Origin of the sequence: Paenibacillus tritici, from assembly GCF_013204885.1 — a bacterium.
Taxonomy (GTDB): Bacteria; Bacillota; Bacilli; order Paenibacillales; family Paenibacillaceae; genus Paenibacillus_AQ; species Paenibacillus_AQ tritici.
The window spans coordinates 405,655-520,997 of the sequence record NZ_JABMKX010000001.1; the positions used below are offsets into that span (position 1 = coordinate 405,655).

Sequence of the window (115,343 nt, forward strand, 5' to 3'; positions counted from 1 at the left end):
TAGTAGAATTGGTAATGGAATTGGAAGATGAATTCGATATGGAAATCTCTGATGAAGATGCAGAGAGTATTACGACCGTGGGTGAAGTTGTGAAGTACATACAATCTCATACCTAGAGTCATATGATTGAGGGTCCCGTTCCTGCCAGGGCGGGACTTCTCCTCATTTTACGGTCCTTTAAGAGTGAGCAGGAGTGTATCAGCATCTTAATGAAAGATAATAAGTGAACCGCAGATTGGATAATCCTGCGGCGACTGCAGTTTATATAGACTTCAGGCGTGTTCTCCTCTACGAAGCTACAGAGGTACACAGCCTACAGACGGGGTGATTGTGTTTGAATCATAGAGTGGTTGTAACAGGTATGGGTGTAATGACTTCGCTGGGTAAGGATCTGGAGACGTTCTGGGATAACCTCATGAGCGGCAAGTCCGGAGTATCCCTGGTTGAAGCTTTTGATGTCAGTGATTATACAACGCGTATCGCTTCTTCGGTCAAAGACTTCGATCCGGAGGCCCGGTTCGGCCGCAAGGAAGCCCGCAAGATGGACAGGTTCGTGCAATTTGCGGTGGCTGCCGGTGAAGATGCGCTGAAGGACAGCGGACTTACCATTGGTGAAGATATTGATGCAGAGCGGATCGGCGTGTCTGTCGGCTCTGGCATCGGCGGCCTGGGCACATGGGAAGATAACCACAACCTGCTGCTCGAAAAAGGCCCGAAGCGGGTTAGCCCGTTCTTCATCCCGATGATGATTGCCAACATGGGCTCCGGCCAGCTGTCCATTAATCTCGGTGCCAAAGGACCGAATACAACAACAGTGACCGCTTGTGCCACAGGCAGCCATTCCATTGGCGAATCCTTCCGCCTGATCCAGCGCGGGGATGCGGATGCGATGATCTGCGGCGGTTCAGAAGCAACCATTCGTCCTACGGGTATGGCAGGCTTTTGTGCAATGAGAGCTATGTCCACCCGCAATGACGAGCCTCAGAAGGCCAGCCGCCCGTTTGATGTGGACCGTGACGGGTTCGTGATGGGCGAGGGTGCAGGAATCCTGATTCTCGAGTCTCTCGAACATGCGGAGAAGCGCGGCGCGAAGATTTATGCCGAAGTTATTGGCTATGGCCTAAGTGCCGATGCCCATCATATGACGGAGCCTGATCCTGACGGCGCAGCACGCTGCATGAAGATGGCGATTCGTGATGCCGGAATCTCTCCGGAGGACATCGACTACATTAATGCACACGGCACCTCTACACCGGTAGGCGACAAATCAGAGACAGCGGCTGTGAAGAAAGCGCTTGGAGAGCATGCATACAAGGTAGCAATCAGCTCGACCAAGTCGATGACAGGCCACTTGCTCGGTGCAGCGGGTGGTGTGGAAGCGATCATCTGCGGACTATCGCTGCAGAAGGGCATGATTGCCCCTACGATCAATTTGGACAACCCTGACCCGGAATGCGATCTGGACTATGTTCCGAATGTGCCGCGTAAGGCTGAGCTTAACATCGCAATGTCGAATTCCTTCGGCTTCGGAGGGCATAACGCGACCGTTATTCTCAAAAAATATAATAAGTAAGGGGAGACAGTGCAGTGAAAGGAGACCTGAAGCAGTTACAAAGCCAACTTCAAATCCAATTTCACGATCCTGTACTTCTGAAGCAGGCCTTTACCCATGCATCCTATGTGAACGAACACCGGTTCAATCAGCATCAGGACAACGAGCGCCTGGAGTTCCTGGGTGATGCGGTGCTTGAGCTGACGGTGTCCGAATATCTGTACAATCTGCTCCCGGACAGACCCGAGGGTGAACTGACCAAGCTGCGTGCGGCGATTGTGTGTGAGCCGTCGCTGGTCCGTTTTGCCGAAACCTTGGGCTTCGGGCGATTCGTACTGTTGGGAAAAGGGGAAGAGCTGACGGGCGGGCGTACCCGCCCGGCTCTGCTGGCCGATGTGTTCGAAGCCTTCGTGGGAGCGCTCTATCTCGATCAAGGCCTGGAAACGGCCCGGAGATTTCTGGATAATCACGTATTCCCGCTGGTTGAGACCGACGGTAAGCTGCAAATGCAGATGAGCGATTTCAAGACAGAGCTTCAGGAACTGATACAGCATCATGGCATGGGTACGCTGGAATACCGGATTATTGAAGAACGCGGTCCGGCGCACGAGCGTGAGTTCGTCTCTGAAGTCTATATGGCCAGCCGTTCACTCGGCAGCGGCAGCGGCCGCTCCAAGAAGGAAGCGGAGCAGCAGGCAGCGGCAGCGGCGTTATTGCTTCTGAAGGAAGACGGCGCTTGAAGGCATATTTGAACGAGTAGAAGCGGAGTAGAGCAGCAATGGTCTGAATGCCGGCGATATCGGCGGAAGTCAGACTTTTGCTGCTCTTTTTCGAAATATCAGAAGTTATATGTTTTGGGGTCCCCACACAGAACTTGAGTAAACATCGAAGCAGGCGCACCCCTTTGTGGGGTTGTTTTGGCAAGGAAACACTATGGTATAATAGGTCAGAGGTGATTGGCGAGATATGTTTCTGAAACGGATTGAATTAGCGGGCTTCAAATCATTTGCCGACAAAACGGAAATGGAATTTGTGCGCGGCATTACGGCCGTAGTCGGCCCGAACGGCAGCGGCAAAAGCAATATATCCGATGGCATACGCTGGGTGCTTGGAGAGCAAAGTGCCAAATCACTGCGCGGCGGCAAGATGGAGGACATTATTTTTGCCGGAAGTGATGCCCGTAAAGCAGTTAATTACGGCGAGGTCTCGCTGACGCTGGATAATGAGGATCATGTGCTGCCGCTGGATTTCAGCGAGGTTACCGTGACCCGGCGTGTTCACCGCAGCGGAGATAGTGAATATCTGATTAATAAGCAGGCCTGCAGGCTGAAGGATATCACGGAGCTGTTCATGGATACCGGCATTGGCCGTGAAGCCTATTCGATTATTGGACAAGGCCGGATTGAAGAGATTCTCAGTACCCGTTCTGAAGACCGGAGGGGTATTTTTGAAGAGGCTTCAGGTATTGTTAAATATAAGTCACGCAAAAAGGATGCCGGTCGCAAGCTTGATGAGACCGAGCAGAATTTGCTGCGGATTCATGACCTGATCAGTGAGCTTGAGGATCAGGTGGGACCGCTTAAAGACCAGTCTGAGAAGGCTATACGTTATAAGGAACTGCGTGAGCAGCTTAAAGTTCTGGAGATTTCGGTATATGTGCATCAGATCGAAGGCATACATACGGCCTGGCAGGAGGGCAATGCCCGCCTGGAGCTGCTCAAGACAGAACAACTGGAGCTGTCTACTGTTGTCTCCGCCCATGATGCCAAGCTGGAGAGCGGCCGGGCCGAGCTTCGGAGCCTGGAGCAGGAAGTGGAGAAGCTGCAGGGACAGCTGCTGCATTACAGCGAAGCGAATGAGAAGAGCGAAGGCTACGGCGAACTGCTGAAGGAACGCCGCAGGAATCTGGAGAAGAACCGGGAACAGCTCATGCAGACTCTGGGGTCTGTAGGAGAACGTTCCGAGGGGCGGCAGCGTGAGCTGGCGGAGCTGGAGCATAAGCTGAAGCAGTCCAGACAAGCCCTGGAGGATCTGCGGGCCGAGCTTAGCGATGAGGAATCGAAGCTGCAGGGTGTGGCCGGAGGCATCAGCCAGAGCAAGGAAGAGAAGCTGAAGAGCGCGCTGCTGGAGCTGATGAACCTGATGGCTCAGGCCCGCAACGAGATCCGCTATGCGGATCAGCAGAAGGAGAGCCTGGAGCGGCGGATGAGCCGCAGCCAGGAGGAGAGCGGCAAATGGACAGCCCGTCTGGAGGAGCTCGTCTCCGCCCAGGCAGGGCTGAAGGATAAGATTGCCGCGCTCGGCAAGGAAATCGGCCAGCTGCGCGGTGCGTATATTACGGAGAGCGAGCAGACCGGCAAGCGGCAGAAGCTGCTGGAAGAAACGCAAAGCGGCCTGCGCAAATGGGAGCAGAAGCGCGAGGCCCAGGTCTCCCGGCATGAGACGATGAAGGAAATGCAGGATGATTTTGACGGATTCATGCTTGGGGTCAAAGAGGTGCTGAAGGGTGCGCGCAAAGGACAGTTGAGCGGTGTGCACGGTGCAGTGGCTGAACTCATATCCGTTCCGGAGAAGCTGGAAATGGCGGTGGAGACGGCCATGGGCGCTTCACTGCAGCATGTTGTCATGGAGAATGAGGCGGTATCCCGGCAGGCGATTGCTTTCCTGAAGCAGCGTCAGCTTGGGCGGGCAACCTTCCTCCCGCTGGATGTAATCCGGCCCCGGCAGATTACCGGCAGTGACCGGAGTATGGTGGAAGGCGCCGAAGGGTTCGTCGGAATCGGTTCGGAGCTGGTCGGCTATGAAGATAAGTATGCGAGCATTATCGGCAGCCTGCTGGGGAATGTGGTGATCGCCGAGCGTCTGGAGCAGGCGAACCGCATTGCCGCCAAATGCCAATACCGCTACAGAGTGGTTACGCTTGAAGGCGATGTAGTGAATGCCGGCGGTTCGATGACAGGCGGCAGCCAGCATAAGAAGAACAACAGCCTGCTTAGCCGCAAGCGACAGCTAGACCAGCTCTCCGGCGAGATTGAAGAGAGCGAGCAGCAGATTGCCAAGCTGAAGCAGGGCATCAGCCGCTTGCGTGCAGAGCAGGACAAGGCAGCACAGAAGCTGGAGGAGCTGCGGCATGACGGTGACGAGAAGCGCCTGGAGGAGCAGCGGGTATCCGGTGATCTGAAGCAGCTGGAGCAGGAGCTGCGGCATGTGCAGGAACAAGTAGAGGGTGCAGGCGCAGAGCGCAGCGGCTTCGAGAGTGAGGTACGCGGGCTCGAAGAGGCCCGCAAGCAGGCCGAGACTGAGCTGGCCCGCCTGGAGAAGGAAGAGCAGGAAGCACATGCGGCGATCCGCAGTGCCGAATCGGACCGCAAGGCGAATGAGACCGCCAAGGAAGAGCTGCAAGGCAAGCTGACGGGCATGAAGGTCACGGAGGGCAAGCTGGATCAGGAGATTTTCTCCCTGGAGGAGCAGCTCCGGCGCATGAGGCAGGATGCCGGTTCGCAGGAGAAGGAGCTGCGTCAGAGCCGCAGCCTGCTGATGACCATCGAGCAGGATCTGGAAGAGAATACACGCGAGGCAGTGAAGCAGAAGGAAGAGGTCAACAGCCTGCGGCTGAACAAGGAAGATACCTCAGCGAAGCTCGACCTGGCGCGTGCCGACCGCGCGGCTATCTCGCGCAAGCTGGAGCTGGCCGAAGGCGAGACCAAAGACCAGCGGCAGGCGCTCCGGGCGGTTGAAGACAAGCTCCGTTCCACCGAGGTTGCCGTAGGGCGGCTGGATGTGGAGCTGGATAATATACTCCGCAAGCTGAGCGATGACTATGAGCTGAGCTATGAGCTGGCGAAGCAGCGTTATCCGGTGCCAGAGGATGTTCCTGCGGCGCAGATGGAAGTGCAGCGTCTGAAGCGCAGCATCTCGGCTCTGGGTGAGGTTAACCTGGGTGCGATTGAAGAATACCAGCGGGTACATGAACGTTATACCTTCCTCAGCGGGCAGAAGGATGATCTGGTGGAAGCCAAAACAACGCTCTACCATGTGATCCACGAGATGGAAGAGGAGATGTCGAAGCGCTTCAAGCAGACCTTCGATGCGATCCGCCGGGAATTCGGCACGGTGTTCACGAAGCTGTTCGGCGGCGGCCGGGCAGATCTGCAGCTGCTGGACCCTGAGCATATGCTGGATACGGGGATTGATATTGTCGCGCAGCCTCCGGGCAAAAAGCTGCAGAACCTTCAGCTTCTCTCCGGCGGGGAACGCGCCTTGACCGCAATGGCTCTGCTGTTCGCCATTCTGCAGGTGAAGCCGGTGCCGTTCTGTGTGCTGGATGAGGTGGAAGCGGCACTGGATGAAGCCAATGTCGTGCGTTTCGCCCAGTATCTGCGGGAGTTCTCGGAGCAGACGCAGTTTATCGTAGTCACCCACCGCAAAGGAACGATGGAGGAAGCCGATGTTCTCTATGGCGTAACCATGGAGGAAGGCGGCGTGTCCAAGCTTGTATCGGTGCGGCTGGAGGATGAAGAGGCGGAGATTGCCTGACGGGTAGATGCTTACGAAGTTAGTTTTGTACGAAGTGAATCAATGAAGCCTAGACTCACAAAACTTTTAGGAGGAACAATATGAGCTTTTTTAAGAAACTGAAAGAAAGCATCTCCGGTAAAACGGAAAGTGTGACCAAACAGTTCCGTGACGGCCTGGAGAAGACACGCAAGGGTTTCGTGGAGAAGGTCTCAGATCTGATTATCCGCCGCAAAAAAATAGATGAAGAATTCTATGAGGAGCTGGAAGAGATTCTGATCGGCGCCGATGTGGGCGTTAATACGGTCATGAAGCTGGTCGAGGAGCTGCGCGCTGAAGTGAAGCAGAAGCGGATTGAGGATGCTGCGGAGCTGCAGCCGATTCTCTCCCGCAAGCTGATGGAGCTGCTGCGCGGCGACGACGACAACAGTCTGAAGGAGAATCCGGACGGCATTACCGTCATTCTGTTTGTCGGCGTTAACGGAGTCGGGAAGACAACAACCATCGGCAAGCTGGCGCACCGCTACAAACAGGAGGGCAAGAAGGTTCTGCTGGCGGCAGGCGATACCTTCCGTGCAGGAGCGATTGAGCAGCTTGAGGTCTGGGGCAAACGTGCCGGTGTCGATGTCATCAAGCAGCAGGCGGGCTCTGACCCGGCGGCGGTGATGTTCGATGCCGTTCAGGCTGCCAAGCAGCGCGGTGTAGATGTACTGATCTGCGATACTGCGGGCAGACTGCAGAACAAGAGCAATCTGATGGAAGAGCTGAACAAGATCTTCCGTGTCATTCAGCGTGAGATTCCTAGCGCCCCGCATGAGGTACTGATGGTGCTGGATGCCACTACCGGGCAGAATGCGCTGAGTCAGGCCAAGCTGTTCGGCGAGAAGAGCGGCGTGACCGGTCTGGTGCTGACGAAGCTGGACGGTACGGCGAAGGGCGGCATCGTAGTAGCGATCCGTCAGGAGATGAATTTGCCGGTGAAGCTGGTGGGTCTGGGTGAGAAAATGGAAGATCTCCAGCCGTTTGACTCAGACCAGTTCGTGCATGCCCTATTCGCAGGCATGATCTCTGAAGAAGCGGACGCCGAAGAATAAGCACTCTAGGCAAGAGCGGAAATGGTAGTCGGAGACCTTTAACTACAATAGATGACTGCGACGAAACCTCCCTTTGGAATGAAATATTCCCGGGGAGGTTTTTTTGTTGAACGGACTGGACCAGCACAAGGGGGAGGGAAATCGGAAATCTGGAACCGGAACCGGAACTAGGGAACCGGAACTAGTTGGATTTTCTCCACTTGCTGAGGAAAGAATGGCCTCTGTTAGAGCAGTAGTTGGAAAAACAACACTTAAATGAGCGCATTTCAGCCAATGTAGCTGATACTAACACTAGCAGTTGTAGTTTTTCCACTTGCTTCCCCTCATCCCTCAGAAATCGTAGAATTAAGATACGTTTGTCCATCTGCTGTTGCGGGGCTGCCGCTTCTTGGCTTCCCGCGCAGAATCCCCCTCCATGGACATAGCCTCCTCTGCCGAAAGCAGCCTCCACCAGTGCATAACCATCCTTCGGCTTACTCCCCTTTTGGCGTTTCAAAGAATATGCCGAAATCATGTTAAAAAAACAACATATGAAAAATTATCAATAGTACTACTTGCCATAGTACTGCTTGTCAGCGCTCCAGCATACAATTGGATGTACAATTCACTCTATACGCCCTTGAGAGCAGTGAAAAGAAAAAGGGAGCGATTCCAATAAGGCAGAATGATTCGAAAACTCCATTTTGCTGTTATATATATTGACATGAATAATATCAATTACGTATTATGAAGGTAGTAATTAATATTTTCATGATGAATTACTGAAATTAAGACTTCATTGTCAACATACTTAACACATTATACTGATCCGAGAGGAGTCGGGCTCATGTCCAAACTAGATCCTTTGCCCGGTCTGTCTCCGTATCCGCTGCAGCATTTCTATGATGAGATGTATGCGGATGAACGGAGTGTCCGGCCTCATTACAAGCATGTGAACCGCATGTTTTCCGGGATGAGCCCCGAAGAGCTGCAAGGCAAGCAGAAGCTGATGCAGCGTCGGATGATGGAAGAAGGCATTACTTTTACACTGTACAACCCGGCACAGGATCAGCCTATGGAGCGGACGATTCCTTTTGACATGATTCCGCGCATTATCCCGAAGGGGGAATGGGAACGGCTGGAGGCGGGCATTGTGCAGCGGATTACAGCACTGAATCTGTTCATACATGATATTTACCATGAACAATATATTGTGAAGGATGGAATTGTACCGCGGCGGATGATTATCTCCAACTGTTACTTCCGGCCGGAAATGACCGGACTCCGTGTACCAGGAGGGGCTTATATCACCACATCAGGCATTGACCTGATCCGGCATCATGACGGCGAATATTATGTGCTTGAAGACAATCTGCGCACACCTTCCGGCTTCTCGTATCTGTTCAAAGGCAGATCGCTCATGAACCAGCTCTTTCCTGAATTATCGTTTGCCAGCTCGATCCGCGATGTGGATCACAGCCTGAACCGTTTCCTGTCCGTTCTGCGCAGCCTGTCTCCGTCCCGGACCAAAGATCCGGTCATTGCCCTGCTGACACCGGGAGAATACAATTCGGCTTATTATGAACATGCTTTTCTGGCGCAGCAGATGGGGATTCATCTGGTTGAAGGCCGTGATCTGGTTGCACAGGACCATAAGATTTACCTGAAAATGATGAACGGTCTGCGCAGGGTTGATGTGCTGTACCGCCGCCTGGATGATGATTTCATTGATCCGCTGGCTTTTCAGCCCGGCTCGCTGCTTGGGGTCGCAGGTCTGATGAATGCCTACCGGGCAGGCAATATCGCTATTGCCAATGCACCCGGGACGGGTGTCGCCGACGACAAAGCCATGTATGTATATGTGCCGGATATGATCCGCTATTATCTTAATGAAGAACCGATTCTGGGCAATGTGCCGACCTACCTGCTGTCACGGCCTCAGGAGCGCCAGTATGTGCTGGATCATCTCTCTGAAATGGTGGTGAAGGAGACCTCACTCTCCGGCGGCTACGGGATGCTGATCGGGAGTGAAGCGACGAAGCAGGATCTGGTGGATTTCCGGCTCAAAATCCTGGCAGAACCTGAGCGTTATGTCGCCCAGCCTATCATGTCATTGTCCCGTGCGCCGGTGCTGTCAGACGGCAGTATGGCCCCGCGGCATATTGATCTCAGAGCGTTCGTGCTGATGGGGGCCGACCGCAAGGCTCATGTCATTCCGGGAGGCTTGACCCGGGTGGCCATGCGCGAGGGTTCGCTGGTCGTGAATTCTTCCCAGGGCGGGGGAGTGAAGGATACCTGGGTGATGGCCTGAGCGGACCTGTACAAGGACAAATTAGGAAGGGGCGGGTAGGATGCTGAATCGCAATGCGGAGGCTTTATTCTGGATCGGCCGTTATATTGAACGGGCTGAGAATCACGCCAGGCTGATCGACGTTCATTACCATATTCAGCAGGAAGAGGATTTCCAGGAGGAGGGCCACAAGTGGTCCCGGCTGATTGATGCGCTCGGAGTGCGGAATGAGTATATGCGGCAATTTGACAGCTTCAGCGAGCAGGATGTGTTGTCTTTCATTACGCTGGACCTCGGCAATACAAATTCTTTGTTCTCCTGTGTGCATCAGGCCAGGAATAATCTGCGCACGCTGCGCCAGCATTTGCCGAGCGAGCTGTGGGATATCGCGAACGGCTTCAACCTGTGGCTCGGAGAGCAGTCCGTAGCGGATATTATGAGCGGCCCCCACCAGTTCTATCAGCAGGTTAAGGAACGTGCAGCCATGTTCCTCGGCGCCGAGCAATCGGTGATGCTCCGGGGCAACGAATGGCATTTCATTGAGAGCGGCCGGTTCCTGGAACGGGCGGAGAATACGACACGTATCCTGCAGGCCGTCACCGTATCCTGCAAGTCGAAGGATATTAATTCGATCTATACCCAGCTTCAGGCCGTACTGAAATCGGTGAGCGGTTATCAGTCCTTCCGCCGGTATTATGCCGATGACATGTCGCCGGAATGCATCCTTGAATTTCTGATCGTGAACCCGTATTTCCCCCGCTCGATCCGCTTCTCCTTCCACAAGCTGGAGGAGCATCTGGCCAAGCTGGAACTGGATTCTTCTGAGAAGGGCTCAGGGCATGAGAAGGTGATGCGTCAAGCCGGCAAGATCAAAGCGGAGCTGGATTATATGGAGAAGGAAGAGATGTCCGGTGATCTGACGCTGGATGTGCTGGAGGCGTTGATGTTATCCTGCCAGAAGCTCGGCAGAACGATGGACGGTGCTTTTTTTCGCCGTGAAGGAGTCTCGGTATGAAGATTCAGATCCATCATACGACGACCTACAGCTACGCAGAGCCGGTGACGGACAGTGTCAATGAAATCAGGCTGACACCGCGGACGAATTACCGCCAGTCCTGTTATCATCATGAGGTAGAGGTGCATCCGCCGGCCAATCTGCTGACCTATGAGGATTTCTTCGGGAACCGTGTCCATGCCTATTCGGTCAACAAGCCGCATACGGAGATGGTGATTCATACCAAAGCGACCGTGGTTACTCTCGACAAAGCACAAGGCGCCGACCTGCCGCATATCCCGCTGGAAGAGCAGGTGAAGCTGCTGAATGACGAGAAGTTTCAGAACCGCTATATCGAGTTTATTTTGCCCACCAGATATACCGAGGTGACGCAGGAGCTGGTTGAGTTTGCTTCGCAGCATCCTTTCGATGAAGCCGAGGATATGTATGAATGGACGAAAAAGCTGTCTTCCACCATCTACGAGCAGTTTACGTATGACCCCGACGCGACGAGCGTCAACACTACGGTCAAAAGAGCGCTGATGCTCAAACGCGGAGTCTGCCAGGATTATGCGCATCTGATGATTGCCGTCTGCCGCAGTGTCGGTCTGCCCTCGCGTTATGTGAGCGGGTACCACTTTGTCGGTGATCTGCAGGGAGGCAACGCCGACTTTGAACAGGCCTCCCATGCCTGGGTGGAGACGCATATTCCCGGAACGGGCTGGCTGGGCTTCGATCCTACCAATAACGTTGAAGTGAACTGGCGGTATATCAAGCTTGGACATGGACGGGATTATAAGGATATCGTGCCGGTCAAAGGCGTATACCGCGGGGTAGCAGGCACGCTTACGGTTAAGGTGGATGTACGGAAGCTGGATAGTTAATGGAAAGTGGTTATATAGCCCCCGCTGGCAGCGGGGGCTTTTCCTTTTACGGCTGTGCATGTTGCACAAGGTTTGCGCAATTTTTTGCATAATATGATTATAATCAAGGATCAATTGGGTAATCTTGAAACAGAGCCATTCCAAACAGAATGGTAATCATGGAAGGAGAGTGTACATATGAGCCCAAATATAGCGAAAAAGCATCGTTTTGAGGGGAAAACAGCCATAATCACAGGTGCGGGCTCGGGAATCGGCAGAGCGGCAGCCATCCAGTTCGCACGGGAAGGTGCCAATGTCGCCTTATTCGATCTGGTGAACGAACGTACCTCAATCCTGGAACAGAAGCTGAATAAGCTGCGCAAGGACTGTGCGTTGGCTATTGATGTGGACACTTCGGATGCCGGCCGGATGGAGGAAGCGGTACGCAAGACGGTGGAGCATTTCGGAGGGCTTGATATTGTGTTTGCCAATGCAGGGATTAACGGAGTCGTCGGGCCGATTGAGGAGCTAAGCGTTAGTGATTGGGAGAAGACCTTATCCGTCAACCTGACAGGCACCTTCCTGACGCTGAAATACAGCATTCCCCATCTGAAGGAGCGGGGCAAAGGCAGCATTATTATTACCAGCTCGATCAACGGCAATAGCAGATTTACCAGCTTCGGCTGGTCACCATACAGTACTACGAAGGCCGGGCAGGTGGCTTTTGCCAAGATGGCTGCGCTGGAGCTGGCCAAGTTCAAAATCCGTGTAAATGTCATTTGTCCAGGAGCCATAGCGACGAATATTGATGAGAGTACGGAGTTCAATGAAGAGGTGGAGTCGATTGTCATTCCCATTGAATTCCCTGAAGGTGCGCAGCCGCTCGCAGACGGACCGGGTAAACCGGAGAATGTGGCTGATCTGGTTGCGTTCCTGGCCTCGGATGAATCCAGCCATATTACCGGTTCGCAGATTGTGATCGACGGTGCGGAGTCTCTGCTGTCTTAGGCCGTAGTGCGTATTGCTGACCTAGACAAGCTGTAAGAAACTGCACCACATTCCCCCAGGAAAAGGTGATTCCATGAACCAAGAGGTTACAGATTTCATTGCCCAAATCAAACTGCCCTGGCAAGTGGAGATATGCTCCAGGCTGCGTGAAGTCATTCATGAAGCGATCCCGGACGTTACGGAACGAATCCAGTACGGTAAACCGCATTTTCTCAAAAACGGGAAATATGCAGCGGTAATCTCGACCGCCAAAGGCTGGGTGAGCTTCTCCATATTCAATGCGGCAGCGCTGGAAGTGCCTGAAGGCCAGTTCGAAGCGGGCAGTGGTGAGCGTCTGACAACCAAGCTGGCGGAGGGTAAGGCTGTTGATTATGAACTGCTGTCTTCCTTGCTGAAGCAGGCTTCGGCTGCGCTTTAAGAATTAACTAATACCTGTCCCCCGGGACACTGAGGCACTGCCAGAATTGGCGGTGTCTTTTTGTCTTACTGGAATCTAATTAGATACTTGTAAAATAACAAACATAATGATAATATGTCTATATTAAAGTAAAAAAAGGGTGTGGTGATCCAGTTGCCAGAAGGAAATGAAGCAGTCCGAATATCGGAAAAGTTCTGGAATGCCCCGGTTGCCGAGTTGAAGCAGGGTTATTCCTGCGAAGCAGACGGGCATATCACTGTATACCATTGTCTGGTCTGCGGGGAACGATTCGAGAAAGGCATTATTTATAAGGATGGGGACACCTTGTATGAGGCGGAGCGGTTCGCAGCTCTGCATGTGGACAGCGTACATGGCGGAATGTTCAACTGGCTGCTGACGCTGGACAAGAAGCTGACCGGATTAACCGATTTGCAAAAAGGGCTGCTGCAAGCCTTTCGCCAAAGTCTTAGCGATGCAGAGGCCGCCAAGGAGCTGGGAATCGGCAGCACCTCTACCGTGCGTAATCACCGCTTCACCCTGCGGGAGAAAGTGAAGCAGGCCAGGCTATTCCTGGCGGTCATGGAGCTGGCCGAGGAGAAGCCGGGACCTTCTTCACCTTTTGTCAGCATTCCGCGGACTGCAGAGATGGTCGATGAACGGTTTGCGATTACAGAGCAGGAGAATGAGGACATTCTGGGGACCTATTTCAAACAGGGGCCGGACGGCCCCTTGTCAGAGTTCCCGAAGAAGCAGAAACGTAAAGTGGCGATTCTGCGCCACCTGATTCAGCGGTTCGAGACGGGACGCAAATATAGCGAGCAAGAGATTAATGCCGTGCTGGAATCGGCTTATCCCGATTATGTGACGCTGCGGCGTTACCTGATTGATTACGGGCTGCTGGACCGCGAGGATGACGGCAGCAGATATTGGGTGAAATTATAGTAAGAAGGAGAGACAACAAACGATGGATAAAGCCAGACGCAAGGAACTGGGATATAATTACGCGCACTCGCACAGGCCGATGGGGGTCTACAGGATTGTAAATACCGGCAATGAGAAAATGTATATTGGCAGCAGTCTGAATCTCGACGGGGTCTGGAACAAGCATAAATTCATGCTGGACATCAAAGCCCATGATAACAAGGAGCTGCAGAGCGACTGGAATGAACGCGGGGAGGCGGGCTTCCGCTTCGAGGTGCTGGAGCAGATTAAGCCGGAAGAGGATTTCGTGGCAGATGTGCAGGAGCTGAAGAAATACAGCAAAAGGCTCCCGGACATGGAAAGCAAGTGGCTGGAGCAGCTGTCTCCTTACGGGGAACGCGGTTATCACAAGCAGAAGTAGCAAGTAGCAGTCTGCCTGGTGCTAAGAAGCGATAAATTACGGGCAGCCGGGAATGAATAATAAATTACAGGCAAACCGGGAATGAATTTCAGCAGCACCCGTGCTAAAATAAGGACAAAGCTGTAGAAGAATGTGCCGTTTGGAATGTGAAAAGGCACCCGGGTGCTGATGAAAGGAACGGTGTGGATGGCTATATTATCCTGGCTTGCAGAACAAAGGATTCAGGAAGCTATGCGCGGCGGAGAGTTTGCCAATCTGCCGGGGCACGGCAAGCCGCTGGAGCTGGAGGATCTCTCGGGGGTGCCCGAGGAGCTGCGGATGTCCTACAAGATCATGAAGAATGCCGGATTGCTGCCCGAGGAAGTCACGCTGCGGGCAGAGTGTGTGACGCTCGAAGAGCTGCTGCTGGCTTGTCACACCAGCGGCAACAGTGATACTGGCGAACGTAAGGAGCTGGAAACCAAGCTCTCGCTCAAGCGTCTTCGTCTCCAGCAGCTTCTTCAGGAACGCGGGCTGGAGGGCAATGCTGCCTATTCGGATTACGGGGACATGATCCGGCAGCGGCTGACGGGAATAGAAGAGTAAGCAGGTAACCTCCGGTTCATAGAACCGGAGGTTTTGTGCTGGTATAGGAATCATAATAGAAGTATTTTCACACAAAAACCGAATACAATGTGCTGCTTCGAAGGCCGGATGCTCCCGAAATGGGCAGCTGGTAAGGTGGAGGTAGCCAAAAGAATTGTCTAAACCGCAGAGGTTCAGACATTATCCAGCCGCAGGGTGATTTTGTTCTGGGTAGGGATTGGGGAAGCTTTTGGCAGCGCCGTGGGAGTAGTTTTTGTGCAAGGGCGAAGGCTGTGGGGAGCAGAGTAAGTGGATTTTCTCCACCTGCTGATAACCAATGAACCGCAGCTATAACAGCAGTTGGAAAAATAGCACTTAAATGACTGCACTTCACCCAAAGTAGCTAAAACCACCGCCAGCAGATGCTGTTTTTCCACTTGCTTGCCCACAATCCGCCGAAACCCACAAATTAAGGTACATAATTCCACTTGCTTACAGTGGTGTGTATTGCGGTGAAGGCAGAAGTTGGAAGCGCGTGCTACAACAGCCGGAAGCCCGAAGGTTCACCGTAATGACGATTAAGCTTCTACTTGATATCCGGGGCGGTTTGACCCATGATAATGAAATGGAAAGATACTTAACTTAGCTTTTAGCGGATGATGGAGAGATGAAATGAATCAGCTTCCAATTATGCAGGTGCTTCCTGACCTGAAGAGGATTTTAACTGACCGTACAGCGGCTATTCTGATCGCCGAGCCTGGAGCGGGGAAGACTACGGCTACCCCGCCTGCTCTGCTGGAGGAGCCCTGGCTGGCCGGTAAAACCATTCTCATGCTGGAGCCCAGACGTCTGGCAGCCCGTTCGGCCGCAGGCTATATGGCTTCCTGTATGGGGGAGAATGTCGGTCAGACCGTAGGATACCGTATGCGGATGGATACCCGGGTGGGTAAAAATACACGTATCGTTGTAGTAACTGAAGGCGTTCTGACCAGAATGCTGCAAAGCGACCCGTCGCTGGGGGATGTGGGTCTTATTATCTTCGATGAATTCCATGAGCGCAGCCTCCATGCGGATCTTGGATTGGCGCTGGCGCTTGAAGCGCAAAGTGTACTCCGCGAGGATCTGCGTATTCTGGTGATGTCTGCGACACTGGACAGTGATCGCGTATCTGCACTGCTGGGCCAAGCCCCGGTCGTGCATTGTCCAGGCCGCACTTATCCGGTGGAGACCCTCTATGTGCCGGATGCTGGCACGGTCAACCCGGAGAAGTCCGCGGCGGCTGCCGTCCGCAGGGCACTGGCCGAGCAGCCGGGGGATGTTCTTGTTTTTCTGCCCGGTGAGCGGGAGATCCGCCGGACGGAACAGGAGTTGGCCGCAGCAAGCCTACCGGCGGGAACGGTGCTGCGTCCGCTCTACGGCCAACTGCCCCAGCAGCAGCAGGATGCGGCGGTAGCTCCTGCTGTAGCAGGTGAACGGAAGGTCGTTCTGGCGACATCTATCGCTGAGACGAGTCTGACGATTGAAGGGGTGCGGACGGTGATTGACACAGGTCTTCGCCGGACCCAGGTGTTCTCTCCGCGTACCAGTATGCCGCGGCTGACAACGGTGCCTGTCTCGAAGGCGTCGGCGGATCAGCGCCGCGGCCGGGCAGGCCGCACTGCGCCGGGCGTCTGCTACAGGCTGTGGAGCCGGGAGGCGCATAACCATCTTCCGGACGATAACGTGCCGGAGATCATGGAGACCGACCTGGCGCAGCTCGCCCTGGAGCTGGCGCTATGGGGCGTGCGCGAGCCTGCTGCGCTCGCCTGGCTTGACGCGCCGCCTGCCGCGCCTTATGCGCAGGCCACGGCGCTGCTGCGCCAGCTCGGCGCGCTTGACGCCGGCGGCGCCATTACGCCGCACGGCCGCAGCATGGCCGCGCTCGGCGCGCACCCGCGCATCGCGCACATGCTGCTGCGCGCGGCAGACCTTGCAGCCGCGCCGCTCGCCGCCAGGCTCGCAGCGCTGCTGCAGGAGCGGGACCTCTTCAAGGGTCCCGCGGCCCAGGACAGCGACCTCACGCTGCGCGTGGAGGCGCTGTTCGGGTTCGGGCGCTCCGCATCTGGCGGCGGAGCGGACCCGGCGGTCTTGCGCGCGGTGCAGCGCGAGAGCCGGGTCTTCCTGGCGCAGCTGGGGGCAGCGCCAGACGAAGGGCCGGGCGACATCAGCCGCAGCGGCCTGCTGTTGTCGTTCGCCTATCCCGACCGCATCGGGCAGAAACGCGGCGACGGCGCGTTTCTGCTCTCAGGCGGCCGGGGGGCGGCCATGCGCGAGGGGCAGCCGCTGGCGCGCTCGCCCTACATTGTGGCACCCGGCGTGGATGACCGTGCCGGGCAGAGCCGGATCATGCTTGCTGCAGCGCTCTCCGAGCAGGACCTGCTGAAGCATCACGCGGATAGCCTTCTGGAAGAACGCGAAGTCTACTGGGACAGTGAGAGCGGGAGCGTTAAGGCACGGCGGGTGACCAGACTGGGGGCACTCGTGCTGAAGCAGACCACCCATGAACGGGCTACGGCAGAAGAGACGGAGAGCGTACTGCTGAAGGTGATCGCCGCGGAAGGGCTACAGCTGCTGCCTTGGGAGAAAGGGACCACCCAGTTGCGGCAGCGGATGGAATTCATGCACTCGCTGCGGGCCGACTGGCCCGATATGTCGGATGAGGCGTTGACGGATACATTGGAGGAATGGCTGGCACCCTTTATACAAGGGATGCGGAATCTCCGTGATTTACAGCGGGTGAAGCTGACGCAGGCGCTGGAGGGGATGCTGGACTGGAATAGCCGCCAATTGCTGAACAAGGAAGCGCCGACGCATATTACGGTGCCGAGCGGTTCGCGTGTCCCTTTGGATTACAGCAATCCGGGGGCGCCGGTGCTGGCGGTCAGGCTGCAGGAGATGTTCGGACAGACGGATACCCCGCGGATAGGCGGAGGCAAGGTTCCGGTGCTGCTGCACCTGTTGTCTCCGGCGAGAAGGCCGATGCAGGTCACCTCGGACCTGTCGAGCTTTTGGCAGAACACCTACTTCGAGGTCAAAAAAGATCTGAAAGGCCGTTATCCCAAGCACTACTGGCCGGAGAACCCGCTGGAGGCAGTGCCGACAAACCGCACCCGCCCTCCTAAATAGAAGGGGAACCTACAGATTTTTGCCCGGAGAATGGTATTCGCTGTTTGGACAGCCCATGATCGGGTAATACAATAGCGAACAACAATTACGAAGGAGGGCTTCAAGTGACAGAGAAAATTATTGGTGTATTCGATACGGAACAAGAAGCAACCAGAGCAATTGAAAGTTTGCAGAGTCAAGGGTTCACCAACGATGAAATTTCCGTAATAACGAAGGATCGGGATGATCTCAAGCATATCTCCGAAGATACAGGAACGATGGCACCGGAAGGTGTTGCTACAGGCGCGGCAACCGGCGGGGTAGTTGGAGGCGTGACCGGACTGCTGGCCGGGATCGGCGCACTCGCTATTCCGGGAATTGGTCCAATCCTCGCAGCGGGTCCAATCGTAGCTACGCTAACAGGGGCGGCTATTGGAGTAGGTGCTGGCGGACTGGTCGGCGGATTAATCGGGCTCGGTATTCCTGAGGATGAGGCGAGAGATTACGAAGGATATATCGACAGCGGCAAAATCCTCGTTCTGGTCGATGACAACGGCCGGGGGAGAGATATCCATACGGTATTCCGCGGCAACCGCTCACTGAACTCCAATCGTTACGACAGCCTCTACCCGGAGGATACCAGAGTCGGCAACTCTTTGGGCAACAGGGGCGCGATGAACGCAGACCGTGATCCGGACCTCTATAACCGCGACAAAATATAAAAATTACAGCAAGCTTATGCTTGCCCTTATAGCTTAACCAAGAACTGCCTGCGGCGAACATGCCCGGGCAGTTTTTGGTGCTGACGACCTTGTTGGGCTAGCGGATGATTCTGGTTAGGATCAGATCCGTCTGCTCCTCGTCACCCATATAGAAGGAGTGAGTGCCTGTTTGTACGAAATTCAATTTATTGTAAAAAGAAATTGCGTTCCCGTTTTTTTCCCAAACCCCCAGCCAGAGCTTCCTTTTGTTCTTTTCGACCGCGATCTGGGCCGCCTTCTCCATAAGATGTTTTCCTAGCCCCAGCCTATGAAAAGGCCTTCTAATATAGATCCGTTCCACTTCAAGCGAGTCCTTGTCCATATTTTCAGATTGGGCATCATCGGTGTTAACCTTCAGATATCCGGCAATTTCTTCATTATAATAGATGAAGTAAAATTCAGATTGGCGGTTATCGTATTCTTTTTTTAATTGCTCTGGATGAAAGGCTCTTTTCAAATAAGCTTCTATAGCTTCCGGTGAATTCTGATTTTCGAAGGTATCCGTAAAGGTTTCAATACTAATTTTTTGCAGGATGTCCAGATCTGCGGGCGAGCATTTCTTTATCAATATAGTCATCAATAATTCTCCTTTAGTTTAATTTAGTAGTCACTTGTACAATCAATAGTCCCGTTTGTTTCCCTTTTTTACATACTCCCAGTCTTTTTCCACATTGGATCTGACTCTTTGCAGCAGGTTCACCAGGGTTTCTGCCTCACTTTCGGAGAAGCCGGACAGCGCTACGCTATTGGAATAATCATTTTCCCTTTTGATCAGAGGGTAGACGGCCTGCCCTTTATCTGTAGGGATCAGCCGCTTGATTTTTTTGTTATGCTGATCATCATTTTTTTCAATAAAACCGTTAAGCTCAAGCTTCTTAACAGCACGGGCAGCCGTTGTCCGGTCCACCTTAATCATTTCAGCCAGCTTCTCCTGAATGATCCCCGGATTCTCACAGATCCGCACCAGATACAAATATTGCCCCCTGGTAAGGTCGTACTGCTTAAATTCGATATTGCTAATCGAGTCCAGGGACCGGGCAATCATTCCCACTTCGCGCAGAATTTCCTTCATAATCGCATCCCCATTAATCATGTATTTTCCAAGCCTATAGCTTTTAAAATAGTACATGATTTTTGTTGTAATTACAACAAAAAATATCAAAGAGAGGGAGGGTTTGTTTATCTTATTTCATCATATGAAAAATTCACAATAGAATCGTTGCTTGCAAATTGAATTCACTTAGCGGCAGCTTTTGAATTTAGGTCATATATAAAACAACCCGCCTGGCTTATGCCCGGCGGGTTGTTTTATGAATTGGACAAAAAACGTTTTTCAAACTGTTAACTACGTCTCGTTGTCTCTTTAGCTTTGATATCAAAATGTACGTTTATAATAGCAACTACAAATAGAGTCACACCTACTATATTAGACAATACAGGCTCGTTACTGGATAAGGAGATTGTACTAAGAGTCGGATATTTATTCCAAGAGCCCCGAACCAACATATGTAAACAAACCATTTAACGGCCAAAACGGGGGTAACCTTGCTCTAAATTACTGGAGGTAGAGCTCCGTGCTCGGCCCACTGCTCTTTTGTCGGGCCGTAAAGATCCGGCACACGAAGACCTGCTTGGCGCATCAGGACTGTCATCTGACCACGATGATGAATCTCATGCTTTACGAGAATATCCAGCATTACGCCGTTTGGCCATTGATCACCATACATATCGCTCATGATAAGCAGATTCTCATCTTTCCAACTGGACTGTATAGCATCAAGGAGCGCTTGTGAGGTCCTCTTATAGACAGACGCGATGTCTGCTGCCGAAGCTGCCACCGGCATATTTTTGCCCGGTCCTTTGAAAGACAGACCCGTCCGAGATGGCATTTCGTGCAACGTCTGTACAAGGTGCCACGCAACACGCCCAAGCGTTCTATGTTCACTTGTTATCTGTTGGCCAAGAGACTCGTCGGTCAGCATCTCCAGCGTCCGCATTGTTGCTTCCGTTTCATACTGCCAAGTTGCGGCAAAATCTTTAATGTGTTTATACATATCCAACATCTCCCTTTTGTAATGGAATCAAGTTCATTATACCGAACGTTAGTTCGTAAGTAAATATTAAAATTTACTTAAAATTACCCTATTAACCAAACGAAGCTGCCGAAAATCATTGCGCTAATCCCGAAATTTTACATTATCTGAACTCATGCTTCACTACTATATAGATCCCAAAATAATGTTTTTTTTATATCCCCTTTGCAGCTTGTTTTTTATTCAGCGCAAACGAATAAGAGGCAATTATTAACGCCAGTAATACGATTAATCCGCCAATCCAACCCAGATTCTGAATGGATGTATATTGAATCACGACTCCACCGAAGGCTGCGCCTAAGGTCATACCGATATTCATTAACGCAGTATTGAAACTTAAAACAATTTCTGATGATTGCGGTTTGATAGAGATCAAATAAAATTGATTAGCAGGTGTTGTTGTCCAAGCAGCAGCCCCCCAAATCATTAATGTAAGGAGAACGCCTATCGTTGAAGCAGCTGTTACTGTTAATAGGAATAAAGCTGCCGCGTGAATTATTAAACTAATGTAAATGGTTCGAACAGGTCCCCATTTATCGACTGCATACCCACCAAACCGTGAGCCTATGAAAGCAAACACACCTAATACGAACAGGGCTGTACTTATCTTTTCAATAGAAAACCCGGATACACTGCTTAAAAGCGGAGCTATATAAGCAAAGACCATTGTGTATGCGAGGAAAAAAAATACTGTGGTGAGTAAACCGCTAATTAATTGCTTATCTTTGATCAATAGTAATTGGTGCTTCAAAGAGATCGGTGTAGTTCCCTCTAATTTAGGGATGTATTTATTGATTAGCATTAGATTGATAAGAGTCACGGCAGCAATGATAAGATAGATATAACGCCAATCCATAAATGCAGCAATTAAGGTTCCGATCGGTACACCCAGTACTAAAGAGACTGTAAATCCAGTGATTACGGTTGCGATTGCACCGCCACGCTTTGCAGGTTCAGCAAGTCTGGCGGCGTAATTGGTTGCGATAACGAAATACAGCCCCCCGCTCATTGCTTGAACAATACGGGAAAGCAGAAGCATACTAAAATTAACACTAAAGAAAGACAGGATGCTTCCCGCAATAAAAATGACCATAGAGTATAATAACACTTTTTTTCTTTCAAACTTTGCAGTTAGCATAACCAATACAAGTGCCCCAACTGCATAAAATAAGGCATATATGGTGACTAATTGACCAGCCAAAGAAATAGATACGTTCAAATCCTCAGAAATAACTTCTAATATGCCTGACACGATAAATTCTGCTGTTCCTAATACAAAGGCACCTAAAGCTAATAAATAAATGGAAATTCGATTCGAGATCATTCGTATCTTCCTTTCAATTCGATAATTTGATCATTATTTTCTGCAGGAATAGGTATATTTCCTTAAGCGTACGATTCTACTTATAGTGATCTTTTCCATCACTTTCACCTCCCTCTTCTTGTTAACTTTACAGTTGTCATATAAAAAGGTTTTAAAAGATACTTTATATCTTTAATTATCACAATCGAAGACTTATTGTATCCATAATAGCTTTGATTTTACGGATGTGTCAAGCACTGATCTCAGAGGCAGTGAGGTAAAGCCACTCTATTAACAGTATTTCATCATATGAAAAATTCACAATAGAAAACCCAAATAAACAACCACACCTTTCCACAACACAACACAACCAAACTACATACGTACCTATCCCCTTAAAACAAGAAAAAGTGAATACTAACATCTTCACCCGGCAACGTAAACACCACAAATCCTCGAAATTTCACATTATCTGAATGCAAGCTACATTACTAGCAGAGCTAGCAGACTATATTACTGTCGTTGGATTTTATTATCAAATTACTTGTTGTGAAGGCTGGGAAATAGAGTTTATACTAGAGACATAGTTTAAATTTGCAATTCTCAAATATCAAAACATATAACTTCTTATATTTTAAAATAAAACACCCCGGGAGGTGTCTTAATGGCGTTTATGATTGCCCAGCGGGCTTTTATCAAAGTATATCTGATTACGATGGTGGAACAGCACAAGGGGTATGGGTATCAGATGCTTGAGGATTTGCGGAGAGATTTCAAAGCGTATGGCTATTCTCCTCCCCAGAGTGAAATATACCGGGCCCTGCATGAGCTGGTGCAGCAAGGGATACTATACCGCACCAAGCAGCTGAAGGGGAATGATCCGAAGGTCGATTTCCAGGAGATTGTCCTGTATCATTTCACTTCAGACGGGGAGGACAAAGCCAAGCTGTACAAGAAGCAGGTGAAGACCGACCTGGACCGCTGTCTGGGTATCCTTAACAAGGCAGTAGCCGACAACTTCTGATCGGGGATTTCTGAGTGACGGGCATCCTGTCCAGGGTGTGGATTTCAGCTTAATTCTGCCGGCTCAGGAATCCTCTTCTTCAATATCCTGCCCCGGAGGGGTAACCGGTGAGCTGGCGCTGCCGTAATCCTGGACAGCTTCCCACGCACCGGCGTCATCGAATCTTCCGCTATGCTCTTGCCGTCCCTGGCCTGCACCGGATGGGGGCGGCGTGATGACCTCCTCTTCCACGGGCCGTTCACCAGAGTCACGGCGGGCTGGAGCATGTTCTACGGTATAGCGGGTGAAGGGGATGGCTTCAAGCCGTTCATAAGGAATCTCTTGTTTGCTGGCTTCGCAGATGCCGTACGTACCCTGTTCCATCCGCTCCAGAGCAGCTTCGATTTCCGATAATTCTTCTGATAGTGATGTGTTAATGGACAGGTCGCGGCTTCTTTCAAAAGTCTCCGTTCCTGTATCAGCAGGATGATTATCCACGGAAGAGAGTTCACCCGTAGAGAGTGTGAGGGAATCGCCCAGCAGGCTATCTTCCGCCCCATTGCTGGAGAAATGCTGTTCCAGTTCTGCCTTGCGTTCTTCAAGGGATTGCTTAAGCTTAGTCTTTTGGGCTTCTGTTAAGTGGCTCATGCGGTCATCTTCCTTTCAGAGTCAATATGGTATTTAAGTAGTTATACTGTCGTAATCTTTCCTTACCCTATTGTTATAAAAGGCAATCAGTAGTCAATTCTATTGCTGAATTGTAACTTTAGTGATATTTTCAGGTTGCTTTCACCCTGTTATAATGAGTACTGCCGGATGAATGCAGCATACACTTGGAGGTTACTGAAATGGACGAACATATGAAACGGCGGCTGGACAAGCAAAGAAAGCTGTTCAGCCAGCTCGGCATTACCCTTGATGCACTTACCATTCATGAGAAGGAATTCAGTATGAAGCTTCGCGGCTATGATGCCGAAGAGGTAGATACCTTCCTGGACAGCGTAATTAAGGATTATGAACGGTTCTATGCTACCATAGCGGATCTGATGGATAAGTGGCAGGAGCAGCAGATTGAGATGAAAGAGCTCAAGGCTGAGTCGAGAGTGGCAGCAGCTCCAGCCCCGGCCCCGGTGATACGGGGAATTGATCCGCAGGATCTGGAGGACATTATTATTAAGCTGGAAGCCAATGTGCGTCAACTCAAGGACAGATTGCCATTGTCCCGCAACGAAGGATATTTGTAATCGAGGATAACTCTAGATGGGGGTTGGAGCATTGCCGGAGAAGCATGCGTGGAGCTTGAAGATCCGTGGCAAAATCGCACTTGGATATGTCATAATATTATTGATGTTAGGTCTATTTCTGGTAATAGTATCGGGCAGAATTAACAGTCTTGAGAAAGAAACTGTATTCTTGAGCGATCATGATATAGAAGTTCACGAACTTACATATCAAATGGAGAAAAATGTGCTCGATATGGAAACCGGGCAAAGAGGTTATGCCCTTACAGGCGACGAGTCCTACCTCGCACCCTATAATGACGGGCTGGTAGAGTGGAGGATTAATGCCGCGAAGCTAAATGCATTGATCGCCGATAATCCCAGCCAGGTTCGTAACCTGGACGCGATTATGGACAATATCGAGAAATGGGTGGATGTAGCCGGGCAGCATGTCGTAGAGCTGAAGAAGAACGGACAGAATGAGGCGGTCAGTGCTTTTTTTCGTAATGATGCAGGGAAAAGTGTGGTAGATACCATACGCTCCCAGGCCGATTACTTCCGTGACATTGAGCGCACGTTAACGAATGAGCGGATCGGCAATCTTAAGGCCAGCAATCATAAGCTGCTGATTACCATGTATATTTTGTGGGGACTGGTGGTTGTACTGGCGCTGCTGATTACTTATCTTCTCTCAGCCAGCATCGTAAATCCGCTGCACAGTGTCATCCGGGCCATCAACAGCATTGCCTCCGGCGGCGACCGGTCAGACCGCATCAAGGTGAAGACCCTGGATGAGATCTATGATCTGGGAGAAGCCACCAACGGTCTGCTGGACAACGTTCAGCGGGAGCAGTGGATGAGCGAACAGCTCACCTCCATGTCTGTTGCCCTTCAAGAGACGATAGATATGCCTTCGCTATGCCGGATTTTTGTCAGCCGGTTATCCGTGATGCTGGAAATGCAATATGCCGCTATATTCGTGCTGAATAAGGAAGAGCAGTTCGAGCGCATCTACTCCTACGCGGGAGCCGAGAATAAGGAAGCTCATCTAGGCCCGGAGGTGATTAAGCCGGGAGTGGGGCTGGTGGGTCAATGCGCACTGGATCAACGGATGAACATTATCGAACAGTTGCCCGAGGATTATATTCACATTACATCGGCTCTTGGCAGAACGGCACCTAAGTTTGCCGTGATTGCCCCGATTGTTTTTGAGAATAGGACCGTTGCCGTCGTTGAGCTTGCTGCGCTTACCCGCTGGGCGCCGTATCATTTCGAACTGCTCCAGGAACTGCTGGATATGATGGGTGTAACCGTGAACTCCGTGAAGACCCGGATGGAGATCCAGAGACTCCTGCATGAATCTCAGGTCATGAACGAAGAACTCCAGGTTCAATCGGAAGAGCTGCAGACGCAGTCCGAGGAGATGCAGATGCAGACCGAAGAGCTTCAGAGTCAGACCAGCGAGCTGCTCACAGTGAACAAGGAGCTGGAGGACCAGAAGGCGGTAGCCGAGAATGCAGCCATAGAGCTGGAGCGGTACAATGAACAGCTGGAGCAAAGCTCACGTTATAAATCCGAGTTCCTGGCCAATATGTCGCATGAGCTGCGCACACCGCTGAATAGTATGCTGATTCTCTCGCAGCTGCTGACGGAGAACCGCAATCATACCTTAACGGAAGAAGAGCTGGGGTATGCGTCCGTCATCTACAATTCCGGCAATGATCTGCTTAGTATGATTAATGATATTCTGGATCTCTCCAAAGTGGAAGCCGGCAAAATGCTGGTGGAAATGGATGCCGTTAATCTGACGGAGCTGCCCTCGCTGCTGCAGGGTTATTTCGGCAAGCTGGCCGAAGCCCAGAATATTGAGTTTCAGGTGAAGCTGGACGCGAATGTGCCGGATCTGTTCTTCACGGATGAGATGCGGATGCATCAGATTCTGCGGAATCTGCTGTCCAATGCGTTCAAATTCACTGAACAAGGTTCTGTATCGGTAGAGATTGCCAAGCTGGATTCGTATGAAGACTCCAATTATACGATGCGTGAGCACGTACTGGCCTTTGCTGTAAAAGATACCGGGATCGGCATTTCTGCGGAGAACCGTGAACTGATCTTTGAAGCCTTCCGCCAGGCGGACGGGACAACGGCCCGCAAGTTCGGCGGAACCGGACTCGGCTTATCCATCTCGCTGCAATTGGCCCGGCTCCTTGGCGGACATATCAGCCTGGAGAGCGAGGAGGGGACCGGCAGCACCTTCACGCTGTATCTTCCCTGCCGCGAACTGGATAGCGAGGAAGAACCCATCCATGTGGCGGAGTTACCGCAGACTGCCGCAGGGAGGGAACAAGCCATGCCCGCTGATACATATACGCAGCCTGGCAGCAGCCGGGATTCGCTGTTCGAGAAGGAATATGCGAAGCTTCACGGCCGAACCGTACTGATCGTAGATGACGATATGCGCAATATTTATGCCCTGCAGAAAGGTCTGGAGCCGTACGGCATGATTATTATGACCGCTCAGACGGGGTATGAATGTCTGCAGGTGGTTAGAGAGCAGGCGGACGTGGACATTGTATTGCTGGATATTATGATGCCGATGCTGGATGGCTACGATACGCTGTCCATTATTCGTGAGGAAATGCACCTTACCGACCTTCCGATCCTGGCGATCTCAGCCAAGACGATGAAGGAAGACCGTGAACGGTGCCTGGCAGCCGGGGCGACAGATTTCCTGAGCAAGCCGGTAATGATGCAGGATGTGGTCACACGGATGTGCCGGTGGTTACCGGAACGGGACTGAAACTTGACTTTTCCAAAAATCCATTGACGGAATGCAAGGTATGATTTATTATGAGAGCATAAATGATCATTTATGTGCTAGTGGCGTGTTACCTTAACAGGGCATGAGCCAAGATTCGTACTCAATTCTTTGAGTCCAGTCTTGGCTCTTTTTTGTGCGAAAATTCAGGCAATGAACGGAAAGGAGGGAGAACTTGGCGAGGGAAAGTGAACAATTTCAGGTTCTGCGGGTGATTGGGAATAATGTTGTAATGGTTCAAGGAGGCAAGAAAAGCAAGGAATACGTAATTATCGGCAAGGGCATCGGGTTTGCGCTTAAGGACACAGGTGTAATAGATGCGGATGATCCCCGGATTGAGAAGCTGTTCCGGCTGGAGGACCGCGAGGAATGGAGTCAATATCAGATTCTGCTGGAGGACATTGATCCCAAGGTCATGAGGATAACGGATGAGATTATTTCAGATATCGCCCGTGAGTTCCCCGGCAAGTTAAACGACAAGATCTATTTGGCGCTCCCCAGCCATATCCAGTTCACCATTTTCCGCTTGCGCAGCGGGATGGACATTGTTAATCCATTCCTGGAGGAGACCCGGATGACCTTCCCCAAGGAATTTGAGATCGCTTACAAGGCAGCGGAGAAGATCAGCGCAGGCTTCGAGGTGCAGATTCCCGAGGATGAGGTAGGATTCCTTACCTATCACGTATATTCTGCAGTCAGCAATGTGCCGGTTGGCCAGCTCGTGAAGGCCTCCAATATCGTCAGTGATCTGATGGATATGATCCGCAGCGAACGTAAGATTAGCTTCGAGCAGGGGAGTATGAATCATGTCCGGCTAATGGTTCATTTGCGGTTCTCGATTGAGCGGATTCTGCAGGGTTCGCTCATCGACAATCCATTTGTGAAGCATATCAAGAAAGAATACAAGGATGAATACAAGCTCGCTCAGCGGATGGGAAAGATCATGCAAGGCAAGCTCAGTGTAGACGTACCGGAAGAGGAAATCTGCTTCCTCGCCATGCATCTGCACCGGTTGTTCCAGACTATAGAGAAAAACAAATAGCAGCAAGGAGTGAAATATATGTTTTCGAGATGGAAATCCAAACAAGAAGAGAAACATGCTGTAGTTAGCCTGAATATCGCTGCTCCGGTCAGCGGGCAAGCCGTTCCGTTATCTGAAGTGCCGGATGAGACGTTTGCCGGAGGGCATATGGGTAAGGGAATTGCCATAGAACCTACAGAGGGGAAATTAACCGCTCCGTTTGACGGAACGATCGCTCACGTGGTCAAGAGTAATCATGCATTGATACTTGAGCACGCTTCCGGTCTGCAGCTGCTAATGCACATTGGTATTGATACCGTCAGCCTGAAGGGGAACGGGTTCATCAGCCATATCGCTTCTGGTGATGAAGTCAAAGCAGGCCAGACGCTGATCGAGTTCGACCTGGAGATGATCCGGAGCGCCGGTTACCGGACGATCACCCCGGTTATTGTAACCGGCAGCGGGGAGGATCTCCCCGAAGTGGACTGCCATTATGGGGCGGTTAGCGTCGGGCAGAGCAGTATTCTTACGGTGGCTTTACAGCAATAAAGCATACAGGTATTTAATATGAAACCAGGGGGATGATTTCATTATGTTGGCTTTTCTACAGAAGTTAGGTAAATCATTAATGCTTCCAGTTGCAACCCTACCGGCGGCCGCTATTCTGCAAGGGTTCGGGCTGCTCAATTATGAAAAGGACTTGCATCTGGGCAGCACGGTAGGGGGATTCCTGAACCAGTATGTGGCTCCATTTCTGAATGCGGGGGCCGGAGCGATCTTCGGGAATTTGGCCTTGATCTTCGCAATAGGGGTGGCGATCGGGTTCGCAGGTGATGCAGTTGCCGCTCTCTCCGCACTGATTGCATATCTGGTTCTCGGCAAAGTTCTGCTGATTGTTCCAGGAACCTTTGGGTTTATCAATGACGATGTAGTGCTGGATATGGGCGTGCTTGGCGGTATCTTTGCCGGAGCCTGGGCCGCTTTCCTGTACCAGAAATATCACAATGTCAAAATGCCGGATTGGTTGGGTTTCTTTGCCGGTAAGCGGTTTGTTCCGATTGTGACGGCAGCTTCTACGATGGTACTGGCTATCTTCATTGGGATGATCTGGAGTCCCGTGCAGGATGTGATCAGCGATTTCGGCAACTGGGTAGTCAGCCTTGGTGCAGTGGGCGCGTTCGTCTTTGGTACGGCGAACCGGCTGCTGGTTCCTATTGGTCTTCACCATGTTATCAATACGATTGCGTGGTTCCAGCTAGGAGACTTTACTAATGCAGCCGGCGAGGTAATCCATGGCGATGTATGGCGCTTCCTGGCTGGGGATAAAAGTGCAGGAATGTTCACCACCGGGTTCTTCCCGATCATGATGTTTGCGTTGCCGGGTGCGGCGCTGGCCTTCATTCATACCGCCAAGCCGGAAAAGAAAAAGCTGGTAGCCTCCATCTTCATTGGATCTGCGATTGCCTCTATCCTTACCGGGATTACCGAGCCGCTGGAATTCTCCTTCATGTTCTTGGCACCGGTGCTGTATCTCGTTCATGCCCTGCTGACCGGTGTATCTATGGCTCTGATGTATATTCTGGATGTAAGATTAGGCTTCAGCTTCTCTGCCGGGCTGATTGATTACCTGACCAACCTGAAGCTCTCAACGAATGCATGGGTATTATTCCCTGTGGGGCTGGCATTCTTCTTACTGTATTATGTATTGTTCCGTTTTGTTATCGTCAAGTTCAACCTCAAAACCCCGGGCCGCGAGGATGACACTGAAGACGAAGTTATTGATCTGTCCAAAGGCGGAACTACCGTATCGGCCTCTTCCAGAGCCGCCAAGATCCTGGAGAACATCGGCGGTCCTGCGAACATCCGCAGCATTGATGCCTGCATCACCCGTCTGCGGCTTAATGTCAACGATGATAAAGCGGTTAAAGACTCCGCACTTAAGCAGCTTGGCGCTTCCGGTGTGATGCGGCTCGGGCAAGGAGCCGTACAGATCGTATTCGGACCGCAGTCCGAACAGATTAAGGATGATATCGAGAAGCTGATGTAATTCAGCAGCATAATAGTTTCATTCGAAGCGGGCATCTGATGATGCCTGCTTTTTGCATATTTCCGCCTGCCGCTGGCCTATATCCATTTTCTGTTTACACGCTCAATTTTACAGTTGACTGATCGTTCAGTCGTAAATATAATAAAGCTGATAAATTCCAATTTCTGTTGAGAGGAGCTTATGAAATGGACTTGGTTTATGATATTCAGGGAAATGGACCAGACATTATTTTGATTCATAGTCCGGGGGTTGACTCCAGGGAATGAAAAGAGCTTGTACCTCTGCTCGCGAAGTCCAATCGAGTCCTGACTTATGATAGCAGGGGGATGGGACAATCGCCCGCACCGCAGGAGCCGATGGATCCCGTCCGTGATCTGCTCGGGCTGCTCCATCACTTGCAGCTGAACAAGATTACGCTGATCGGTCACTCTATGGGCGGGGAGCTGGCCTTGAATTTCACGCTTGCTCATCCGGAGATGGTCGAACAGTTGATTGTCATCGCGCCTTCCCTGTCGGGTTATCCGTATTCAGAAGCGTTCCTCGAGTGGATGGGGGCTGTAAATGCGCTTGCTCCTGACATTAGCAGGATGGTAGAGTTCTCGTTGGAAGGTCCCAATTACGCAAATGTAATGGCGAGCGAACACCGTGATTTCCTGATTGACTTGCATACCCGGTACATGACCAGAGTCTTTACGGAATGGCGAAGCTTTGAGTTTATTTGGCCACAGCCTCCCGCGTTCGACCGGCTGGAACAAGTAGCTGCGCCGACGCTTTTTATTCACGGGACCATAGAATGGAACGATATCCTTGGCGTCGCCAAGGAATTCGAACGTGTGCCATCCGTGCAATTTGCCAAAGTAGAAGGTGCAGATCATATGATTACTATGACTCATGCTTCGGAGCTTGCTTCTATCATAGAACGTTTTCTGGATTCAAATCGGGAGGACTGAACGATACATGCCGCGTAGCCGGGAAGAAATTGAGAGAATCCGCCGATTAGCCATGGACAATATAGGACACGCAGCTATGGAGTGCTTCCTCGAACGGGGGTATCATGCCTCATCCATTGATGATATCGCTAAGAGAGCGGGCGTATCTAAAGGGCTGCTGTACAATTACTATCAAGGAAAGGAAGGCCTTCTGGGCGAAATCGTTCAGGCCCGTGTGGACGAGATTGTCGGCATAATGGAGGAGGCCTACGCGCTCGACTCACCTAGAGATCAACTGCTACGGATTATCGAAGGGGTGCTGGGTCATATCGCATATAATCCGAAGGCGTACCGCTTCATTCTGCATCTCCAGACACAGCCCGAGGATGACGCGGTGCTGTCCAAATACAGCCAGCTGTTGAATCAGGAAATGTCGAAGCAATATCAGCATCAGAACGATATCTTCGAGCAGATGCAGGTTGAGGACCCGAAGCTGCGCTCCCTGTACTTCTCTTCGACGCTGCATGGCGTAATGCTTCTCATGACAGTCTATCCGGGCTATCCTGTTGAGGCCATGAAGGAGCAAATGATCCGGGATTTCTTGTAGTGTCAAGCTACAAAGAGGGGTATGAAGCCCAGCTCACAGTTCAAAGCCACCCCTTTGTTGGGAGTGGCTTTAACTTTATATACTAATGTCTATTAAGTGGTCAAACCGTACTACTAGTATTTACTACGTCTTCTTTCGTAAGTTCTTGGTATAGGGTGAGTTTCTCTACGGCGAGAGAAATCATGTCATCAATCTCTTGTCGCCTGGATTCCAGTCCCATCAGATGCTTCTCAAGGATTTCAATCCGTTTTTTTAAGGTAGGATTATAATTAGAAGGATTCTCCCCTTGTTGAATTTTATCCATTACACAGCCCTCACGGGTAAATTCCGTAATCTCTTCAAGGGATAAGCCCAATTTTTTTAGTTTATTTAGACATTGAATGTAGGAAACCTCGCTATCTTTATAGACACGTGCCCCTCCATTACTACGCTTGGGTTCATGTAGTACCCCGATCTTTTCATAATAACGAATCGTATAAGGAGTTAATCCCGTTTGTTCTGACACCTGACTTATTGTAAGCATCCGATTTCTGCCCCTCCTTTTTAATGCTGATATTGAAAAATATTATACAGCTTTCAGTTCACTCAAGCCAATAGTTACAACTGCCTCTCACTTCTCCCTGAGTAATTTCTTGACTTCCAGTTGACTCTAACTTGTAAGTTAACTTTAAGAATTGAAATACAGGAACAAATTCTAAAGGGAGTGTGACCATGAACAACGAATATTTCACAATTCAACAAGCATCGGAAGGGATCTGGGGTGCTATTTCGGTTCCAGGCAGCGGTTCTCTGGGGAATGCAGCAATTATAGATCTTGGGAATTTAACCGTTGTAGTGGATACAACCAACCTGCCGCAATCTGGTGCTTTGTTACGTCATACTGCTGAACAGCTAACAAACAAACCGGTTAAATATGTAGTAAATACACATGTTCATGGAGACCATGTCAACGGCAATCAGGCATTTATGAAAAGTGAATTTATATCTACCGTGTGGACAAGAGATTTGCTATCAGATATGGGTGAAGTGAATGTTGATTTCATGCAGCAAAATACCCAAAAGTTAATAACTAGCCTAAATCATGAACGTTCAAAGCAAAGAGATCCCCACATGCGAACTGAAATCGGCTATGATCTTTCCGTGCAGCGAGCCCTTTATGATGCCATCCCTTCCCTTAGCAGGGTAATACCGGCGATAACTTTTGACGATAAACTCGTTATTCAAGGAACCAAGCGAACAATTGAAGTTTTATCTTACGGAGGCGGTCATTCTTTAAGTGATGCTGTTGTCTATGTTCCAGAAGAACAAACTTTGATCGCTGGTGATTTAATATCGACTAAGACCATTCCGGTGTTGCCATACGGTAATCCATACGCTTGGATACGCATCCTTAAACGCATTCAAAAAGACCTCAAGGTCGATATTGTAGTTCCGGGACACGGAGATGTGTCTAATTCAGATCGGATCACGGATGTCGCACGCTTTTTGGAGAATACGATCACTTATGTTGCTGGAGCTATAAAAAGCGGCAAATCAGAGTCTTACTGGCTGGAACAAGGGATATTAAAAGGCTATGAGGATTGGCATCTGCCCCAGTATTTCCAGTGGAACTTCCGCTGGCTCTTTAACAGTATGCTTGTTCAAAACAACAGATGAAGAAATTAAAAACGAAAGCGATGAATTTCGATGATACAAATTCGCTCCAGCCCCTGTCTTACTTATAGCTGCAGCGGATAAGGAGGAACTACTTGATGGATATTCCGGAATCAGACCACTTCAAATTGATATTTTATGAGCATTATCCAATCGTGCGCCGGAAGCTGGCGGCGCTGGTGCGGGACGAGAGTGCCGCGGATGATTTGGCGCAGGAGGTTTTTATCAGACTGTACAGGAATCCGCCAGATGATCCCGCGGCAATGGGAGCCTGGCTGCATAGAGTGCTTACACGTATAGGGTATGACTACCTGAACAAACAGGTGAGAGAACGGCGGCTGATCAATAAGCACGAGCTGATGTACGACACGGATGCTTCCGGCCCTGCCGGAGAAGAAGTCGTGCTCGGCAAACTGGATCAGGAAGATGTGCGGAGCTGGCTGGATAGTCTGCCTGAACGGGACCGGCAGGCCCTGCTGCTTAAATACTCCGGTTACAGCTATGCGGAGATCGCAGGAGAGCTGGGAGTGAATCCGCCGGTCGTGGGCACGCTTTTAAGCCGGGCTACCGCCAGATTGAAACAACATGCGGTGAAGTCACTTCCGCAAGAATAAGGATATCCGGGAGGAATGAAACCATGAATAGAGCAAACGGGCAGATACAGCCACAGAATACAGATGAAGCCTGGGCTAAATTACAGGAGAAGCTGGGAGACGAGCCGGTCAATCCGGTGTGGGCTACATGGGGTAAGCAAGAGACCCCTCTAGAGGAACAGACTGTCAAGGCGGATAGATCAGATAGAACAGAACCGGAAGCAGATGTTGTGCTTAAGGCATCTCAGGCGGATGATCGTGCAGCAGCGGAGCCAGTGCAGAATGCAGGGCGGAAGACACGCAGACCTGTGCTGAGCCGCACCCGCAAGTGGGCAGCAGCGGCGGCAGGCGTAGCGATTTTCGCAGCAATACTAGCTACTCCGGTAGGAAATACAGCCATGGCAGCCTTGCTGAACCAGTTCAAGATGCAGGAGGCCACTGTTGTAGAAGAAGGCGATCTGCGGGATATGTTTTATCAGATAACAGAGAATGGAAATGGAAATATTGAGCAATCCCTTGAGGCCTTCGGTGACGTCTCAATCAGTAATGGTGAGATGAAGGAGAATGTTCCGCTCAAGGATATCCAAGGCTTACTGGGCTACGAGCCGCTGAAGGGGTCCATTATGAATTCGGTCAAATTTGTTCAGGTAAGCGGGTCTCATGATATCACACTGAACCTGAAGGTGGAGGAAGTGAACAAGGCACTGAAACGCCTGGGCTCGGACAATCTGCTGCCTCCATCTGTAGATGGCAAGCCGATTACGCTTCATATCCCTGAGCAAGTGAATTACGATCTGGGCAGCGATCAGCACTGGGGATCCTTGTCACAGATGAACACACCTGTCGTTACCGTAGACCCTTCTGTGGATCTGGACGAAGCGGTTGATGCCGTTGTGAACTTCCCGCTGATTCCAGATAATCTGAGAAACAGCCTGCAGAAGAGCCGGATCTTGTCCGGAGATCTGCCGATGCCGCTGATTAAGGGCAGTCATGATGAACAGATTACGGTGGCTGGTACGCCGGTGATTCTTACCGAAATGAAGTACAGTAACGGCAACAGCTATACGGCTGTCTGGGTGCAGAAGGGGCAGTTTCTGCAGCTTAGCGGCGGAGACCTCTATCCTGACCGCGAGCAGTTCATCCAGAAGGTACAGGAGTTGATCACACCATGAGCAGTATCCCTGCGATTGATGCGAACGCCTTGACCAAAGCTTATCCGAATGGACGCGGTTGCCAGGATGTTACTTTGACTGTGGGGAAAGGGGAAGCCTTCGGCTTCCTCGGCCCCAACGGTGCCGGTAAGAGTACCTTTGTCAAAATGCTGGTCGGGCTCATCTCGCCAACGGACGGGCAGGCTTCTATCCTGGGCCATCCGCTCGGCTCTATCGAAGCCAAAATGAAGATTGGCTACCTGCCGGAGCTATACCGTTACCAGGATTGGCTGACTGGTGAAGAGGTGGTCAGGCTTCATGCCAAGCTGTGCCGGATTCCGAAATCCGTCATGGATCAGAGAATTCCTCAGCTCCTGCAGGAGGTAGGCATCGGGCTTCGCGGAGGGGACCGGGTCAAGCATTATTCCAAGGGAATGCAGCAGCGGCTGGGTCTTGCGTGTGCGCTGGTGAATGATCCGGAGATTCTGTTCCTGGATGAACCTTCCTCTGCCCTTGATCCCATCGGGAGAATGGAGGTGCGGAAGATTCTGCAGCGGCTGAAGGAACGGGGAATTACTATTTTTCTCAACTCTCATTTACTTGAGGATGTTGAAGTGCTGTGCGACCGGATGGCTCTGCTGAGTAACGGAGCGGTCCTGCGGCACGGCAAAGTAGCGGAGATGCTGAACAAACGGACAAACTGGCATTTCAAAGTGGGCGGATACACGCCTTTTTTGCTGTCCTGGCTTAATGAGCATACAGGGTTAACCATCCGGCAATCCGTGCCTGCGGCGGGTAAATCGGGCTATGATCCGGCACAGGAGGGGGAGTCAGATTCAAGCATCGTGTGGCTTGCGGCGGAGCTGGATCATGAGGAACAGGCGGGCTGGCTGAACGGGCTGATGGTCCAGCAGGGGATGACGCTGTATCAGGTGATCCGCCAGACGGAGCGGCTGGAGGATTGGTTCATGGATGCGGTCGCCGGGCTCAGTCATAGGGGGGAGAAGGAATGAGAACCATACTTGCGATGACCTGGAAGGAAATGCTGCGTAAAAAAGTGATGCTGCTAACCTTGCTCCTGACTGTTGTGTTTCTGATTGCCTTCTGGTTCGTGGCGGATACCGTGGGGAGGAACGATCCGAATACCGGAACGCTCGGGAATGGCAACGGGTTATTCATGCAGTACATGAACGGCGCTTTTATTCTGAGCCTGGGCTTCTTCTTCGGCGCGTTTGTCATTGCCTTCCTGGCGATCTTCAGCTCCTTCTCGGTGATTGCCGGAGAAGCGGAGCAGGGGGTCATGCAGGCTCTGTTGCCCCGGCCGCTGCCGCGCTGGAAATGGTATCTTGGCCGCTGGCTGGGCTTCGTTACGCTTGGAACGATCTATGCCCTCATTCTGTTCACTGCGATTCTGCTGATTACAAGTGCTCACGCGAATGTTCCCAGAGATGCGGCCGTGCTTGTGAAGTCATTCCTATTGTTCGCATCTGTAGTTCCGTTGTTAATCTCCGTATCCATGCTGGGTTCAGGATTATTCTCGGCGCTTGGCAACGGTGTGTTCATGACAATGCTCTACGGGGCTGGATTTCTCGGCGGGATGGTAGATAAGCTTAGCGGGTCGCTGAGACTGGAGGACGACGGACTGAAGGTGCTGAATAATCTGACCGGAATGATCTCGATGATTATGCCCGCAGATACCCTGCAGCGCCGAATGACTGTCGAGCTGTTCAGCTTGAAGGACTTGAATGGTATGGTATCCATGAATAGCGGGGCGCTTACTCTGATGAATTTCAATTCATTTCCGTCGAATACCTTTGTCGTATACGCTGTAATCTACACTGTGGTTATCTTCGGGCTGGGGCTTCTGCGCTTTCAGCGCAAGGATCTGTAGGAGTCAACCATGCTTACTATAAAACAAACGAAGCAGCGCCCTCAAAGTTTCCCTGTTCAGGAACTTTAAGGGCGCTGCTTCGCGTGCCGGATGGCAATCATTTGGTCACGCCAATCTCGATCCAATCCGTAGACCAGTTGCCGATCTCTCCAAGGATAGGAGCGAGCGCCGTACCTTTATCGGTTAACGAATACTCAATTCGCACAGGCATCTCAGGATATACAGTACGCTGTATGATCCCTTCATTCTCCATTTCCTTCAGCCGGTCGGATAATACCTTGCCGCTTAGATTGGATAAGCAATGCTCGATTTCCCCGAACCGCCGCGGACCATCCATGAGGACGAATACAATTAGCGCAACCCAGCGTTTGCTAAGCACATCGACCGCCTTCTCGAAGCGCGGACACATCTCAAAATTATTCATAAGGATCACCTCAGCATTCATTATATCATAAACTTACAATTAGTAATCATTAATATTTAAATATATATTATAACTTGACGAAGTTATATTACAATGATAAACTAACTTACAAATAGTTACTATAGCAAATGTTGAATATCACAATTTTATAGATCAGGCAAAGGCTAATACGCAGTTTTCGGTGAAAAGTTGCTTAGCTTACGTAATCAAAACTAAGTGTATGCTTCCGAAGCTTACACTATCAAACCTTTTAGGACGGTGCTCTCATGATCAACCCCGATATCCTTACTATATTACAGAATAAAATCAAACGCATCTCCATGGATAACTCCACGAATATACTGGTCGGACCCATTACATTACCTGTCAATCTGGACGGGGAGACCCTTACCTTCAAATGGTACAGCTGGCTCAAAGTAACGGATGAAGAGCTTCAGAGTGCTGAAGGCACGCAAGCAACCGAGCTGCTCATCAGCCGCCTGTCTTCGATGAACCTTGCAGATGGACAACAGTCCAGTGTGCTGGTGTACGGGGATTTCGAGAATTCGGACGAAGCGCTGATCCGGATGCACAGCATTTGCCATACCGGCGATATCTTTGGCAGCAAACGCTGCGATTGCGGCTTCCAGCTGCATCAGTCGATGAAGATGATTGCCCAGCATGGTTCAGGGGCACTCTTTTATCTGGCCAATCATGAAGGAAGAGGAATCGGCCTGTTCAGCAAAGCAATGGCCTATATTCTTCAGGAAGAAGGGTATGATACTGTGGAGGCCAATCTGGAGCTTGGGTTCGCGGATGATTCCCGGGACTACAAGGATGCGATCAGTGTGCTTCAGCATCTGCGCAGCCATCCGGTTACCCTGATCACCAACAATCCGAAGAAGATGGAAGCCCTTCGTGCAGCCGGAATGAATACAGTCAAGCGGGTACCGCTCTGGGGCGATGTATCGGTGTTCAATGAGAAGTATCTGCGGACCAAAGTTGCCCGCTCCGGACATTTGGAGGCTGTGCCGAGCACGGATTTTTTTGAGGGCCGGGTGGCTAAGTAAACAGGCTGGACGGATATACATTCATTCTATTATAATGGGGTACTGAACCCAATACTTAGCTTAGTGAGGTAACCTATGAATGCTATTCAAGTGCAGGACTTGCGCAAGACCTTCAAAGTCCAAAAAAACCGCGAGGGCCTCAAAGGGGCCTTCGCTGATTTGTTTAAACGGCAGTATACCGAAGTAACGGCAGTGAAGGATATCTCGTTCAGTATTCCGCAAGGCGAAATCTGCGGATACATCGGGGAGAACGGGGCAGGCAAATCGACCACGATCAAAATGCTGACCGGGATTCTGGTTCCTACTGCCGGCAGTCTGTCTGTGGGCGGATTCGTGCCTTATGAGGAACGGGAGAAGTTTGTGCAGAACATCGGCGTAGTCTTCGGCCAGCGCAGCCAGCTCTGGTGGGACATTGGGGTCATTGAGTCCTTCCAGCTTCTGCGCAAGGTATATCGTGTTCCTGAGCAGGATTTTAAAAAACGGCTGGATGAGCTTGTAGAGCGTCTGGAGCTGCAAGAGCTCCTGAACCGTCCGGTCCGCAAATTAAGTCTGGGCCAGCGGATGCGCTGCGAGCTTGTGGCGGCACTGCTGCATAATCCGTCCATTCTGTTCCTGGATGAACCGACGATCGGCCTCGATATTGTCGTGAAGTCGGAGATCCGTGAATTTTTGAAGGATATGAACCGCGAGCATGGGACGACCATTCTGCTGACGACTCATGATCTGCAGGATATTGAAGCCCTGTGTTCACGGGTGATCATGCTGGACGACGGGCGGATTATCTATGACGGAGGTCTGGAGGATCTCAAGCAGCGCTGGGGAACCGGGCGTGAAGTACAGTTCCAGTTCGGAACGGCCACGAAGCTCCAGCAGCTCATTGCGTGGACTGAAGGCATGCCGGTCACCTGGACAGCCGAGAATGAGCTTGCAGCCAAGGTATGGATTCCGCTGGAGCTGAATGTATCGGATGTGCTGGGCCGGGTGGTCGGACAGGCGGATATCACCGATATCAAAATCATCGAAACCAACACGGATGACATCGTCCGCAGCATTTATCAGTCAGGCTCGGCGGAGAAGCCGGAAGAGCGGATCGCGGCGCTAAGTGATGAGAAAGAGGCACAACATGTCTAAGCAGTTGGCAACGGCAGCTTCCTCCTCCGGCAGCGGAACTCCGGGTGGCTCGCGGGAGAACGGACGGAGGCTGCTGCTTGGAGCTTATTTCGATTTCATCCGAATCCGGTTCCTGACGATGCTTGCTTACCGGGTGAATTATTACTCGGGAATTCTGATCTATACGCTCAATATCGGGGTCAATTATTTCACCTGGAAGGCTATTTATGGCGATGGTGAATCGCTGGGCGGCTTTACCGGAGCGCAGATGACGACGTATGTGGCGGTCTCGTGGATGGCGCGGGCCTTCTATTTCAACAACCTTGACCGCGAGATTTCAACCGACATCCGTGACGGGAGCATTGCCATACAGTTCATCCGTCCTTATAACTACGTACTGGTCAAAATGATGCAGGGGCTGGGCGAAGGCCTGTTCCGCTTCATGATGCTGATGATCCCCGGCATGCTGATCGCCATTCTGCTGTTCCCGGTACAGCTGCCGACAGAGGCTTCGGCTTGGGCTGGTTTCCTTGTCATGCTCTTCTTCAGCTTCCTGATCAGCTCCCAGATCAATATCATCACCGGCCTGTCCGCCTTCTTCGTGGAGAACAATGAAGGAATGATGCGGATGAAGCGCGTGGTCGTTGATCTGTTCTCAGGACTGATTGTGCCGATCACCTTGTTCCCGGACTGGTTGTCCTCTGTGCTTAAGGTTTTGCCCTTTCAAGCCATTACTTATCTGCCGGGCTCTGTATTTACAGGCCGTGTGCAGGGAGTAGGCATCTGGAATGTGCTGGGTATCCAGGTCATCTGGTTCCTGATCCTGCTCGTTCCGATTGTCTGGCTAAATCACGCAGCGCGTCAGCGGCTGTTCGTGCAGGGGGGTTAAGCTAGCATGTACTACCTGGATTTATTGATTGAATATCTGAAGAACTATATGAAGACACGGTTGACCTACCGCGCGGATTTCTGGGTGGAGGTTATCTCCGACCTATTGTTCCAGGCCACGAACTTCATCTTCATTCTGGTCATCTTCATGCATACCGACAGCCTGGGCGGCTGGAATCAGAACGAAGTGGTGTTCGTCTACGGCTTTTTCATGGTCCCGTTCGGCGTGTTCAGCTGCTTCGTTAATATGTGGGGCTTCAGTGAACGTTATATCGTCAAAGGCGAGATGGACCGCATTCTGACCCGGCCGGCGCATAACCTGTTCCAGATCTTCCTGGAGAATGTGGACCCGCCTTCACTGGTAGGTTCCTTCATCGGGCTGATTGTCATGGCGATCAGCGGCAGCAATCTGGGCTTGCCGTTTGAATGGTGGACCCTTCCAATGCTGATTATCCTGACACTCAGCGCGGTAGCTATTTATACAGGCATTTACACGACATTGACCTCCTTGTCGTTCTACTCGGATGCGCCAACCGGTATTCTGCCGCTGATGTACAATATTCAGACGTATGGCCGCTATCCGGTTACGATCTACAACCGGGCGATTCAGGTGCTGCTCACCTGGATCATTCCGTTTGCTTTTGTCGGGATCTACCCGGCAGCCTTGTTCCTGCACCGTGATGAGATGAGAGGGATGGCGCTGCTGACTCCAATCGTCGGCGTGGTCTTCCTGAGCATCGGCCTGATGGCCTGGAGCTTCGGCGTCAAGCGGTACAAAGGAGCTGGTTCGTAGAGGCTTGAAATTTTAGCGCTCAAAACAAGTTGACATTCAACAGGGTTGTCCCGCAGGTCAGATATGGCTGCCGGGACAGCCCTGTTTGTCATGAAATAGTATGTCAGGATTGGATGGATACAGATGAATGGACAATACTGGATGTGCCGGGGACACAGCGGCCGGAAGTCCAAATGTTCAGCGCAGTGACGATGAAGCTTCAAGTTCAACTCTTAAGTGCGTCTTATAAAGTTGGATTGATTAGTTCTATTGATTAGCAGTTGGATTTTATACACTTGCTGATGAAGAAATGGGCTTTGCTCAAGCAGTAGTTGGATAAACAACACTTAATTTCTGGGGTTCCACCCCAAGTAGCCCAAAGGAACATTAATAGATGCTGTTTATCCACTTGCTTCCGTACATTCCTCAGAAATAGACAAATTAAGATACGTTATTCCACTTGCTTGTTACAGGAGGCGGTCCCTTCGGAGCGAAGACCATAGTTTGTTACAGGAGGTGGTCCCTTCGAAGCGAAGATCATCGCTTGTTACACGAGTGGTCCCTTCGGAGCGAAGATCATCGCTTGCAACAGGAGCTGATCCCTCGGGAGCGTAGATCATCTACACGGAGGGCTTCGGCTGGTGAAGCGAATTCTGCACGGGAGGGCTTCGGCTTAGAAGAGAATCGTGCTATTAAGATGCTCGGAAAATCCTACCTTCCTAATGTCTGAAAGCGCATAATTAGAAGGGGGGAAGGGTTCAGCCATTCATTCAGCGGGGAAGAAGGGGAGACAGTGACGGACAACAACTATATTATAGGCATTGATTTGGGTGGAACCAATATCAAAGCGGGATTGTTCCATGAGGATTTCACTGCGGCATGGGAGCTGTCGATACCAACAGAGGCGGCACAAGGTCCGGCACATGTGCTGGAGCGGATCAGGCTTGCTGTTTCGCAGCTATGTGTGGGGAGCGGGGTAGAGCTGCGGCAGATTGCCTGCATGGGTATGGGAATCCCGGGGCTTCTGGACCCGGAGGAGGGACTGTCCGTCTTTTCACCAAACTTTCCGGGATGGGAACAGGTTCATGTGGTGAATGAAATGAAGCCTTATTATGATTTTGCAGTCTACATAGATAATGATGTGCGGGTCAATCTATACGGGGAATGGCAGCAGGGTGCGGGGAAGGGGTGCCGGAATTTGGTCCTGCTTACACTCGGCACCGGACTCGGCTCAGGTATTGTTCATGACGGCAAGGTACTGTACGGTACAACCTTCAGCGCTGGCGAAATCGGACATATGAATATGTACCGGCAGGGGCGTCCCTGCCGCTGCGGAAGCTCTGGATGCCTGGGGCGGTATGTGTCTGCCGTGGGAATGGTCAATACATTCAAGGAGAAGCTGCAGGAAGGCCGCACCAGCCTGATTCAGACCTGGACGAAGCATGACCATGAGCAAATCACCGCGAAGATGATCTCAGAGGCGTATGATCTAGGAGATCCGCTCGCTATTGAAGTGATGCACGAGACCGGCGAACTGCTTGGGTTCGGTCTGGCGAATGTAATCAACCTGCTGAACCCGGAGCTGATTATCATCGGGGGTGGCATGGCCGCAGCAGGAGACCGGCTCCTCAACACGGTCCGTAATACCGTAAATGCCCATGCGCTGAAGCTGCCCGGTAGCCATTGCCGGATTGTTCAGGCAGAGCTGGGCAGCCGGGCAGGTACGCTTGGTGCAGCCGTGTATGCGTATCAGAAGCAGAAGCATCCATTGCGGTAAGAATGGCTTTAAGCATAATTTTAATACCTGATGTACGCCCACAACCAGACGTCTCTTAATAGAGGATAGTCTGGTTTTTTGGTTTTTGGTTCAAATTGGTCTATTTCATGCTATTTATGTTTACTGTGCTTAATTTAAACCACGTTGCTGCGAAACTATTAGAATACCATAATTCACCATATGTACATATAAAAGCTCGAAAACGACAATAATCGTCAATTTATCCCAATGAAGACAACATATAGAAGGCAGTATACTTAGAACAGTTTGGTAGCGAAAAAGGAGGTCATTCCCTTAATAGTAATAAAATTACTTGTAGCTGAGACTGGTAGAGGTTGAGGTGGTTGGTAATTTAATAGTATTACTTGGCCTATATTACAGGGTGCTGCGGCTCTCCCGGATGCAACGTCCGGCAGCCCGCTATACCCCCAAAGGAGAGTTCAAATTGAGCAGCATTGTCCATGAATTAAGAACCGTAGTGGATTTACTGGAAGAGCGAAACCGGTTGACGCCTGAACGCATAGCCTTTACTTACCGGGAGGGGGACCAGGAGACGGTCCTGACCTACCGTGAGCTTGCCATCCAATCCAAGAAACAGGCCGCTTCGCTTGCTGCCTTCACCCGCCCGGGGGACAAGGTGGCCCTTCTGCACAACTCGGGGATTCAGTTCATCATCTCGTTTTTTGCCTGCCTCTACAGCCGTACTGTTGTCGTTCCGCTTGAAATTCCCAAGCCCTCCGAGAATCTGTCCAGGCTCCAGTATGCTGTCCGCATGAGCGGGGCTGAAGCCGTCCTGACGACCCGGGCGCTTCTGAATCATATCTCTGCACTGCTGGATGACGAGGAGGAATTGTTAGCGCTACAGTGGATTGCAGCAGATGAGCTGCCGGACATCCCCTTTCTGGGAGAGGAAGCGGACAGACATGAGGCTGCCTTCATCCAGTTCACCTCCGGGACCACTTCAACCTCCAAGGGTGTCATCCTCACACATGACAATCTTCTGCATAATGTTGGGAATGTAACCCGCAAATTCGGGCTCACGGAGCAGGATACGGCAGTAATCTGGCTTCCGCTGTACCACAATCTGGGGCTAATCGGAGGCGTGCTGGCTCCCCTCTTTGCAGGATTCCCGGTACATCTGGTCAGTCCGCAGGAGATTCTCCGCAGACCGGCGCTTTGGCTGGAGCTGATTACGCAGAAGCAGGCAACGATCAGCGGCGGTCCGAATTTCGCCTTTGACCTGTGTCTTGCCCATGTGGACCCGGAGGCAGGCTATCCGCTTAACCTGTCCAGCTGGGAGATCGCATTCTGCGGAGCAGAACCTGTGCGCAGCCGGACCATTGAAGGATTCTCCCGCAAATTTGCCCCCTATGGCTTCAAACGCAGTGCCATGTATCCTTGTTATGGTCTGGCAGAATCGACGCTTATTGTCTCAGGCGGCAAAAGAGATGCAGAACCTCTTCTGCTCCATTGTGATCCGGCCGGGCTTGAGCAGAATCTGGTGACTGAAGTCCCGCCATCGGCAGATTCGCGCACCTTGGTCAGCTGCGGCGCTCCGGTGGAGGATCAGGATCTTGTTATTGTTGAGCCGGGTACGCGGACAGAGCTGCCGGAGAATGCTATCGGTGAGATCTGGCTGCGCAGCCGCTCGATTGCTATGGGCTATCTGAATGACAGGCTGCGGACAGCGGAGACCTTCGAGCATGTGCTGGAGAATGGGGACGGAGGGTATCTGCGGACGGGGGATACAGGATTTTTGCGGAATGGAGAGTTATACATTGTTGGCCGGATTAAGAACCTGCTTATCGTCCGGGGCAAGAACTTCTATTCCAATGATCTGGAGGCATTTGTCCAGTCTTTCCATCCCGGGTTCCAGGCAGGTGCTGTGTTCGCGGTGGATATGGAGGATGAAGAGCAGGTAGTGGTACTCCAGGAGGTTGAGGGCGAGCTTGCCGAAGCCGGACAGGAAATGCTCGTGAAGCAGATCAGGCATGAGCTGGCCCGTGCTTACGGCTTCACCCCGTTCGAGGTGGTACTGCTCGCAAGCGGCTCCCTCCCTAAGACGGTGAGCGGTAAAGTGAAGCATTATGAGTGCAAGCAGGCCTATCTTGGGAGCAGTCTGTCGCTGTACTATGCGGAATCCGCAGCTGCAGGAGGAGAAGCCGAATGAATCTGGCGGAGCTCGAAATATGGCTAACGGAGCAAATCGCTGCGGCCGTTAACGTGGACAAGGAACAGATTACGAAGGAGGAGCCGTTTCTTCAGCTCGGTCTGGATTCTGTCAGTGCAGTGATGCTGACCGGTACGATTGAAGAAAAGCTTGGCCGGACCTGCTCGCCAACGTTGTTCTATGATTACCCGACCATCGGACAACTGGCAGCCTATCTGATTCAGGAATCCCCTGCTGAACGGCAGAACACGGAAGGGAGACCTGCCCGGGAATATGCCCCTGAAGAGGATATTGCCATTGTGGGCTTATCCTGCCGGTTTCCGGGAGCTGATTCGGCGGAACAGTTCTGGGAGAACCTGCTGGAAGGCAAGCAGTCGATCACGGAGATTCCATCCTCCCGCTGGAATGCTGACGATTATTACAGCGGGAATCCAGAGGAGAAGGGTACCATGTATACCCGCTGGGGCGGATTTCTGGAGAGAATCCGGGAGTTCGACGCCGGATTCTTCGGAATCTCCCCGCTGGAGGCGGAGGTTATGGACCCGCAGCAGCGGCTGCTGATGGAGCAGAGCTGGCTGGCTTTTGAGGATGCCGGAGTGAAGCCCTCGGAGCTGGAGAACAAGGATGTCGGAGTGTTCATCGGGATCAGCACGAATGATTACTCTAAGCTGCAACACCAGCCGCAGCGGATTACCGCCTATCATGGAACCGGGAATGCTTCCAGCATAGCCGCGAACCGGCTGTCGTACTTCTACAATCTCACCGGGCCCAGTCTCGCGCTGGATACCGCCTGCTCTTCCTCGCTTGTGGCACTGCATCAGGCCTGCCGCAGTATGAAGGAAGGCGAGAGCAGCATGGCACTGGTCGGAGGAGTCAATCTGATGCTTCATCCCGATCTGTACATTAATTTCTCCAGAGCCCGGATGATGTCGGAGAGCGGGCGCTGCCATACCTTTGACAGCCGGGCTGACGGATACGTGCGCGGGGAGGGGTGCGGGATGGTGGTGCTGCGCAAATTAAGCGATGCCAGGGAACGCGGGGACCGGATCTACGCAGTGATCAAGGGCTCGGCGGTTAACCAGGACGGACGCAGCAACGGGCTTACCGCACCGCGCGGCACCTCACAGCAGAAGGTAGTGGAGCGGGCCTTGGCGGCGGCGGGTCTGAAGGTGGATGATATTGGCTACATAGAAGCGCATGGTACGGGAACGAAGCTGGGTGATCCGATCGAAGTGAACGCCCTGAAGGAAGTTTTTGCTGGTAAGCAGGAAGGAATCTGCCATCTAGGCGCGGTCAAAGCCAATATCGGACACCTGGAGGCCGCAGCAGGGATAGCCGGGCTGATTAAAATCTGCCTGATGTTCCAGAATGGAAGGATTGTGCCGCATCCGGACCTTCAGACGGTCAACGAGCATATAGATCTGACTGGAACGCCGTTTCATATCCCGGTCAAATCGGTGGAATGGAAGGATAAAGTGAAGAATGCCGGGATCAGCTCCTTTGGCTTCGGGGGAACCAATGCCCATGTGATTGTGCAATCCTTCCGTGCACCCCGGACACTTGGAGTCCGCCCCAAGCGCTACAGCGGACATATTCTAACGGTATCGGCCAAAAGCGAAAGCTCGCTGTGGCTCATGCAGGAGGCTTATAGCGCAGCCATTGAGCAGGCTCCGGCTTCGGAGCTGGTCGATCTCTGCTACACTGCGCATTGCCGGCGTGAGCTGCTGCCTTACAGGCTGACCGTCACCGGCCGCACGCGTGAGGAATTATGCAGCAGACTGAAGGCAGGCGAAGGCACGCCGGGCAGCCGGATACCGGGCAAGATAGCCTTTGTATACGGGGGGCAGGGCTCGCAGTATACGGGAATGGCCAGAGAGCTGCTGCAGACCTCTGAGGTATTCCAGCAGGCCTTCTCCCATGGCCTGTCTTATCTGGATCAGGAGACTTCCGCTCTGATGATGCAGATTCTCTACGGCAAGGAGGAGGCAGTCAATGAACGGCTGCATCAGACGGAATTCACGCAGCTTAGCCTGTTCCTGATCCAGTATGCGCTCACGAAGCTGTGGAACAGCTTCGGAATCACACCGGATTATGTGACAGGGCACAGCATCGGTGAATACGCAGCCGCTTGTCAGGCTGGAATGATGGAGCTTGGCGATGCGGTGAGACTGGTGCAGCTGCGGGGCCGCCTGATGGGCAATACCCCGGTTCAGGGCGGCATGGCAATGGTGCAGTGTCCGGAAGAGACGGTCCGGCAGCTGATTCAGGAACAGGGTCTGGAGTTGTCTATTGCAGCTGTGAATACGCCGGACCAGACCGTGGTCTCTGGAGTACCGGAGCAGCTCCAGAAGCTTGAAGCGATGATGACGGACCGGAGCGTGATGTTCAAGCAGCTGCTCGTCTCCAATGCGTTTCATTCCGCGCTGATGGAGCCTATTCTGCAGGAATTCCATGAAGCAGCAGGCAGAATAACCTTCCGCACGGCACAGCTTCCGCTGATCAGCAATATCGACGGCAGACCAAGGCATGAGATATCTGCCGATTATCTGCGGGATCATCTGCGGGGGACCGTACGGTTCCATGACTGCCTGTCCTACTTCGCTGAAGAGAAGGTTGCCGTCATTGAAATTGGTCCTGGCGGACTGATCAAAATGGCCCGCAGACATATTCGCGGTGATCAGGTCTGGGGAGCCAGTCTCGGTAAAGAGGGGCAGGACTGGGAGGTGCTTCACCGGAGTCTGGCCTTGCTGGCCGACCGCGGAATTCCGCTGGACTGGAAGGAATATTATACGCCGCTTCAGCCTGCCTATGCGCCATTGCCGCCCTATAGCTTCAACCGCAGAGAGTACTGGATGGAAGAAGACAAGGTGCTGCCTGCCCAGGCGGATTCCGCAATCACAGAGACCGCTCTGTCTTCCGAAATTCTTGATATCATGAACCATCATCTGGAGACCATCAATAATCAGAGTGAATATATGTTGAAAAGGGGATGAGCAGCTATGGAACAACGGTTACTGGATCAGCTGTTGGAGATTGTCAAAAAACAGTCAAGTGCACTTGAACTGCAAAGCCGGGTAATGCTGGCTAACGGGGCGGACAGCTCTGTGAAGACCGAACACACAAACGTTGTAAGTCAGAGCAGGCCGGTAAGCATTGAAAACAACGAGGGCAAATTTACTTCGAATCTTCAGGCAGTTGCGCACGGGCAAGCTGCACTGGAACAAGAGGTCATCCGGCTGGTCAGCACCATTGCCGCTTATCCTCCCGGAGATTTGAAGCTGACCGATTCGCTGAAAAGTGAGCTTGGATACGATTCGCTGATGATGATGGAGCTGCAAGCAGCACTGAAGAAACGTTATCCTGACCGGGAAGTGATTGTGCCGCTGGACATCACGGACCTGACGATCAGACAGCTGATCGCAATCGTTGCGGGTACCGGCGAAGAGGGGCACGGGTCTCCATCTGAACCCGGCACTCCACTGATCCAATCTGCTGACCGGCAGGAAGCAGAGCAAAAGATCGCCCCGTCCGTGCCGCCACAGTTCAAGGTGGAGCAGTTCGCTGAATATCAGGATCTATGCCAGCGCATTGAATCGGCGGGTGAAGTTAATCCCTATTTCAGACTTCGTCAGGGGATTAATACTGATACCGTGATGATGGGCGGAGAACCCTATATCAACTATTCCTCTTACAATTATCTTGGATATGCCGGTGACCCGCAGATCATTGCCGCCGTCCAGGAGGCTGTAGCTGAATATGGAACCTCTGTATCCGCCAGCCGCCTGCTCTCCGGCGAGATTCCTTTGCATGGCCAGCTTGAAGCGGCGGTATCTTCTTTTATCGGGACAGAGGATGCACTGATCTACACGGCCGGACATGCAACGAATGTATCCACAATCGCCAAGCTGGTAGGCAAAGAGGATATCGTGCTGCATGATGAGCTGTCCCACAATAGTCTGATTCAGGGCTGTCTGCTATCGGGGGCACAGCGGGTATCCTTTCCTCATAATGACTGGGAGGCCTTGGACAGGATTCTGACCCGTACCCGCGGACACCGCCGCCGGGCGCTCATTGTCATAGAAGGCGTGTACAGTATGGATGGTGATATTCCCGACCTGCATAAGTTCATTGAGATCAAGAAGAAGCATCAGGCCATGCTTTACATTGACGAGGCGCATTCAATCGGCACCATCGGAGCCACCGGCCGGGGAATCTGTGAATATCACGGAGTGGACGCGCGTGAAGTGGATCTGCTTATGGGCACCCTCAGCAAGTCCTTCGCAAGCTGCGGCGGCTATGCGGCCGGCTCTGCCGCCATGATCCAATATCTGAAATATTTATCCGACGGCTTCATCTTCAGTGCAGGCATCACTCCTGCCAATGCCGCCGCCGCACTTGCAGTGATCCGCTCCCTGGAGAAGGACCCCTCGCCTGTGAGCAAGCTACAGCAGAATTCCAGGCTGTTCCTGGAGCGCTGCCAGCAGCATGGGCTGAATACCGGACTCAGCGGCGACACGCCGATTATTCCGATTATTGTCGGAGGCTCCGAGCGGACACTTAAGCTTACAGAATATCTCTATCGGCAAGGAATCAATGTCTATCCTATTCTATATCCTGCGGTCCCTGAGGAAGCGGCATGCATCCGGTTCTTCATGACTGCGAATCATAATCACGAGCAGATTGAATGGACCGTTAAGCTGGTTGCCGAAGGTATTCATTCGTTCGATAAGGAGCCGGTCATGTTATGAATCTTGTAATTGGAGGCAATGGCGGTCTGGGCCTGTCCATCACTCAGGAATTACTGTCGCGCGGCAAGCTGGTGACGGCGTCATACCACCGCTCCAGTCAGGCTCTCAAGAGGCTGAAGGGTCCGCTGTTGAAGATTGCTGCACTGGATATACAGGACGAGAAGCGTCTTGCCGCTGCACTGGCAGGAGTCTCGACGGTCTATTTCTGTCTTAATGTGCCTTATCAGGACTGGTATACGGTAATGCCGCAAGCACTGGAGCGGGTGACAAGCCAGCTTCAGTCCGGGCAGACGCTGGTGTTTCCCGGCAATGTCTACGGATACGGCAAATTTCAGTATCTTCCGGCAGATGAACGCCATCCCAAGGCCGCGTTGACCCGCAAGGGCAAGCTCCGTAACGAGCTGGAAGAACTCCTGAAGAATCAGGCCGCACTGCGCGGCTTCCGTTATGTTATTCCGCGATATCCGGACTATTACGGTCCCAATGTGACCAACAGGGTATTCGGACCGATCTTCAACGGAGCACTTCAAGCCAAAACCATCTCATGGCCGGTCAAGCTGGATGTGCCCCATGATCTGGTCTATATCCAGGATGCGGCCAGAGCAGCGGTGCTGCTGGCAGAGAGCGGAGAAGAAGGAGAATGGCATATCTCAGGCTCAGGCGCGATCGAAGGAAGAGAGTTCCTGAATATCATCCAGGATGAAGCGGACAGTCCGAGGAAGTGCCGTGCCCTGCCGGGCTGGGCGGTAAGACTGGCCGGTATTTTTGACAAAGAAGCCAAGGAGTTCCACGAGCTGCTCTATGAATTCGAGTATCCGCTGCTGCTGAATGAGAACAAATTCATGAAACGGTTCCCCGAATATTCTCCAACCCCGTATAAGGAAGCCGTCAAAGAAACCCTGGGCTGGTTCCGGGAGCAACGGGAATAGCCGGGAGATTCAAGGAGGAGGCACGCCGTGTATGCTTATTGTTGCTGTATCACTCGGAACTGCTTTTTCAGTCTCTGAGCTGTTGCCTTATGTATCCCCGGAGCGGCGGATGAGGAGCAGCCGGCTGAAACGTGAAGACGATGTCCACCGGTCACTGGTAGGGGAAATGCTTGCCCGGATGTTCGCTATGGGGATCGAGGGCTTGCGGAATGATGAAATCCGCTTCGAGCAGGGGGTATTCGGCAAACCCCGCCTGTCCGGGATGCGCGAGCCTTGGGATTATAATCTCTCGCATTCGGGCAAATGGGTGGCAGGTATCGTCAGCCGCAAAGGGCAGCGGGTCGGGATTGATATTCAGAAGATGGCTGCTGTGGATCTGCTGCAGGCCCGGTACAGTCTGTCTGCTGAAGAAATGGAGCATTATCATACCTTGCTGCACCCAGATGCACAAATGCATTATTTCTACGATCTGTGGACGCGCAAGGAGAGTTACTTGAAGATGGAAGGAATCGGCCTGAGTGTCCCGAACCGCGCCGTATTCTCTGAGCAGTACGCCTTGAAATATGAACAGTCGCTGCTGAGTGACCAGCTGCCGGATCATGGGTTCAGGCAATATCCGATTGATCCGGGTTATGTGTTGACGGCTTGTTCCACCGACTTCCGGTTTCCGGAGCAATCTCTCGTTGTCCGGGCGAAGGATCTCGCGGAGGTGTTTCTTCGCCGCTGCCGGGAGCAGGAGGAGACTGCCTGCAACAGGCGTGATGAGGTCACTGTACCCTAAGAAGCAGCAGCGGCAGCAGATGTTCATCTGCTGCGCTATAGCGGCGGGTTCCATCCATGCAGCGTTCAACATTTTGCAGATATTACCGCAGCGTTTGCCGATTCAGGCTCCGCTGCTTTTTTGTGCGGCATACCAGAATATCGGTCTACCCGGGAATTGTACGCGATCCGGGGTAGCATGATATGCTGTAGATAATTTAAGTTACAGGAGGGTAATGATGACACGAGACATTCAGCATGTACCTTATGGGTATGAACCGCCCGCTAATGAACGCAAAGGAACGCTGATCTTCTATGACTCCTTCGAGCATATATCGGACATGGATTTGCTTAAGGCTGCTGAGACAGCGATGGAGCGCAAATTCACGAAGCTGGTGCTCTACCCGCTGCATGAAGAAACTGTCCGGCGGATGACCAAAGAGCCCGTGAAGGCCTGGTATAAGCGGGAGGACCGGCTGCATGAGTGGAAAAGAGAACAGGGACAGCCCTTCATCACCGTTGAGAGCCTTGAAGGAAAACGGAAGAAGTATACGCCGCTGGATTCAGCACTGCGGCATATCAGCGACATCTATCCTGCCCCTTATTTTCTCTATATGACTCCGGAGATGGCTAATCTGATTGCCTCTTTCTCTTCCTTCGAGGAGTGGATCGTCAAGCTGCGCCTGCTGCTCTCCGAACCGCCGGTCCAGGTTCATCCGCGCCTGGAGAAGTTCCGTCACCGCTGGAATGTGGCAGGCGAAGACCGCTGAGGCGGATAGGCTATAGACGGGTAATATGATCTAGGGGAGGGGAAGCGCATGGGAGAGTCTTATCAATTGAATGTCAGGTTGCAGCCTAATGAGACGCTTAGGCGGATCAAAGAGGGGATGACCCAGCAATCGGAGCTACTGTATGAGGAACTCAATGATATCGGCGATGGCCGGATGATCGGGACACTGATCTATGAACGGTATTACTTCCGGTCCCGCAATCAGGCGGCGCTTGTAATCATTGTGGATAATTTGCAGGGGGTTAGCAACGTACGAATGATTCCGGCGGGAGCCTCCCAAGGTCTTATCCTTAAGATGGATTGGGGTGCAGGCCAGAGCTTTGCTTCCATTGTGGAACAGATCCTTGCGGATGAGGTGCTGAAGTAAGCACGGAGAGTGTGAAGAAGAGCATATTCAGGCCAGCCATGCCTTAACAGCTTCGTTCTGCTGTAGAATCCGGCTGGCCTGTTCTGTGGTAATGCGGGAACGGGCGCAGCATAACAACCGGATTATTTGTGGAGCGTCGCCTGTTTGCGTCTGTAGCTGTACATTCTCCATTGATAATGAATGAAGCAGCCGATGCAGAATCCGAGAATGGCAACCGTTGCCGCGACCGCGACCATGATGGTGAAGATGTATCCTGCTATCGTCCAGCCCGCAAGGAAGCTGATTAATCCGGCTGCCAGGCAGAAGACGGCAATCTTCTGGTTGAACTGCTGCTGCTGCGGATCTTCAAGTACATAAGCAGAGCGTTCCTTGGTCAGCAATGGACTTGCCAGCCTGATCACGGGATTGTAACCGAACAAGAGGCCTGACAGTCCTGCAGCAAGCGGGAGGGCAAGAATCCAGTGAATTCCTGTGAACAAGGCCACCAATACAGAAATTACGATAAAAGCCTGGTTGATCTTCACTAACCGTCTGGGAATTCCCTGCGCTGAAGACACCTTATTCATTAATATCATACCTTTCATATTGGAATAATACATTTAATTAAATTATAGCGCTTGAATCCATCCCTGGCAATTCATATCCCGTATGATTTTGTTTAAATTTGAAATTATTATCCATTGACAGCAAGGGCCGAATTGTGGTTTTATTATGTAGACCAATTGTTATAAAAGTACAATCGTCAGGATAAGGAAGTGTCCAGCTTGTCAAACAAGCACAACGCACGCGAAGCTATTGTGGATACGGCTTCGAGGTTGTTTTTTACACAGGGTTATCATGCTACCGGACTTAATCAGATTATCAGGGACAGCGAATCGCCCAAGGGATCATTGTATTATTATTTTCCCCAAGGCAAAGAGGAGCTGGCACTGACCTGCATTAACCGGACCAGCGAAGAGGTAACCCATTTGTTGCGCCATTATATGGAGAGTGAGGACACACCGGCTCAGGCTGTGCAGAATTTCATTCTGTCCTTGGCTGCTGAAGCTGAAGAATCCTCATTCGAAGGACTGGTTCCGTTCAGCTTCTGGGTAGCTGTGGAGACCTCCTGTGTTAGTCATGAGCTGCGCACCGCGTGCCAATGTGTTTTCAGGGATTGGCAGGATGTGATCGCGAAGCGGCTGATCCAGGAGGGGGTAGAGGAAGAAGCCGCAGTACGCAAAGCTTCCGTAGTAGTCTCATTGTACGAAGGGGCTCTGCTGCAGGCGCTGACCTGCCGAAGTATCCAGCCGCTGATTGCGGCTGTAGAGAGCATTCCGGCAATACTGGCTTAACTGCAATACCGCAAGTAATAGAGAGAGATAACAGATAATCAGGAGGATACGAGAGTGAACGCAACTATGACTGGCAAGGGGCCAACTGAACCCCGACAATTCAAGACTTTACCTATTCTGATCTCCCTGCTGATTGCCGGCTTCATCGGCATGTTCAGTGAGACAGCCCTAAATGTAGCCTTAAGTGATCTTATGAATGTCCTGCAAATTACCCCGTCAACCGCACAATGGCTGACTACCGCTTATCTGCTTACGCTGGGCATTCTGGTTCCGATCTCCGGGCTGCTGCTGCAGTGGTTCACGACAAGACAGCTATTCATTGCTGCACTGTGCTTCTCCATTGCGGGAACCATCCTGGCCGGGATGGCGCCGAATTTCGAATTTCTGTTGACCGCAAGAGTGGTTCAGGCCATGGGGACCGCACTTCTCCTGCCCCTGATGTTCAACACAATTCTGATCATTATTCCTGCGGAGCGGAGAGGAGCGGCGATGGGACTGATCGGACTAGTCATTATGGTGGCTCCTGCGATCGGCCCTACCATTGCCGGACTGCTGATTGAGAGTCTGAGCTGGCACTGGATCTTCTGGCTGGCCCTCCCCTTCCTGGTAATCGCTCTGATCAGCGGAATCCTCTTCATGCAGAATGTCACTGAAGTGACGAAGCCGAAGATTGATATCCTGTCGATTATTTTATCCTCGTTCGGCTTCGGCGGCATTGTGTATGGATTCAGCAGCGCCGGTGAGTCGGAAGGCTGGGGAAGTTCAAAGGTGATTATCGCCATTGCCATCGGTGTGATCGCACTTATTCTGTTCTGTATCCGCCAGTTGACGATGAAGCAGCCGATGATTAATCTGCGCGCCTTCAAATTCCCGATGTTCGTGGTCGGAGTCCTGATGGTCTTCATCTGTATGATGGTCATTCTGTCCTCGATGCTGATTCTTCCGATGTATCTGCAGCAGGGACAAGGCTATACAGCCTTTAAGGCAGGATTATTGCTGCTGCCGGGCGGGATTATCAACGGACTGATGTCACCGGTCATGGGGCGTCTCTTCGATAAATACGGTCCGAAATGGCTTGTTATTCCTGGACTTGTACTCGTAGCAGTCTCTCTGTGGTTCTTCTCCAGCATCACAGCTACTTCTACCGTGATCTTCGTGATCGTGCTTCACAGTGTGCTCATGATCGGAATCTCAATGATTATGATGCCTGCCCAGACGAACGGAATTAATCAGCTTCCCCTGGAATACTATCCGGACGGAACAGCTATTATGAACACGTTGCAGCAGGTTGCAGGAGCGATTGGTACCGCACTGGCTGTAAGCATTATGACCTCGGGCTCCAAAAGCTACATGAAAACGGTAGCCGATCCTGCTGATCCGCTGAATATGGGTGCGGCCTTTACCCACGGCGTGCAGAACGCCTTCATCTTCGGCATGGTCATGGCTATCGCAGGTCTGGTGATTGCCTTCTTCCTTAAGCGTGTTATTGTTTCTCATAAGTCTCAAGCTCCTATGCACTAAGCTTGAGTTTGAAGTGGAAGCACATCCGTATACCGGGTGTGCTTTTTTAGTGTGCCAATACTGGATTTATTATGGAAATTAAAGTATAGTAAGCATAGATTAACGAGGTATTAATGTGAGACTAAGGAAACGGGGGGCCAACCGATGAAAGTCAGCAAAGAAATGCTGAAGGGCAGCACAGGTACATTGATTCTCACCTTGCTGCTTGATAAGCCGCTGTACGGCTATGAGCTGATTAAGGAGCTGGAGCAGCGCTCTCAAGGAGTATTTTCCCTTAAGGAGGGTACGCTCTACCCGATTCTCCACGCGATGGAGAGCGAACGCTGGGTGGAGGCCTATTGGATGGAGGTAGACGGGCGCAAGCGCAAGTACTATCGTCTGCTGGAGGAAGGCAAGCACAAGCTCCAAGAGAAAAAAGCCGAATGGAAGCTGTTTAAAGGGGCCGTGGATACTGTTCTGGGGGAGGGAAACGCATGACGGAGCAAGGCAAGCAGAATCTGGGCAGTTATTTGGACAAGGTATGTGCTGAGATCCGGGCGAAAGAGATGCACATTGAGATCCGGGATGAGTTAAGCGGGCATTATGCAGACCTGGTGGCGGAGCGGATGCAGCTTGGTGCTTCCGAGGCAGAAGCTCAGGAGTACGCTATCGCACAAATGGGCGACCCGCAGGTTATCGGAAAGGATCTGCATCACATTCACAAGCCGCGCATTCCCTGGGGGCTGCTTGCAGGCGTACTGTTGTTGTCAGCGGTGAGTCTGCTGGGGATGGGGTCTATTGAAGCAGGAGGTTACTTTGAACGCAATCAGTTCGTGCCTATGCAGCGCCAACTTATCATTATTATTATCGGGATGTGCCTTATGACAGGAGCATACTTCATTAACTTTAAGCGGCTGCAAAAAGCATCAACAAGTATTTATCTTGCTGCTCTAATGACTATCGCTCTCAGCGTCCTGCTCATGCCTGTAATGATAAATGGGTCGAGGCGCTTTGTTGGGGCTTTGGGATTTTATATAGACCTTATCGGGTATAGTCCGTATGTATTTGTTGTTGCTCTGGCCGGGATATTCACCCGTCCCGATTTCCTGCAAGGCTATAACATTCGCGTGAGAGAGCTATTGAAGTTATCGTTGCTGCTGTTGCCTGCAGTGATTTATGTTATGATCCGTTCTTTTCCGGAGCTGATTATCTATGGGGTCGTTTCGCTGACCATGTATGTGTGGGTATCCCGGCGCTGGGTGACAGGAATATTAATTGCCGCTGTATCTTTATTTTCAGGAGGAATCTATGTTTGGAGTGATCCCATTCTTCGGGAACGGCTGATCGGAGCCATTAATTATAATCTAAGACCGGACACAACCGGTTATATGAATCGTACGATTGTGAATGTCATCCATTCTGCAGGCTGGAGAGGACAGGGGTATGGTTATAATGGAGATGTAATTCCTTATGCGTATACAGACTTGTTCCCGGCGTATCTTATTCAATGCTTCGGCTGGGCGGGTGGTCTGCTGATTCTGGCTGTAGTCGGCTGGTTTGTTCTGAAAATGATCTCCTATGCCCGCGCGGTAAGCGATACTTATGGGCGGATGCTGATTATTGGACTGGCACTGATGATCTCCATCCGCTTAGTGTACGGCCTCTCCATTCTCAGCGGCAGAGTGCCGCTTACATCCATACCGTTCCCGTTCCTGAGCTACGGCCAGCATGTCTTGATTGAATTCGCCGCTGTCGGATTGCTGATGGCAGTATACCGCCGGAAGGATATGCTCCCTGCATCACAAGTCCCGGCTTAACACTGGACGCCTGCGGCTTGGTGCACGTATACTGGAAGGGTGAAAATACGGAATACAGCGGGGGAGGCGATCGACAAGTGAAGAAGCTGCACATGGCTGGCAGAAGGCTGGCTCTCACCTCATGTGCGCTGATCTTGGGCGGAACGGTGCTGTTTGCACCCAAAGCCGGAGCAAGAATTACGGCAGTACCACAGATTCAGAATACCTCAGCAGCCCCGGCACAGAGTCCGGTTGTGAAGAAGAATAACCTTCCCGGCGGATTTGTGTATCTGGATGAGGTGATTCCATCGGCACAGTATGAGATCCGCTATTATAGCGAGAATAATTTTATCGGGACACGGATTGACGGGTATAAGGCTCCGCTGGCGATTATGTCGAAGAAGGCAGCCAATGCGCTGAAGAAGGTCAGTGAAGATCTGGAGCGCCAAGGCTATATCCTGAGAATCTATGATGCCTACCGTCCGCAAAAAGCGGTCAATCACTTCGTACGCTGGTCGCAGGACGCATCGGATATCAAGATGAAGCAGCAATATTATCCCAAGCTGGACAAGCGCAACCTGTTCAAGCTGGGGTTCATCTCCAAGAAGTCAGGGCATTCGCGGGGCAGTACCATCGACCTGACCTTGGCTGACCAAACAACGGGGGCGCTGGTGGATATGGGCAGCCCGTATGATTTTTTCGGTGAAATTTCTTACTATAATACTACACTTATCAGCAGCACCCAGCACGCCAACCGCAAAATTCTCAAGGATGCGATGACGAAGCAAGGCTTCAAGCCTTATGCCAAGGAATGGTGGCATTTCACCCTGATCAAGGAGGCTTACCCGCAGCAATATTTTAACTTCAATGTGGAGTGAAACGTTTCCAAAGTGGTGTTGAACGGGTAATAGGTAAGGTAAGGTTAATCTCTGAAGTATGCGTGCATAATATTCTAATACAGGAAAGGTGGGATCGATTTGTTCAAAAAAATCGCAGCCGTATTCCTAAGTGTAATGTTATTTGCAGCAGGAGCAGGTGTATTGACCAGCTATAACGTGAATGCCGCCAGCAGCATGAGGATCATCGTAAACGGACAAGAATTGCAGACGGTCGGAGCATCGGCTTATACCCATGGACCGGACGCCATGCTTCCGCTGCGGGAGACGGTGGAAGCCCTGAAGTATAAGGTTACCTTCACTGGGGCTACAGGGACGTTCCTGCTGGAACGGTTCCAGGAGAGCATCCAGTTCAGACTATCCGGGCAGGAGCTTGTGCTGAACGGCAAGAACAAAGTACCGTATACAGGCGGCTTTGAGCTAAAACAAAAACGGGCGTACGCGCCGCTGTCTTTTTTTGCAGCCATCGGGCTGGTGACGTCTTATCAATCGGCAACGGGCCAGATTGAAGTATATTCGCCGGAAGTGATGTCAGGTGCCGTATCGGGTCTGCTTGCTGCCGGTAACTATCAGGCGCTGCGTGAGCGGTATTTCGCCAGGGAGACGGAGTCATTGTCACTTCCGGTACTTCAGCAGAGCTGGGCAGGAATCGACCTGCCTGCAGGCAGTTACCTTGGAGTGAAATCCACTGAAAGTACACAGCGGGACGGAGCTACAACTATAGTAAGTGTGTTGTCATTCACCAAGACGGAAGCGGTACTGACACTGGAATTGGACACATCGGGCAAGATTACCAAGCTGACGCTCTTGCCGGTTCAGGCGGTTGAAGCAGCGGCTAACCCGGTGCAATCCTAGATAACGTTATAAAGGGAGGATCTTACAGCTTGCAATGGCTGTAGATCCTCCCTTTAAATTTGTGTTGACAGAGCCCGGGAAAGAGAGTAATTTTAAATTCTGATTAAACATTGTTTAAATCAATGATTAGGATTCTGTGACCGAGGAGGGCGACCCACTGCATTATGGTTAAAACGGACAATAAGGCCGATTCTTCAGATAAAGATACGAAGCAGATTATCCTTGATGCAACAGTAGCATTGATCCGGGAGGAGGGATTCCGCTGTATTACTCTGCGCAGCATCGCTGCACGTGCGGAGACCAATCTGGCACTGGTGAATTATTACTACGGCTCCAAGGATAAGCTGTTTGGTGATGCTGTGAAGCAGCTCGTGGCAACCTTTGATGATGCCTTCAAAGCTCTGGAGGATACGGGGCTACCGCCGAAGGAGCGCTTGAAGCTGTTTTTCACGCGATATATTATGAATCTTAGCCGCTATCCCGGAATGGCCCGGCAGATGCTTGATCAGAGACATCATATTATGGGCTCCCATGATGAATATGCCAAGTACTCCAAGCTGATGCGGATTGAACGGATGGTTGATGCACTCGCGGAGATCACCGGAGAACAGGACCGCGATAAGCTCATGATGATGGTGATGCAGATCTACGGGGCAATCGTATTTCCGGTCATTATGGTTACCAGCCTGCCGGAGGAGCGGGAGGATCTTCAGCAGATCTTCAAGCTTGCTCCGCTGGAGGAGCAGATTGACGGATTGTTTGAGCTTTATTTTCATAAGTACAACTAAATGATTACACAGAGAAAAGAGTGGTCAAGAGAATGTCAAAACCTATAAGTCAAGGAAACAGCGCTGCGGTTGAAGCGCCGTTCTCACTGAGAGCTATACTGCCGCCGCTGATGGCCATTATTGTTGGTATGATTATGGTTATTCTGGATAGCACAGCGGTCAATGTGGCGGTTCCGAATCTGGTGCAATACTTCGATACGGATCTGAAGACGGTCCAATGGGCGATTACCGGCTACACGCTGGCACTCGCTGCAGTGATTCCGCTGGCCGGCTATATGACGGACCGGTTTGGTTCCAAGCAGGTATTCCTCACAACAATTGCTATGTTTGTGCTGGGTTCAGTGTTATGCTCTGTGGCCCAGACTTCAGCGCAGCTGGTTCTTTTCCGGGTCATTCAGGGTCTAGGCGGCGGGATGGTAGCTCCGATTGGGATGGCTATGGTCTTCAGACTCGCACCGGCAGAGCGCAGAGGTTCTATCATGGGGCTGCTAGGGATTCCTATGCTGCTGGCTCCGGCTCTTGGACCGATCCTCTCGGGCTGGCTGGTGGAGTATGTAAGCTGGCACTGGATTTTCCTCATTAACCTGCCTATCGGTATCGTAGGGATTATCATTGGGATCAAATACTTGCCGGTTACCGAGAAGAAGGGGAGAGCCCACCTGGATATCTTCGGGATTATTCTGGCCCCGGTGGCGTTCTCCATGCTGGCCTATGGTGTCAATCAGGGCGGCGGAGAGAGCTGGACTTCTACCGGAGCGATTGTCGGATTATCGGTCGGCGGTGTGGCACTGGTGCTGTTTGTCATTGCTGAACTGTTGCAGAAGCATCCGCTGCTGGAGCTGCGGGTCTTCCGTTCCTCGGACTTCACACGCGGGATTATTCTATCCTGGGTCACACAGGCTGCCTTGTTCGGTTCCATGCTGTTCGTTCCTCTGTATCTTCAGCAGATCCGTAACTATACACCGCTGGAGACAGGACTTATCCTGCTTCCTCAGGCCCTGGCTTCCGGAGTAGGGATGCCGCTGGGCGGCCGGCTGTTTGACCGGATCGGCGCCCGCCCGCTGGTATTCGTAGGTCTGAGTATTATTTCAACTGCCCTGTTCCTGCTGTCCGGGGTGACCGTAGACACCAGTCTACCGGTTATTATGCTGTCGCTGGTCATGATGGGCCTGGGAATGGGTCTGTCGATGATGCCGGTCAATACCCATGTCCTGAACTCTGCACCGCGTGAATGGGTAGGCCGGGTTACACCGCTTACCGCCGCAGCCCAGCAGGTCGTCGTATCGTTCGCTGTTGCCGGTATGACCGGGTACCTGACCAGCCAGATTGCCGTGCATATGGGTGAGATGGCTGCCGGAAGCAATCCTCTTGCCGCTGCCGTGCAGGGCTTCGATGATGTGTTCTTCCTCTCCGCCTGCATAGCCGTGGCCGGAGTGGTCCTCAGCCTGATTCTGCGCCGTCCGAAGACGGCCGGTGCTGCGCCGTCCCCGGAAGAACCGCAGACGGATGCAGCTATGATGATGGGACATTAAGCCGTGACTCCAGAGAATGTTTGGCCCTCCGGCGACAGCTGATGCTTCCGATGCGAGCTTTCCTACAGAAAGCTTTCAGGCGGACGCTACCGCTCCTACAGTGCCAAAATTCTCCTCCGTCACTTTTCCCTGTCTGTATATTTTTCAAGTTCAATTTATATAGCCACTGATGTAGAGGGGTTAAAAAAGCAGCGATTCTCCCGTGATGGGAGTCGCTGTTTTTTTGTTGTATAGGAAATTATATTATCCGTCAGATGTAGATAAGGAGGCGTAGCGTGAGGAGAAGTGCTAAATGAATGATTCTGAGGCCGCATGAGTAAATCGGGAGCCCAGAGTGTATGCGAAAAACCGAATACAATGTGCTGGTGCGAGGGTGCGTGACCGGATGTATGCGAAAACAAACATGTCTTTCAAGGCACAACTCCAGCATGAAAATGAGCAGCGTGGCTAAAAAACAGAACATCGTCTTTTCATTTATTTAACATATTTTAACGGAAAACCGAACACAATTGGACTGGATACGCCACGTAAGCCAAATGTAATCGGAAAACCGAATACATTTGGACTGGTAGCGCCGCGTAAGCCAAATGTAATCGGAAAACCGAATACATTTGGACTGGGTGCGCGGCTTAAGCCGAATGTAATCGGAAAACCGAATACATTTGGACTGGGTGCGCGGCTTAAGCCGAATGTAATCGGAAAACCGAACACAATTGGATTGGATACGCCGCTTAAGCCGAATGTAATCGGAAAACCGAACACAATTGGACTGGGTACGCCGCGTAGGCCGTGCGTTTATCGCAGTGCCAGACGTATTTTCACAGAAAAACCGAATACAATGTGCTAGTTCGTAGGCCGGATGCCCCGCAAATGGGCAGATGGGTACAGTAGAGGTAGCCATACAAGTTCTTTGGAACGCAGAGGTTCCTACATTATAAAAGGACGGCAATACCATTTCCACTTGTTTGTCCTTGCTGCTTGCCTCTGCTTCTAGTCTAGCCGCCGAGCAGCGTCATCTGTTCTTTCATATAACGTGTGCCGTGAACGACATGCTTGGGGCTGACCTGGTCGATTCGTTCCAGGTCCTCCTTCGTGAGAAGGATATCCACCGCGGCCGCATTTTCCTCCAGGTACTGGATACGCTTCGTACCCGGGATAGGCAGCGCCCCGCCAGCAATTGTCCAGGCAATGGCCAATTGGGAGGGGGTACAGTTCTTCTCCATTGCGATCTCCTGAATCTTGTCAACAACCTCAATGTTCTTCCGGAAGTTGTCTCCTTGGAACCGCGGCATCCATCTGCGAAGATCGTCTGCGGCAAGATCCTCGAAAGTGCGAAGCTCGCCGGAGATAAAGCCCCTGCTCAGTGGACTGTAGGCCACATGGGTAATCCCCAGCTCTCTTACGGCAGGGAGGATCTCCTCTTCGATGTCACGGCTCCAGAGCGAATACTCGCTCTCTAGCACAGAGATCGGGTACACGGCATGAGCGCGGCGGATGGTGGAAGCGGAAGCTTCGGACAGGCCGAGCGCCCGGACTTTGCCTGCCTTAACCAAGTCTGCCATCGCTCCGACTGTCTCCTCTATCGGGATTTGCGGATCGACGCGGTGTTGGTAGTATAGATCAATATAATCCGTATTCAAACGGCGAAGGCTATCCTCCACTGCTGTCTTCACGTAATCAGGATGCCCACTGATGCTCCCGTAATTGGGAGTGTACGAGAACTTGGTGGCGATAATGGCTTGCCCGCGGCGCCCTTGAAGAGCACGGCCGAGCAGCTGTTCGTTATGTCCGTTCCCGTACACATCCGCAGTATCGAACATCGTGACGCCTATGTCCAGAGCACGATGGATGGTTTGGATCGACTGGTCGTCATTCGTCTCCCCGTAAACGCCTGGGGACATTCCCATAATTCCCAGTCCGATCGAAGAGACGAGGATATTGCTATTGCCCAAGGTTCTTTGCTGCATTTGTTAATCCCTCCTTCTGTGTTTGTTGCCGCTCTGACTCCTCCAGCTTGATTAACAGCTGGCTCTCGGAAGGGATTCTCCCTTTCTCGATGTCTTCGTATATCGACAGCTTGTTATTGACGGCGTCGAGCGCTTCGGCCAATTCGTTCTGGCGGCGGAATAGATCTTCCTTGTACTGGTTCAAGATCGCTTTGCGCTGTGGAATCGTAGAATCACCATCCAGCGCAAGATTCACCATCTCCTTCAGCAAGGACAGCTTCATCCCTGTCGCCCGGAAACATGTCATCAGCCGTATCCAATCCAGGTGATCTTGTTCGAACAGCCGGTTCCCGTTCTTATCCCGCTTAATGTAAGGGAGCAATCCCTCTTTCTCGTAAAAGCGAATCGTATGAGCCGGGCAACCCAGCCGCTCTGAAGCTTCTTTGATCGTGAATGCCATTGGCCGGATCACTCCTTATCGGTTATTTTCAGGGCGGAATCGGCTGCTTCTTCCTCATCCTAAACCTTAAAGTGCACTTTAAGGCAAATTATATTTTGGGAGGCAGCTGGACGCAGCGTCCACCCAAGGGCTTAGGTCGATCTTACTCAAAAGCAAAGGGGCTGCCCCAAGCAGCCATTTCATGGCGTTTGGGACAGCCCTTTTTGCAAATAGAATGTATAGGTTGCACACCATTATAAGCCAGCCCGCCGTTTCTTGAGCATTCTTGCAGGCGGGGCGATATGGATTCTGCCGAGCAGCTCGGAGGCTAGAATACCCAGCAGCACAAGAGCGGCACCGGCATAGCCTTGAAGCGAGAGTTGCTCATGTACGAACCAGTAACCGAAGAAGGCAGCAAATACCGGCTCCAGGGCGAAGATCAGACCTGTACGGGTCGGTGTTGTGTACTTCTGGGCAACAGGCTGCAGGATGAAGCCGCAGGCGCTGCAAAAGATCCCCAGGGCCAGAATCGCGGTCCAGCCCGGAAGGGTGGACGGCAGCGAAGGGGTCTCGAAGATAGCTGACAGAATGAAGGCATACCCTCCGGCGAAGCCCAGCTGCAGGATGCCGATGTTCAGCGAGTCACTGGACTCAACAGCCCGGCCTGTCACAAGAATCTGTACAGCGTAGAATACAGCGGACAGAATGCAGAGGAGATCGCCGGGCCGGACCTGCAGCGAGCCGTTCAGGGTGAGCAGCCCGATGCCGCAAATAGCGAGGACTGCACCGAAGATCTGCGGGGGTGCGACTCTTTTTTTGAAGATCAGAACCTCCAGCAAGGGGACAAACACAACGGTCAAGGCGACCAGGAATCCGGCATTCGAGGTCGTAGTGGTCTTCAGTCCAAAGGTAATACAGGTAAACACCCCAAGCAGCAGAAAGCCGAGCAAGGCCCCGTATTTCATTGTTCTGGCATCCACGCTGCGCAGCCGTTTACGGAACAGCAGAGCCGCCAGTACAAAAGCAAGCCCGAAACGCAGTGCAATCAGATTGAATTCTCCCAGTGTGCCAAGTCCCATCTTCATGAACAGGTAGGAGGAACCCCAGAACAGGGTTACTGCCATGAGCATCAGCTCGGCCTTTAGCGGCTTCATTCATCCATCATCCTTCTTTATTTCAAGTGAGTATAGTATAATACCCTCGAATACATAAGGTAACTGAATGTTTATCATAGGATACATGAGTATATCTCATGTAATGAGCGGAGGTTCAGGCATGAGTCTGATCAAGTATGAAGTGTTCCTCAAAGTAGTAGAATTGGGCAGTCTGACCAAAGCCGCCGAAGTGCTGGGCTTCACCCAATCCGGCATCAGCCATACGATCAGCAGTCTGGAGAACGAATTCGGCTTCCCGCTGCTGGTGCGGAATCGTTCCGGTGTGAAGATGACGGTGAACGGGGAGCAGGTGCTCCAGCCAATCCGTGAAATCCTTAACTGGAATGAACAGCTGAAGCAGCAGGTCGCAGATATTCACGGTCTGGAGACAGGGACAATTACGATAGGCACCTTCACAAGCGTATCCGTTCACTGGCTGCCGGACATGATCAAAGAGTTCCGCAAAGAGTACCCCTACATTGAGTTCAAGCTGATGGAGGGAGGGTATCTGGAGATTGAGCAGTGGATTGAGGCCGGGGTGGCCGATTGCGGCTTCCTCTCGCTGCCTACCCGGGAGAAATTCGAGGTGTTTCCGCTTAAGCAGGACCGGATGCTGGCGATTCTTCCGCTGGACCACCCGCTGAGCACAGCCCCGTATATGCCGCTGGCCCAGATCGCCTACGAGGATTTCATCATTCCGAGGCCCGGCTCGGACTATGATGTGCAGCGGGTGCTGGAGAAGGCAGGAATTAAGCCAAACATCAAATTCTCGGCAGGGGATGACTATGCCATAATCGCAATGGTTGAAAAAGGCCTGGGCATCAGCATCCTCCCGGAGCTGGTCACCCGGTTCCAGCATGAGCATGTGGCGATGCTGGAGCTGGAGGAGCGCAGCTTCCGTTCACTGGGTATTGCGGTCAACTCGATGAAATATGCTTCTCCTGCAACGAGGCGGTTCCTGCAGCATGTGCAGAAGTGGTCGTCAGGCCAGGAAGGGATTTGACTTGATAAATCCAGCTGTTCGGTGAAAATAAAAGCAGCGGCAGCCTAAGACTTGATAAACAAAGTCTTAGACTGCCGCTGTAGTCGTTCAGCTAACGTTTCCCGTTTAATGAAATGTTACGTTATTGTTTTTTACCAATCAAGATTTTGAAGTCCATAGTGACTTGTTTCAGATTCATCTTTTGGATTTTTTCTTTACGATAACTGGACACCCCCCAAGATAAAGGCGTCATACCGAGCAACGGATCAATTAAGGACTCATTCAGACTTGCTGGATATCGAATGCTTACAATGTCTAGCAGCTTGAACTGTTTATTGAAATAATTGATTATAGGTCCATTTGAATAAACCTGTTTATTTGACCCCTCATGCAAAACTTCTCTTAATTCTTTTAAGTGATCCTGTTCAGGAACAACTTTAATTACCATACCTTGATCCATAATCATTCTCTTGAATTCCGAATAATTTGCCGGAGAAAGGATATTAACAATGTAATTAAACTGCTGATTTGCAAATGGACAGTTTGCAATGTCCGCGACACACCATATTGCATTTGAATATTCAGCTGCTGCAGAACTAATTCCTTCTTTTGAAATATCGATTCCTACAGCCAAGACAGGATTTGATTTTTTCTTTTGTATCTCTACTTGTATACGATTTAAATGTGAGCCTTCTCCACAACCTGCATCCAGTATACTTAATGGTTCATCGCTCTGAAGTTGACTCATCATAATTTCACTTATCACAGCGTGTAAAGGATTAAATAAACCGCTTTGGCTGACCGCTCTTCGGTTATCAAATATCTTCTGATCATATTTAGTATTGCTGGCCCGAGAGGATAGGTTGAGATATCCACACTTGGCTATATCAAAACAATGCTGATTTTCACACACTAAACTTTTCAAATCGACCAGTTGCATCTGTTTTTTACATAGCGGGCAGATAAATATCTCCTGAAATTTCTCGATTCTCTCAGCGCTGATTACTCTTTTCCTTTTAATAAACACACAAAATCACCCTTCCATTCGTAAATGATGAATGAAAAAAGGTGCAGACAAATAAACCCAGGACTTTTAATTAAAAAGCTGGGCTATGTGAGCTGCACCTATCATTATCTTAAACGAATGAATTTGATGATCATGATTGAGCTCTCCCTCAATGGATAAATTAAAGCAATTCAATATTAACATGGTTCACCAAGTGTAACAAACTATTGCATTAAACTGCCCGTGAAGCATTGACAGTCTAATACTTTATTTTTCAGTGCTTAATTTACGCCCTTCTTTGTCGAGAAACAACAGCTCGTAGTATTTTTTCGGCCGGCCTTTACTGTTGTCACGTTTTTCAAATACGGTTTGGACGTATTTTTTCTCTTCAATTTTGTTAAGGATACGGTTTGCACCTTTGACGGTGATGGACAGGCACCCGGCAACATCCTCAGAGGATAATTTATTGGTTCTCATCATTTCCGCATAGGACATGATTTTCTGCAAATTGATGTTGTTGATTCCAATATTTTTGGCCAATGCGATAATTTCCGGGTCCCCTTGTTCAGAGAACTGGATGACATTCATGCTCCGCATGGGGCCGATAACCTGCTGATCCTCGTTAATAAAAAAGCTGCAGCTGCCCGTAAAGGCTTCCGCCTGCCGCTGGGCCTTGGTGGCGTTGACGTTAGCCTGAAAATACTCGTGCCCCGAGCCCCATCCGATCTTCACCTTGTCACTTATGAATCCTTCCAGATACTCCAGCAAGGTGCAGTTATGCGCGTTAGAGGTGATTCTCATGAAATGTCCGTAGGTGGTGTATAGTTTGACATGGCCATCTGAGATTTGAGCCGTGTCAGCCAGATTCACGCTGCGCAGAAACCTGCCAACCAGGGCTTTCAGCTCTTGAAGCTGCTCTTCAGATGGTGGCTCATTGTGGACCGATAAGTATGCGACAACGGCCCGCTGGTTCTTAAGCTTGAGGATGGTAATCTCGTTGATGATCTCACGTAGGGTCTCTTTAACATCTTCCAAAGTGGGCCGGATCAAGATATATCTGACTCCGTGCTTTTTGAGCTCTGGAACAAAGTGGCCGAACGCCGTAATGGACAGATCTATCTTCTTGTCCTCCCACAGCGTGATATGGTTCTCCAGCATGGTCTCCACCCGTTCGAACAGATCTCCGCTGTCAAGAGGCTTCCCTTCATGAGTCAGGTATTGCTGGAATTCACTGAAGGAATCAATAACATACGCATAATCCACATAGATCCTCGATATATCAAGCCCTGGTTCTGTGACCAGCAGCCGGAAAAGCTCTCTATACAGAAGGTTCTCATTATCCTGCAAAATGTGAATAGGGACCTTCTCATCCAGGCAATCCTTATCTATTGACTCATAAAGCATTCTGCCGCTGACCACAAATCCATCCACCGAATCTAAGTTCTGCAGATACAGGTCTGTTGTTTGTCCGAAGTTGCTGATGGTAAGGAACCGGAACTGGCATATGGGCCGCATTTCTTCTTCAATGGCGCGGAAATAATCCATATGGCTCTCTGGCGTGATAATACCCAGCTTGATTTTCATAGTATATTCCTTTCAAAAGACAATGCAATCAAAAGAGTTATATCACAATAAATGTGATATTACAACGTTCCGGCAGCCTTTGAAATGATGTTCTTAAAATGTCTAATAATCTCTTGACAGCGAATAAATTCAAAAGTATGATGAAAGTGTTCTTAAAAAGTCTTAAAATATTAAAAGTCATAAATATGAAGGGGGCCATTTAAACTCTGTATTTACATTCATTCAATTTGTGTTACGGGAGATGTTCATTGTGATTGAAGAAGCTGGAGACGATTTGAGTATGGCTCATCAGCTGCAGGACAAATTGGTCATGTACAGGCACCATCTTCATGCGATTCCGGAGCTTGATTTAAGTTTGCCCAGGACAACTGCCTACGTAAAAGAGGTGTTGGAGTCGATGGGTCTTAAGCCCGCTCCCGTAGGGGAATCAGGGCTGACGGTTACCATTGGCGGACAGCATGGCGGGAAGGTGGTTCTTCTCCGGGCAGATATGGACGCTTTGCCGATTTCAGAGGAAACGGAGCTTGCATACGCGTCGTTGAACGGGAACATGCATGCTTGCGGTCATGACATGCATACTTCCATGCTGCTGGGAGCGGCGGAGATCCTGAAGGCTAACGAAGAGCAGCTTCGCGGGACGGTTAAGCTTATGTTTCAGCCGGGTGAAGAGACGCTGCACGGGGCAAAAATGATGCTTGAGAGCGGGATTCTCGACAATCCTAAAGTGGATGCAGCCATGATGCTTCACGTGTTGACCGGAATGCCACTTCCTCTCGGACAATTTGTAGTGCCTGAGGAAGGTGGAGCGATCTCTGCTTCTTCGGATTGGTTCGAAATCATCATCCGCGGAAGGGGCTCACATGGCGCAATGCCCGAGGCCGCAGTGGACCCTTTGAATGTGGCTGCTCATCTTCATCTGGCGCTGCAGGGTATTCTTAGCCGGGAAATTTCCCCGATTGATAATGCAGTCCTTACCATCGGCGTGATGGAAGGCGGAAGTACAAACAATGTGATTCCCGATACGGCCAGATTGAAAGGCAGTGTACGCACATTTAACACCGCATTGCGGGATAAAGTGGAGACCCGAATCCGCGAAATTAGCGCAGGGATCGGAGAAACTTTTCAGGCCAAGGTGGAAGTGATCTATACGAGAGGCTGTCCTGAAGTGAAAACGGATGGCGGGCTTAATGAGCAAATGAGGGTTTCGATTGCAAATACCTTTGGTGACGGTTCCTACATTGGTATAACTGAGCTGGTACCAGGTGGCAAATTAATGGGCTCGGAAGACTTCGCGTTTGTCTCACAGGCGGTGCCAAGTACCACAGTGTTTCTTAATGCAGGCAATATCGAAGATGGTTATCGTTACCCTGTACACCATCCTAAGACAATGTTCTCGGATGAGGTGCTTCATAGAGGGGCTGCGGCTTATGCAGCTTTTGCCAGAGATTGGCTTGAAAGTAACAGTTAAGCTCAAAACCAAACTTAGGAGGAATTACAATGACAGAGAGACGTATGATTGGACCCACCAAATTTGAAGAGTACTCGGAGAAATACAAGGAATTCCTGTTAATGACCCGCCGTGACGGAATCATCGAAGTGCGGCTGCACACCGACGGAGGTTCGTACAAGCACAATTGGGAAGCCCATACCGCCTGGTCTCATGCCTGGTCAGATATTGGCCGTGACCCTGAGAACGAAGTCATGATTATTACGGGAACCGGGGATAAATGGTTGATTGGCGACCCTGAGGTCTGGAATACGAAATTCATGGACTGGCCGAAGCAAAAGAAGCTCGAACAGTATCATGAATCACTGAGACTGCTTGAAAATTTGATCTTCTGCATTGACATCCCGACCATCGGGGCGGTCAACGGGCCGGGAACGCACTGTGAACTCGCAACGCTCTGCGATATTACCATTTGCACGGAAGACGCGGACTTTTTCGATCCGCATTATCTGGGAGGCACGCCTCCAGGAGATGGAATGCTGCTCACACTGCAGAACATGATCGGTTTCAAAAAAGCAGCCTACTACGCATACACCGGCAAGAATATCAATGGTCAGACCGCCTTAGATCTGGGTATTGTCAGTGAAGTTCTGTCCCGTGAGCAGCTTCTTCCACGCGCTTGGGAGCTCGCGGAGATGATCATGCAGGCACCGCGTTCAACGAGACATCTGTCTCACTCCATTATCTCCCGGCCATGGAAGCAGGCTCTGGTCGCCGATCAGGGATTCCAGCTTGCCCACCAGATGTACGACATGGCTATTGATGAAGAAGGAGCACTGGAGCGGCTGAAGAAAATGCAGGGACGCCTGATGGGCAACGATGTTCAATAGAAAGATGACGGGACCTACCCGGCTCGAAGAATACTCGGAGAAGTACAAGGACTTATTCCTCATGACCCGCCGCCGCGGCATCCTAGAAGTGCGTATGCACACTGACGGGGGACCTTTACAATTCGACTGGCCGGTCCAAGCCGCATATGGTCACGTATGGTCAGATATTGGCCGTGATCCTGAGAATGAGGTCATGATTCTTACAGGGACAGGAGAGTTATGGCAGACCGGCAATCCTGAAGTCTGGAATACGAAATTCATGGATTGGCCGAATCGCCGGAAGCTGGAAATGTACCATGAATCACTTAGAATGATTGAAAATATGGTTCAGTGCATCGACATCCCCACGATTGGGGCGGTTAATGGCACTGGTGCACACTGGCAGCTGGGAACGCTTTGTGATATTACCATCTGTGCGGAAGACACGGCGTTCTTCGATGCCCATTATCTGGGCGGTGTTCCGCCTGGAGACGGAATCGTCCTGGCACTTCAAAGGATACTGGGAACCAAGAAAGCGGCATACTATGCATACACGGGCTTGAACATTAATGCTCAAGAGGCATTAGATCTCGGTCTGGTCAGTGAGGTCCTGCCTCGTGAACAGCTTCTTCCACGGGCATGGGAGCTGGCAGAAATGATCATGCAGGCACCCCGCTCTACAAGACATCTTACGCATTCGATAGTGTCGCACCAGTGGAAACAAGCTTTTGCAGAGAATCAGGGTCTTCAGCTTACTCACCAATTGGTTGACATGGCTATTGATGAAGAAGGGATTCATGAGCGGCTGATGAAGCTTAAGGAACGTTTTCAGAGGAATGAGCAATAGCCAGAAAGGGGATAAGGGTGCTATGAGATCGTTGACTGAGCTATTTAAAATTGGCAGCGGACCGTCCAGCTCCCATACTATGGGGCCGGAGAAGGCGGCCGGGATCTTCAAATCAGAGAATGAAGACGCAGATGAGTTCAAGGCGTTGATCTATGGTTCCCTTGCCAAAACAGGCAAAGGCCATTTGACGGACAAGGCTATTCTTAGAGCACTTTCACCCGTTCCGGCGGAGGTTGAATTTGTTCCACAGGCTGATTTTGTTCTGCCGCATCCCAATACGATGGACTTGTTCGCTTACAGAGAAGGGCAGCAAACCGCATCCATGCGTGTTCTAAGCATCGGCGGAGGGGATATCGTTATTGAAGGGCGGGAGGAGGTGCGGGGACCTGATGTCTACCCGGAGAACAGCTTTGCTGAGATCAGTACCTTTTGTAAAGCGAATCATATCCGCTTAAGCGATTACGTTGAGCAGCGTGAAGGCAAACAGATCTGGGATTTCCTCCAAGGAATTTGGGAAGCGATGAAGCGTTCGATCGACGAAGGGCTGTCTGTCACAGGTATTCTGGAGGGCGGTCTGAATGTCGAACGCAAGGCGAAATATCTGTATCATCAGCGGGATACGGATGAGAGCCCGGAGACGAGGGAGAACCGGATCGTCAGTGCGTACGCTTTCGCCGTCAACGAACAGAATGCCGCCGCCGGCACAGTCGTAACGGCTCCAACCTGCGGGGCCTGCGGTGTTGTACCCGCCTCGCTCCGTTATATGCAGGAGAAGCTGCAAGTCCCGGACGAACAGATTCTCCGGGCTCTGGCGGTCGGCGGACTCATCGGCAATCTGGTCAAGCAGAACGCCTCGATCAGCGGTGCTCAGTGCGGCTGCCAGGCGGAGGTGGGCACGGCTTGCTCTATGGCAGCGGCAGCGCTGGCTGAACTGTCCGGGATGGAGATCGGCCAGATTGAGTATGCGGCGGAGGTTGCCATGGAGCATCACTTGGGGTTAACCTGTGATCCGATTAACGGATTGGTTCAGATTCCTTGCATCGAGCGTAATGCGGTCGGTGCGATGCGGGCGATCAATGCGCTGAGTCTGGCTAAGTTCTTGTCAGGTACCCGGAAGATATCCTTTGATCTGGTTGTACAGACCATGTACGAAACTGGCCTGGATATGAACAGCAGGTACCGTGAAACTTCAGAGGGCGGGCTCGCTAAGTTCTACAACATGGGCAGTTAACTGATAATGATATCGCTATAGAAGAAGAACGTCCCTTGCTGCCGGTTGGCAGAAGGGGCGTTCTTTCGTTTTGCGGGAGGATCTGTAGGACGGAGCCTGCTGTAAGAAAAGAAGTGATTTGACGGAGGGCGGCCGGGATGAGAAAATGTATGCGTGTACATGCAGCAGTGAATTAAGTAGAGGAGGCACCAAATGGAACAGCTACGCATTGGAATGATAGGTTATAAATTCATGGGCAAGGCCCACAGCAACGCCTACCGCAGTCTGCCGATGTTCTTCCCGAAGGCCGTCAAACCGCAAATGTCCGTCATCTGCGGACGCAATGAGGAAGCGGTTACAGAGGCGGCAGCACAGCTTGGCTGGTCGGAGAGTGTAACCGACTGGAAAGAGCTGATCGGGCGTGACGATATTGATCTGGTCGATATCAACGCGCCGAGCAATGCCCATAAAGAGATAGCTCTTGCAGCCGCGGCGGCAGGCAAGCATATTTTTTGTGAGAAGCCGCTGGCCCTGAATCTGGAGGATTCCCGTGAAATGCTGGAGGCCGCAGAAGAAGCGGGAATCGCTCATATGATCGGCTTCAACTACCGGTTCTCCCCGGCTGTCAGACTGGCCAAACGGCTGATCGAGAGCGGGCGTCTGGGTACAATCTATCATTTCCGTGCCTGGTTCCTGCAGGACTGGATTCTTGACCCGGAATTCCCGCTCGTCTGGCGGCTGCAGAAAGAGATTGCAGGCTCGGGATCGCATGGCGATCTGGGGGCGCATCTGATTGATCTGGCTCATTTCCTGGTAGGGGATGTGCAGGAGGTCATCGGCATGAGCGAGACCTTCGTCAAGGAACGGCCGCTGGCCACGGAAATGACAGGTCTGAGTGCCAAGGCAGGCAAGGATGCCCCGCGTGGTCCGGTAACCGTGGACGATGCGACATTGTTCCTGGCCCGTTTTGCAAACGGTGCCCTGGGCAGCTTTGAGGCTACACGTTTTGCTGCCGGACACCGGTCCACGAATTCTTTTGAGATTAACGGCAGTCTGGGCAGTGTGAAATTTGATTTCGAGCGGATGAATGAGCTGGAGGTCTATCTGACCTCGGATGACGAGGATGTGCAGGGCTTCCGCCGGGTGCTTGCGACCGATCCGTCCCATGACTATGCGGAGGCCTGGTGGCCGCCGGGTCATACTATCGGCTTCGAGCATACATTCATTCATGAGATGCTGGAGCTGTCCAATGCCATCGCCGAAGGACGTCAGCCGGAGCCGAACTTCAAGGACGGCGTGAAATGTCAGGCGGTACTTGAAGCTGTAGAACGTTCGATTGAGCAGCGGCGCTGGGTTCCAATATCCGAAATGTAAAGCAAGACAGGGAAACACCGCCGGCTGCTTTGTGGCTGGCGGTGTTTGGTGTGGCTGGAATGCAAAGGCACAACGGCCAAATGTAAACGAAAAACCGAACACAATTGGACTGGACGCGCTACGTAGGCCGAATGTAATCGAAAAACTGAACACAATTGGACTGGACGCGCCGCGTCAGGTTAGGCCTGTTTTCGTGCCTGGGAAGGGGTAAGGCCCTTGTACTGCTTGTACAGCTTGGTGAAGTAATTCGGATTATCGCAGCCGACCCGGCCTGAGATCTCGGTAATGGTCAAGTCCGTCTCCAGCAGCAGCCGCTGGGCCTCATCCATTCTGCAGAAATTCATATAATCAATGAAGGTCCGGCCGGTCAGCTTCTTGAAGGTTTTGCAGAAGTGAAAAGGGTTCAGGTTAACGAATCTGGCGGCAGCTTCAATGGATAATCGCTGATCCGCATGCTTCTCCAGGTGCTCCAGCAGCGGCTTGAAGCGTTCACGGTGGACCGAATGGCGTTCACTCTGCTCCCGCTCATTCCGCTGCCGGGCCGGGAAGCTCCGGGACAGCAGGGTGAAGAACAGGTGCAGCTGATTTTTGACCACAAGCTGAAAAGCCGGCTCCTTCGCCTCCACTTCATGAATCACCCGCTCCAGTAAAGGATAATAGGCTGCGCATTCCGGATTCTGTGCGGCGGGCATCACCGGGAACTGATTGAGATTATGGAGATACGGAGCCACAAATTGCTCATGCTGGGAATCCTGGTTCCGGTCCTTGAACAGAGAGGCATGGAACACAATAGACACATAAGACAGATCGCCGCTATACCGGCTATAGCCGACATGAAGCCCTCCGGAAGGTACGATAAGGACGTCACCGGGTCCGGCTTCATAGGGTTTGCTGTTCACATGGAAGGTGGCTTGTCCTTCGCGCATCACGATAATCTCGAAATGCTCATGCCAGTGCAGGAACAGGATATTCTGCTCAGGCTTCAGGTCCCGGAAGGTATTGAAGAACAAGCGGAACGGATACGTTTTCTCTTCGAGCTTAGGATATTCCTTCAGTTCTTTCGGATAGGTCATGAGTGGATTCAACTCCCGCAAGATTCAGCTAGTTTAGCACAAGATAAGTAGAGATTTTGCCCGAAATGAGGGATATACTTGGAATGTTGAATTAACTATAAACCAATATTGGAGTGGTATACAAGATGCAGAATACACTAAGAATCGGAACACTGGTTGGAGGCGGGGATGCGGTTAGAGTCATTCCACAGATTGTAGGTCATGGATTTGAATCCTTCAGCCTGACCTTCTGGCAGACAACGGGTGCCATAGATCTCACAGAAACTGCGGCACGGGTGCGTGAATTGGCTGCGGAGCATGATTTCACAATTTCTTCTGTCGGCATATTCGGGAATCCGCTTACAGGTACAGGCGACAATTCGGATACGCTTGCAAGCTGGGAGCGGCTGATTGATCATGCCCATTTGTTCGGTACCGATCTGGTGTCCGGCTTCACCGGGCGTCTGCCTGGGGTTTCGATAGATGAGTCGATTCCGAAGTTCGCGGAGGTGTTCGGTGAATTGTCCAGAAGAGCGGCGGAGCGGGGTGTCAAGATCGCATTTGAGAATTGTTCGATGGACGGCAACTGGCGGACGGGAGACTGGAATATTGCCCATAACCCTACAGCCTGGGAGAAAATGTTCAACGCAGTGAACGCCGATAATCTGGGTCTGGAATGGGAGCCCTGCCACCAGATGGTGCAGCTGATTGATCCGATTCCTCAGTTGCGCAAATGGACGGACAAGATCTTCCATGTCCATGGTAAAGACGCAACCATCGCCTGGGATATTGTTAAGGAATACGGAATCCACGGACCCCAGCCTTATGTGTGGCACCGGACGCCCGGCTTCGGAGATACGAACTGGACCGATGTCATCTCTATTCTCCGCCAAGCCGGGTACAAGGGTACGATTGATATTGAAGGCTGGCATGACCCCGTCTACCGTGACGACCTGGAGATGACCGGGCAGGTGCACGCACTGAATTATCTCAAAACCTGCCGGGGCGGCAGCTTCGTGCCCAATCCGGTATAAACAGGAGGAACAACCTATGACGGCAGAGTATCGTGTAGTTGTGGCGGGCTGCGGGGGAATGGCTAATGAATGGATCAGCTATGCACGGAAACATGATGAAATAGAGATCGTAGCCCTTGTGGATCTTCGGCCGGAATCCGCTCAGGCTATGGCGAAGAAGCACGGGCTTACCTGCCCGGTATTTACCGAGGTGTCTCAGGCTCTTGCGGCTACGGCAGCTAATCTGGTATTCGATGTGACCGTGCCTTCCAGCCACTTCAGCATTGCCAGTACGGCGCTTGAAGCAGGGTGTCATGTCTTCAGCGAGAAGCCGCTGGCAGAGACGATGGCAGAGTGCAATGAGATCGTTAGTATCGCCGGACGTACCGGGAAGAGCCATGCGGTAATGCAGAACCGCCGGTATGATCCGCGTATCCGCTCCTTGCGGGACTTAATAACGTCAGGGACTATAGGCCGGACTGGCTACTTAGGCGCCAACTTCTTTCTGGCACCGCATTTCGGCGGCTTCCGGGATGCGATGGACAGTCCGCTGCTGCTGGATATGGCGATCCATACCTTCGATCAGGCCCGCTATATCAGCGGTGCTGATCCTGTAAGCGTATACTGCCAGGAGTTCAATCCGCCCGGGTCATGGTATGAAGGGAATGCGGCGGCGGTGTGTATTTTTGAGATGTCGGATGGCTCAGTATTCTGTTATCAAGGCTCCTGGTGTGCAGAAGGAGCGCCTACATCCTGGGAGGCTTCCTGGCGGATACAGGGTGAACGGGGCGCAGCCATCTGGGATGGCCGGGACATGCCATATGCCGAAGTGATTGCGGACCATCAGGAATCCGGGCCCTTCCTCCATGAATATGTACGGGTAGAGGGGGCAGAGGTGGAGATGGCAGAGACCTTCCACCACGGCTGTCTCGATGAGATGTTCCGTTCGCTTGCCGAGGGCCGGCCGGCTGAGACGGATTGCCGGGACAACCGCTACAGCATGGCTATGGTGCTTGGCGCACTGGAGAGTGCGCGGACAGGCAGCAAGCTGAGCATCGCGGAATTCATACGTGGCGCTTAGCAGCCCGGTATAAGGTGTAGGCGGGGATTCAGAATAAGGGATAAGGTAAGAGATGCAGTCGGAGGTTATAGATAGAGATTTAGAATAAGGTATAAAGAGGATATAGATCAGGTATACAAAAGTGAAGCTAGAGTTAGCAGGAGGGCAGCCGTGAGGCTGCCCTGTTCTCGTTCTGCTCGTTGTAACGTGTTGCCCGGTTGCTGCTGGTCGCTGCTGGTTGCTGTGTGGCGGAAATAGTTGGATTTTCAACACTTGCTGATGGCCCAAATCAAGACTCCGCCACAGTAGTTGTATAAACAGCACTTAAATGATCACATTTCAACTTATAGTAGCAAAACTCCCCCCAACAGTTGTATTTTTTCCACTTGCTGTCGGACGATGCTCTGAAATCGCGATATTAAGATACGTTTTTCCACTTACTGGTTGGCGAGGGATGTTATTGTTGCTCGGGTATGTGCATGTTGTTCGATATATTCGACTGTAAAAGTCACATTAATCCATAATTGTCTGACATCGCTGTATTCCTGAGCGTTCGGATGAAGATTAGAATGAAGACAAGGGATTAAATGGTTAACACAGGAGTGATCCAAATGAAGGAAGCGTTAAGAGTAGTGATTGGAAGCGGGGCAAGTCCGCACAACCGGGGATGGCTGCATACGGAGGAGTCTGAGCTTAATCTGCTGCATGAAGAGGAGTGGTCCCGTAGATTCAGAGCGGGTTCTCTGGAAGCCATCCTTGCCGAGCATGTCTGGGAGCATCTGACGTATGAGGAGGGAGTGCAGGCGGCAAGAAATATTTACCCCTACTTGTCACCTGGCGGATATATCCGCTGTGCCGTACCGGATGGGTATTTTCCGGATGAAGCTTATCAGAATATTGTTCAGGTCGGAGGACCGGGTCCCTTGGACCATCCGGCCGCATCCCACCGTATCGTACATAATTACATCACACTTCGCAACATGTTCATTGCTGCCGGGTATGAGGTCAAACTGCTGGAATATTGTGATGCATCAGGCCATTTTCATTACAATCAATGGGATGAAGAGGGAGGATTTATCTATCGTTCTAAGCGCTTTGACCACCGTAATACAGAGGGAAAGTTAGGTTTTGTCTCACTGATTGTAGACGCAGTCAAGGCCTGAGTACCCATCCGCAGCTTGCAAAAAGGCTGATCTCGGCAGCAACATTCCGCTGCGCAGAGATCAGCCTGTATTTGGTTCCACCGCTTGTGGCTAGAAGCCCCGGTATTGCGGTTCCTCTTTCTCCAGCTCAGTTACGCGTCCTTCGACTTGCTGAACAATCTGCTGTGTCTGCTCGGCAGCATTGGTGAACAGGGTTTTGGCTTCCTCGTTCTGTGTCTCCATGGCGAATTGCTCAAGGCTGGCCTGGGCGCTTTTCAAAGAAGCCACGCAGGTTTTTACTTGGGAAGCAACAGTCATCGTATATCCCTCCTTATCTAGAAACGGATCAGAATCCAAAGACTATCGTGTCTGCATTCCTCCCCTCTTATTCTGGAAACTATTCCCACACCATTAGAAGGCGTTGAAGAGTTGTTGAAGAGGCGTTGAAGAGGCGTTGAAGAGTTGTTTAAGAGGTGTTGAAGGATTTGAAAGGACACGCAGGAAATTTGTTGGTTAATCACCCCCTGTTTTGACAAATACTGAAGCTGACGAGGTAGAGCATGAATAACACAAACTCAATACAGGGGGTTACACAAATGCCGGAAGCGCTGGAGGTTGTCCTACGGACCATATTCGCTGTGGTCGTTTTGTTTTTTCTCACCAAATTGCTGGGGAAACGGCAGGTTTCGCAGTTGTCTTTTTTTGAATACATTACCGGAATTACAGTAGGGAGCTTGGCGGCGTATATCTCGCTGGACACGGATAAGACCTGGCACCTCGGCCTGATCGCCTTAGTCGTCTGGGTGGCCTTCTCGCTGGGGATCGAATTCCTGCAGATCAAGAGCAAGAAAGCCCGGGATTTCATTGACTTCAAATCGACGGTGCTGATCAAAGACGGCAAGATTCTGGAGAATAATATGAAGAAAGAGCGTCTGAGTACAGATGAGCTGCTGGAGGAGCTGCGGAAAAAGGATGTCTTCAGAGTAGCCGATGTTGAATTTGCGATCATGGAGTCGGACGGGGCGATTAACGTACTGTTAACCCGGGAGAATCAGCCGCTTACACCTAAGGATATGGGGATAAAGGTTGCTCCAGAGAAAGAGACACTTGCGGTGATTATGGACGGTAAGGTTATGGATGAACCGCTTGATAACATGAATCTGTCCCGAAAATGGCTGCAAGGGGAGCTGGAAAAGCTGAATCTGAACGTGGAGGATGTATTCCTGGGTCAGGTGGATTCTTATGGTGAGCTTACCGTCGATCTGTATGCGGATAATATGAAGGTGCAGCAGCCTCAGGACAAACCCCAGCTCTATGCGCTGCTGAAGAAATGCGAGGCTGATCTGGAGCTGTTCAGCTTGTCTACCAAGAATAAGGCGGCCAAGCAGATGTATGCGGGCTGTTCCGATCAGCTGCAGGCTTTGCTGCAGGAGCTGAAGCCCTTTATTCAGAACTAGCAGTGGTCGGATAGAGAGATGAACAGGGCGGATTTTCCATTCAGCGGTAACAGAGGTATACTATAATCGGATTTCATAGAATCTACTTCAAGTACGGGGAGGATGCTGTCGATTATGGAATATGTGAAGCTGGGAAGTACCGGACTGGATGTATCACGGATTTGCCTGGGGTGTATGAGCTACGGGGTGCCGGAGCGCGGGACCCATCCCTGGTCGCTGAATGAACAAGAGAGCCGGCCGTTTATCCGCAAGGCGCTGGAACTCGGCATTAATTTCTTCGACACCGCTAATATTTACTCCGATGGTACCAGTGAAGAGATTGTCGGACGGGCGCTCAAAGACTTCGCCTCCCGCGATGAGGTGGTGCTGGCGACCAAGGTGCATGGCCGTATGCGTCCCGGTCCCAATGGCGGCGGACTGTCCCGCAAAGCCATTATGAGCGAAATTGACCATAGCCTGAAGCGGCTGGGGACGGATTATGTGGACTTGTATCAGATTCACCGCTGGGACCCGGCTACCCCGGTTGAGGAGACGATGGAAGCCTTGCATGATGTGGTGAAGGCAGGCAAAGCCCGGTATATCGGCGCTTCTTCCATGCCGGCATGGCAATTCCTGAAGGCGCTGCAAACCGCAGAGCGCCATGGCTGGACCCGGTTCGTATCCATGCAGAACTACGTGAACCTGCTGTACCGGGAAGAGGAACGGGAGATGCTGCCGCTGTGTGAAGCGGAGGGGATTGGCGTTATTCCGTGGAGCCCCCTGGCCCGCGGCCGGCTGACCCGCGACTGGCAGGAGACCAGCGCCCGCTCGGAGAGCGATCAGTTCGCCAAATTGCTGTATTCGCAAACCGAGGAAGCCGACCGGCTTGTCGCGCTGCGCGTACAGGAGATTGCGGAGCAGCGGGGAATCCCCCGTGCACAGGTTGCGCTGGCTTGGGTTCTGCACAAGAAGCCGGTCACTGCACCGATTGTCGGGGCAACCAGAATGAGTCATCTGGAGGATGCTGCGGATGCGGTATCTGTCACGCTCAGTCAGGAGGAGATCCGGCGTCTGGAGGAGCCTTATGTGCCTCATCCGGTGATGGGCTTTTAGAGCGCTTTATTTAGCGCATCTTAACAGCAGAATACTATGAATACAGGAGCCGGTGATCCGGCTTCTTTTTGCCGCGTCAGGGCATAAATCCAGGAACAAACTGGAACACTAAGGCGGATTCCCATGAACGGAAGGAGGTATTCGGGTTGTCTGATCAAGATATGCTGGAGCTAATCAAAGAGCAGCTAACAGACTGCAGCGATGCGGTCTACCAGTCCATTAATGTCTATGGGCATTCCTGTATGCTGATCTATATTCCTTCCATTGTGGATACGCTCAGCCTGCAGGAATTTGTCGCCACTCCCCTGAAGGCTGAAGCCAATGCGAAACCGAATTGGCCGGAATTCATGGAGCGTCTGGATCACGGATCAGCGTTCGCCATTCCTTATATCAAGGCCTATCATCCCGACAGGGTTGTGGATCTGATCGTCGGCGGAAATCCCATACTCAGCATTGAGGGCTTGCCGTATGTGTATTATTTTGAGATTGCCCACTATCAGAAAAGAGCGGTGTCCGAATCCCAAAACGAGCTGGTGGTCATTGGTCCGCAGGAAGCTTTTATCGAGGATATTCAGACGAATCTGTCGCTGCTGCGCCACAAGATCAAGCATGCCGATCTGAAGACCAGGCATTTCTCTATCGGCAAATACACGAAGACGGATGTATATCTGGTCTATCTCGAAGGACTCTGCAAGCCGGAAATTCTGGCGGAAATGCAGCAGAAACTGGCCAGTCTCGATGTAGACGGAATTCTGGGCATCAGTTATCTGGCGGAGCATATGTCCGGGGGACAACTCTCCCCGTTTCCGGTCTATCAATATACGGAACGTCCTGACTCTGTCGCCGCCTCGCTCATGGAAGGCAGAATCGGCATAATGCAGGATGGCACTCCGTCTGCGCTGCTGGCGCCGGTAACTTTTTTTTCGCTGCTGCAATCCTCCGAGGATTATTACCAGAGCTTTTATGCCGGCAGCTGGATCCGGCTGGTCCGCCTCTTTTTCTCGCTGATCTCGATGATACTGCCGGCCTTATACGTCGCCATTACAACCTTTCACTCACAGATTATTCCCTCTGATCTGTTGATAACGATAGCTGCGGCCCGTGAGAATATTCCCTTCCCTGCCCTGACGGAGGCGCTGATTATGGAGCTAACGTTCGAAGCCCTGCGTGAAGCCGGGACCCGTATTCCGAAGCCTGTGGGTCAGACCGTCTCCATTATTGGCGGTATCGTGATCGGCCAGGCTGCGGTCCAGGCGGGCATAGTCTCGGCACCTATGGTCATCGTAGTGTCCATTACCGGGATTGCTTCATATATCATTCCGCATCTGGAGCTTGGCCTGACCTTCAGGCTGCTGCGCTTTGTGCTTCTCGTTCTCGGCGGAACGATGGGACTGATTGGTGTCTTTATGGCTGTATTTGTCATCTACGGCCATTTGGCCCATCTCCGGTCCTTCGGCTCACCCTATCTGCAGCCGCTGGCCCCGCTTGTTTTTGAGGACTGGAAGGATACGGTGTTTCGGGTCCCCACCCAGTATATGAACAAGCGGAGCAGCTCGTTTACCGACAGGAAGAATAGAAGGAGACAGAAGCCATGAGAGCCATTAAGCTGGGCATGGTACTGCTGATGCTCTTGAATCTGACGGGCTGCTGGTCCAAAACAGAGCTCGACGAATTGACCTTTATCTATGGGATGTACTTTGACAAAGGGAAGGAGCCGGGTACCGTTGAAGTATCGATCAGCTCGCCGCTGCCGAACCGGCTGATGTCAGGTAGCCAAGGGGGAAGCGGTGCTTCTGACGGGAAGGCATATTCGATGATCTCCAAGACAGCAGCTACCATCCCGGAAGCAGTGATCCTGATTCAGAAGGATTTATCCCGGAGGCTGGAAATCTCCCATATCAAGATTGTTGTGGTGGGCAAAGAGTATGCAAGTCAAGGCATTGGGGAGATGCTTGAATGGTTCAAAAGACAGCCGGAGATCCCTTTAGGAACCTATATCATGGCTGCTCCCGGCCGAGCCAGCGAGATTCCCAAATTGTCTCCGATCTTCGAACAGTTACCAGACCAGGTCCTCAGCAGCATCTCCAAGGAAAACCTTCTGTTCAGCACTACGATCAGAGATTGTATGCTCTCGGAAGTTTCGCATATGGGATATGCCATGAATTATTTATCCTTTGGCCAAAAGACCGACAGCACTGAGAAGAAGGATGAATACTGGGTTGGAGTCGGCGGTGTGATGCTGTTTCAGGATATGAAGATGAGAGGCCTCATGAATGTCAATGAAGGCAGAGACTTGGCTTGGGCTGCGGGGACAATCGCCGGACATATCACCTTCCCGATGTATCCGATAGTCTGGGATGATGACGGCAAGGGAGCTGCAAGTGCGATTTTCGTCAGGAACTCAGCCGCTTCCTCAGTGAGCATGACTCCCGATGGTCCGCTGTTTCAAGTGAAAATAAAAGGGAATGCGAGCATCACCTACTTCAAGGATTCCGAGCACCGTGATGCGGACAAGCTCAGTGCCCTGCTGGTGAGCAAGCTCGAACAGAAGGTGGCCGGGGAAGTCTCGGCTGCACTAGAGCATATACGGCAGGAGGGTGTGGATGTGCTGCATTTGGGTATGCTGGTGGAATGGAATTATCCGGCGGAATGGAAAAAGCTGCGTGAGCGTTGGGAAGACTACTATACCTCGAAAGCCAGAATTAAAGTGACAGCGAAATTCGTTATCGAGGACTTCGGTTCAGAAAAATAAGGGGAAGAAGAACAGTATGCAGACATCGAAATGGCAAATCACCAGGTTCTCTATCGTATATCTAGGCTCACAGAGTACCATGTTTCTTGTTCCCGGACTCATTGACACCTCCGGCTATCAGGGGTGGATCGGGATTGTTGCAGGATGTGCCCTGGCGCTGATTCCGTTGTTCTTCACCGTTCAGATCGGGAAGCTGAAGCCCGGGACGGGCTGGGTGGACTTCGGCGCAGAGATTACGGGGAAGTGGGTGCACCGGATGATGGTCATCCTGCTGTTATGCTGGTGTGTCTACTATGCCTCATATGATATAGAGAACTTCGTCCTGTTCTTCGGGTCCAACTATCTGCGCGGAACTCCGCCGCTGTTCATCCAGATCCTTATTGGCCTGGTCATTATGTATACGGCTCATCTCGGAGTAACGTCTATAGTGTATATGGCTGACGGCATATCGCTTATTTTCGTTGCTTCAACGATTCTAAGTATCTATCTGTTCTTCCAGCATGCCAATTACGCTGTCCTTCCGGCGTTTATCCATTACCATAATCCGCTTATCGCCTTCAAGGACTCAGTAACCGTCATGTCCTGGCTGGGGGAATGGGTGGTGTTCCTGTTTGTTGCGCCGGAGCTCAGAATCAGCAAGAGCACCATGAAAAAGCTGGCCCTCGGAGGCATCTGTGTCATGCTGACGATTCTGCTGGTCTGGGTGATGACCCTGCTTAATTTCGGAGCGTATCTGGGCAAAGAGCTGACGTTCCCCTACCTGCATCTGGTCCGCAGCTCTTCAGGCGACGGGCTTCTGGGTAATTCGGACCCGCTGCTGATCGGCATCTGGTCCGCTTCCATGTTCATCCACAGCTCCTTTCTAATCTATGTAGCCGGTAAATGCGCTGCCTATCTTACCGGGGAGAGAGCAACGAAGCTGCTGGTTCCCGGTCTGACGGTCTGCTCTATGGTGATTGCCTATCTCTACTCCAGAGATCTGGCCCGGTATGATCACGACTATTATTCCTTCAATACATCTCTGGTATGGCTGATCGTAGAGTTTATTCCGCTGTACTATTTCATTGTGTTAAGGCTCCGGAAGAAGCGGGATAATCAGGCTTAAGCCCGGTTGCAATATCCTCTATTATATAATGTAGGCGCTTTCTGGTATGATTAGCTTATATGTACATACCTTTTTTTGGAACAGGATGGTGTTATTATTCATGAATCTTCAAGAAGCATCTGCTCTAATTGAGTCAATCCGAAGCAATCTCGCCAAAGTCATTGTTGGAAAAGAGGACGGTGTAAATCTGCTGCTGACCGCCTTGCTTGCGAACGGTCATGTGCTGCTGGAGGATGTGCCCGGTACCGGTAAGACACTGCTCGCCAAAACCCTGGCCCGTTCACTGGACTGCGCCTTCAAGCGGATTCAGTTCACTCCCGACCTGCTGCCTTCTGATCTAAGCGGCATCAATTATTACAATCAGAAGACCGGAGAATTCCAGTTCCGTCCCGGTCCGGTATTTGCCAGCATTCTGCTTGCCGATGAGATTAACCGGGCCACTCCCCGCACCCAGTCGAGCCTGCTGGAGTGTATGGAGGAGCGGCAAATTACCATCGACGGGGTGACTCATGAGCTTCAGCGGCCGTTCCTGGTCATTGCCACGCAAAATCCGGTGGACAGCCAGGGAACTTTTCCGTTGCCGGAAGCGCAGCTGGACCGGTTCTTAATGCGGATTACCAGCGGCTATCCCACATTCGAAGAAGGCATTCATATTCTCCAGCGGTTCCGCCAGGATAATCCGCTGGAGGACACCGCTGCGGTTGCAACCGCGCAGGAGATTCAAGACATTCAGCGTCTGGCTGCGGGCATTGCCGTCAGTGACGAGCTGCTCGCATACATGATGCGGGTAGTTGAAGCCACACGTACTTCCCCGGCAGTCCGCCTGGGAGCCAGCCCGCGTGCCGCATTCGCCCTGCTGCGCGCCTCGCAGGGCTATGCGCTGATTCAGGGCAGAAGCTATTGTATTCCGGATGATATCAAAGCAGTGGCCGTCCCCGTGCTGGCCCACCGGCTGATTCTTCAGCGCGGCCCCGGAGTCCGTGAAGGCCAGTCCGCAGAAGTAGTACTTCAGGTATTGCGCGAAATAGAGGTACCGGCTGAGCCCGCTGTCCTCTCCCGGGGCGGAAGGGTGGAGTGAACCATGTCGCTGCCGTGGTTCATTGCAAGCACTTTTGTCCTATTAATCCTGATCTCTCTGGTCTATGACCGGAATGCGCTGAAAAAAGTCAGCTATACCCGTTACTTCTCTGCCAAAGCGGTGTACGCCGGTGAACAGGTGGAGATGGTTGAAGAAATTATGAACAAGAAGCTGTTGCCGTTGCCCTGGCTGCGACTGGAATCCAGCATTGCCAAAGGACTTGAATTCGGCAATCAGGATAATCTCGGCATCAGCAGCGGGGAGATTTCACAGAATCATGTCAGCCTGTTCTTCCTCAGGTCATTCCGTCATATCAAGCGGAGACATATTGTAACCTGCAAAGAGCGGGGCCGGTTTGTTCTGGAGACGGCAACGATGACTACCGGCGACCTGTTCGGACTAAGCCGTTCCGCCAAGACCTTCCCGCTACAGCTGGAGCTGCTGGTCTATCCCGGTCTGCTTCGTTATAATGACCTTCCCTTGCCGGTGCACAGCTGGCTTGGAGAACTGCCGGTTAAGCGCTGGATTGTTGAAGATCCGTTCCTGACCGCCGGTACCAGAGAATACAGTGCTGGAGATTCCCTGGCCGCTATTAATTGGAAGGCAACGGCCCGTACAGGGACTATGCAGGTGCATCAAAGGGATTACACTGCCGATTCCCGGCTGGTGATCTGCCTGAACGTGGAGATCAGTGAATCCATGTGGAAGACGGTTACCGATGTGGAGCGGATCGAGCTGGGCATCCGCTATGCGGCGACCGTAGCTGAATATGCAATCGGCCATGGCATTGAGACCCGGTTGCTCAGCAACGGAAGGCTGGATGGAAGCGGGGCGAGAGATTCGGTGGATACCTGGCCTATTGCCCATCCAGAGGAATTCCTTGGCCTACTCGCCAGACTGAATCTGGACCGGACAGTGCCGATGAGCAGGCTGATGGAGATTGAAGCGGACAAGGGTGAGGGAGATACGGATTATCTGATCATAACCTGCCACCGGGGGGCAGAGCTGCAAATGGCGGCTTCAGGCCTAAGCTTCCTGGGGAACGGTGTGGAATGGCTGGACGTTCCGGCAGAAGGGGGCGGTGAACTATGAAATCAAGGTTCCCGGTTTCCTTCAAAGAGAACTACACCCTATGGATGTCTGTCTTCATCGAGTGGCTGCTTCTGCTTCCGGTATGGCTGGTGCTTCAGACTTATCTTCAGCCGGATGCTGGGGCGCTGCGCTGGATCTACCTGTTGCCGGTGCTGGCCGCTGCCGGGGTGCTGCTGAGGAACAAGTGCAGCCGTCTGTGGAAGCAGCTCCTGGCGGCACTTGTACTGGGAGTTCTGGCAGGGGGAGCAACTGGAACGCTGACGCTTATAGGACTCCCGCTGGTAGCCGGGGCAGCGCTAAGTGCCTTCCTTGGGATGACGGCAGCCTCACGGGTGAACCGGCTGCGGTTTTATATCGGGGGGATCGCGTTATATTTTGTAGCTTCTATCGCCTTCTCGCGTATTCCTGACCTCCAGCCGAATGTAATGATCTTAACCTGGAGCGGCAGCTTATGTCTGGTGCTGGCGCTGCTGGATTCGAACAGCAGTCATCTGCGCTATAGCTCTCTAAACGGAGATGCTGCCCGTTTGCCCGAGGGTCTGCGGCGGCATAACCGGCTGTTCGTAGTGGGCTTCATTATCCTTGCCGCTCTGCTTGCAGCAGGGGGAGGCAAAGCGGTTGGCACGCTGCTCTGGAATGCCGTGAGAGGTTTCTTCGCTTGGCTCAGCCGCTTATCCTCCGGTTCAGAAGAAGCCCCTCCAGAGCAGGCGCCGCCGGAAGCCATGCCGAGTCTTCCGGCAGCGGAACCGGGCGAACCGGGGCTGCTGTCCTTGATTCTGAACATCGGCTTCTATATCTTGGGTGCCGCTGTGCTGCTTGCCATATTCTATTTCATTCTGCGCTGGCTCTACAGAAATACAGGAGGACTGCTGCGGAGAGCGATAGATAGGCTGCTCTCTTTGCTGCGCAGAGAGACTCCCGTGACATCCGCTTATCAGGACGAGGAGACCAGCCTGTTCACCTGGGAGCAGACCGTTCAGGATTTCCGTCAATACTGGCGCTCCAAGCTTGCACCCGCCAGCCGCCGTGACCGCTGGGAAGGGATGACCGGAAGCCGTGAACGCATCCGCTGGCTCTACCGGCATTGGCTGCGGGCCAGACATGAGGAAGGGTACAAAGTAAAAGCCTACCTGACACCGCAGGAGACTGCCGCCGATGTGGCGGCCTGGTCACAAGACCAGAAGCGTAAGAAGCACAATGGCAGCGATAGACTAATCAATGAGCAGCTGCTCGGCCTGTACAACAAGGCCCGCTATACAGAGGAGGAACTGCCTGAGCTCACTGCCGCTGAGGCAGCAGCGCTTAAGGAGCAGCTGAAGCTATAGCGGAGAGCGGGCTGAGTGAATATCGGGAAAGGAGCAGCAGGCATGACCCTGTATCTGCGTGGTGAACTGGCTAAAGAGGCTCAGATTAATATTGAAACCCTCCGGTTTTATGAGAAAAACGGGCTGATTCCGCTGCCGCAGCGTTCGGCAGGCGGGTATCGTCTGTACCCGGAGGAGACGCTCCTCCGGATTGATTTTATCCGTAATGCCAAGAGCTGCGGGTTTACGCTTCATGAGATTAAGAAGGCACTGGTTAAATCTGCTGACAGCAGCATTGGAATCAGTGATTTCGTCGAAGTCATTGAGCGGAAGATGGCCTCTGTCGATCTGGAGATTGCCAGATGCAAGGAGACACGGAGTAAGCTTGAAGCACTGAAATCCGGTTTGGTGGCTCATAACAGGCATCCAGGCGTACAGGAAACCCTGGATATTTTGAACATGAAGGATTAATCTGCTGTCACCTGTAATTCTTTAAGCGCATACCGCTTGACTCTGTACAGTGCTACAGGGTTTATAGTATGGGCATCCCAGGATAACAGGAGGATTGATAAATATGTTGTATCCGAGTACTACCCCTATTCCACAGCTCCAGACAATCGAAGCTCATTTGAAAAGCAATAATAACTATTCAGGAAAGTCGGCGCAGGAGATCCGGGCTGCTGCTGCGGAGTCTGCCAGACAATTACCTGTGCTTGACGGTGTGAAGATTGAGCAGATAGTGACCGAGCCATTTTGCGGAGAGTGGGTCAGGGCTGAGGGAGGATTTCTGCAGTATTCAACATGGCCGCTTACTCCAGAGAACAAGGTTATTCTGTATTTTCACGGTGGAGGATTTGTATCAGGAAGCTGCGCTATCTACAGGGATTTCGCAGCCCGCATCTCCGCAGCCAGCGGAATAGCTGTCCTTACAGCAGAATACCGGCTTGCACCAGAATTCTGCTATCCCGCAGCTAACGAGGATTGTCTTGCAGCTTACCGCTGGCTGCTGGCGCAGGGAGTCTCTGCTGGAAATATAGTAGTCAGCGGGGATTCTGTAGGGGCCACGCTTGCACTTATGACGTTGATTACGCTGCGGGACCAGGGAGAGGAGCTTCCTGCCGGAGTATGTCTGTTATCTCCCCATGCCGATCTTATACACCTGGATGGGGAGTCGTACGATAGCCGTGCTGGAATTGACCCTACCGGTAGCCGGGAAGCCAATCAGAGAATGCTTGAGGAATATATGGGAGATTACGCCGGTGAATGGCCGGCGTTGTTGTCACCGCTGCGCCTGGATTTCCGGGGCCTGCCGCCACTGTTCATACAGGCTGGCGATCATGAGGTGCTGCTGAGTGATGCAGAACGTTTGGCTGAACAGGCAAGGGCGGCAGGCAATACAGCCGTGCTTGAGATCTGGGAGAACATGTGGTGCGGATTTCAGCTGTTGGTTGCCCTGCTGCCTGAAGCCCAGCAGGCTATTGTGAATATGGGCACCTTCATTAAGAGAAGATTATTGCTGGATGTTTCGCAAGAATAGGTCAGAACCGCAATTGCAGCAGCATCAACACCAAAATAGGGTTCCGCTGTCCACAGAGCAATCTGCGGCAGCGGAACCCTTGTGGGTTCATCTGATCTTCTCTATTGCAGAACCAGAACGCCGAAGCCTTCCATCGTATAGCTTCCCGAAAGAGTCTGTCCGCTTAACAGGTCCGTCTTGGATTCCTTCAGCACAATCTGTGCCGGTTCTTCACTATAGTTGAGCAAGAAAGTGACTCCGGTGGAGGTGTCCCCGCCAGTGGCGCGGATCTGTAATTCTACCCCGGCAGGTAATTCCGCCCAGTCTGCGGCAGGAGAGACCAGACCCAGGCTGCCGATGATCTGCAGCACAGCCGCTTCGTTGAATACCGCCCCGTAATACCAGACTTCACCTTTGCCGCGGATATTGCGGGTTACCGCCGGTTTGCCGGCATAGTGATCGGTAGCATAGGTTCCCATGATCTCCACGCTGTCCTCTTCCACATGCAGGATATCATTGAAGGCATCTGCACCGGTGAGCGCTTCAGGATCATGATTCCAGCGGATCGAGGTCGGGAGACGGGTGCCTTTGACCATCGTGAATTCTTCAACAGTTACACCGCACATCTCCTGCGCTGCCCCGGGAAAAGGCCGCATATAACATTGTCCGCGGGTATCCTTGTAGCCGGTCCGGCAGCCGAAGATCAGCTTCCCGCCTTGCTGCACGTACTGATCCAGCAGCGCCGCTGTATCGTCGCTCATAATCGCCGGATGCGGATAGACCAGCACCTCGTAGCGTGCAAGCTCTGCAAGCGTTGTGTTGCTGCGCATATAGAGGACATCGTTAGGAATATGCTTCCGCTGGAGCGCCTTGAACCATTCCTTGTTGCTCTGCCACATGAACGGCCCATGCCAGACATCATATTCCCCGTCCCATTCGTTGTCATAATCACGCAGAATGGCAATGCTCGCCTGAGTGCGGCTGCCGATGAAGGCAGGGCCAATCTGTGCCAGCTCCTGGCCGATCTGCTCCGCTTCCTTCACGCGCCGGTTAGGCTGGTTGTGATAGTCATTCAAGCCATGCCAATAAATCTCATTGCCCATCGTGGCTGTCCGCCAGCGGAAATAGAGCAGCATGTCAGCCCCATGAGCGATAGACTGGTAAGTCCACAGCCGCATCTGTCCCGGCTTCGGTGAAGGCATATCCATCCGGTTCACCCAGCCCCCTGGGCCAGACTGCTGTTCCATGACGCAGAAGTTGCTGCTGACCGACCGTACGGCTGACAGCGACAGCCCCCAGCCACGGTCGAGCATCGGATTCACTTCTGCCGGATCGGCGCTGATGGTGGAGAATTGCGGATAGGAATCATAGCTGAAGAAATCTAAATGATCCTCCGTCAGCTCGTGGCTGTCCAGATGTCCGAACAGACCGTTGGTGGTAACCCACTGGTCCGGCGCCTTCTCCCGGAGGATATCGGCCTGAATCTTGGCGAAGGAGATGGTGTTATCTGAGATAAAGCGCTTCTCATCCAGGGCCTGATGCGGATTCGGCTGGTTGGGCGAAGGCGTAGGACGGGTAAGGCAGACCTGCGACCAGCGGGTGTAGGTCTGGTTCCAGAACACCGTGCCCCAGGCTTCATTCAGCTTGTCCAGTGTGACATATCTGTCCTGAAGCCAGGAGCGGAAGGTCAGATGATCGCTCTCCGAGTAGAACACATTGATCTCACAGTTCAGCTCGTTGTCAATCTGCCAGCCGACCACACCGGGATGACTGGCGTAATGCTCAGCAAGCTTAGTTACAATTCTGGCACAGAGCTCGCGGTACTTGGGACTGCTGTAATTGTAATGGCGACGCATGCCGTGCTGGAGCGTCACTCCTTCATAAGTAACATTTAAGGCCTCAGGGTACTGCTCCGTAAGCCAGGCAGGCGGAGTAGCCGTAGGTGTTCCCAGAATGACCTTCAGCCCGTGGCTATGTGCCAAATCTATCGCACGGTCGAACAGGTCATACTGAAACTCGCCTTCTTCGGGTTCAAAAATAGACCACGCAAATTCACCCAGACGCACCACGGTGAATCCGGTTTCAACCATACGCCGGTAATCGTCAGCCCACATGGATTCAGGCCAGTGTTCGGGATAATAGCAGACGCCGAGTTCAAATCGTTCTGCTGCAACAGGTTTCTTCATAGTAACCTCCAAAGTGTAAATATCTGCTTTATCTTTGATACTAATCTATTGTAGTATCAGCAGTGTATCCACTTATATAACAGAATATTGCTATTATATCATTATATTGCGTGCTTGATTCACAGCGGATAGAAGAGGGGAGTCATATGAGAAAACACTGGGTGCTGCCACAGCCCGCTTATGCCCATTATGTATGTTATCCGGAGATGCTGGGGCATTACAGCGACTTCCCGGAACACGCAGAGCGCAGAAGCGAGGGATTCCTGAACAGCTATAATCTCCATATGGTTTTTGACGGAGAGGGGTATGTGTTTCAGGGAGGAGAACGGATTTCAATGAAGCGGGGCAGCGGATTTCTTTTTCCCCCGGGTGCTTATCAGCAATACGGCTCTGATCCCGGTCAGGCGTGGGATGTACGCTGGATGCACTTTGCCACGGCAATCCCCCTGCCTATGCTGGAGGAGGCGGACCAGTCGCGCGGTTACTTCTTTACGTTCGATCCCGGCACCGGCTATGATACGCTCTTCGAGGAGATGTACCGGCTTAGCGCAAGCTATGAGACCCGGAGTGAACCCCGCCTGTCCACGCTGCTCTATGAGATTCTGGTCACGCTGATGCAGAACTCCGAACCGCTGCAGGGCTCTGTTCCGCTGGAGATCAGACACTCCATCCGGCTCACAGCCGACAGGATATACAGCGAGTGTGAGCGGCCCTGGACGCTGGAGTCTATGGCCCGGCTCGCCGGTTACAGCAGCTACCATTTCCTCCGTCTGTTCCGCAGTATTATGGGGAAGACGCCGAATCGGTATTTAAGCGACTGCCGGATGGCGCGCGCCAAGCTGCTGCTGGCCTCCACCGGACAATCCGTTGCAGACATTGCTTTGCTGTGCGGTTTTCAGCAGTCCAGTTATTTCATCAAGGTATTCAGACAGCTCGAGGGAATGCCGCCGAATCAATACAGACGGTCCTTCAACTCCTGAAATCATCGTATATTAGGACCTAGTATTAACAAACTTTGTTACATTTCCGGCTGGTTTAGGGCGGCGCTTATCCTGTTTATAGGGAAAAGGTTACAAATGGAAGCGAAGGGTTACAAAGTGGATACAAATTCCACGCGCCGAGCAACTATACTATTTCTAGTAAATACATCTGGAGGGAAATAAATGAGAAAGTATAGAGTTACATATGCGGCTCTGATGGTAAGCACGCTGGTAGCCGGACAACTGGCTGGAAGTATAGCTGCACCGGCCGCAGACGCAGCCGGAGCCACGAAGACCCCGGCCGTATCCGCTCCGGCGGCGGCATTCAAGTTCAAGCCTGTTCCAATGGGAGCCGGAGTGACTGCGGTACTGGAGAATGTCAACATCTGGAGCCAGACCAGCGGGAACGTCTTGTCCTACACCCTTAAATATACGAATTCCGGGAACGCAAGTGCGAGTCTGATGCATTATTTCTCACGCGTAGTCACGCCGGGAGGCTCTGTGCTTCCGGGTAATCCCGTAGGTGCGGATGCCCTGAAGAAAAAAGTCGGCGCCAAAGAAACGCTGAGCGTTACCTACTATGTCAACGTGGGACAGGCTTCCTCCTTGCAGGGGATCAAAATCTCGATGCTCGTCTGGGATGCCAAGACTAAGGGTTATCTGAGGCAGACGGGTTCTTTTGCAGTACCTGCTAATTATTCTACTGCGGCTGTGGCAGGAACGAGCCTTAATACTGCCATGAACGACATTCCCGTCACAGCAAGCGCAGACTCCCTGCAGCTCTATAAATACAGCGGCAAGGTCTATGCCAAAGTAGGACTCAGCCTGACTAACAAAGGCAATAAAGTCCTCAGTGATCCGGGTTATTCGGCGTATCTGGTATCTTCAAGCGGCACTTCCTTTGAATTGGCACTAAGCGGCACGCAGACGGATTACAAGATTCAGCCGCAGGAGAAGCGGAGCATCTATTATCTGGCCGAAATTCCGGCCTATCTCAAGACAGACAATATGAAGCTGCAATTCACACAGAAGGATGAAACCTCGAAGCTGGAGCTGCCGAGATCCTCTTATAAGCTCCCCGCAGCAACCACGCCTAATCTGGTAGTAGGCAGCGGTGTGGTCAAAAAAATCATTGTAAACAGCAATACGGTTGACACGCTGCTCCGCAACGCCAATGTGTATTCAAAGGATGCGGACGCGGTATGGACGTTCCAGATGCAGCTCAAGAACACGGGCAACAAAGCCGTAACCATGCCAAGCTATGAGCTGGCTGTCAAGTCAGTGAAAGGCAAAACCTTCCCCGTGAATTCAAAGAGCTTAAGCGGATTAACGCTCAAACCGCTGGAGACCAAAATCATTCCGCTGACCGTCCGTGTACCGCTTGAAGTGGATCAGTCCGGGCTGCAGCTCATGATGATCGAGTCGGTAGGCGCGGACACTATAAGCGGGCCTGATACATCCGGGACCAGTGAGGGAGGGGGAACTACCGGTACTCCGGAAAGTCCGGGAACTCCGGCTCCGGCTCCGGCAAGTCCTGTGACCACGACCACTAAGATGATTTTCCCTGTAGCCTACTTCGTCATTCCTTACGCGCTTCGGACTGAGGTAATGACCGGCCAGGAGTACTTGAGCACGAATTCTTACGGTTCCTTCTCATACAGTGTTCAATCCCTGCAGCGCTACCCTTGGAAAGACGATGATATCTTAGCTGCCCGGCTGAGAATCACCAATACCCAGGATGTATCTCTTACGCTGCCGGAGCTGAAGGGCACCATTAAGCTGAACAATGAGAGCCTGCCCGTGACTACGGAGCTGTTCATGGACAACAAGGAATCTCTGGTCCTGGCTCCCGGGAAGTCGATGGAAGTGTATGTACTCGGCAAAATCGCCTATACGTCTGATTTCCGGGATATGCGGATTGCCCTGAACGGTACACAGAATACAGAAACCGTTCCGTTCCTGGATGTCAGTGTCAATAATTCCATCAACAGTATCCCGACCATTGCCCCCGGCGAGAGCTACAAGGTTAGCGGAAAAGGTAAAACGGCAAGTGTGCAGGAGAACCGGACAACGATCTATCAAGGCGAAAGCCACAATCTGGTATACACAGAGCTCTATCTGAGCAGCGAGGAGAAGAGACAGAGCAAAATGGCCCGTCTGCAGGCTTACTATAAGACCAAGGACGGCCAGTATTTCGAAGCAGGCACCAGCCAGTCGGAGAACAGCGCGTCTCCGGGCGCCAAGCAGCTCGTGGTCCTATGGGCCAAGGTTCCTAAGGCTACGGACCTCGCGGAGATCTCGCTCTATCTCGGTGCCGGTATCAAAGAAGGCAAGCTTATCGAGGCCAAGGAGGAAGCTACCGGATTCGTCAATGTTGCAGCACTGCAGCTGAATCCGCAGGCTAACGTACCGAAGAATACACTGGAATCAACCGTAGTATATCCTTATACGATTTCTGTTCTGACCTCTGAAGGGAAGCGGATGAAGTCATCGGATACCTTGGATATTACTATGAACTACAGCCTGAGGAAGGATAACCTATACGATGCAGGCGTTCTGGAGCATAAGCTGATTCTGCAGATTACCGATCCGTTCGGCATCGCTACCGAGAAGGTCCTTACACTGGGCACAGATCTGATTGAAGGGACGAACAACCAGTATTCCTTCTCCCTCAGCAGACCCGTGTACAAGACGATGGACGGCGGCGCTTATAAGCTAACCTTCTATGATGAATTCCAGGGAGAACGTCTGATGCTGGGCAGCCAGGCCTTTGGAGTCACTAATGTGGTTCCGAAAAAGACAGAGGAATAATCGTCATTCGCTCTACTTAATATTACGGTTAAAAAAAGGAGCAGCTTCCATGTTGCGTGTTGAAGATATTACGCATTCGTACAAAAGCGGTAATGAATGGACCTCCGTTCTTCATAAAATCAATTTTGCCGTCAAAGAGGGGGAGATGGTTGCACTGCTGGGCAGTTCGGGGTCCGGCAAGTCGACGCTGCTTAATCTGATGGCCGGCTTGATGAAGCCTACGGAAGGTCATATCTATATTGCTGACAAAGACATTGTGAAGATGGGCGAGAATAAGCTTGCCGAGTTCCGGCGGAAGAATATCGGGTTTATCTTTCAGGCCTATGAGCTGATTACAAGCCTCACGGTCCGTGAGAATGTGGAGCTGCCGCTGGTCTTCCAGTCGGTCTCCCCCAGGGCCCGCAAGGCGAAGGCACTTGCACTGCTGGAGCAGGTGGGGATTCCCGACAAGGCGGATTTATTCCCCTCGCAGCTCTCCGGGGGACAGCAGCAGCGGGTCAGTATTGCCCGGTCGCTGATCACAGAGCCGTCGGTCATCTTCGCAGATGAGCCGACGGGGAACCTGGATTCCAAGACCGAGGAGGAGATTATCAGCATTCTGCTGAATCTGAACCGTACGATGAAGACCACGTTTATTGTGGTTACCCATGAATACAAGGTGGCTGAACAAATGCAGCGGATTTTTACGCTCAAGGATGGCTTCCTGATTACTGAATCGCAGAGAGAACCGCAAGTACAGACAGAGCCGCAAATAGAACCGCAGCTTGAGCTGAAGACAGAGGTACAGGGTGAAGAGCAAATCGCTGAGGAAGCTGAACCGCAGACCATGGTAGAGGTCGAAGAACAATTAGCTGCAGGAGCTGAACAGGAAGCTGTAGAGCCGCAGACAGCAGCAGCGGATGAAGATCCGCCGGCTGAGGAACCTGAACACCAGACCGCTGCGGAAGCTGATCCTGCAGAGGGAGGGAAGCCGTGAAGATCAGAGATATTTCACGGATGGCCTGGGAACAGGTCAAACGGCGCAAGGTGGTTACCGGTCTCTGTATGACCGGGATTTCGATCGGCTGCGCAGCCATTATCGTAGCCTTGAGTGTGGGCCAGTCTGCTCAGGTCTATGTGACAGACCAGGTCAACCAGAACTTCAAGATGGATGAGATTATGGTCTCGCCGGGCGGAGGAATTCCTTCAAACGGCAAGGGCGGCAGCGGAGGCGGCGGTTCCGTAGAGGTCAATGAGAACCTCGACCCCGGTAAGCTGACCGACCAGAAGCTGAAGATTATCCAGGGGCTGAATCATGTAAAGGCCGCTTCTCCGTTCCAGGAAGCCGGATACTTGCAGATGGTGACCGTAGATAACAAAATCGCCGATGTCCGCATCATCATTGCTGATTTGAAGATGTTAACGGCCTATGATCATAAGTTCAAGCAAGGGGGAGCCAGTGGTCAGGTCGGGTCGGTTGTGCTGAATTACGGGGCTACTCTTGGCTTGATTGATCTGGAGACCCGTCAGAAGCTGTTCGACCAGATGAATGCGGAACCGTTCAACCAGGAACTGTACCAGCAATATGACAAATTAGGCGTTGTTCCTGCTGAAATGTACCGGAAGCAGATCCAGATTCAGGCTCAGGATTACGGCTCTACAGCACCAGTTTACAAGCTTAGCTCGCCGCTTCAGGTCGACGGAATTCTGGCAAGTCCCAAGGGAATGGATGACCTGCGGGCATCGTATGAGAAGATTATGTACATGTCACCGGAAACGGCCGTTCAGCTCTCCAAGGAGCTGAGCTTCGATAATTCCACCACCAGTGTGCTCACTCTTCCGCCGGAGGGGACATACAACTCGCTTACGGTCAAAGTGGATGATGTGGCGAACATCAAGTCGGTGGAGCAGATGATTCAGAAGCTGACCCTGAACGCTCAAGACAATCTGTTCCAGCAGGAGATGCTGAAGGAACAATTCGACATGATTAAGATGGCTGCACTTGGAATCGGCGTGTTCATCCTGGTGATCGCTTCGATCTCCATCATTGTGGCTATGACCATGTCGACACATCAGCGCCGCCGGCAGATTGGGATCATGAAAGTGCTGGGAGCGAACATGGGGCAGATCCGCAATATGTTCATTACAGAAGCTGCGCTTCTTGGACTGCTGGGCGGAATTCTGGGTGTTGCATTCTCCTATCTCATTATGATGGGGCTCAACAAGCTGGTAGGCAGTGCAGGGGAGGGGATGAATTTCTTCATTCCAACTATGAATCTGCCGATCGGGATGTCCTTTGCCATTATGACTGGTGTATTGTCGGGGATTTACCCGGCGATCAGCGCCTCCAGAACCGATGCATTAACTGCTATTAAACGAGACTAACCCTAAGCTAGAAAGGAAGCCGAAATGATGAAGAGGACTCTAAAGAAGAGCCTGAAATGGATCATAATCTTAGGTATTATCGGAACGGCCGGTTATTTCGGATATACCAAATTCTTCAAGGCTGATGATACCGCTGATCTCCCGCCTGAACCGATGCAGGTAATCAGCTTCCCGGTAACGGAAGAGACGTTAACCAGCTCAGTGCAGATCAAAGGCAGATCGCAATACCAGAAGGAGACGCTGGTGTATGCGCCCTTTGCTTCCAAGGTGACTGCCTGGAAGGTGGAGAACGGGGCACAGGTGAAGAAGGGCCAGGTGCTCTTCACCCTGGATCAGAGCACACTCCGTAATGAGATTGCCACGGCAGAGGCAACCGCCCGCAAGGCGAAGCTGGAGGGAGAGCTGAACGCTTTTGTCAGCCAGCAGGAGGATGATAGTGCGACTCCGGCCGGTACGGAAGCGGAACGGCTGAAGGCCTTGGCCGCTCAGGAGACGGCGCGTCTGAACGACGAGCTGAATCAGGTGACTGCCGAGATTCAAGCCAAGGAGCTGTCGGAGAAGAAGGCGAAGCTGGGCACGGCCGTGTATCACGCACCGGAGAACGGCATCTTCCTGTTTGACAGCAGCACTGAACGTCCGCAGACGGTAACCGATAATCAGTACATCGGCAAGATCGTGGACACGAACAAGGTAGAGTTCATAGCACAGGTCGGGGAGCAGGATATCTTCCGCATCAAAAAAGGCATGAAGGTTAAAGTGAAGATGACTGCGGTGAAGGACCTGATCCTGAACGGAGAGGTGACCGAAGTAGCTAAATTTGCTACCACCACGACAGGACAGAACACAGCCGGCCAGCTTCCGCAATTCGAGGTGGTCATCTCCATGCAGCCGGACGAGCATTTGATGGGCGGCCTTAGCCTAAGCGGAGACGTCGAGACCTCGCGCAAAGAGAAGGCGGTAGTCGTATCCAATATCGCTGTTATCCGTGAAGGTGAACAGGCCTTTGTGATGGTGGACAAGGGGAACGGCAAGTATGAACGGAAAGAGATTAAGATCGGTATGGAAACAACAGACAAAACGGAAGTGCTGTCCGGACTGAAGGCAGGAGATACCGTAGTTCTGCAGTAGTATAGCATAGTGGATAGCCGCAAACAGTGGATAGCTACAAACCGTAGAAAGCCCCGAACAGTTGAAAGCCCCGAACCTGGTCTATTGCCGGGTTTGGGGCTTTTTAATACGGAAATTATAGGTTGCACTCGGTAACTTGTCCTTCTATTTCTCGCTGAAACGGTACCATCCTTTAAAAGGACGGCAAAGCCGTTTCTACTTGGTTAGAATTTATAGGCGGGGCGCGCGGCGGATGGTCTAAGTGGAAATAGTACATCTAATTTCTGGTGGCTACCGACAATTCCTTTCAGTAGTTGGATAAACAACACTTAATAAGACCAGATTCTGCTGAAATTCATGGGGCTCGGCGAATTAAATGTACTTTTTCCAACTGCTTCCCGATAGCGCACGGTTTCGGCAGAATTAAGTGCCTTTTTTCCAACTCTGTTGGCTCTCCCCGCAGGCTACTACACAAAGGGCTAAGCTCAGCTTCCCCAAAGTATATGAATCGTTAAGGACGGTAAGTTTCAGCAGAACAAGTAGTCTTTAAGGACTACTTGTTCTGCTGAAACGGCTTGCGCCAGGTTTGGATGTCGCTGTTAAGTCCGGTAAGATCAGGCACGGGAATCGGCTGGTCTGACAGTTCATATTTGGCCTTCAGCGCCAGAATCCGGTAGACACTCTCATCAATCCGTGATTCAGAAATCGTGCCGTTCTTGACGCTGTCCAGCAGTGCGGTTCGCACGGCCTGTTCGTTCTTGTACTCATGAGCGACCAGGAGGATGTCACTTCCGGCCAGTACGGTGTCAACTGCGGCAGCTGGGAGGCTGTAGTTCTTGACAATAGCGCCCATCGTCAGATCATCCGTAATCACAACCCCGTCATATCCCATCTGTCCGCGTAACTGCTGGCCGATGATTACTTGGGATAAGGAGGCGGGTCTGTCCGGGTCGAGCTTCGGATACAGAATGTGGGCTACCATCACGGCATCCGCCTTCTCCTTAATCGCAGCCTGGAACGGCAGCCATTCCAGACGGGCAAGCTGCGTCTCTGTCTTGTTGATGACCGGCAGCTCCAGGTGAGAGTCTACAGAGGTGTCGCCATGGCCCGGATAATGCTTGACGACGGGGATCACGCCTTCACGCTCCAGGCCCTTCATCTCGGCAAGCCCAAGCCGGGTGACCAGATCTGCACGATTGCCGAAGGAACGGTTACCGATGACCGGGTTATCCGGGTTGCTGTTGATGTCGAGGACCGGCGCGAAATCCATATTGAAGCCGGAGGACTTCACCGCCCGGGCCAGCAGCTCGCCCATAGTTCCGGCTGCATCTGCATCATCTGCGGCTCCGACTGCAGCGTTCGACGGAAAGGCTGCATAGTCAGCGGGAAGGCGGCTGACCTTGCCTCCTTCCTGGTCAATACTCATGAACAGCGGAGCAGGATTGCCTTCGTTACTCTGCTTCAAGGCGTTGGTAAGCTGGACCAGCTCCTTCAGACTGCCGACATTACTGGAATAGAGGATGATTCCGCCTATCTTATCCTCGGCAATCATCTGTTTGGCTTCAGTTCCGGCGGTCTTGCCTTGGATGCCGACCAGCAGCATTTGACCGATCTTCTCCTCCAGCGTCATTCCGGCGAGTTTCATGGAGATAGGGTCCGGAGTGTCTGTCGCAGCAGGTGCGGATACGGAGGGTGAGGGTTGGGCTGAAACTGAGGGTGAGTTTGACGCTAAGGGTAGGGCTGACGCTGATGCTGACGCCACTGCCTGAGCAGCACTTGTGCCAGCCGGGGCCGAATTGCCCTTCCCGTCACAGCCGCTTGCCAGAAGCAGGCAGGCGGAAGCGACAAGCAGGGTGAGGGAACGGCGGGCCGGATTCATTTTTATTTTGCTAAGGCTGAACCATTTCATTGTACGTTATCTTCCTTTCGTTTGCGGTTTGACTGGTAAGAATGATAAAATGTACGAGACCTTACATAAATGCTGCATCATGTATAATCAATAGAATAGGATGAGGTGACCTGTCAATGAAAGAGCAATTAATGAACACGCTTAATGAACAAATGAATTTTGAATTCTATTCTGCTCATGTCTACGTTGCTATGGCTGCGTATTGTTCCGGTGAGAGCCTGGACGGATTCGCCAACTTCTTCCTGGTACAGGCTGAAGAGGAACGGTTCCATGCCATGAAGATTTACAAATTCCTGAATGACCGCGACTACCGTGCTACCCTCGCGGCTATGCCTGAGCCGAACAACGAATATAGCTCCATGCTCGAGGCGTTTGAACATGCCTTCGCCCATGAGCAGCAGAATACGAAGAAGTTCTATCATCTGGCGGATCTGGCCCTCGATGAACGGGAACATGCGACGATCTATTTCCTGAAATGGTTCATTGATGAGCAGGTAGAAGAAGAAGCGCTCTTCAGTAACATTATCGCCAAGCTCAAACGGATCGAAACCGACAGCAATGCCTTCTATATGCTGGATGCGGAATTCGCTGCCCGTTCGTTCACACCACCGGTAGAGTAAGCGGCAACCGGCTTCATCCACGAGTTACAATCTCAGCGGCGTTCTCCTGTACAGGGGAAGCCGCTTATTTGTGTGCGAGGACGGCAATACGGTCTCCGCTTCGCGAGCGGTAGGGATAGGCTCATTCTATAGTTAGACTCTGGCTGGAGGTAAAAGTTACCTTGTCCGAAGGCAGGAGATTATATCCGATGTTGAACAAGGGCAAAGAATGTAGCGGACCGCAACATACTTCCGGCCTCCCAACTCTATTTAGCAGGGTTAACTCTTACGCTGTCCGGCAACACTGTTTCTCTAGACCCACCCTTGTGTCAGCGTGTAGTATGGAACAATACTATTCTTTGGAGGTCCTTTTTCTTGGAAAATTACAGCGATATCAAACAAAGTGAAAAAGGAGCATGGCTAAGTCTATTAACTTACATACTCTTATCTGCCGTCAAATTATTCATTGGCTCCATATCCGGCTCTCAGGCCTTGCTTGCTGACGGGCTGAATAACAGCACCGATATTATTGCCTCCTTAGCCATATTGACCGGGCTCAAAATTTCCCGCAGGCCCCCGGATTCCAACCACGGGTATGGTCATTTCAGAGCAGAGACAGTTGCCGCACTGGTCGCCTCTTTTATTATGCTTGCTGTAGGCTTTCAAGTGCTCTATCAGGGAGTGAACAAATTCATTCAGCCATCGCTGGACACTCCTGATCTGATTGCCGCATGGACGGCAGCTGCCTGTGCTGTGGTGATGATCGGAGTCTACAGGTACAATATCAAGCTTGCACGCCGCCTGAACAGTAATGCCATGCATGCCGTTGCGCAGGATAACCGTTCCGATGCGCTTGTAAGTATGGGCGCCTTCATCGGCATTATCGGTTCACAGTTCGGAATCCCCTGGTTAGATCCGCTCACAGCAACGATTGTCGGATTGTTGATCTGCAAGACTGCTTGGGATATATTCCGCAAAGCTACGCATGATCTGACCGACGGCTTCGATGCCGGCAGACTGGAGCTGATGAAGCAGACGGTGGCAGAGATTGAAGGCGTCGAGTCGATTAAGGATATCAAAGCCCGGATTCACGGCAACAATGTGCTGGTGGATACTACCGTGCTGGTGGATTCCAGCCTGAATGTGGTTCAGAGTCATGATATTACAGAGGAAATCGAAGATCAGCTCAAAGACCGCCATCACGTATCGACCGTGCTTGTCCATATTGAACCGTTGTGATTCTATGTAGTCATGTAGTATTGAAGAATTGCCTTGCTTTCGGGTGAGGTGATTTTTTTGTGCGTATATTAAGAACGAGAGTTCTTGAATTAAGCATGGGCATGGACTTGACTGGCATTCACGCTATAGGTATATAATAACACTATGTTATTAACAAGAGATTCCTATTAATTTGTCAAAAAGAAGGAGCATACCCATGCCAAATCAACCGGCTACTGATCATAACGGCTTGAACGAGGAGGAATTCCTGGCGAATTATAATGCAGGGAGCTATGAACGTCCGTCTGTGGCCGTCGATATGCTGATCTTCACTGTCATGGAGCAGGAGCAGAATAACTACCGCAAGCTGGCGGAGAAGTCGTTGCAGCTTCTGCTGATTCAGCGGGGAGAGCATCCTTTTCTGGGAGAATGGGCATTGCCTGGAGGGTTCGTGGGGATCGGCGAAAGTGTAGAAGAAGCAGCCCGCCGGGAGCTGTATAGTGAGACGAACATTGATAACATCTATATGGAGCAGTTGTATACCTGGGGCGATGTACACCGTGATCCGCGGATGCGGGTCATCAGCTGCTCCTATATGGCGCTGGTTGACCGCAAGGCCTTGAGCGTACAGGCAGGGGATGATGCCGCCGCAGCCGCCTGGTTCGAGGTGTCTTACCTCATACTCGATACCAGCCGCGAGGTATTGGAGCAGGGCATCCGGCAGGAGACGCTGGTAGAGATTACTTTGCAGAGTGATGAGGAGAAGCTCAGTGGTGTAGTCAAGCTTACGGAGACCATTCAGGGGCATGTCCGCCAGATGAACCGCGAGATTGTCCGCAGCTCGGGTTTTTCTTTTGACCATCTGCTAATGGTGCAGTATGCGATCGAACGCTTGCGCGGCAAAGTGGAATATACAGACATCGTATTCAATCTGATGCCGCCGCTGTTCACCTTATCCGAGCTTCAGCGCGTATATGAGATCATCCTTGGCAAAGACCTGCTCGCTGCCGCATTCCGCCGCAAGATTGCGGAACGGGTAATCGAGACGGAGGAGAGCACCCGGGATGCCGGTCACCGTCCCTCCAAGCTGTACAGATACAATGTGGAGTGGAATTTATCGTGAGAACGCGACATAGATGCTGACACCCAGCAAGGCGCCCACTACGATCCAGGTAACAGGGTGAGCGGGATGAAGTGTCCAACCGGGTCCGCTAATTTTTCGGGTAAACAGAGGGGTGGATTTCTTTCTGCTGAACATGGCGTTGCACTCCTTCAGATAGAATTTGGCTGATGCTCCGGTAGATTCATAGTACTCCTTGTGAAGAGAAATGCAATGCCCAAATTAACGGATGCCCTTCCGCTGCATCTCTGTGATGTTGTTTATAGAACTTTCCTGTGGGGAGAACCGCTGCATCCGGATGGTGCAGAGAAGCGGCTAAGAGAAACCCGATTGAAGATGATACAAGCAATCTTTGAAGCATAAAAGGGCCTATAGGGCTCTTTTTTGATGGTATAGGAAATTTATATTACAGCCTGATGTGGATAAGAGGTGCATAGCGTGGGGGAGAAGTGCTCTTTGAATGAGGAGGCCACATGAGTAAATGAGGAGCCTAGAATGCCGAATGTAATCGGAAAACCGAACACAATTGGACTGGAAGCGCCGCATAGGCCAAATGTAATCGGAAAACCGAATACAATGTGCTGCGCGAAGATCGTAGGCAGGATACCCCATAATGGGCAGATAGATGAGGGTGAGGTGGCTGGTAGCCATACGAGTTGTCTGGACCGCAGAGGTTCTGATAAGCTGGCGCCCCTTAACATAAACAGGGACACCAGCAGCAGATGTATTTTAGCTTCTGTGGTCATTTATCCTATCTAAATTACAAATCGACGGAAGCAACACGCACAGAAGTGCAATTCCAATCATGCAGACCCCTGACAGCATAAACCACGTGTGAATTCCAATCCGATCCGCAAAAATACCGGACATGATCAAACCAACCGGCATGGCCAAGGAAGTAAGACTGCCTATCAAGCCAAAGACGCGCCCCAAAAACTCGGGTGGAATTCGCTCTTGAATGAGTGCCATCTGTACTCCGCTGTAAAAAGGGCTGGAGAAGCCCATCAGCGCGCCGCATATCACAAAGATCACGAAGCCATGGACCGGCAATAATCCGGCAAGGAATAAGGCTATTCCCATTAGTGAAATAGAGGAAATAATACTTAGCGCACGCTTTTTGAAGCCGCCCCATACGCCGAGCACTAAGCCGCCTGCCAGCATCCCGCCGGCAAAGACGATTTCGACAATAGAAGCATGGGCTGCCGTGCCTCCGAAATAGCTCATACTCATTAACGGGAACAAGGCATTGATCGGCAAAAAGATAAACGCATACAGTGCACCGATCCACAGCAAAGCAAATAATCCGGCCGACGCTCTAAGCGCAAGATAGCCTTCCTTGGCTTCTTTGAAGAAGTTGTTAGCAACGCTTCGGCCTTGTGCCTCCGGCTTCGGAATGGGAACCATCGCTACGGTGACACAGGCGAACAACGCACCCAGCACATCAATGGCAATAATCATCTCCAGTTCCCATGCCGCATACATAAAAGCACCGATGGCAGGACTTAGAATATAGCTTGCCGATTGTACCGACTGGGAATAGCCTGCGCACTTCGTTAGCTGATCCTCAGGGACCAGCAGCGGCGTGACTGCACTCAAAGCAGGAGTGTGAAAGGCTGACCCGGCACTGCGGATGAGCAGTACTATCATCACGACCCATACCGGCAGCTCAATGGTGAGGGCGACTACCGCCAAGGCTACACCTGCGGCTGCAATAAACAGGTCTGCGCCGATCATAACCAGCTTCCGGTTCCAACGGTCAACCCATACGCCAATGATAGTTCCTAGTAGAGCTTGAGGTAAAAAGCCTGCCATTGTGGCCAGCGAGAGCACCATGGCAGATCCGGTGGTATCGGTTAGATACCAGATGATCGCCATTTGCAGAGCGGAGCTGGTGATCAGTGAAACCGCCTGTCCTGCCCATATTGTAAAGAAACTTCGTTTCCAATTTTGTTGGATCATCATTCATCATTCTCCCCGTATTTTTATTGTCAGCCTGGTTAGTTGGCAATAAAAAATACAGATCCAGGTCCACAATGCGGGCCTCAGATCTGCATTTATCACGGTAGAGAACACAGCGATACCAGGCATAGCCAAAAAACCTAAATAAGCTATACGGATCGCAATTCTATGTTCAATCGTAAAAGAAGCAGCTCAAAAAAAGCCCACACTTGTGGATGAAAATCCGCTTTTTTATTGCCACTACTCCCAAACGACCGGAAAGAACATAGATGATAATCCTCCTAATTAGAAATATGCTTTGAATCTTACCATTGACCTCCTTCTGCTGTCAACTCAGCAATTCCACGCTCACACATCGTGTACCCGCTTGTATTCTCAGGTTTATCCCAGTTCCACAGCACAATTTATACCTCCCGAATACTTTGTGTTATGATCTGAAGTAGATAGTATAGAAACTTACCTTAAGGGAGTGGATAGGGTGAAAAACTTGCGGATGCTGGCCGGGGCTGCGGTCATGCTGCTTGTACTTGGACTTGTGAATTTCTATATTGGATGGCATCTGTCGGTATTGCTTCAGGAATGGCTGCCGGGGATGAATATTGCTGTATACTGGTCTGTATTTCTTGTCATTTCCTTCTCTTATCTAATTGGCAGAATTCCGCTGCCGCAGGCGCTGAAGCCGGTTGGCCGGTTGTTCAAGGTAGCGGGCTCTTATTATTTGGCCTGTATGGAGTTCGCCGTGATCATGCTGCCGTTGACCGATCTGCTCTACGGAGTGCTGGCGCTTGCTGGCGTAGGACTGTCCGCTTTTGTGACCGAGGCTGGGGCTACCTTGCTGGCAATGCTGGCGATTTTCCTGATCTGGGGTTCACGTAATGCCTGGAGTACGGTGGTGAGAAGTCATCGGCTGAATGTTGACAAATCCATCGGAACCAGTGTACCGCTTACGGTAGCTGTAGCTTCAGACCTGCATCTGGGCAACATTGTCGGCAACCGCCATCTGCGCAGAATGGTCAAGGAGATGAACGCAATGAACCCGGATATCGTGCTGCTGGCGGGGGATGTGCTGGATGATAGTATTGAGCCTTTTATCCGCAATGGCATGGATCAGCAGTTGAAGCTGCTTAAGGCACGTTACGGCGTCTACGCGGTGCTGGGGAATCATGAGTATTATGGCGGTTCGATTGCACAGTACACCGAAGTGATGAAGAATATCGGCATTCAGGTGCTGCAGGATGAGGTTGTGGAAGTCTCTGGCGTCTACGTTGTGGGGCGCAAGGACAAGACTGCCGAAGCGATGGAAGCGGGCGGGCGGCTCAGTGTGGATGCTCTGCTGGAAGGGGTGGACCGCACCAAGCCCATTATTATGATGGATCATCAGCCGACCGGCTTCGGGATTGCTTCACAGGCTGGAGTAGATGTGCTGCTGTCAGGACATACCCACCGCGGGCAGATTGCTCCGAATCACTGGATTACCAGACGGCTGTTTGAACTGGACTGGGGATATCTGCTCAAAAACAAGCTGCATGTCATTGTCTCTTCCGGCTACGGAACCTGGGGGCCGCCGATCCGGCTGGCCAGCCGCTCTGAGCTGATCAAGCTGGAAATTGTGCTGGAAGGCAGTAGGAGCTATGGCGATGAACCGGTGTCACCTGCGGCGAAGCCTGTGTTGATCTGACGGCTGCTGAATAGGCGTGAAATCTGGTTATCGTAAACCCTCTAGTCTTCCCAGGGAAGGACAGGGGGTTTTTGGTGCAAATATAAGAACTTATATGTTGCACACGATAACTTGTCCTTCTATTTCTCGCTGAAACGGTATCGTCCTTTAAAAGGACGGCAAAGCCGTTTCCACTTGGTGGAGGAAGTTGTGCGCATTCTTTTGACAATATCGGATAAATAAGCTACGCTTGATGCAAATATAGTTAAGCTATTAACTAAATGGAGCTGACAATAACCAATGGATGATTTACAGAAGTATGTACTGGAGCTGCCGCTTGCGAATGAGGCGTTCTTCGCCTTGATAGGAGCGACAGCAGGCGCCGTAGCCGTCTCCGAGAAATACTGGCAGGCTCAAGGGCTGAACGGGGCCAGAATCCGCGTACTGGTTGAGATTGCGAAGCATGGAGGAACGATCCTGCCTTCGCTGCTTGCGGAGAGAATCGGGGTAACCAAAGCGAATATCAGCCTCCTGCTGACTCCACTGGAGAAGGATGGCTATATTACCCGGGCCGGTCACGCGCAGGATGGGCGCAAGACGGTGATTTCGATCACCGGAGCCGGACAAAGGCTGCTTACGGAGCAGTTGCCGGGGAACCGGGAAGCGGTTGCGGCTGTCATGAACCGGCTGGAGGAAGAGGAGCTGCGGCTGCTGCTGGGGCTTTTGAATAAGCTGAGCAGAGGGTAGTAGTGTTGGAAATGTTCCGCTTGTCGAAAGATCGGTATTGTAATGGCGGCTGGAAGTATTGTTGCTTGTATACGAAGAGGTATTTCAATATGCACATTGGAGAGGAAGATATCAACTATGACGATTATGATTACGGGGGCCACCGGGCAATTGGGGAGTCTGGTTATGGAGTATTTGCTTGAACGTATCCCGGCGGGGCAGATGATTGCCGGAGTAAGAAAGCTGGAACAGGCGGCGCCTCTACAAGAACAGGGCATCGGGGTTCGGGTTGCCGATTATGATGTGCCGGAATCACTGAATGAAGCTTTTGACGGGATAACACGGCTTCTGCTAATCTCCAGCTCGCATACGGATGATAATGTTCGTCTGACCCAGCATAAACAGGTGATTGATGCGGCCGTGCGAAGCGGAGTGGGGCATATCCTCTATACGGGCTTTGCCTTCTCACAGCGGAGATCAGATCCGGGCAAGCCGGATAATGTGCATACCCTGACGGAACAGGCGATAATGGAGTCCGGGTTGGAATATACCTTTTTGCGCAATGCCCTTTATATTGATTTCGTTGGGGTGCTGGGACTGAAGGAGGCGCTCTCCAGCGGAGAGCTGATTACGGCGCCGGGAGAGTGGAGGTTCAACTCGGTTGGCCGCCGGGACCTTGCCTTAGCTGCTACTGCTGCTGTACTTGGTGAAGATGGAGCAGGCAACCATATCTATGAATTGACCGCTCCGCAGACCTGGGATTTTGACGATCTGGCTGAAGTTCTGACAGAGGTTGCCGGGAAGCCGGTGGTGCACCGTCAGGATGACGGAATTCAGCACTGGATCTATGCTTTTATGAGCAAGCTGGATACTTCGTCTACCTCCGGGGATCTGGAGCGGCTGATGGGCAGACCCGTCATCCCGCTGAAGGACAGCATCCTCCCGTTTCTGGTGTGAAGCCAAGGGAGGTACTATTGTCTTCATGTGGCTTTGTTGCTAGTATGATGTCATTGATCAGGCAAGCCGGAGGGAGAGGTTGTAGTTGAAAAAGATTTTGGTAGCCGACGACGATGTTCATATCCGTACGCTGCTGCGGCATGTGCTGACGAGAGAGGGATATCATACGGTGGAAGCCGGGGATGGCCGGGAAGCGGCGGCTCGGATGAAGGAGCAGACGGTGGATCTGGCCGTGGTGGATGTGATGATGCCCCATATGGACGGCCTGGAGCTGTGTGCATACATAAGGGAGAACTATGATATCCCGGTGATTCTGCTCACGGCCCGCCAGCAGCTCAGCGACAAGGAGCAGGGATACCTCAGCGGGACGGATGATTATGTAACCAAGCCGTTTGAGCCGGAGGAGCTGCTGTTCCGCATTAAGGCATTGTTCCGCCGCTATTCCATCGCCTCTGACGATCGAATCCGCCTGAACTCGCTGGTGATTGACCGGAAGAATTACGAGATAAGTGACGGAACTGAGGTGCTGCTGCTGCCGGTCAAAGAGTTCGAGCTGCTGGCCCAGCTGGCCCAATATCCCGGACGCCTGTTCTCGCGCAGTGAGCTGATTGAGCTGGTGTGGGGTGCAGATTACGAGGGGGACGAGCGGACGGTGGATGTGCATATCAAGCGCCTGCGCCAGCGGTTCAGCGAATACCAGAACGATTTCACCATCCGTACCGTACGGGGAATCGGCTACAAGCTGGACATGGTGAACGCATGAGGTCGCTTTATGTAAGGATGAGTATTATCTTCTGCTCTGTGATTATTATCAGCAGCGTGCTGGGGTTTCTGGTCTCCAATCTCTATTACCAATCCCAGATCAAGCCGAAGAATGATGCCAAGCTGACCCGGATGGCCACCGGACTGCAGCAGTTCATTGAAGACCACCCGGATGCGACCGAAGAATATCTCCTGAGTACCGCTTCCCTGGGGTACAAGATGTATCTGGTCAATGCCAACGGGGAGGAACGGTTCTACGGTCTGCCTTTCCGCAAAAATGACCTTCAGCAAGAGGATCTGCGCAAGGTATTAGCCGGAGAGATCTATCATGGCGTGGGGCATTTCCCCGGCCAGCTGTTCGTGACCGGCTTTTTCGATAACCAGCTTAGTAATTCAATTGGCGTGCCGGTTCATATCAACGGGGAGACCTACGCCTTGTTCATGCGTCCGGATGCCCAGGTGCAGTTCGGGGAGCTGCGGATCTTTTTTGCCGTGCTGATTGTGGTCATTATTCTGTTGAGCCTGTGGTTTGTGCTGATTAGTGCATTTCATGTGGTGAAACCCATTACCCGGCTGACCGAGGCCACCCTTAAAATCTCCAAGGGCAGGTACGACATTAAGCTATATACCGCCCGGCGTGACGAAATCGGCCAACTGGCATCCCACTTCATGACCATGAGCCGGGAGCTGGAGCGGACGAACCGGGCCAGACAGGAATTCGTCGCTAATGTCTCCCATGAGATCGAATCGCCGTTAACCTCCATCCAGGGCTTCGCCCATGCGCTCAAAGACGGCACCCTGCCGGAAGCCCAGCGTCTGGAGTATCTTGCGATCATCGACGATGAGAGCCGGAGGTTATCCATGCTCAGCACACAACTGCTCACCTTGTCCTCTCTGGATTATGATGAGAATGCCTTGGAGAAGAGAAACTTCGATCTGCGCGCCCAGCTGCGCCAGGTCATTCAGATTATGGAATGGCATCTTACGGAGAAGGAGCTTGCGGTACGGCTGCATGCAGCAGAGATAACGCTTTTGGGAGATTCCAATCTGCTCTATCAGGTATGGATGAATCTGGTGACCAATGCGGTCAAATACACCCCGGCCGGGGGGACGATTAGCATTGCAGCGCTTGTGGAGGGCCAGCAATGTATAGTAACCGTGACCGATAACGGTACAGGTATTCCGGCGGAGCAGCTGCCGATGATCTTTGACCGGTTCTATAAGGTGGATCAGGCGCGTTCGCGTGAGCGTAACAGCAGCGGGCTGGGGCTGGCCATTGCCCAAAAGATCATCCATGCGCATAACGGGACGATTGAGGTGACGAGTACGGTAGGGGAAGGAACAACGTTTACCGTTACTCTGCCCTGCCGCCCAGCCAATATATAGATGGAGTAGACGTATTTAAAATAGATGAAAGCAGCGGAGGGGAATTTGGAACGGGAGGAGCGGTAGCGTCCGCCTTTGTTACCGGATTTCCACCGTGTATGACGGTATAAATCAAGAAATCTGGGAACAACAGCGGCCGAAAGTCCAATATTCACCGCAGTTGCGCATACCATCTGTTTTGGAAACGTCTATACTTCAATCTATATAGTGTAATTCTTTATTCATACTCCGTTCATCTTCACTCTCTAGACTGTAGTTATACAGATTAGAAGGAGTGGTTGTATGTTTTTGGCTCTACGGGAGATGAGGCACTCCAAAGCACGCTACAGTCTCATAATGGTGATTATGCTGCTGGTATCGTTCCTGGTCCTCTTCGTGACCGGACTGGCGAGAGGGCTTGCCTATGCTAACATCTCCGCCTTGAAAAATATGCCCGCCAATTACTTTGTCGTGCAGAGCGACGCGGACCATACCTTTAGACGTTCCCAGTTAGGCGGGACGGAGCTGGCGGCTGTCCGGGCGGTAGCCGGAGTGGCGAAGGCGACTCCGCTTGGCGTGCAGACCAGTACCATTACCGCTTCCGGTGCTGATGTTAAGGCAGACATAACTTTTTTTGCCGTCGATATGACGGGGATGCTGGCTCCTGAGGTGACGGAAGGCACCGGGATTACGAATGAGGTTCAGGGGAGCGCAGTTGCGGATTCCAAGCTGGAGCAATCCGGCGTGACCATCGGCAGCACGATCCGCGATCAGGCCTCCGGCATGAGCTGGACGGTCACCGGCTTCGTGAAGGACAGCTCCTACAGCCATACCCCGGTTGTCTATATCAATCCGCTTGACTGGCAGGCGATGAAGCAGGGGGCGGTTCAGGGAGGCATTGCTGACAGTACAGGCAGTGCTCCTTATAACGTGATTGCACTGGATGTAACGGCGGCACAGGCCGATCAGATTGCCGGGCAACAGCAGGCTGTTGAGGTTATTACGCAGAAGCAGGCGGTATCCAGCGTTCCCGGCTATGCCGCCGAGCAGAATTCCCTGCTCATGATGATTGTATTTCTGTTCGTGATTGCTGCCGTAGTTCTTGCTGTATTCTTCTATGTCATCACGATCCAGAAGACCAGCCAGTTCGGAATCCTGAAGGCGATGGGGACGAAGATGTCCTATCTGGCCTGGAGTGTAGTCGGTCAAGTCATGCTGCTGTCCGTAGCCAGTCTGGCGCTGGGCATTCTGCTTACGCTGGGAATGAACATGGGACTGCCGGACACCATGCCGTTTGAGCTGGACGGACAGACGATGGCGATGACCAGCCTGCTGTTCATTGGCATGTCGCTGCTGGGTTCATTGATATCGGTGGCAAGAGTAGCCAGGGTGGACGCCTTGGAAGCGATAGGGAGGACTGGAGCATGAGTGCGAAATTAGTGATGAAGCAGGTGACCAAGACCTACGGGGACGGAGACGGGGCAATGACTGTCTTGAATAATCTGGATCTTACGGTGAACGAAGGCGAATTCGTTGCTGTGCTGGGGCCGTCAGGCTCTGGCAAAAGCACGTTTCTCTCAGCAGCCGGTGCCCTGCTCACGCCCACCCGCGGAGAAATCTTCCTTGACGGTGAATCGCTGCGAGACAAGGGCAAGGGGGAGCTGACAGAGCTAAGATTGCAGAAGATCGGCTTCATGTTCCAGAGCGCGCAGCTGTTGCCATTCTTGAAGGTGGAGGAACAATTGCTCTACGTAGCCAAGCTGGCGAAGCTCAGCACGAAGGATGCCAAGGTTCGCGCCGCCTATCTGCTTAAGCGTCTGGACATCTGGGAGCGCCGCCACCATTACCCCGAACAGCTGTCCGGGGGCGAGAAGCAGCGGGTGGCTATTGCCCGGGCCTGGATGAACAAGCCGGCGATTCTGTTCGCCGATGAGCCGACGGCCAGCCTGGATTACAGCCGCGGCCGGGAAGTGGTACGGATGATCGCTGACGAAGTTCGAAGCGAAGGCAAGGCCGCCGTTATGGTGACTCATGATGAACGGATGCTGGAATGGTGCGACCGGGTGCTTCATCTGGAGGACGGTGTACTGGTCGAAGCGCATAGCTGAAGTTTGTTCGTTTGAACTGAACCCTGGTGACGGGGTTCGGTTTTTTTGAATTCCTTTGAATTCCAGGGGGAAATTAAGAGTTGCCGATTAGCGACGAGTTCGGATGCCATGGCAGGGAAATAGCAGTTGGATTTTCCACACTTGTTAATGAACCAATGGACGCTTGTCAACTAACAGTTGGAAAAACAGCATCTAATTGTCCCATTTCATCCAATGTAGCCAATAGTAACAATAACAGATGCTGTTTATCCACTTGCTTCCGTCAAGAAGACAGAAATCGGGGGATTAAGATACATTATTCCACTTGCTGGCTGTTCACACTCCGGAATAGGCCATGAAGCCGCCATCCACCGGGACAGTGATGCCGGTAATGAATCCTGACATTTGCTCGTCTGCCAGCCAGAGCAAGGTGCCGAGCAGATCCTCCGGTGTGCCGAACCGGCGCATAGGTGTCTGGGAGATGATTTTGCGGGAACGTTCAGTCAGCTCGCCATCCGGGTCAACCAGCAGTTGTTCATTCTGGGTAGTGATGAAGAAGCCGGGGGCAATGGCATTCACCCGTATCCCGGATTCTGCCAGATGGACAGCAAGCCATTGTGTGAAGTTATTGATGCCCGCTTTGGCAGCGCTGTAGGCCGGAACCTTGGTCATAGGCGAAGCGGCACTCATCGAGGAAATGTTAATAACGGAGGCCCCGGGCCGTCCGAGCATTTGCTTCGCGAAGATCTGGGTTGGAATTAAGGTTCCGGTCAGATTCAAGTCGAGGACACTGCGAAATCCGCTGACGGACAGATCGAAAAAGGAGACGATATCGGGATTCTCCAGATCACCGTCCTGCAAAGTTTCTTTGGTAGTGATCGCCGACGGCTGATTGCCCCCGGCCCCGTTGATTAACAAGTCGCAGGGACCCCAGTGCCTGCGGATCTCATCGGCAGCCTGCTGTACATTAAGAGTATCCATGACATCACAGGCCAAGGACAGCGATTGACCGCCGCCGGAAGTAATCTGCGCGGCGAGAGCCGCTCCTTTGGCCTCCGTACGGTTCAGAATGGCGACCTTCGCGCCTTGACGGGCCAGCTCCAGAGCCATTGCGCTGCAGAGTGCCCCGGCCCCTCCGGTAATTACGACAATTTTTCCTGCTAGTGCAGGATGTAAAGCCAACTCAGACATAGTGATCCAACCCTTCTCTGGTGAAAGTATTATTCTGCGGATGGTATATCAGTTCTCTGGTCGCTGCTTGTAATACTGCGGATATTTCGCCATCAGCATCTCCTGATCGGCGATAGTCAGGGCCATATGCTCCTGCATAATCTGATCCCCCTGATTGATATTATGCTGCTCAATGGCTTCATACAGACAATAATGCTGCTGATACAGATGCTCCCAGTTATGATCTGCGGTGAGCTTAAGCATCCGGCTGCGGTTCAGGTGAACCTTGATCTGCTGGATCACTTCCCAGGTATTCTTTTTGTTGCAGCCTGTGAAAATCACATGATGGAACTCTTCGTCCAGCATGAACATTTCCTTATAGTCCTGATCTTCGATGCAGAGCTTCTGCTTGTCCAGATTGGCCTTCAGATCAATGAGGTTCCTGGCTTGAAAGGAGCGGCAGGCTTCCCGGATCACTGCCCGCTCCAGATGCTCTCGCATGAAGCGG

At 51.9% G+C, this 115,343-nt stretch carries 103 protein-coding genes and 1 pseudogene (2 of these 104 only partly in view); 84 read left to right on the forward strand and 20 right to left on the reverse strand.

The window, feature by feature from the left end; translation table 11 throughout:
• From HQN87_RS01935 to HQN87_RS02010, 16 genes are all read left to right on the forward strand, one after another.
• A protein-coding gene (locus HQN87_RS01935; RefSeq protein WP_039307421.1) for an acyl carrier protein crosses the window boundary here: on the forward strand, nucleotides 1–116 show its final stretch. Its footprint begins 118 nt before the window's first position; only the last 116 of its 234 coding nucleotides appear in the window; the start codon falls outside the window, past its left edge; the stop codon is at nucleotides 114–116.
• A 218-nt stretch (nucleotides 117–334) separates the two neighbouring features.
• Nucleotides 335–1,573: a beta-ketoacyl-ACP synthase II gene (gene fabF, locus HQN87_RS01940; protein WP_173126883.1), complete on the forward strand. Its 1,239-nt coding sequence runs from the start codon at nucleotides 335–337 to the stop codon at nucleotides 1,571–1,573.
• A gap of 14 nt (nucleotides 1,574–1,587) precedes the next feature.
• Nucleotides 1,588–2,292 carry a ribonuclease III gene (gene rnc / locus HQN87_RS01945; RefSeq protein ID WP_173126887.1) on the forward strand — a complete coding sequence of 235 codons (705 nt, stop codon included), beginning with the start codon at nucleotides 1,588–1,590 and terminating at the stop codon, nucleotides 2,290–2,292.
• A gap of 226 nt (nucleotides 2,293–2,518) precedes the next feature.
• Complete coding sequence (smc, locus tag HQN87_RS01950; protein ID WP_173126890.1) at nucleotides 2,519–6,088, forward strand: chromosome segregation protein SMC; 3,570 nt, start codon at nucleotides 2,519–2,521, stop codon at nucleotides 6,086–6,088.
• An 80-nt stretch (nucleotides 6,089–6,168) separates the two neighbouring features.
• The gene (gene ftsY, locus HQN87_RS01955; protein ID WP_173126893.1) at nucleotides 6,169–7,161 is read left to right on the forward strand and encodes a signal recognition particle-docking protein FtsY; all 993 of its coding nucleotides are present in this window, start codon (nucleotides 6,169–6,171) and stop codon (nucleotides 7,159–7,161) included.
• Nucleotides 7,162–7,267: 106 nt separating this feature from the next.
• The gene (locus HQN87_RS01960; RefSeq protein ID WP_173126896.1) at nucleotides 7,268–7,420 is read left to right on the forward strand and encodes a hypothetical protein; all 153 of its coding nucleotides are present in this window, start codon (nucleotides 7,268–7,270) and stop codon (nucleotides 7,418–7,420) included.
• Between the two features lie 567 nt (nucleotides 7,421–7,987).
• A complete protein-coding gene (locus HQN87_RS01965; protein WP_173126899.1) occupies nucleotides 7,988–9,451 on the forward strand; it encodes a circularly permuted type 2 ATP-grasp protein in 1,464 nt (487 codons plus the stop codon).
• Between the two features lie 40 nt (nucleotides 9,452–9,491).
• Nucleotides 9,492–10,445 (forward strand): alpha-E domain-containing protein, encoded by a 954-nt coding sequence (locus HQN87_RS01970; protein ID WP_173126902.1) that lies wholly within the window; start codon nucleotides 9,492–9,494, stop codon nucleotides 10,443–10,445.
• Nucleotides 10,442–11,308: a transglutaminase family protein gene (locus HQN87_RS01975; protein ID WP_173126905.1), complete on the forward strand. Its 867-nt coding sequence runs from the start codon at nucleotides 10,442–10,444 to the stop codon at nucleotides 11,306–11,308. The genes HQN87_RS01970 and HQN87_RS01975 overlap by 4 nt, the downstream gene beginning before the upstream one ends.
• Nucleotides 11,309–11,485: 177 nt before the next feature.
• A complete protein-coding gene (locus HQN87_RS01980) occupies nucleotides 11,486–12,295 on the forward strand; it encodes an SDR family oxidoreductase (protein ID WP_173126908.1) in 810 nt (269 codons plus the stop codon).
• Between the two features lie 73 nt (nucleotides 12,296–12,368).
• On the forward strand, nucleotides 12,369–12,713 hold the full coding sequence (locus HQN87_RS01985; RefSeq protein WP_173126911.1) for a DUF1801 domain-containing protein: 345 nt from the start codon (nucleotides 12,369–12,371) through the stop codon (nucleotides 12,711–12,713).
• Between the two features lie 147 nt (nucleotides 12,714–12,860).
• Entirely contained in the window at nucleotides 12,861–13,655 is a 795-nt protein-coding gene (locus HQN87_RS01990; RefSeq protein ID WP_173127656.1) for a DUF2087 domain-containing protein, read from the forward strand.
• A 22-nt stretch (nucleotides 13,656–13,677) separates the two neighbouring features.
• On the forward strand, nucleotides 13,678–14,055 hold the full coding sequence (locus tag HQN87_RS01995) for a GIY-YIG nuclease family protein (RefSeq protein ID WP_173126914.1): 378 nt from the start codon (nucleotides 13,678–13,680) through the stop codon (nucleotides 14,053–14,055).
• A gap of 186 nt (nucleotides 14,056–14,241) precedes the next feature.
• Nucleotides 14,242–14,640 (forward strand): DnaJ family domain-containing protein, encoded by a 399-nt coding sequence (locus HQN87_RS02000; protein WP_173126917.1) that lies wholly within the window; start codon nucleotides 14,242–14,244, stop codon nucleotides 14,638–14,640.
• A 651-nt stretch (nucleotides 14,641–15,291) separates the two neighbouring features.
• Nucleotides 15,292–17,784 (forward strand): ATP-dependent helicase HrpB, encoded by a 2,493-nt coding sequence (gene hrpB, locus HQN87_RS02005; protein ID WP_173126920.1) that lies wholly within the window; start codon nucleotides 15,292–15,294, stop codon nucleotides 17,782–17,784.
• Nucleotides 17,785–17,888: 104 nt separating this feature from the next.
• Entirely contained in the window at nucleotides 17,889–18,485 is a 597-nt protein-coding gene (locus HQN87_RS02010; protein WP_173126923.1) for a general stress protein, read from the forward strand.
• 97 nt (nucleotides 18,486–18,582) lie between these two features.
• On the opposite strand, the gene paiA is transcribed toward HQN87_RS02010, so the two are convergent.
• From paiA to HQN87_RS02030, 4 genes are all read right to left on the reverse strand, one after another.
• Nucleotides 18,583–19,101, reverse strand: coding sequence for a spermidine/spermine N(1)-acetyltransferase (gene paiA / locus HQN87_RS02015; RefSeq protein ID WP_173127659.1), 519 nt, complete (start codon nucleotides 19,099–19,101; stop codon nucleotides 18,583–18,585).
• Between the two features lie 42 nt (nucleotides 19,102–19,143).
• The gene (locus HQN87_RS02020) at nucleotides 19,144–19,596 is read right to left on the reverse strand and encodes a MarR family winged helix-turn-helix transcriptional regulator (protein WP_173126926.1); all 453 of its coding nucleotides are present in this window, start codon (nucleotides 19,594–19,596) and stop codon (nucleotides 19,144–19,146) included.
• Between the two features lie 478 nt (nucleotides 19,597–20,074).
• Complete coding sequence (locus HQN87_RS02025) at nucleotides 20,075–20,578, reverse strand: DinB family protein (protein ID WP_173126929.1); 504 nt, start codon at nucleotides 20,576–20,578, stop codon at nucleotides 20,075–20,077.
• Nucleotides 20,579–20,771: 193 nt separating this feature from the next.
• Nucleotides 20,772–21,941, reverse strand: coding sequence for an MFS transporter (locus HQN87_RS02030; protein ID WP_173126934.1), 1,170 nt, complete (start codon nucleotides 21,939–21,941; stop codon nucleotides 20,772–20,774).
• Between the two features lie 643 nt (nucleotides 21,942–22,584).
• Between HQN87_RS02030 and HQN87_RS02035 the strand changes: the two genes are divergently transcribed.
• Nucleotides 22,585–22,944 (forward strand): replication termination protein, encoded by a 360-nt coding sequence (locus HQN87_RS02035; protein ID WP_173126937.1) that lies wholly within the window; start codon nucleotides 22,585–22,587, stop codon nucleotides 22,942–22,944.
• A 63-nt stretch (nucleotides 22,945–23,007) separates the two neighbouring features.
• Here HQN87_RS02035 and HQN87_RS02040 read toward each other — a convergent pair whose 3' ends face one another.
• Entirely contained in the window at nucleotides 23,008–23,571 is a 564-nt protein-coding gene (locus tag HQN87_RS02040) for a TraR/DksA C4-type zinc finger protein (protein WP_173126940.1), read from the reverse strand.
• A gap of 200 nt (nucleotides 23,572–23,771) precedes the next feature.
• On the opposite strand from HQN87_RS02040, the gene HQN87_RS02045 reads away from it, so the two are divergent.
• From HQN87_RS02045 to HQN87_RS02075, 7 genes are all read left to right on the forward strand, one after another.
• Nucleotides 23,772–24,167: a DivIVA domain-containing protein gene (locus HQN87_RS02045; RefSeq protein WP_173126943.1), complete on the forward strand. Its 396-nt coding sequence runs from the start codon at nucleotides 23,772–23,774 to the stop codon at nucleotides 24,165–24,167.
• 103 nt (nucleotides 24,168–24,270) lie between these two features.
• Nucleotides 24,271–26,943, forward strand: a complete 2,673-nt coding sequence (locus tag HQN87_RS02050; protein WP_301953142.1) for a CHASE3 domain-containing protein — start codon at nucleotides 24,271–24,273, stop codon at nucleotides 26,941–26,943.
• A 193-nt stretch (nucleotides 26,944–27,136) separates the two neighbouring features.
• Nucleotides 27,137–28,003 (forward strand): PRD domain-containing protein, encoded by an 867-nt coding sequence (locus HQN87_RS02055; RefSeq protein WP_254075317.1) that lies wholly within the window; start codon nucleotides 27,137–27,139, stop codon nucleotides 28,001–28,003.
• Between the two features lie 18 nt (nucleotides 28,004–28,021).
• Complete coding sequence (locus tag HQN87_RS02060) at nucleotides 28,022–28,531, forward strand: PTS sugar transporter subunit IIA (RefSeq protein WP_173126950.1); 510 nt, start codon at nucleotides 28,022–28,024, stop codon at nucleotides 28,529–28,531.
• Nucleotides 28,532–28,574: 43 nt separating this feature from the next.
• Nucleotides 28,575–30,029: a PTS transporter subunit EIIC gene (locus HQN87_RS02065; protein WP_173126954.1), complete on the forward strand. Its 1,455-nt coding sequence runs from the start codon at nucleotides 28,575–28,577 to the stop codon at nucleotides 30,027–30,029.
• A 281-nt stretch (nucleotides 30,030–30,310) separates the two neighbouring features.
• Nucleotides 30,311–30,979, forward strand: a complete 669-nt coding sequence (locus HQN87_RS02070) for an alpha/beta fold hydrolase (protein WP_301953148.1) — start codon at nucleotides 30,311–30,313, stop codon at nucleotides 30,977–30,979.
• Nucleotides 30,980–30,986: 7 nt separating this feature from the next.
• On the forward strand, nucleotides 30,987–31,565 hold the full coding sequence (locus tag HQN87_RS02075; protein WP_173126957.1) for a TetR/AcrR family transcriptional regulator: 579 nt from the start codon (nucleotides 30,987–30,989) through the stop codon (nucleotides 31,563–31,565).
• Nucleotides 31,566–31,665: 100 nt separating this feature from the next.
• On the opposite strand, the gene HQN87_RS02080 is transcribed toward HQN87_RS02075, so the two are convergent.
• Nucleotides 31,666–32,070 (reverse strand): MerR family transcriptional regulator, encoded by a 405-nt coding sequence (locus HQN87_RS02080; protein ID WP_367272645.1) that lies wholly within the window; start codon nucleotides 32,068–32,070, stop codon nucleotides 31,666–31,668.
• A gap of 206 nt (nucleotides 32,071–32,276) precedes the next feature.
• On the opposite strand from HQN87_RS02080, the gene HQN87_RS02085 reads away from it, so the two are divergent.
• From HQN87_RS02085 to HQN87_RS02105, 5 genes are all read left to right on the forward strand, one after another.
• Nucleotides 32,277–33,221 (forward strand): MBL fold metallo-hydrolase, encoded by a 945-nt coding sequence (locus HQN87_RS02085; protein WP_173126964.1) that lies wholly within the window; start codon nucleotides 32,277–32,279, stop codon nucleotides 33,219–33,221.
• A gap of 95 nt (nucleotides 33,222–33,316) precedes the next feature.
• On the forward strand, nucleotides 33,317–33,832 hold the full coding sequence (locus HQN87_RS02090; RefSeq protein WP_173126967.1) for a sigma-70 family RNA polymerase sigma factor: 516 nt from the start codon (nucleotides 33,317–33,319) through the stop codon (nucleotides 33,830–33,832).
• A 23-nt stretch (nucleotides 33,833–33,855) separates the two neighbouring features.
• Nucleotides 33,856–34,983 (forward strand): hypothetical protein, encoded by a 1,128-nt coding sequence (locus tag HQN87_RS02095; protein ID WP_173126970.1) that lies wholly within the window; start codon nucleotides 33,856–33,858, stop codon nucleotides 34,981–34,983.
• Nucleotides 34,980–35,975 carry an ABC transporter ATP-binding protein gene (locus HQN87_RS02100; RefSeq protein WP_173126973.1) on the forward strand — a complete coding sequence of 332 codons (996 nt, stop codon included), beginning with the start codon at nucleotides 34,980–34,982 and terminating at the stop codon, nucleotides 35,973–35,975. Before HQN87_RS02095 ends, HQN87_RS02100 begins: the two co-directional genes overlap by 4 nt.
• Complete coding sequence (locus HQN87_RS02105; protein ID WP_173126977.1) at nucleotides 35,972–36,853, forward strand: ABC transporter permease subunit; 882 nt, start codon at nucleotides 35,972–35,974, stop codon at nucleotides 36,851–36,853. The genes HQN87_RS02100 and HQN87_RS02105 overlap by 4 nt, the downstream gene beginning before the upstream one ends.
• Before the next feature lie 97 nt (nucleotides 36,854–36,950).
• Here the strand turns inward: HQN87_RS02105 and catR are convergent, their stop codons facing one another.
• On the reverse strand, nucleotides 36,951–37,277 hold the full coding sequence (catR, locus tag HQN87_RS02110; RefSeq protein WP_039292833.1) for a catDE operon transcriptional regulator CatR: 327 nt from the start codon (nucleotides 37,275–37,277) through the stop codon (nucleotides 36,951–36,953).
• A gap of 266 nt (nucleotides 37,278–37,543) precedes the next feature.
• Between catR and HQN87_RS02115 the strand changes: the two genes are divergently transcribed.
• The 13 genes from HQN87_RS02115 to HQN87_RS02175 all read left to right on the forward strand — a co-directional run bounded on the left by HQN87_RS02115 (nucleotide 37,544) and on the right by HQN87_RS02175 (nucleotide 52,636).
• Entirely contained in the window at nucleotides 37,544–38,326 is a 783-nt protein-coding gene (locus tag HQN87_RS02115) for a GTP cyclohydrolase II (RefSeq protein WP_173126980.1), read from the forward strand.
• 75 nt (nucleotides 38,327–38,401) lie between these two features.
• Complete coding sequence (locus HQN87_RS02120; protein WP_173126983.1) at nucleotides 38,402–39,457, forward strand: ABC transporter ATP-binding protein; 1,056 nt, start codon at nucleotides 38,402–38,404, stop codon at nucleotides 39,455–39,457.
• 73 nt (nucleotides 39,458–39,530) lie between these two features.
• Nucleotides 39,531–40,325, forward strand: coding sequence for an ABC transporter permease (locus HQN87_RS02125; RefSeq protein ID WP_173127665.1), 795 nt, complete (start codon nucleotides 39,531–39,533; stop codon nucleotides 40,323–40,325).
• A 6-nt stretch (nucleotides 40,326–40,331) separates the two neighbouring features.
• A complete protein-coding gene (locus HQN87_RS02130; RefSeq protein WP_173126987.1) occupies nucleotides 40,332–41,117 on the forward strand; it encodes an ABC transporter permease in 786 nt (261 codons plus the stop codon).
• Between the two features lie 113 nt (nucleotides 41,118–41,230).
• Nucleotides 41,231–41,374, forward strand: coding sequence for a hypothetical protein (locus HQN87_RS02135; RefSeq protein ID WP_173126990.1), 144 nt, complete (start codon nucleotides 41,231–41,233; stop codon nucleotides 41,372–41,374).
• 515 nt (nucleotides 41,375–41,889) lie between these two features.
• Nucleotides 41,890–42,873: an ROK family protein gene (locus tag HQN87_RS02140; protein ID WP_173126993.1), complete on the forward strand. Its 984-nt coding sequence runs from the start codon at nucleotides 41,890–41,892 to the stop codon at nucleotides 42,871–42,873.
• A 445-nt stretch (nucleotides 42,874–43,318) separates the two neighbouring features.
• A complete protein-coding gene (locus tag HQN87_RS02145) occupies nucleotides 43,319–45,043 on the forward strand; it encodes a fatty acyl-AMP ligase (RefSeq protein ID WP_173126996.1) in 1,725 nt (574 codons plus the stop codon).
• A complete protein-coding gene (locus tag HQN87_RS02150; protein ID WP_173126999.1) occupies nucleotides 45,040–48,036 on the forward strand; it encodes a type I polyketide synthase in 2,997 nt (998 codons plus the stop codon). Before HQN87_RS02145 ends, HQN87_RS02150 begins: the two co-directional genes overlap by 4 nt.
• Before the next feature lie 6 nt (nucleotides 48,037–48,042).
• Complete coding sequence (locus HQN87_RS02155; protein ID WP_173127003.1) at nucleotides 48,043–49,791, forward strand: aminotransferase class I/II-fold pyridoxal phosphate-dependent enzyme; 1,749 nt, start codon at nucleotides 48,043–48,045, stop codon at nucleotides 49,789–49,791.
• Nucleotides 49,788–50,720 carry an NAD-dependent epimerase/dehydratase family protein gene (locus HQN87_RS02160; protein ID WP_173127006.1) on the forward strand — a complete coding sequence of 311 codons (933 nt, stop codon included), beginning with the start codon at nucleotides 49,788–49,790 and terminating at the stop codon, nucleotides 50,718–50,720. Before HQN87_RS02155 ends, HQN87_RS02160 begins: the two co-directional genes overlap by 4 nt.
• Nucleotides 50,721–50,751: 31 nt before the next feature.
• On the forward strand, nucleotides 50,752–51,501 hold the full coding sequence (locus HQN87_RS02165) for a 4'-phosphopantetheinyl transferase family protein (protein WP_173127009.1): 750 nt from the start codon (nucleotides 50,752–50,754) through the stop codon (nucleotides 51,499–51,501).
• A 217-nt stretch (nucleotides 51,502–51,718) separates the two neighbouring features.
• Nucleotides 51,719–52,249, forward strand: a complete 531-nt coding sequence (locus HQN87_RS02170; RefSeq protein ID WP_173127012.1) for a hypothetical protein — start codon at nucleotides 51,719–51,721, stop codon at nucleotides 52,247–52,249.
• A 48-nt stretch (nucleotides 52,250–52,297) separates the two neighbouring features.
• Nucleotides 52,298–52,636, forward strand: coding sequence for a DUF6054 family protein (locus HQN87_RS02175; RefSeq protein WP_173127015.1), 339 nt, complete (start codon nucleotides 52,298–52,300; stop codon nucleotides 52,634–52,636).
• 122 nt (nucleotides 52,637–52,758) lie between these two features.
• Here HQN87_RS02175 and HQN87_RS02180 read toward each other — a convergent pair whose 3' ends face one another.
• The gene (locus tag HQN87_RS02180) at nucleotides 52,759–53,202 is read right to left on the reverse strand and encodes a DUF4395 domain-containing protein (RefSeq protein ID WP_173127018.1); all 444 of its coding nucleotides are present in this window, start codon (nucleotides 53,200–53,202) and stop codon (nucleotides 52,759–52,761) included.
• Between the two features lie 198 nt (nucleotides 53,203–53,400).
• On the opposite strand from HQN87_RS02180, the gene HQN87_RS02185 reads away from it, so the two are divergent.
• The 8 genes from HQN87_RS02185 (at nucleotide 53,401) to HQN87_RS02220 (ending at nucleotide 61,337) form a co-directional block, all read left to right on the forward strand.
• On the forward strand, nucleotides 53,401–53,970 hold the full coding sequence (locus HQN87_RS02185) for a TetR/AcrR family transcriptional regulator (RefSeq protein WP_173127020.1): 570 nt from the start codon (nucleotides 53,401–53,403) through the stop codon (nucleotides 53,968–53,970).
• A 66-nt stretch (nucleotides 53,971–54,036) separates the two neighbouring features.
• Nucleotides 54,037–55,491, forward strand: a complete 1,455-nt coding sequence (locus tag HQN87_RS02190) for a DHA2 family efflux MFS transporter permease subunit (RefSeq protein ID WP_173127668.1) — start codon at nucleotides 54,037–54,039, stop codon at nucleotides 55,489–55,491.
• A gap of 144 nt (nucleotides 55,492–55,635) precedes the next feature.
• Nucleotides 55,636–55,968 (forward strand): PadR family transcriptional regulator, encoded by a 333-nt coding sequence (locus HQN87_RS02195; protein WP_173127023.1) that lies wholly within the window; start codon nucleotides 55,636–55,638, stop codon nucleotides 55,966–55,968.
• Entirely contained in the window at nucleotides 55,965–57,287 is a 1,323-nt protein-coding gene (locus HQN87_RS02200) for an FtsW/RodA/SpoVE family cell cycle protein (RefSeq protein WP_173127026.1), read from the forward strand. Before HQN87_RS02195 ends, HQN87_RS02200 begins: the two co-directional genes overlap by 4 nt.
• Before the next feature lie 77 nt (nucleotides 57,288–57,364).
• Entirely contained in the window at nucleotides 57,365–58,144 is a 780-nt protein-coding gene (locus tag HQN87_RS02205; RefSeq protein ID WP_216857098.1) for a M15 family metallopeptidase, read from the forward strand.
• A gap of 99 nt (nucleotides 58,145–58,243) precedes the next feature.
• On the forward strand, nucleotides 58,244–59,017 hold the full coding sequence (locus HQN87_RS02210) for a stalk domain-containing protein (protein ID WP_173127029.1): 774 nt from the start codon (nucleotides 58,244–58,246) through the stop codon (nucleotides 59,015–59,017).
• Nucleotides 59,018–59,181: 164 nt separating this feature from the next.
• Entirely contained in the window at nucleotides 59,182–59,805 is a 624-nt protein-coding gene (locus HQN87_RS02215; RefSeq protein ID WP_173127032.1) for a TetR/AcrR family transcriptional regulator, read from the forward strand.
• 32 nt (nucleotides 59,806–59,837) lie between these two features.
• Nucleotides 59,838–61,337: an MDR family MFS transporter gene (locus HQN87_RS02220; RefSeq protein ID WP_173127034.1), complete on the forward strand. Its 1,500-nt coding sequence runs from the start codon at nucleotides 59,838–59,840 to the stop codon at nucleotides 61,335–61,337.
• Between the two features lie 995 nt (nucleotides 61,338–62,332).
• On the opposite strand, the gene HQN87_RS02225 is transcribed toward HQN87_RS02220, so the two are convergent.
• The 3 genes from HQN87_RS02225 to HQN87_RS02235 all read right to left on the reverse strand — a co-directional run bounded on the left by HQN87_RS02225 (nucleotide 62,333) and on the right by HQN87_RS02235 (nucleotide 64,876).
• Nucleotides 62,333–63,304: an aldo/keto reductase gene (locus tag HQN87_RS02225; protein WP_173127037.1), complete on the reverse strand. Its 972-nt coding sequence runs from the start codon at nucleotides 63,302–63,304 to the stop codon at nucleotides 62,333–62,335.
• Nucleotides 63,279–63,743 carry a MerR family transcriptional regulator gene (locus HQN87_RS02230; protein WP_173127040.1) on the reverse strand — a complete coding sequence of 155 codons (465 nt, stop codon included), beginning with the start codon at nucleotides 63,741–63,743 and terminating at the stop codon, nucleotides 63,279–63,281. The genes HQN87_RS02225 and HQN87_RS02230 overlap by 26 nt, the downstream gene beginning before the upstream one ends.
• A 233-nt stretch (nucleotides 63,744–63,976) precedes the next feature.
• Nucleotides 63,977–64,876 (reverse strand): DMT family transporter, encoded by a 900-nt coding sequence (locus HQN87_RS02235; RefSeq protein WP_173127043.1) that lies wholly within the window; start codon nucleotides 64,874–64,876, stop codon nucleotides 63,977–63,979.
• A 121-nt stretch (nucleotides 64,877–64,997) separates the two neighbouring features.
• On the opposite strand from HQN87_RS02235, the gene HQN87_RS02240 reads away from it, so the two are divergent.
• Nucleotides 64,998–65,879 carry a LysR family transcriptional regulator gene (locus HQN87_RS02240; protein ID WP_173127046.1) on the forward strand — a complete coding sequence of 294 codons (882 nt, stop codon included), beginning with the start codon at nucleotides 64,998–65,000 and terminating at the stop codon, nucleotides 65,877–65,879.
• 121 nt (nucleotides 65,880–66,000) lie between these two features.
• Here HQN87_RS02240 and HQN87_RS02245 read toward each other — a convergent pair whose 3' ends face one another.
• Complete coding sequence (locus HQN87_RS02245; protein ID WP_367272646.1) at nucleotides 66,001–66,885, reverse strand: putative RNA methyltransferase; 885 nt, start codon at nucleotides 66,883–66,885, stop codon at nucleotides 66,001–66,003.
• A gap of 246 nt (nucleotides 66,886–67,131) precedes the next feature.
• Nucleotides 67,132–68,448 carry a transcriptional regulator gene (locus HQN87_RS02250; RefSeq protein WP_173127051.1) on the reverse strand — a complete coding sequence of 439 codons (1,317 nt, stop codon included), beginning with the start codon at nucleotides 68,446–68,448 and terminating at the stop codon, nucleotides 67,132–67,134.
• A 241-nt stretch (nucleotides 68,449–68,689) separates the two neighbouring features.
• Here HQN87_RS02250 and HQN87_RS02255 point away from each other — a divergent pair, with 241 nt between their 5' ends.
• From HQN87_RS02255 to HQN87_RS02275, 5 genes are all read left to right on the forward strand, one after another.
• The gene (locus HQN87_RS02255; RefSeq protein WP_173127054.1) at nucleotides 68,690–69,916 is read left to right on the forward strand and encodes a M20 metallopeptidase family protein; all 1,227 of its coding nucleotides are present in this window, start codon (nucleotides 68,690–68,692) and stop codon (nucleotides 69,914–69,916) included.
• A gap of 29 nt (nucleotides 69,917–69,945) precedes the next feature.
• Nucleotides 69,946–70,785, forward strand: a complete 840-nt coding sequence (locus tag HQN87_RS02260; RefSeq protein WP_173127057.1) for an enoyl-CoA hydratase/isomerase family protein — start codon at nucleotides 69,946–69,948, stop codon at nucleotides 70,783–70,785.
• Nucleotides 70,775–71,611, forward strand: coding sequence for an enoyl-CoA hydratase/isomerase family protein (locus tag HQN87_RS02265; RefSeq protein ID WP_173127058.1), 837 nt, complete (start codon nucleotides 70,775–70,777; stop codon nucleotides 71,609–71,611). Before HQN87_RS02260 ends, HQN87_RS02265 begins: the two co-directional genes overlap by 11 nt.
• A gap of 22 nt (nucleotides 71,612–71,633) precedes the next feature.
• The gene (locus tag HQN87_RS02270) at nucleotides 71,634–72,842 is read left to right on the forward strand and encodes an L-serine ammonia-lyase (protein ID WP_173127061.1); all 1,209 of its coding nucleotides are present in this window, start codon (nucleotides 71,634–71,636) and stop codon (nucleotides 72,840–72,842) included.
• A 192-nt stretch (nucleotides 72,843–73,034) separates the two neighbouring features.
• Nucleotides 73,035–74,195 carry a Gfo/Idh/MocA family protein gene (locus HQN87_RS02275; protein WP_173127065.1) on the forward strand — a complete coding sequence of 387 codons (1,161 nt, stop codon included), beginning with the start codon at nucleotides 73,035–73,037 and terminating at the stop codon, nucleotides 74,193–74,195.
• Between the two features lie 179 nt (nucleotides 74,196–74,374).
• On the opposite strand, the gene HQN87_RS02280 is transcribed toward HQN87_RS02275, so the two are convergent.
• Nucleotides 74,375–75,268, reverse strand: coding sequence for an AraC family transcriptional regulator (locus HQN87_RS02280; protein WP_173127068.1), 894 nt, complete (start codon nucleotides 75,266–75,268; stop codon nucleotides 74,375–74,377).
• 125 nt (nucleotides 75,269–75,393) lie between these two features.
• Between HQN87_RS02280 and HQN87_RS02285 the strand changes: the two genes are divergently transcribed.
• From HQN87_RS02285 to HQN87_RS02295, 3 genes are all read left to right on the forward strand, one after another.
• Nucleotides 75,394–76,281: a sugar phosphate isomerase/epimerase family protein gene (locus HQN87_RS02285; protein ID WP_173127071.1), complete on the forward strand. Its 888-nt coding sequence runs from the start codon at nucleotides 75,394–75,396 to the stop codon at nucleotides 76,279–76,281.
• A gap of 16 nt (nucleotides 76,282–76,297) precedes the next feature.
• Complete coding sequence (locus HQN87_RS02290) at nucleotides 76,298–77,341, forward strand: Gfo/Idh/MocA family protein (protein ID WP_173127074.1); 1,044 nt, start codon at nucleotides 76,298–76,300, stop codon at nucleotides 77,339–77,341.
• 590 nt (nucleotides 77,342–77,931) lie between these two features.
• Nucleotides 77,932–78,483 carry a class I SAM-dependent methyltransferase gene (locus HQN87_RS02295; RefSeq protein WP_173127077.1) on the forward strand — a complete coding sequence of 184 codons (552 nt, stop codon included), beginning with the start codon at nucleotides 77,932–77,934 and terminating at the stop codon, nucleotides 78,481–78,483.
• A gap of 90 nt (nucleotides 78,484–78,573) precedes the next feature.
• Here the strand turns inward: HQN87_RS02295 and HQN87_RS02300 are convergent, their stop codons facing one another.
• On the reverse strand, nucleotides 78,574–78,780 hold the full coding sequence (locus HQN87_RS02300) for a DUF1657 domain-containing protein (RefSeq protein WP_036728736.1): 207 nt from the start codon (nucleotides 78,778–78,780) through the stop codon (nucleotides 78,574–78,576).
• A gap of 278 nt (nucleotides 78,781–79,058) precedes the next feature.
• Between HQN87_RS02300 and HQN87_RS02305 the strand changes: the two genes are divergently transcribed.
• From HQN87_RS02305 to HQN87_RS02350, 10 genes are all read left to right on the forward strand, one after another.
• Nucleotides 79,059–79,919: a DUF421 domain-containing protein gene (locus tag HQN87_RS02305; RefSeq protein WP_173127080.1), complete on the forward strand. Its 861-nt coding sequence runs from the start codon at nucleotides 79,059–79,061 to the stop codon at nucleotides 79,917–79,919.
• Nucleotides 79,920–80,033: 114 nt separating this feature from the next.
• Nucleotides 80,034–81,011, forward strand: coding sequence for an aldo/keto reductase (locus HQN87_RS02310; protein WP_173127674.1), 978 nt, complete (start codon nucleotides 80,034–80,036; stop codon nucleotides 81,009–81,011).
• Between the two features lie 161 nt (nucleotides 81,012–81,172).
• A complete protein-coding gene (locus tag HQN87_RS02315) occupies nucleotides 81,173–82,606 on the forward strand; it encodes a spore germination protein (protein ID WP_173127677.1) in 1,434 nt (477 codons plus the stop codon).
• On the forward strand, nucleotides 82,603–83,763 hold the full coding sequence (locus HQN87_RS02320) for a Ger(x)C family spore germination protein (RefSeq protein ID WP_173127083.1): 1,161 nt from the start codon (nucleotides 82,603–82,605) through the stop codon (nucleotides 83,761–83,763). The genes HQN87_RS02315 and HQN87_RS02320 overlap by 4 nt, the downstream gene beginning before the upstream one ends.
• A 16-nt stretch (nucleotides 83,764–83,779) precedes the next feature.
• Nucleotides 83,780–84,868, forward strand: coding sequence for a GerAB/ArcD/ProY family transporter (locus tag HQN87_RS02325; protein ID WP_173127086.1), 1,089 nt, complete (start codon nucleotides 83,780–83,782; stop codon nucleotides 84,866–84,868).
• Between the two features lie 100 nt (nucleotides 84,869–84,968).
• Nucleotides 84,969–85,946 (forward strand): AAA family ATPase, encoded by a 978-nt coding sequence (locus HQN87_RS02330; protein ID WP_173127089.1) that lies wholly within the window; start codon nucleotides 84,969–84,971, stop codon nucleotides 85,944–85,946.
• A gap of 3 nt (nucleotides 85,947–85,949) precedes the next feature.
• Complete coding sequence (locus HQN87_RS02335) at nucleotides 85,950–87,038, forward strand: DUF58 domain-containing protein (protein WP_173127091.1); 1,089 nt, start codon at nucleotides 85,950–85,952, stop codon at nucleotides 87,036–87,038.
• Entirely contained in the window at nucleotides 87,035–88,363 is a 1,329-nt protein-coding gene (locus tag HQN87_RS02340; RefSeq protein ID WP_173127094.1) for a hypothetical protein, read from the forward strand. Before HQN87_RS02335 ends, HQN87_RS02340 begins: the two co-directional genes overlap by 4 nt.
• Nucleotides 88,364–88,378: 15 nt before the next feature.
• Nucleotides 88,379–88,813 carry a MerR family transcriptional regulator gene (locus HQN87_RS02345; protein WP_211723725.1) on the forward strand — a complete coding sequence of 145 codons (435 nt, stop codon included), beginning with the start codon at nucleotides 88,379–88,381 and terminating at the stop codon, nucleotides 88,811–88,813.
• A gap of 103 nt (nucleotides 88,814–88,916) precedes the next feature.
• Entirely contained in the window at nucleotides 88,917–89,879 is a 963-nt protein-coding gene (locus HQN87_RS02350) for an alpha/beta hydrolase (protein ID WP_173127097.1), read from the forward strand.
• A 101-nt stretch (nucleotides 89,880–89,980) separates the two neighbouring features.
• Here the strand turns inward: HQN87_RS02350 and HQN87_RS02355 are convergent, their stop codons facing one another.
• Nucleotides 89,981–92,044 (reverse strand): beta-galactosidase, encoded by a 2,064-nt coding sequence (locus HQN87_RS02355; RefSeq protein ID WP_173127101.1) that lies wholly within the window; start codon nucleotides 92,042–92,044, stop codon nucleotides 89,981–89,983.
• 146 nt (nucleotides 92,045–92,190) lie between these two features.
• On the opposite strand from HQN87_RS02355, the gene HQN87_RS02360 reads away from it, so the two are divergent.
• The 5 genes and pseudogenes from HQN87_RS02360 to HQN87_RS02380 all read left to right on the forward strand — a co-directional run bounded on the left by HQN87_RS02360 (nucleotide 92,191) and on the right by HQN87_RS02380 (nucleotide 99,327).
• Nucleotides 92,191–93,024 carry a helix-turn-helix transcriptional regulator gene (locus tag HQN87_RS02360; RefSeq protein ID WP_173127104.1) on the forward strand — a complete coding sequence of 278 codons (834 nt, stop codon included), beginning with the start codon at nucleotides 92,191–92,193 and terminating at the stop codon, nucleotides 93,022–93,024.
• 183 nt (nucleotides 93,025–93,207) lie between these two features.
• Nucleotides 93,208–95,835 carry a hypothetical protein gene (locus HQN87_RS02365; protein WP_173127107.1) on the forward strand — a complete coding sequence of 876 codons (2,628 nt, stop codon included), beginning with the start codon at nucleotides 93,208–93,210 and terminating at the stop codon, nucleotides 95,833–95,835.
• A 49-nt stretch (nucleotides 95,836–95,884) separates the two neighbouring features.
• Nucleotides 95,885–96,550 (forward strand): annotated as a pseudogene (locus HQN87_RS02370) (ABC transporter ATP-binding protein); the annotation flags it as partial.
• 257 nt (nucleotides 96,551–96,807) lie between these two features.
• Nucleotides 96,808–98,199, forward strand: a complete 1,392-nt coding sequence (locus HQN87_RS02375; protein ID WP_173127110.1) for an ABC transporter permease — start codon at nucleotides 96,808–96,810, stop codon at nucleotides 98,197–98,199.
• Nucleotides 98,200–98,226: 27 nt separating this feature from the next.
• Nucleotides 98,227–99,327 carry an efflux RND transporter periplasmic adaptor subunit gene (locus tag HQN87_RS02380; protein WP_173127112.1) on the forward strand — a complete coding sequence of 367 codons (1,101 nt, stop codon included), beginning with the start codon at nucleotides 98,227–98,229 and terminating at the stop codon, nucleotides 99,325–99,327.
• 532 nt (nucleotides 99,328–99,859) lie between these two features.
• Here HQN87_RS02380 and nagZ read toward each other — a convergent pair.
• On the reverse strand, nucleotides 99,860–101,215 hold the full coding sequence (gene nagZ / locus HQN87_RS02385; protein ID WP_254075319.1) for a beta-N-acetylhexosaminidase: 1,356 nt from the start codon (nucleotides 101,213–101,215) through the stop codon (nucleotides 99,860–99,862).
• A gap of 116 nt (nucleotides 101,216–101,331) precedes the next feature.
• Between nagZ and HQN87_RS02390 the strand changes: the two genes are divergently transcribed.
• From HQN87_RS02390 to HQN87_RS02400, 3 genes are all read left to right on the forward strand, one after another.
• Nucleotides 101,332–101,835, forward strand: coding sequence for a ferritin (locus HQN87_RS02390; RefSeq protein ID WP_173127115.1), 504 nt, complete (start codon nucleotides 101,332–101,334; stop codon nucleotides 101,833–101,835).
• A gap of 354 nt (nucleotides 101,836–102,189) precedes the next feature.
• Nucleotides 102,190–103,053 (forward strand): cation diffusion facilitator family transporter, encoded by an 864-nt coding sequence (locus HQN87_RS02395; protein ID WP_173127119.1) that lies wholly within the window; start codon nucleotides 102,190–102,192, stop codon nucleotides 103,051–103,053.
• A gap of 196 nt (nucleotides 103,054–103,249) precedes the next feature.
• Nucleotides 103,250–104,155 (forward strand): NUDIX hydrolase, encoded by a 906-nt coding sequence (locus HQN87_RS02400; protein ID WP_173127122.1) that lies wholly within the window; start codon nucleotides 103,250–103,252, stop codon nucleotides 104,153–104,155.
• 726 nt (nucleotides 104,156–104,881) lie between these two features.
• On the opposite strand, the gene HQN87_RS02405 is transcribed toward HQN87_RS02400, so the two are convergent.
• Complete coding sequence (locus tag HQN87_RS02405; RefSeq protein WP_173127125.1) at nucleotides 104,882–106,114, reverse strand: MFS transporter; 1,233 nt, start codon at nucleotides 106,112–106,114, stop codon at nucleotides 104,882–104,884.
• Nucleotides 106,115–106,589: 475 nt separating this feature from the next.
• Here HQN87_RS02405 and HQN87_RS02410 point away from each other — a divergent pair, with 475 nt between their 5' ends.
• The 7 genes from HQN87_RS02410 to HQN87_RS02440 all read left to right on the forward strand — a co-directional run bounded on the left by HQN87_RS02410 (nucleotide 106,590) and on the right by HQN87_RS02440 (nucleotide 113,686).
• The gene (locus HQN87_RS02410; protein ID WP_367272649.1) at nucleotides 106,590–107,789 is read left to right on the forward strand and encodes a metallophosphoesterase; all 1,200 of its coding nucleotides are present in this window, start codon (nucleotides 106,590–106,592) and stop codon (nucleotides 107,787–107,789) included.
• Between the two features lie 279 nt (nucleotides 107,790–108,068).
• Nucleotides 108,069–108,515, forward strand: a complete 447-nt coding sequence (locus HQN87_RS02415) for a MarR family winged helix-turn-helix transcriptional regulator (RefSeq protein ID WP_173127128.1) — start codon at nucleotides 108,069–108,071, stop codon at nucleotides 108,513–108,515.
• Nucleotides 108,516–108,632: 117 nt separating this feature from the next.
• A complete protein-coding gene (locus tag HQN87_RS02420; protein ID WP_173127131.1) occupies nucleotides 108,633–109,451 on the forward strand; it encodes an NmrA family NAD(P)-binding protein in 819 nt (272 codons plus the stop codon).
• Nucleotides 109,452–109,536: 85 nt separating this feature from the next.
• Complete coding sequence (locus HQN87_RS02425; RefSeq protein ID WP_173127134.1) at nucleotides 109,537–110,214, forward strand: response regulator transcription factor; 678 nt, start codon at nucleotides 109,537–109,539, stop codon at nucleotides 110,212–110,214.
• Nucleotides 110,211–111,599: a sensor histidine kinase gene (locus HQN87_RS02430; protein ID WP_173127137.1), complete on the forward strand. Its 1,389-nt coding sequence runs from the start codon at nucleotides 110,211–110,213 to the stop codon at nucleotides 111,597–111,599. Before HQN87_RS02425 ends, HQN87_RS02430 begins: the two co-directional genes overlap by 4 nt.
• A 282-nt stretch (nucleotides 111,600–111,881) precedes the next feature.
• Nucleotides 111,882–113,006: an ABC transporter permease gene (locus tag HQN87_RS02435; RefSeq protein WP_173127140.1), complete on the forward strand. Its 1,125-nt coding sequence runs from the start codon at nucleotides 111,882–111,884 to the stop codon at nucleotides 113,004–113,006.
• The gene (locus tag HQN87_RS02440; protein WP_173127143.1) at nucleotides 113,003–113,686 is read left to right on the forward strand and encodes an ABC transporter ATP-binding protein; all 684 of its coding nucleotides are present in this window, start codon (nucleotides 113,003–113,005) and stop codon (nucleotides 113,684–113,686) included. Before HQN87_RS02435 ends, HQN87_RS02440 begins: the two co-directional genes overlap by 4 nt.
• Nucleotides 113,687–114,001: 315 nt before the next feature.
• On the opposite strand, the gene HQN87_RS02445 is transcribed toward HQN87_RS02440, so the two are convergent.
• On the reverse strand, nucleotides 114,002–114,856 hold the full coding sequence (locus HQN87_RS02445; protein ID WP_173127146.1) for an SDR family oxidoreductase: 855 nt from the start codon (nucleotides 114,854–114,856) through the stop codon (nucleotides 114,002–114,004).
• A gap of 48 nt (nucleotides 114,857–114,904) precedes the next feature.
• A protein-coding gene (locus HQN87_RS02450; protein ID WP_173127149.1) for a GntR family transcriptional regulator crosses the window boundary here: on the reverse strand, nucleotides 114,905–115,343 show its 3' portion. The gene runs 254 nt beyond the window's last position; the window shows 439 of its 693 coding nt (coding positions 255–693); its start codon lies beyond the right edge, outside the window; its stop codon occupies nucleotides 114,905–114,907.

Excerpts from the sequence above, each read along its gene's own strand:
- HQN87_RS02310 (WP_173127674.1), top strand. The coding sequence starts at position 80,034 with ATGGAATATGTGAAGCTGGGAAGTACCGGACTGGATGTATCACGGATT.
- HQN87_RS02240 (WP_173127046.1), top strand. The coding sequence starts at position 64,998 with ATGAGTCTGATCAAGTATGAAGTGTTCCTCAAAGTAGTAGAATTGGGC.
- HQN87_RS02365 (WP_173127107.1), top strand. The coding sequence starts at position 93,208 with ATGAGAAAGTATAGAGTTACATATGCGGCTCTGATGGTAAGCACGCTG.
- HQN87_RS02115 (WP_173126980.1), top strand. The coding sequence starts at position 37,544 with ATGATCAACCCCGATATCCTTACTATATTACAGAATAAAATCAAACGC.
- HQN87_RS02260 (WP_173127057.1), top strand. The coding sequence starts at position 69,946 with ATGACAGAGAGACGTATGATTGGACCCACCAAATTTGAAGAGTACTCG.
- HQN87_RS02170 (WP_173127012.1), top strand. The coding sequence starts at position 51,719 with ATGACACGAGACATTCAGCATGTACCTTATGGGTATGAACCGCCCGCT.
- HQN87_RS02430 (WP_173127137.1), top strand. The coding sequence starts at position 110,211 with ATGAGGTCGCTTTATGTAAGGATGAGTATTATCTTCTGCTCTGTGATT.
- HQN87_RS02195 (WP_173127023.1), top strand. The coding sequence starts at position 55,636 with ATGAAAGTCAGCAAAGAAATGCTGAAGGGCAGCACAGGTACATTGATT.
- HQN87_RS02255 (WP_173127054.1), top strand. The coding sequence starts at position 68,690 with ATGTTCATTGTGATTGAAGAAGCTGGAGACGATTTGAGTATGGCTCAT.
- HQN87_RS02360 (WP_173127104.1), top strand. The coding sequence starts at position 92,191 with ATGAGAAAACACTGGGTGCTGCCACAGCCCGCTTATGCCCATTATGTA.
- paiA (WP_173127659.1), bottom strand. The coding sequence starts at position 19,101 with ATGACTATATTGATAAAGAAATGCTCGCCCGCAGATCTGGACATCCTG.
- HQN87_RS02300 (WP_036728736.1), bottom strand. The coding sequence starts at position 78,780 with ATGACTGTTGCTTCCCAAGTAAAAACCTGCGTGGCTTCTTTGAAAAGC.
- HQN87_RS01985 (WP_173126911.1), top strand. The coding sequence starts at position 12,369 with ATGAACCAAGAGGTTACAGATTTCATTGCCCAAATCAAACTGCCCTGG.
- HQN87_RS02330 (WP_173127089.1), top strand. The coding sequence starts at position 84,969 with ATGAATCTTCAAGAAGCATCTGCTCTAATTGAGTCAATCCGAAGCAAT.
- HQN87_RS02280 (WP_173127068.1), bottom strand. The coding sequence starts at position 75,268 with ATGACCTATCCGAAAGAACTGAAGGAATATCCTAAGCTCGAAGAGAAA.
- HQN87_RS02400 (WP_173127122.1), top strand. The coding sequence starts at position 103,250 with ATGCCAAATCAACCGGCTACTGATCATAACGGCTTGAACGAGGAGGAA.
- HQN87_RS01965 (WP_173126899.1), top strand. The coding sequence starts at position 7,988 with ATGTCCAAACTAGATCCTTTGCCCGGTCTGTCTCCGTATCCGCTGCAG.
- ftsY (WP_173126893.1), top strand. The coding sequence starts at position 6,169 with ATGAGCTTTTTTAAGAAACTGAAAGAAAGCATCTCCGGTAAAACGGAA.
- HQN87_RS02405 (WP_173127125.1), bottom strand. The coding sequence starts at position 106,114 with ATGATGATCCAACAAAATTGGAAACGAAGTTTCTTTACAATATGGGCA.
- HQN87_RS02200 (WP_173127026.1), top strand. The coding sequence starts at position 55,965 with ATGACGGAGCAAGGCAAGCAGAATCTGGGCAGTTATTTGGACAAGGTA.
- HQN87_RS02435 (WP_173127140.1), top strand. The coding sequence starts at position 111,882 with ATGTTTTTGGCTCTACGGGAGATGAGGCACTCCAAAGCACGCTACAGT.
- HQN87_RS02305 (WP_173127080.1), top strand. The coding sequence starts at position 79,059 with ATGCCGGAAGCGCTGGAGGTTGTCCTACGGACCATATTCGCTGTGGTC.
- HQN87_RS02295 (WP_173127077.1), top strand. The coding sequence starts at position 77,932 with ATGAAGGAAGCGTTAAGAGTAGTGATTGGAAGCGGGGCAAGTCCGCAC.
- HQN87_RS02340 (WP_173127094.1), top strand. The coding sequence starts at position 87,035 with ATGAAATCAAGGTTCCCGGTTTCCTTCAAAGAGAACTACACCCTATGG.
- HQN87_RS02075 (WP_173126957.1), top strand. The coding sequence starts at position 30,987 with ATGCCGCGTAGCCGGGAAGAAATTGAGAGAATCCGCCGATTAGCCATG.
- HQN87_RS02095 (WP_173126970.1), top strand. The coding sequence starts at position 33,856 with ATGAATAGAGCAAACGGGCAGATACAGCCACAGAATACAGATGAAGCC.
- HQN87_RS02190 (WP_173127668.1), top strand. The coding sequence starts at position 54,037 with ATGACTGGCAAGGGGCCAACTGAACCCCGACAATTCAAGACTTTACCT.
- HQN87_RS02270 (WP_173127061.1), top strand. The coding sequence starts at position 71,634 with ATGAGATCGTTGACTGAGCTATTTAAAATTGGCAGCGGACCGTCCAGC.
- HQN87_RS01975 (WP_173126905.1), top strand. The coding sequence starts at position 10,442 with ATGAAGATTCAGATCCATCATACGACGACCTACAGCTACGCAGAGCCG.
- HQN87_RS02180 (WP_173127018.1), bottom strand. The coding sequence starts at position 53,202 with ATGAATAAGGTGTCTTCAGCGCAGGGAATTCCCAGACGGTTAGTGAAG.
- HQN87_RS02235 (WP_173127043.1), bottom strand. The coding sequence starts at position 64,876 with ATGAAGCCGCTAAAGGCCGAGCTGATGCTCATGGCAGTAACCCTGTTC.
- HQN87_RS02275 (WP_173127065.1), top strand. The coding sequence starts at position 73,035 with ATGGAACAGCTACGCATTGGAATGATAGGTTATAAATTCATGGGCAAG.
- HQN87_RS02150 (WP_173126999.1), top strand. The coding sequence starts at position 45,040 with ATGAATCTGGCGGAGCTCGAAATATGGCTAACGGAGCAAATCGCTGCG.
- HQN87_RS02000 (WP_173126917.1), top strand. The coding sequence starts at position 14,242 with ATGGCTATATTATCCTGGCTTGCAGAACAAAGGATTCAGGAAGCTATG.
- HQN87_RS02290 (WP_173127074.1), top strand. The coding sequence starts at position 76,298 with ATGACGGCAGAGTATCGTGTAGTTGTGGCGGGCTGCGGGGGAATGGCT.
- HQN87_RS02155 (WP_173127003.1), top strand. The coding sequence starts at position 48,043 with ATGGAACAACGGTTACTGGATCAGCTGTTGGAGATTGTCAAAAAACAG.
- HQN87_RS02215 (WP_173127032.1), top strand. The coding sequence starts at position 59,182 with ATGGTTAAAACGGACAATAAGGCCGATTCTTCAGATAAAGATACGAAG.
- HQN87_RS01980 (WP_173126908.1), top strand. The coding sequence starts at position 11,486 with ATGAGCCCAAATATAGCGAAAAAGCATCGTTTTGAGGGGAAAACAGCC.
- HQN87_RS02105 (WP_173126977.1), top strand. The coding sequence starts at position 35,972 with ATGAGAACCATACTTGCGATGACCTGGAAGGAAATGCTGCGTAAAAAA.
- HQN87_RS02250 (WP_173127051.1), bottom strand. The coding sequence starts at position 68,448 with ATGAAAATCAAGCTGGGTATTATCACGCCAGAGAGCCATATGGATTAT.
- smc (WP_173126890.1), top strand. The coding sequence starts at position 2,519 with ATGTTTCTGAAACGGATTGAATTAGCGGGCTTCAAATCATTTGCCGAC.
- HQN87_RS02220 (WP_173127034.1), top strand. The coding sequence starts at position 59,838 with ATGTCAAAACCTATAAGTCAAGGAAACAGCGCTGCGGTTGAAGCGCCG.
- HQN87_RS01995 (WP_173126914.1), top strand. The coding sequence starts at position 13,678 with ATGGATAAAGCCAGACGCAAGGAACTGGGATATAATTACGCGCACTCG.
- HQN87_RS02325 (WP_173127086.1), top strand. The coding sequence starts at position 83,780 with ATGCAGACATCGAAATGGCAAATCACCAGGTTCTCTATCGTATATCTA.
- HQN87_RS02350 (WP_173127097.1), top strand. The coding sequence starts at position 88,917 with ATGTTGTATCCGAGTACTACCCCTATTCCACAGCTCCAGACAATCGAA.
- HQN87_RS02445 (WP_173127146.1), bottom strand. The coding sequence starts at position 114,856 with ATGTCTGAGTTGGCTTTACATCCTGCACTAGCAGGAAAAATTGTCGTA.
- hrpB (WP_173126920.1), top strand. The coding sequence starts at position 15,292 with ATGAATCAGCTTCCAATTATGCAGGTGCTTCCTGACCTGAAGAGGATT.
- HQN87_RS02040 (WP_173126940.1), bottom strand. The coding sequence starts at position 23,571 with ATGAGCCACTTAACAGAAGCCCAAAAGACTAAGCTTAAGCAATCCCTT.
- HQN87_RS02020 (WP_173126926.1), bottom strand. The coding sequence starts at position 19,596 with ATGAAGGAAATTCTGCGCGAAGTGGGAATGATTGCCCGGTCCCTGGAC.
- HQN87_RS02175 (WP_173127015.1), top strand. The coding sequence starts at position 52,298 with ATGGGAGAGTCTTATCAATTGAATGTCAGGTTGCAGCCTAATGAGACG.
- HQN87_RS02030 (WP_173126934.1), bottom strand. The coding sequence starts at position 21,941 with ATGATCTCGAATCGAATTTCCATTTATTTATTAGCTTTAGGTGCCTTT.
- nagZ (WP_254075319.1), bottom strand. The coding sequence starts at position 101,215 with ATGAAATGGTTCAGCCTTAGCAAAATAAAAATGAATCCGGCCCGCCGT.
- HQN87_RS02065 (WP_173126954.1), top strand. The coding sequence starts at position 28,575 with ATGTTGGCTTTTCTACAGAAGTTAGGTAAATCATTAATGCTTCCAGTT.
- HQN87_RS02390 (WP_173127115.1), top strand. The coding sequence starts at position 101,332 with ATGAAAGAGCAATTAATGAACACGCTTAATGAACAAATGAATTTTGAA.
- HQN87_RS02100 (WP_173126973.1), top strand. The coding sequence starts at position 34,980 with ATGAGCAGTATCCCTGCGATTGATGCGAACGCCTTGACCAAAGCTTAT.
- HQN87_RS02090 (WP_173126967.1), top strand. The coding sequence starts at position 33,317 with ATGGATATTCCGGAATCAGACCACTTCAAATTGATATTTTATGAGCAT.
- HQN87_RS02135 (WP_173126990.1), top strand. The coding sequence starts at position 41,231 with ATGGATACAGATGAATGGACAATACTGGATGTGCCGGGGACACAGCGG.
- HQN87_RS02120 (WP_173126983.1), top strand. The coding sequence starts at position 38,402 with ATGAATGCTATTCAAGTGCAGGACTTGCGCAAGACCTTCAAAGTCCAA.
- HQN87_RS02440 (WP_173127143.1), top strand. The coding sequence starts at position 113,003 with ATGAGTGCGAAATTAGTGATGAAGCAGGTGACCAAGACCTACGGGGAC.
- HQN87_RS02050 (WP_301953142.1), top strand. The coding sequence starts at position 24,271 with ATGTTAGGTCTATTTCTGGTAATAGTATCGGGCAGAATTAACAGTCTT.
- HQN87_RS02315 (WP_173127677.1), top strand. The coding sequence starts at position 81,173 with ATGCTGGAGCTAATCAAAGAGCAGCTAACAGACTGCAGCGATGCGGTC.
- HQN87_RS02165 (WP_173127009.1), top strand. The coding sequence starts at position 50,752 with ATGCTTATTGTTGCTGTATCACTCGGAACTGCTTTTTCAGTCTCTGAG.
- HQN87_RS02085 (WP_173126964.1), top strand. The coding sequence starts at position 32,277 with ATGAACAACGAATATTTCACAATTCAACAAGCATCGGAAGGGATCTGG.
- HQN87_RS02415 (WP_173127128.1), top strand. The coding sequence starts at position 108,069 with ATGGATGATTTACAGAAGTATGTACTGGAGCTGCCGCTTGCGAATGAG.
- HQN87_RS02225 (WP_173127037.1), bottom strand. The coding sequence starts at position 63,304 with ATGCAGCAAAGAACCTTGGGCAATAGCAATATCCTCGTCTCTTCGATC.
- catR (WP_039292833.1), bottom strand. The coding sequence starts at position 37,277 with ATGAATAATTTTGAGATGTGTCCGCGCTTCGAGAAGGCGGTCGATGTG.
- HQN87_RS02265 (WP_173127058.1), top strand. The coding sequence starts at position 70,775 with ATGTTCAATAGAAAGATGACGGGACCTACCCGGCTCGAAGAATACTCG.
- HQN87_RS02335 (WP_173127091.1), top strand. The coding sequence starts at position 85,950 with ATGTCGCTGCCGTGGTTCATTGCAAGCACTTTTGTCCTATTAATCCTG.
- HQN87_RS02320 (WP_173127083.1), top strand. The coding sequence starts at position 82,603 with ATGAGAGCCATTAAGCTGGGCATGGTACTGCTGATGCTCTTGAATCTG.
- HQN87_RS01970 (WP_173126902.1), top strand. The coding sequence starts at position 9,492 with ATGCTGAATCGCAATGCGGAGGCTTTATTCTGGATCGGCCGTTATATT.
- HQN87_RS02060 (WP_173126950.1), top strand. The coding sequence starts at position 28,022 with ATGTTTTCGAGATGGAAATCCAAACAAGAAGAGAAACATGCTGTAGTT.
- HQN87_RS02355 (WP_173127101.1), bottom strand. The coding sequence starts at position 92,044 with ATGAAGAAACCTGTTGCAGCAGAACGATTTGAACTCGGCGTCTGCTAT.
- HQN87_RS02130 (WP_173126987.1), top strand. The coding sequence starts at position 40,332 with ATGTACTACCTGGATTTATTGATTGAATATCTGAAGAACTATATGAAG.
- HQN87_RS02420 (WP_173127131.1), top strand. The coding sequence starts at position 108,633 with ATGACGATTATGATTACGGGGGCCACCGGGCAATTGGGGAGTCTGGTT.
- HQN87_RS02045 (WP_173126943.1), top strand. The coding sequence starts at position 23,772 with ATGGACGAACATATGAAACGGCGGCTGGACAAGCAAAGAAAGCTGTTC.
- HQN87_RS02035 (WP_173126937.1), top strand. The coding sequence starts at position 22,585 with ATGGCGTTTATGATTGCCCAGCGGGCTTTTATCAAAGTATATCTGATT.
- HQN87_RS02380 (WP_173127112.1), top strand. The coding sequence starts at position 98,227 with ATGAAGAGGACTCTAAAGAAGAGCCTGAAATGGATCATAATCTTAGGT.
- HQN87_RS02285 (WP_173127071.1), top strand. The coding sequence starts at position 75,394 with ATGCAGAATACACTAAGAATCGGAACACTGGTTGGAGGCGGGGATGCG.
- HQN87_RS02230 (WP_173127040.1), bottom strand. The coding sequence starts at position 63,743 with ATGGCATTCACGATCAAAGAAGCTTCAGAGCGGCTGGGTTGCCCGGCT.
- HQN87_RS02160 (WP_173127006.1), top strand. The coding sequence starts at position 49,788 with ATGAATCTTGTAATTGGAGGCAATGGCGGTCTGGGCCTGTCCATCACT.
- HQN87_RS02025 (WP_173126929.1), bottom strand. The coding sequence starts at position 20,578 with ATGTATAAACACATTAAAGATTTTGCCGCAACTTGGCAGTATGAAACG.